The organism is Microbispora sp. ZYX-F-249 (assembly GCF_039649665.1).
Lineage (GTDB): Bacteria > Actinomycetota > Actinomycetes > Streptosporangiales > Streptosporangiaceae > Microbispora > Microbispora maris.
In genome coordinates, this window is the sequence record NZ_JBDJAW010000004.1 from 278,823 (window position 1) to 379,764 (window position 100,942).

The 100,942-nt window shown below is 71.9% G+C and carries 99 protein-coding genes, 1 tRNA gene and 1 pseudogene (1 of these 101 running past the window's edge); 38 read left to right on the forward strand and 63 right to left on the reverse strand.

Features of this window, described 5'->3' with window-relative positions:
- Positions 1-216, reverse strand: a pseudogene (locus tag AAH991_RS07765) (histidine phosphatase family protein); its annotated part reaches 393 nt to the left of the window's first position; the annotation flags it as partial.
- Between the two features lie 12 nt (positions 217-228).
- Positions 229-1,137: a LysR family transcriptional regulator gene (locus AAH991_RS07770; protein ID WP_346225058.1), complete on the reverse strand. Its 909-nt coding sequence runs from the start codon at positions 1,135-1,137 to the stop codon at positions 229-231.
- A gap of 201 nt (positions 1,138-1,338) precedes the next feature.
- On the opposite strand from AAH991_RS07770, the gene AAH991_RS07775 reads away from it, so the two are divergent.
- Positions 1,339-2,226 carry an EamA family transporter gene (locus tag AAH991_RS07775; RefSeq protein WP_346225059.1) on the forward strand — a complete coding sequence of 296 codons (888 nt, stop codon included), beginning with the start codon at positions 1,339-1,341 and terminating at the stop codon, positions 2,224-2,226.
- 100 nt (positions 2,227-2,326) lie between these two features.
- Positions 2,327-2,923: a Uma2 family endonuclease gene (locus AAH991_RS07780; protein ID WP_346225060.1), complete on the forward strand. Its 597-nt coding sequence runs from the start codon at positions 2,327-2,329 to the stop codon at positions 2,921-2,923.
- Between the two features lie 29 nt (positions 2,924-2,952).
- Here the strand turns inward: AAH991_RS07780 and AAH991_RS07785 are convergent, their stop codons facing one another.
- A complete protein-coding gene (locus AAH991_RS07785) occupies positions 2,953-3,831 on the reverse strand; it encodes a LysR family transcriptional regulator (protein ID WP_346225061.1) in 879 nt (292 codons plus the stop codon).
- A gap of 81 nt (positions 3,832-3,912) precedes the next feature.
- Between AAH991_RS07785 and AAH991_RS07790 the strand changes: the two genes are divergently transcribed.
- Positions 3,913-5,148, forward strand: coding sequence for an MFS transporter (locus AAH991_RS07790; protein WP_346225062.1), 1,236 nt, complete (start codon positions 3,913-3,915; stop codon positions 5,146-5,148).
- On the opposite strand, the gene hemL is transcribed toward AAH991_RS07790, so the two are convergent.
- From hemL to AAH991_RS07825, 7 genes are all read right to left on the reverse strand, one after another.
- Positions 5,130-6,425 (reverse strand): glutamate-1-semialdehyde 2,1-aminomutase, encoded by a 1,296-nt coding sequence (hemL, locus tag AAH991_RS07795; protein WP_346225063.1) that lies wholly within the window; start codon positions 6,423-6,425, stop codon positions 5,130-5,132. The genes AAH991_RS07790 and hemL overlap by 19 nt on opposite strands.
- A 45-nt stretch (positions 6,426-6,470) precedes the next feature.
- Positions 6,471-7,115 (reverse strand): bifunctional DNA primase/polymerase, encoded by a 645-nt coding sequence (locus AAH991_RS07800; protein WP_346225064.1) that lies wholly within the window; start codon positions 7,113-7,115, stop codon positions 6,471-6,473.
- 118 nt (positions 7,116-7,233) lie between these two features.
- Positions 7,234-8,220 carry a porphobilinogen synthase gene (hemB, locus tag AAH991_RS07805; protein WP_346225154.1) on the reverse strand — a complete coding sequence of 329 codons (987 nt, stop codon included), beginning with the start codon at positions 8,218-8,220 and terminating at the stop codon, positions 7,234-7,236.
- Positions 8,221-8,288: 68 nt separating this feature from the next.
- The gene (locus tag AAH991_RS07810) at positions 8,289-9,878 is read right to left on the reverse strand and encodes a bifunctional uroporphyrinogen-III C-methyltransferase/uroporphyrinogen-III synthase (RefSeq protein WP_346225065.1); all 1,590 of its coding nucleotides are present in this window, start codon (positions 9,876-9,878) and stop codon (positions 8,289-8,291) included.
- Complete coding sequence (gene hemC / locus AAH991_RS07815; RefSeq protein ID WP_428833961.1) at positions 9,875-10,747, reverse strand: hydroxymethylbilane synthase; 873 nt, start codon at positions 10,745-10,747, stop codon at positions 9,875-9,877. The genes AAH991_RS07810 and hemC overlap by 4 nt, the downstream gene beginning before the upstream one ends.
- Before the next feature lie 35 nt (positions 10,748-10,782).
- Positions 10,783-12,081, reverse strand: coding sequence for a glutamyl-tRNA reductase (locus AAH991_RS07820; RefSeq protein ID WP_346225067.1), 1,299 nt, complete (start codon positions 12,079-12,081; stop codon positions 10,783-10,785).
- A gap of 25 nt (positions 12,082-12,106) precedes the next feature.
- Positions 12,107-12,805, reverse strand: a complete 699-nt coding sequence (locus AAH991_RS07825; protein WP_346225068.1) for a redox-sensing transcriptional repressor Rex — start codon at positions 12,803-12,805, stop codon at positions 12,107-12,109.
- A gap of 194 nt (positions 12,806-12,999) precedes the next feature.
- On the opposite strand from AAH991_RS07825, the gene AAH991_RS07830 reads away from it, so the two are divergent.
- The gene (locus tag AAH991_RS07830) at positions 13,000-13,248 is read left to right on the forward strand and encodes a glutaredoxin family protein (RefSeq protein WP_169980938.1); all 249 of its coding nucleotides are present in this window, start codon (positions 13,000-13,002) and stop codon (positions 13,246-13,248) included.
- Between the two features lie 16 nt (positions 13,249-13,264).
- Here AAH991_RS07830 and AAH991_RS07835 read toward each other — a convergent pair whose 3' ends face one another.
- Positions 13,265-14,911: a hypothetical protein gene (locus AAH991_RS07835; protein ID WP_346225069.1), complete on the reverse strand. Its 1,647-nt coding sequence runs from the start codon at positions 14,909-14,911 to the stop codon at positions 13,265-13,267.
- 181 nt (positions 14,912-15,092) lie between these two features.
- Between AAH991_RS07835 and AAH991_RS07840 the strand changes: the two genes are divergently transcribed.
- The 3 genes from AAH991_RS07840 to AAH991_RS07850 all read left to right on the forward strand — a co-directional run bounded on the left by AAH991_RS07840 (position 15,093) and on the right by AAH991_RS07850 (position 17,583).
- Positions 15,093-15,740, forward strand: coding sequence for a sigma-70 family RNA polymerase sigma factor (locus AAH991_RS07840; protein WP_346225070.1), 648 nt, complete (start codon positions 15,093-15,095; stop codon positions 15,738-15,740).
- Positions 15,741-15,897: 157 nt separating this feature from the next.
- Positions 15,898-16,647, forward strand: a complete 750-nt coding sequence (locus AAH991_RS07845; RefSeq protein WP_346225071.1) for a DUF5667 domain-containing protein — start codon at positions 15,898-15,900, stop codon at positions 16,645-16,647.
- Positions 16,648-16,713: 66 nt separating this feature from the next.
- Complete coding sequence (locus AAH991_RS07850) at positions 16,714-17,583, forward strand: HAD family hydrolase (protein WP_346225072.1); 870 nt, start codon at positions 16,714-16,716, stop codon at positions 17,581-17,583.
- 46 nt (positions 17,584-17,629) lie between these two features.
- On the opposite strand, the gene AAH991_RS07855 is transcribed toward AAH991_RS07850, so the two are convergent.
- The 14 genes from AAH991_RS07855 to AAH991_RS07920 all read right to left on the reverse strand — a co-directional run bounded on the left by AAH991_RS07855 (position 17,630) and on the right by AAH991_RS07920 (position 30,938).
- Positions 17,630-18,652 carry an alpha/beta fold hydrolase gene (locus AAH991_RS07855; RefSeq protein WP_346225073.1) on the reverse strand — a complete coding sequence of 341 codons (1,023 nt, stop codon included), beginning with the start codon at positions 18,650-18,652 and terminating at the stop codon, positions 17,630-17,632.
- Between the two features lie 78 nt (positions 18,653-18,730).
- On the reverse strand, positions 18,731-20,155 hold the full coding sequence (locus AAH991_RS07860; RefSeq protein ID WP_346225074.1) for a serine/threonine-protein kinase: 1,425 nt from the start codon (positions 20,153-20,155) through the stop codon (positions 18,731-18,733).
- Between the two features lie 78 nt (positions 20,156-20,233).
- The gene (locus tag AAH991_RS07865) at positions 20,234-21,136 is read right to left on the reverse strand and encodes a lysophospholipid acyltransferase family protein (RefSeq protein ID WP_346225075.1); all 903 of its coding nucleotides are present in this window, start codon (positions 21,134-21,136) and stop codon (positions 20,234-20,236) included.
- Positions 21,136-22,182 (reverse strand): NAD-dependent epimerase/dehydratase family protein, encoded by a 1,047-nt coding sequence (locus AAH991_RS07870; RefSeq protein WP_346225076.1) that lies wholly within the window; start codon positions 22,180-22,182, stop codon positions 21,136-21,138. The genes AAH991_RS07865 and AAH991_RS07870 overlap by 1 nt, the downstream gene beginning before the upstream one ends.
- A 71-nt stretch (positions 22,183-22,253) precedes the next feature.
- Positions 22,254-22,352, reverse strand: a complete 99-nt coding sequence (locus tag AAH991_RS07875; RefSeq protein ID WP_018654693.1) for a 30S ribosomal protein bS22 — start codon at positions 22,350-22,352, stop codon at positions 22,254-22,256.
- Positions 22,353-22,507: 155 nt separating this feature from the next.
- Positions 22,508-22,711, reverse strand: a complete 204-nt coding sequence (locus tag AAH991_RS07880; RefSeq protein ID WP_030456159.1) for a helix-turn-helix domain-containing protein — start codon at positions 22,709-22,711, stop codon at positions 22,508-22,510.
- Positions 22,712-23,023: 312 nt separating this feature from the next.
- Positions 23,024-23,815 carry a phosphatase gene (locus tag AAH991_RS07885; protein WP_346225077.1) on the reverse strand — a complete coding sequence of 264 codons (792 nt, stop codon included), beginning with the start codon at positions 23,813-23,815 and terminating at the stop codon, positions 23,024-23,026.
- 46 nt (positions 23,816-23,861) lie between these two features.
- Complete coding sequence (locus AAH991_RS07890; RefSeq protein WP_346225078.1) at positions 23,862-25,025, reverse strand: acetoin utilization protein AcuC; 1,164 nt, start codon at positions 25,023-25,025, stop codon at positions 23,862-23,864.
- A 92-nt stretch (positions 25,026-25,117) separates the two neighbouring features.
- Positions 25,118-26,302, reverse strand: coding sequence for an ABC transporter permease (locus tag AAH991_RS07895; RefSeq protein WP_346225079.1), 1,185 nt, complete (start codon positions 26,300-26,302; stop codon positions 25,118-25,120).
- A complete protein-coding gene (locus tag AAH991_RS07900; RefSeq protein ID WP_346225080.1) occupies positions 26,299-27,081 on the reverse strand; it encodes an ABC transporter ATP-binding protein in 783 nt (260 codons plus the stop codon). The genes AAH991_RS07895 and AAH991_RS07900 overlap by 4 nt, the downstream gene beginning before the upstream one ends.
- Positions 27,078-28,475, reverse strand: a complete 1,398-nt coding sequence (locus tag AAH991_RS07905) for an efflux RND transporter periplasmic adaptor subunit (protein WP_346225081.1) — start codon at positions 28,473-28,475, stop codon at positions 27,078-27,080. Before AAH991_RS07905 ends, AAH991_RS07900 begins: the two co-directional genes overlap by 4 nt.
- 95 nt (positions 28,476-28,570) lie before the next feature.
- A complete protein-coding gene (gene proC / locus AAH991_RS07910) occupies positions 28,571-29,365 on the reverse strand; it encodes a pyrroline-5-carboxylate reductase (RefSeq protein ID WP_346225082.1) in 795 nt (264 codons plus the stop codon).
- Positions 29,366-29,448: 83 nt separating this feature from the next.
- On the reverse strand, positions 29,449-30,213 hold the full coding sequence (locus AAH991_RS07915; protein ID WP_346225083.1) for an ABC transporter permease: 765 nt from the start codon (positions 30,211-30,213) through the stop codon (positions 29,449-29,451).
- Positions 30,210-30,938 (reverse strand): ABC transporter ATP-binding protein, encoded by a 729-nt coding sequence (locus AAH991_RS07920; RefSeq protein ID WP_346225084.1) that lies wholly within the window; start codon positions 30,936-30,938, stop codon positions 30,210-30,212. Before AAH991_RS07920 ends, AAH991_RS07915 begins: the two co-directional genes overlap by 4 nt.
- A gap of 154 nt (positions 30,939-31,092) precedes the next feature.
- On the opposite strand from AAH991_RS07920, the gene AAH991_RS07925 reads away from it, so the two are divergent.
- From AAH991_RS07925 to AAH991_RS07960, 8 genes are all read left to right on the forward strand, one after another.
- A complete protein-coding gene (locus tag AAH991_RS07925; protein ID WP_346225085.1) occupies positions 31,093-31,602 on the forward strand; it encodes a GNAT family N-acetyltransferase in 510 nt (169 codons plus the stop codon).
- A 74-nt stretch (positions 31,603-31,676) separates the two neighbouring features.
- The gene (locus AAH991_RS07930) at positions 31,677-32,204 is read left to right on the forward strand and encodes a hypothetical protein (protein WP_346225086.1); all 528 of its coding nucleotides are present in this window, start codon (positions 31,677-31,679) and stop codon (positions 32,202-32,204) included.
- 192 nt (positions 32,205-32,396) lie between these two features.
- Positions 32,397-34,262, forward strand: a complete 1,866-nt coding sequence (dnaK, locus tag AAH991_RS07935; protein WP_346225087.1) for a molecular chaperone DnaK — start codon at positions 32,397-32,399, stop codon at positions 34,260-34,262.
- A complete protein-coding gene (gene grpE / locus AAH991_RS07940; RefSeq protein ID WP_346225088.1) occupies positions 34,259-34,900 on the forward strand; it encodes a nucleotide exchange factor GrpE in 642 nt (213 codons plus the stop codon). Before dnaK ends, grpE begins: the two co-directional genes overlap by 4 nt.
- Positions 34,901-35,025: 125 nt before the next feature.
- Complete coding sequence (gene dnaJ / locus AAH991_RS07945; protein WP_346225089.1) at positions 35,026-36,210, forward strand: molecular chaperone DnaJ; 1,185 nt, start codon at positions 35,026-35,028, stop codon at positions 36,208-36,210.
- A 4-nt stretch (positions 36,211-36,214) separates the two neighbouring features.
- Positions 36,215-36,562 carry a heat shock protein transcriptional repressor HspR gene (locus AAH991_RS07950; protein ID WP_142563365.1) on the forward strand — a complete coding sequence of 116 codons (348 nt, stop codon included), beginning with the start codon at positions 36,215-36,217 and terminating at the stop codon, positions 36,560-36,562.
- A 23-nt stretch (positions 36,563-36,585) separates the two neighbouring features.
- The gene (gene clpB, locus AAH991_RS07955) at positions 36,586-39,177 is read left to right on the forward strand and encodes an ATP-dependent chaperone ClpB (protein WP_346225090.1); all 2,592 of its coding nucleotides are present in this window, start codon (positions 36,586-36,588) and stop codon (positions 39,175-39,177) included.
- Between the two features lie 97 nt (positions 39,178-39,274).
- Positions 39,275-40,561: a hypothetical protein gene (locus tag AAH991_RS07960; protein WP_346225091.1), complete on the forward strand. Its 1,287-nt coding sequence runs from the start codon at positions 39,275-39,277 to the stop codon at positions 40,559-40,561.
- A gap of 194 nt (positions 40,562-40,755) precedes the next feature.
- Here AAH991_RS07960 and AAH991_RS07965 read toward each other — a convergent pair whose 3' ends face one another.
- Complete coding sequence (locus AAH991_RS07965) at positions 40,756-41,295, reverse strand: hypothetical protein (protein ID WP_346225092.1); 540 nt, start codon at positions 41,293-41,295, stop codon at positions 40,756-40,758.
- Between the two features lie 163 nt (positions 41,296-41,458).
- Between AAH991_RS07965 and AAH991_RS07970 the strand changes: the two genes are divergently transcribed.
- The gene (locus AAH991_RS07970) at positions 41,459-41,854 is read left to right on the forward strand and encodes a hypothetical protein (RefSeq protein ID WP_346225093.1); all 396 of its coding nucleotides are present in this window, start codon (positions 41,459-41,461) and stop codon (positions 41,852-41,854) included.
- 32 nt (positions 41,855-41,886) lie between these two features.
- On the opposite strand, the gene AAH991_RS07975 is transcribed toward AAH991_RS07970, so the two are convergent.
- The gene (locus tag AAH991_RS07975; protein WP_346225094.1) at positions 41,887-42,456 is read right to left on the reverse strand and encodes a TetR/AcrR family transcriptional regulator; all 570 of its coding nucleotides are present in this window, start codon (positions 42,454-42,456) and stop codon (positions 41,887-41,889) included.
- A 306-nt stretch (positions 42,457-42,762) separates the two neighbouring features.
- Positions 42,763-43,854: a CapA family protein gene (locus AAH991_RS07980; RefSeq protein WP_346225095.1), complete on the reverse strand. Its 1,092-nt coding sequence runs from the start codon at positions 43,852-43,854 to the stop codon at positions 42,763-42,765.
- Between the two features lie 118 nt (positions 43,855-43,972).
- Here AAH991_RS07980 and AAH991_RS07985 point away from each other — a divergent pair, with 118 nt between their 5' ends.
- Positions 43,973-44,416 carry a Fur family transcriptional regulator gene (locus AAH991_RS07985; protein ID WP_346225096.1) on the forward strand — a complete coding sequence of 148 codons (444 nt, stop codon included), beginning with the start codon at positions 43,973-43,975 and terminating at the stop codon, positions 44,414-44,416.
- Between the two features lie 109 nt (positions 44,417-44,525).
- Positions 44,526-45,974, forward strand: coding sequence for a catalase (locus AAH991_RS07990; RefSeq protein WP_346225097.1), 1,449 nt, complete (start codon positions 44,526-44,528; stop codon positions 45,972-45,974).
- A 335-nt stretch (positions 45,975-46,309) separates the two neighbouring features.
- Here the strand turns inward: AAH991_RS07990 and AAH991_RS07995 are convergent, their stop codons facing one another.
- The gene (locus AAH991_RS07995; RefSeq protein ID WP_346225098.1) at positions 46,310-46,516 is read right to left on the reverse strand and encodes a DUF397 domain-containing protein; all 207 of its coding nucleotides are present in this window, start codon (positions 46,514-46,516) and stop codon (positions 46,310-46,312) included.
- Between the two features lie 63 nt (positions 46,517-46,579).
- Positions 46,580-47,437: a helix-turn-helix domain-containing protein gene (locus AAH991_RS08000; RefSeq protein ID WP_346225099.1), complete on the reverse strand. Its 858-nt coding sequence runs from the start codon at positions 47,435-47,437 to the stop codon at positions 46,580-46,582.
- A gap of 549 nt (positions 47,438-47,986) precedes the next feature.
- On the opposite strand from AAH991_RS08000, the gene AAH991_RS08005 reads away from it, so the two are divergent.
- The 3 genes from AAH991_RS08005 to AAH991_RS08015 all read left to right on the forward strand — a co-directional run bounded on the left by AAH991_RS08005 (position 47,987) and on the right by AAH991_RS08015 (position 50,038).
- Positions 47,987-48,193: a hypothetical protein gene (locus AAH991_RS08005; RefSeq protein WP_346225100.1), complete on the forward strand. Its 207-nt coding sequence runs from the start codon at positions 47,987-47,989 to the stop codon at positions 48,191-48,193.
- Positions 48,194-48,462: 269 nt separating this feature from the next.
- The gene (locus AAH991_RS08010; protein ID WP_346225155.1) at positions 48,463-49,014 is read left to right on the forward strand and encodes an HD domain-containing protein; all 552 of its coding nucleotides are present in this window, start codon (positions 48,463-48,465) and stop codon (positions 49,012-49,014) included.
- 112 nt (positions 49,015-49,126) lie between these two features.
- Complete coding sequence (locus AAH991_RS08015; protein ID WP_346225101.1) at positions 49,127-50,038, forward strand: Rieske (2Fe-2S) protein; 912 nt, start codon at positions 49,127-49,129, stop codon at positions 50,036-50,038.
- A 36-nt stretch (positions 50,039-50,074) separates the two neighbouring features.
- Here AAH991_RS08015 and AAH991_RS08020 read toward each other — a convergent pair whose 3' ends face one another.
- From AAH991_RS08020 to AAH991_RS08030, 3 genes are read right to left on the reverse strand one after another with little or no spacing between them, the layout of a single operon-like run.
- On the reverse strand, positions 50,075-50,320 hold the full coding sequence (locus tag AAH991_RS08020; RefSeq protein WP_346225102.1) for a DUF8836 family protein: 246 nt from the start codon (positions 50,318-50,320) through the stop codon (positions 50,075-50,077).
- Positions 50,321-50,326: 6 nt separating this feature from the next.
- Positions 50,327-51,076, reverse strand: coding sequence for a sulfite exporter TauE/SafE family protein (locus AAH991_RS08025; protein WP_346225103.1), 750 nt, complete (start codon positions 51,074-51,076; stop codon positions 50,327-50,329).
- Positions 51,077-51,135: 59 nt separating this feature from the next.
- Positions 51,136-51,924, reverse strand: coding sequence for an ABC transporter ATP-binding protein (locus tag AAH991_RS08030; protein ID WP_346225104.1), 789 nt, complete (start codon positions 51,922-51,924; stop codon positions 51,136-51,138).
- A gap of 65 nt (positions 51,925-51,989) precedes the next feature.
- Here AAH991_RS08030 and AAH991_RS08035 point away from each other — a divergent pair, with 65 nt between their 5' ends.
- The gene (locus AAH991_RS08035) at positions 51,990-52,721 is read left to right on the forward strand and encodes an Rv1486c family protein (protein ID WP_346225105.1); all 732 of its coding nucleotides are present in this window, start codon (positions 51,990-51,992) and stop codon (positions 52,719-52,721) included.
- A 19-nt stretch (positions 52,722-52,740) separates the two neighbouring features.
- Here AAH991_RS08035 and AAH991_RS08040 read toward each other — a convergent pair whose 3' ends face one another.
- The 3 genes from AAH991_RS08040 to AAH991_RS08050 form a co-directional block, all read right to left on the reverse strand.
- A complete protein-coding gene (locus tag AAH991_RS08040; protein WP_346225106.1) occupies positions 52,741-53,649 on the reverse strand; it encodes an LLM class flavin-dependent oxidoreductase in 909 nt (302 codons plus the stop codon).
- 77 nt (positions 53,650-53,726) lie between these two features.
- Positions 53,727-54,191: a MarR family winged helix-turn-helix transcriptional regulator gene (locus AAH991_RS08045; protein WP_346225107.1), complete on the reverse strand. Its 465-nt coding sequence runs from the start codon at positions 54,189-54,191 to the stop codon at positions 53,727-53,729.
- A gap of 134 nt (positions 54,192-54,325) precedes the next feature.
- Positions 54,326-54,796: a MarR family winged helix-turn-helix transcriptional regulator gene (locus AAH991_RS08050; RefSeq protein WP_346225108.1), complete on the reverse strand. Its 471-nt coding sequence runs from the start codon at positions 54,794-54,796 to the stop codon at positions 54,326-54,328.
- Positions 54,797-54,978: 182 nt separating this feature from the next.
- On the opposite strand from AAH991_RS08050, the gene AAH991_RS08055 reads away from it, so the two are divergent.
- Entirely contained in the window at positions 54,979-56,241 is a 1,263-nt protein-coding gene (locus AAH991_RS08055; protein WP_346225109.1) for an amidohydrolase family protein, read from the forward strand.
- A gap of 25 nt (positions 56,242-56,266) precedes the next feature.
- Here AAH991_RS08055 and AAH991_RS08060 read toward each other — a convergent pair whose 3' ends face one another.
- Both AAH991_RS08060 and AAH991_RS08065 read right to left on the reverse strand, forming a co-directional pair.
- The gene (locus AAH991_RS08060; RefSeq protein ID WP_346225110.1) at positions 56,267-56,887 is read right to left on the reverse strand and encodes a response regulator; all 621 of its coding nucleotides are present in this window, start codon (positions 56,885-56,887) and stop codon (positions 56,267-56,269) included.
- On the reverse strand, positions 56,884-58,116 hold the full coding sequence (locus tag AAH991_RS08065; protein WP_346225111.1) for a GAF domain-containing sensor histidine kinase: 1,233 nt from the start codon (positions 58,114-58,116) through the stop codon (positions 56,884-56,886). Before AAH991_RS08065 ends, AAH991_RS08060 begins: the two co-directional genes overlap by 4 nt.
- Before the next feature lie 124 nt (positions 58,117-58,240).
- Between AAH991_RS08065 and AAH991_RS08070 the strand changes: the two genes are divergently transcribed.
- From AAH991_RS08070 to AAH991_RS08080, 3 genes are read left to right on the forward strand one after another with little or no spacing between them, the layout of a single operon-like run.
- Entirely contained in the window at positions 58,241-58,903 is a 663-nt protein-coding gene (locus tag AAH991_RS08070; protein ID WP_346225112.1) for an SDR family NAD(P)-dependent oxidoreductase, read from the forward strand.
- Positions 58,900-60,099: an S-adenosylmethionine:tRNA ribosyltransferase-isomerase gene (locus tag AAH991_RS08075; protein WP_346225113.1), complete on the forward strand. Its 1,200-nt coding sequence runs from the start codon at positions 58,900-58,902 to the stop codon at positions 60,097-60,099. Before AAH991_RS08070 ends, AAH991_RS08075 begins: the two co-directional genes overlap by 4 nt.
- Positions 60,100-60,140: 41 nt before the next feature.
- Positions 60,141-60,728, forward strand: coding sequence for a hypothetical protein (locus AAH991_RS08080; RefSeq protein ID WP_346225114.1), 588 nt, complete (start codon positions 60,141-60,143; stop codon positions 60,726-60,728).
- Between the two features lie 192 nt (positions 60,729-60,920).
- Here the strand turns inward: AAH991_RS08080 and AAH991_RS08085 are convergent, their stop codons facing one another.
- Together AAH991_RS08085 and AAH991_RS08090 are read right to left on the reverse strand one after the other, a co-directional pair.
- The gene (locus tag AAH991_RS08085; protein WP_346225115.1) at positions 60,921-61,862 is read right to left on the reverse strand and encodes a lysophospholipid acyltransferase family protein; all 942 of its coding nucleotides are present in this window, start codon (positions 61,860-61,862) and stop codon (positions 60,921-60,923) included.
- Positions 61,859-62,593, reverse strand: a complete 735-nt coding sequence (locus AAH991_RS08090; RefSeq protein WP_346225116.1) for a GNAT family N-acetyltransferase — start codon at positions 62,591-62,593, stop codon at positions 61,859-61,861. The genes AAH991_RS08085 and AAH991_RS08090 overlap by 4 nt, the downstream gene beginning before the upstream one ends.
- 189 nt (positions 62,594-62,782) lie before the next feature.
- On the opposite strand from AAH991_RS08090, the gene serB reads away from it, so the two are divergent.
- On the forward strand, positions 62,783-64,006 hold the full coding sequence (gene serB, locus AAH991_RS08095) for a phosphoserine phosphatase SerB (RefSeq protein WP_346225117.1): 1,224 nt from the start codon (positions 62,783-62,785) through the stop codon (positions 64,004-64,006).
- A 61-nt stretch (positions 64,007-64,067) separates the two neighbouring features.
- Here the strand turns inward: serB and AAH991_RS08100 are convergent, their stop codons facing one another.
- From AAH991_RS08100 to AAH991_RS08120, 5 genes are all read right to left on the reverse strand, one after another.
- The gene (locus tag AAH991_RS08100) at positions 64,068-66,182 is read right to left on the reverse strand and encodes an FUSC family protein (protein WP_346225118.1); all 2,115 of its coding nucleotides are present in this window, start codon (positions 66,180-66,182) and stop codon (positions 64,068-64,070) included.
- Positions 66,183-66,233: 51 nt separating this feature from the next.
- On the reverse strand, positions 66,234-66,695 hold the full coding sequence (locus tag AAH991_RS08105; protein WP_346225119.1) for a SixA phosphatase family protein: 462 nt from the start codon (positions 66,693-66,695) through the stop codon (positions 66,234-66,236).
- Positions 66,696-66,863: 168 nt separating this feature from the next.
- Positions 66,864-69,203 (reverse strand): sodium-translocating pyrophosphatase, encoded by a 2,340-nt coding sequence (locus AAH991_RS08110; protein WP_346225120.1) that lies wholly within the window; start codon positions 69,201-69,203, stop codon positions 66,864-66,866.
- 428 nt (positions 69,204-69,631) lie between these two features.
- Positions 69,632-70,060 (reverse strand): ATP-binding protein, encoded by a 429-nt coding sequence (locus AAH991_RS08115; protein ID WP_346225121.1) that lies wholly within the window; start codon positions 70,058-70,060, stop codon positions 69,632-69,634.
- Positions 70,061-70,079: 19 nt separating this feature from the next.
- Entirely contained in the window at positions 70,080-70,430 is a 351-nt protein-coding gene (locus AAH991_RS08120; RefSeq protein ID WP_030506779.1) for an STAS domain-containing protein, read from the reverse strand.
- 404 nt (positions 70,431-70,834) lie between these two features.
- Here AAH991_RS08120 and AAH991_RS08125 point away from each other — a divergent pair, with 404 nt between their 5' ends.
- On the forward strand, positions 70,835-73,333 hold the full coding sequence (locus tag AAH991_RS08125; protein WP_346225122.1) for a DEAD/DEAH box helicase: 2,499 nt from the start codon (positions 70,835-70,837) through the stop codon (positions 73,331-73,333).
- An 85-nt stretch (positions 73,334-73,418) separates the two neighbouring features.
- On the opposite strand, the gene AAH991_RS08130 is transcribed toward AAH991_RS08125, so the two are convergent.
- The 9 genes from AAH991_RS08130 to AAH991_RS08170 all read right to left on the reverse strand — a co-directional run bounded on the left by AAH991_RS08130 (position 73,419) and on the right by AAH991_RS08170 (position 83,320).
- Positions 73,419-75,602 carry a hypothetical protein gene (locus AAH991_RS08130; protein ID WP_346225123.1) on the reverse strand — a complete coding sequence of 728 codons (2,184 nt, stop codon included), beginning with the start codon at positions 75,600-75,602 and terminating at the stop codon, positions 73,419-73,421.
- 265 nt (positions 75,603-75,867) lie between these two features.
- Positions 75,868-76,254, reverse strand: coding sequence for an Rv3654c family TadE-like protein (locus AAH991_RS08135; RefSeq protein ID WP_346225124.1), 387 nt, complete (start codon positions 76,252-76,254; stop codon positions 75,868-75,870).
- 152 nt (positions 76,255-76,406) lie between these two features.
- Positions 76,407-76,820 (reverse strand): TadE family type IV pilus minor pilin, encoded by a 414-nt coding sequence (locus AAH991_RS08140; RefSeq protein ID WP_346225125.1) that lies wholly within the window; start codon positions 76,818-76,820, stop codon positions 76,407-76,409.
- Positions 76,821-76,900: 80 nt separating this feature from the next.
- Positions 76,901-77,512: a DUF4244 domain-containing protein gene (locus tag AAH991_RS08145; protein ID WP_346225126.1), complete on the reverse strand. Its 612-nt coding sequence runs from the start codon at positions 77,510-77,512 to the stop codon at positions 76,901-76,903.
- A 233-nt stretch (positions 77,513-77,745) separates the two neighbouring features.
- Positions 77,746-78,504 carry a type II secretion system F family protein gene (locus AAH991_RS08150; RefSeq protein WP_346225127.1) on the reverse strand — a complete coding sequence of 253 codons (759 nt, stop codon included), beginning with the start codon at positions 78,502-78,504 and terminating at the stop codon, positions 77,746-77,748.
- 24 nt (positions 78,505-78,528) lie between these two features.
- Positions 78,529-79,278 carry a type II secretion system F family protein gene (locus tag AAH991_RS08155; protein ID WP_346225156.1) on the reverse strand — a complete coding sequence of 250 codons (750 nt, stop codon included), beginning with the start codon at positions 79,276-79,278 and terminating at the stop codon, positions 78,529-78,531.
- Positions 79,275-80,453, reverse strand: a complete 1,179-nt coding sequence (locus AAH991_RS08160) for a TadA family conjugal transfer-associated ATPase (RefSeq protein WP_346225128.1) — start codon at positions 80,451-80,453, stop codon at positions 79,275-79,277. The genes AAH991_RS08155 and AAH991_RS08160 overlap by 4 nt, the downstream gene beginning before the upstream one ends.
- Entirely contained in the window at positions 80,450-81,535 is a 1,086-nt protein-coding gene (gene ssd / locus AAH991_RS08165; protein WP_346225129.1) for a septum site-determining protein Ssd, read from the reverse strand. Before ssd ends, AAH991_RS08160 begins: the two co-directional genes overlap by 4 nt.
- A 1,008-nt stretch (positions 81,536-82,543) precedes the next feature.
- Positions 82,544-83,320 carry a Fic family protein gene (locus AAH991_RS08170; RefSeq protein WP_346225130.1) on the reverse strand — a complete coding sequence of 259 codons (777 nt, stop codon included), beginning with the start codon at positions 83,318-83,320 and terminating at the stop codon, positions 82,544-82,546.
- A gap of 260 nt (positions 83,321-83,580) precedes the next feature.
- Between AAH991_RS08170 and acs the strand changes: the two genes are divergently transcribed.
- The 4 genes from acs to AAH991_RS08190 all read left to right on the forward strand — a co-directional run bounded on the left by acs (position 83,581) and on the right by AAH991_RS08190 (position 87,901).
- Complete coding sequence (gene acs / locus AAH991_RS08175) at positions 83,581-85,557, forward strand: acetate--CoA ligase (protein ID WP_346225131.1); 1,977 nt, start codon at positions 83,581-83,583, stop codon at positions 85,555-85,557.
- Positions 85,558-85,811: 254 nt separating this feature from the next.
- Positions 85,812-86,309, forward strand: coding sequence for a phage holin family protein (locus tag AAH991_RS08180; RefSeq protein ID WP_346225132.1), 498 nt, complete (start codon positions 85,812-85,814; stop codon positions 86,307-86,309).
- Complete coding sequence (locus AAH991_RS08185; RefSeq protein ID WP_346225133.1) at positions 86,299-87,219, forward strand: alpha/beta fold hydrolase; 921 nt, start codon at positions 86,299-86,301, stop codon at positions 87,217-87,219. The genes AAH991_RS08180 and AAH991_RS08185 overlap by 11 nt, the downstream gene beginning before the upstream one ends.
- A gap of 295 nt (positions 87,220-87,514) precedes the next feature.
- A complete protein-coding gene (locus AAH991_RS08190; RefSeq protein WP_346225134.1) occupies positions 87,515-87,901 on the forward strand; it encodes a DUF309 domain-containing protein in 387 nt (128 codons plus the stop codon).
- A gap of 9 nt (positions 87,902-87,910) precedes the next feature.
- Here AAH991_RS08190 and AAH991_RS08195 read toward each other — a convergent pair whose 3' ends face one another.
- The 3 genes from AAH991_RS08195 to nth all read right to left on the reverse strand — a co-directional run bounded on the left by AAH991_RS08195 (position 87,911) and on the right by nth (position 90,667).
- Positions 87,911-89,101 carry a MarP family serine protease gene (locus AAH991_RS08195; protein WP_346225135.1) on the reverse strand — a complete coding sequence of 397 codons (1,191 nt, stop codon included), beginning with the start codon at positions 89,099-89,101 and terminating at the stop codon, positions 87,911-87,913.
- Positions 89,102-89,189: 88 nt separating this feature from the next.
- Positions 89,190-89,837, reverse strand: a complete 648-nt coding sequence (locus AAH991_RS08200) for an NUDIX hydrolase (protein ID WP_428833957.1) — start codon at positions 89,835-89,837, stop codon at positions 89,190-89,192.
- Positions 89,838-89,929: 92 nt separating this feature from the next.
- The gene (gene nth, locus AAH991_RS08205) at positions 89,930-90,667 is read right to left on the reverse strand and encodes an endonuclease III (RefSeq protein WP_346225137.1); all 738 of its coding nucleotides are present in this window, start codon (positions 90,665-90,667) and stop codon (positions 89,930-89,932) included.
- Between the two features lie 351 nt (positions 90,668-91,018).
- On the opposite strand from nth, the gene AAH991_RS08210 reads away from it, so the two are divergent.
- On the forward strand, positions 91,019-91,699 hold the full coding sequence (locus tag AAH991_RS08210) for a Crp/Fnr family transcriptional regulator (RefSeq protein WP_169949820.1): 681 nt from the start codon (positions 91,019-91,021) through the stop codon (positions 91,697-91,699).
- On the opposite strand, the gene AAH991_RS08215 is transcribed toward AAH991_RS08210, so the two are convergent.
- The 4 genes from AAH991_RS08215 to sp36 all read right to left on the reverse strand — a co-directional run bounded on the left by AAH991_RS08215 (position 91,696) and on the right by sp36 (position 94,019).
- Entirely contained in the window at positions 91,696-92,487 is a 792-nt protein-coding gene (locus AAH991_RS08215) for an MBL fold metallo-hydrolase (RefSeq protein ID WP_346225138.1), read from the reverse strand. The two genes, AAH991_RS08210 and AAH991_RS08215, sit on opposite strands and share 4 nt — an antisense overlap.
- Positions 92,484-93,308: an NUDIX hydrolase gene (locus tag AAH991_RS08220; protein ID WP_346225139.1), complete on the reverse strand. Its 825-nt coding sequence runs from the start codon at positions 93,306-93,308 to the stop codon at positions 92,484-92,486. The genes AAH991_RS08215 and AAH991_RS08220 overlap by 4 nt, the downstream gene beginning before the upstream one ends.
- Before the next feature lie 97 nt (positions 93,309-93,405).
- Positions 93,406-93,867, reverse strand: a complete 462-nt coding sequence (locus AAH991_RS08225; protein WP_346225140.1) for a RidA family protein — start codon at positions 93,865-93,867, stop codon at positions 93,406-93,408.
- The gene (sp36, locus tag AAH991_RS08230; protein WP_076440089.1) at positions 93,867-94,019 is read right to left on the reverse strand and encodes a Sp36 family protein; all 153 of its coding nucleotides are present in this window, start codon (positions 94,017-94,019) and stop codon (positions 93,867-93,869) included. Before sp36 ends, AAH991_RS08225 begins: the two co-directional genes overlap by 1 nt.
- 189 nt (positions 94,020-94,208) lie before the next feature.
- On the opposite strand from sp36, the gene bagA reads away from it, so the two are divergent.
- Positions 94,209-95,249, forward strand: a complete 1,041-nt coding sequence (bagA, locus tag AAH991_RS08235) for an ATPase BagA (RefSeq protein WP_346225141.1) — start codon at positions 94,209-94,211, stop codon at positions 95,247-95,249.
- A 36-nt stretch (positions 95,250-95,285) separates the two neighbouring features.
- Complete coding sequence (gene bagB / locus AAH991_RS08240) at positions 95,286-96,425, forward strand: ATPase BagB (protein ID WP_346225142.1); 1,140 nt, start codon at positions 95,286-95,288, stop codon at positions 96,423-96,425.
- Between the two features lie 48 nt (positions 96,426-96,473).
- Here the strand turns inward: bagB and AAH991_RS08245 are convergent, their stop codons facing one another.
- Complete coding sequence (locus AAH991_RS08245; RefSeq protein ID WP_030506755.1) at positions 96,474-96,770, reverse strand: WhiB family transcriptional regulator; 297 nt, start codon at positions 96,768-96,770, stop codon at positions 96,474-96,476.
- Positions 96,771-97,028: 258 nt separating this feature from the next.
- Here AAH991_RS08245 and AAH991_RS08250 point away from each other — a divergent pair, with 258 nt between their 5' ends.
- Positions 97,029-99,275 (forward strand): transglycosylase domain-containing protein, encoded by a 2,247-nt coding sequence (locus AAH991_RS08250; RefSeq protein WP_346225143.1) that lies wholly within the window; start codon positions 97,029-97,031, stop codon positions 99,273-99,275.
- Positions 99,276-99,361: 86 nt separating this feature from the next.
- Here AAH991_RS08250 and AAH991_RS08255 read toward each other — a convergent pair whose 3' ends face one another.
- Complete coding sequence (locus AAH991_RS08255) at positions 99,362-99,817, reverse strand: GatB/YqeY domain-containing protein (RefSeq protein WP_346225144.1); 456 nt, start codon at positions 99,815-99,817, stop codon at positions 99,362-99,364.
- Positions 99,818-99,897: 80 nt separating this feature from the next.
- On the opposite strand from AAH991_RS08255, the gene AAH991_RS08260 reads away from it, so the two are divergent.
- Positions 99,898-100,830 (forward strand): metallophosphoesterase, encoded by a 933-nt coding sequence (locus AAH991_RS08260; RefSeq protein ID WP_346225145.1) that lies wholly within the window; start codon positions 99,898-99,900, stop codon positions 100,828-100,830.
- Positions 100,831-100,865: 35 nt separating this feature from the next.
- A tRNA-Pro gene (locus tag AAH991_RS08265) sits at positions 100,866-100,942 on the forward strand.

A 100,942-nucleotide genomic window follows, 5' to 3' on the forward strand; every position in this document is an offset into this window, starting at 1 on the left:
CGCCTTGGCGGACGGCGCCGCGGTCTCCTGGGCGCGCTCCATGGGCGAGCTCCACACCGTGACGATGTCCCTGCCCTCGACGGCCTTGGCGACCACCTCGGCCATCCGCAGGCCGGTCTCGGACAGGTGGTAGCCCGGCAGCCTGCCGTACAGGACCCCGCGTGGATTGTGAACCTCACCGTGCCGGAGCAGGTGAACGATGGTCATCTCTGTCATGACCTGGACAGCCTACCCGCCGGGCAGCTCGGAGCACGCGGAGCGCAGCGCGTCGACGGCGGCGCGGATCGCGGGACGGCGGGCGGCGTCGGTCCGCCAGACCGCGTAGATCCGCCGCACCGGCGGCGGCTGGACGGCCAGGACGGCGACGCCCTCGGGCAGCGGTCCCCGGCCCAGCCGGGGGATCAGCGCGCAGCCGTGGCCCTCGGCGACCAGCGCGAGCTGAGTGGGGTATTCGTCGGCCATGCAGACGATCCGCGGTTCCCGCTCCTCCGAGCGCAGCAGGAACACCAGGAAGTCGTGACACACAGTGCCGGGGGTCGAGCTGATCCAGCTGTCGCCCGCGAGGTCGCTCAGCCGCACCCGGTCGGCGCTCACCAGGGGATGGTCGGCCGGCACGACGACGTCGGCCACGTCGTCGAGCAGCGTCGTACGCGACAGCCCCTCGGGCAGCGCCATCGGCCGATTGAGCCAGTCCTGCAGGACGGCGAGGTCGAGGTCGCCGCGCACCAGCTCGCGGGTCTGCCGCTCCGGCTCCCTCTCGTAGACGAGCAGGTCGAGATCGGGGTGCTGCCTCTTGAGCGCGGTCAGGGCGCGCGGCACGATGCCCCGGGCCGCGGTGGGGAAGGCGGCCATGTTCAGCTTGCCGACCACCTCCCCGCGCAGCGCCTCGAAGTCGGCCTCCGCCGTCTCGACGAGCGCGAGGATGCGCTCGGCGTGCTCGGCGAGCAGCCCGGCGGCGTCGGTCAGCTTCACCCCGCGCCCGTTGCGCTCGATCAGCACGGCGCCGGTCTCCCGTTCGAGCTTGGCGAGCTGCTGGGAGATCGCCGAGGGGGTGACCATCAGCGCCTCGGCCGCGGCGCCCACGGAACCGTAGACCGCGACGGCGTGCAGGGCCTTCAACCGGTTGAGGTCCAACATGTAGCCAGTCTAAACCGTTCTCCTTAGAAAAACTTGTTTGCGCTCAACTGTTTAGCGATGCGACGATATGACCATGCGAATTTTCAACCGCCTCTTCACGAAGCCCTCCCGTTCCGAGCAGACCTCCTACCTGGAGACCCTGGCGCGGCAGGCGCGGCAGACCCGCGACCGCCGCCCCTCCTCACGCTGATCCCCTGCTCCATGCGCCCCCGCCACCTGGCTCTCGCCGTCGCGCTCGCCGCCGTCTGGGGCTTCAACTTCGTCGTCATGCAGACGGGCCTGAAGCACTATCCGCCGCTGACGTACGCCGCCCTCCGGTTCCTGCTGGCCGCCTTCCCCGCCGTGCTGGTCGCCGGAGGGCCACGCGTGCCCTGGCGGTGGGTGCTGGCCACCGGCGCGTCGCTCGGCGTGGCCCAGTACGGCCTGCTGCTGCTCGGCATGCGCGCCGGCATGCCCGCCGGGCTGACCTCTCTGGTCCTCCAGGTGCAGGCGGTCTTCACCGCGCTGTTCGCGACCGCGCTGCTGGGCGAGCGGCTCGGGCGGCGCCGGATCGCCGGGACGGCGGTGGCCTTCGGCGGCCTGGGCCTGATCGCGGCCGACGTGGTCGCGAGGTCGGGGGCGATCCCCTTCGGCGCGTTCCTGCTGTGCGTCGGCGCGGCGGCCGGGTGGGGGCTCGGCAACGTCGCCACCCGCAGGGCCGCACCACCCGACTCCCTGCGCTTCATGGTCTGGGTGAGCGCGGTCTCGGCGCCGCCCCTGCTGGCGCTGGCCCTGGCGACCGAGGGGGCGTCCTCGCTGGGGTCGTTCACGGCCGAGGGCGTGGGCGCCGTGGTCTACACCGCGTTCCTGTCCACCTTGGGCGGCTTCGCCGTCTGGGGGTGGCTGCTGGCCCGCTACGACGCCTCGGTCGTCGCGCCGTACAGCCTGCTCGTGCCGGTCTTCGGCATCGCCGCCGCCGCCCTGTTCACCGGCGAGCCGATCTCCCTCCTCACGGTCGCCGCGGGCGCCCTCATCCTCGCCGGCCTCCTCTACGCCGGCTCCCGCCCCCGTACGGCCCCCGCGAGACCCCTCGCCCCCGCCTCCCGCTGATCCTCGCCCTCGCAAGCCAATCGGGAGACAATGGGGAAGGGTCACGAGATTGAGTGGAACGGCTACCGTGAGTGACGAGGATGACACTAAAGTGCACGACGTGAGCAGCGCACTCGAGTACTGGCCGGCGCCGCCTCCCTGGGGGTGGGCCGCAGACGACCTCGATCATCTGCCCTATGAGGGCCCGAACGGCGAGCCCGACTTCTTCAAACACGTCGAACTGATCGATGGAGCACTCGTCTTCATGTCCCCCCAGCGGCGGTTCCACGAGCGGCTCATCCGCGGCCTGACAGAACGACTCGACGCGGAGGCCCCCACGCATCTGTCAGCCGTTCAGCAGATGGACGTCAAGCTGGGGGAACGGACGCGGCCGTGCCCGGATCTGATGGTCATCGACGCCGAGGCGGCGGCGGACAACGCGCGCACTTTTTACGAGGCGCGAGAGGTCCATCTCGTGATCGAGATCGTCTCCCCCGAGTCCGTGGAGCGTGATCGCAAACTCAAGCCGCTGCGGTACGCCGAGGCGGGCATCCCGCACTTCTGGCGGGTGGAGGAGACCGACGGGCGTCCCGTCGCCTACGTGTACGAACGGGATCCCGCCACGGGCGCGTACGCACTGACGGGGATCCACCACGGGCACCTCGCGGTGCAGGTGCCCTTCCCCGTCGAGGTGGATCTCGATCAACTGGTGAAGTGAGGCCCGAAAAGCGGCGACCCTCGGGAGGCTCAGCCGCTTTCCGTGTGATCCGCGCGTAGCAGCTCGAGGAAGGCCGTGGCCGCCGGGGACGACCGATCGCCCCAGATCAGGTGCTCCACCCGCGTCGGAGCGTCGCGAAGGCGGATCACCCGCAGGTCGGGAAAGCGCGGCGCGTACGCGGCCGGCAGCATGCCCACGCCGAGGCCCTGACGCACCAGGTCGACCATGAACTCGGCGGACGACACCTCGAAGGGCACCTCACGCCGCACCCCCGCCGCCGCGAAGGCCTCGTCCGACTGCGCCCGCCCCGCATGGCCGGTGCGGAAGTCGACGAACGGCTCGTCGGCCAGGCTCCGCAGGTCGGCCTCGCCCTCTGTCAGGTGGTGATCGGCCGCGACCACGGCGACCAGCTCGCCGCCGCCGAGGCGGCGGCTGCGCACGCCCTTGGGCTCCGCGCGGGGCGGCAGGCCGAGGAACGCGACGTCGACGCCGCCCTGCCTGACGCGGTCGGCCAGTTCTCCGCTGCCCGCCGAGGTGAGCGTGATCCGCACGCGCGGATGGCGCAGGCAGTAGTCCCTCAGGACGACCGGCAGGTCGACGGCCGTCACGGTGGGAACGGCGCCGACGGCGAGCCGCCCGCGGATCTCCCCGCCGGCCACCGCCACCTCGGCCCGCGCGCGGTCCGCGGCCTCCAGGCACTCCCTGGCCGCGGGCAGGAACGCCTCACCCGCCGGTGTCAGGCGTACGCGGCGGCTGGTGCGCTCGAACAACCGCGCTCCCAGTTCCCGCTCCAGAGCGGCGATCTGGTGGCTGAGCGCCGACTGCACCACCCGGCAGTGCTCGGCCGCCCGGGTGAAGTTGCTGGTCTCCGCGACCGCGACGACATACCTCAGCTGCTGCAGCTCCACCTATCGATCGTATTCATCGATCGATAATGATGACAACTATGTGTTGGACTCATAGGTCGGTGCTCGCGCACCCTTGAGCCCATGACCGAAACGAGAACGGCCGCCCCCGGCGGACGTACGCACACGGCCGTGAGGTCCTGGCTCGGCGTCGCGGCGATCACCGCCAGCCTGTTCGTCTTCCTCACGACCGAGCTGATGCCCGTGGGCCTGCTCACTCCGATGAGCACGAGCCTGGACATCTCGGTGGGCGTCGCCGGGCTGATGGTCACCCTGTACGGCGTCTCGGCCGGGCTCGGCGTGCCCTTCATCGTGGCGTGGACCAGGCGCGTCGACCGGCGCGTCCTGCTGTCCACGCTGCTGGCGACGCTGACCCTGGGCAACGTGATCACCTCCGTCTCGCCGAGCTATCCGCTGATCCTGACGACCCGGCTCGTCATGGGATTCGCGAGCGGGGTGTTCTGGGCCATCGGCGTGAGCATGGCGATGCGTCTTGTGGCGGAACGCCACGCGAGCCGGGCGGCCGCCATCGTGATGTCCGGCATCTCGGTCGCCGCGGTCGTGGGCATGCCGCTGGGAACGGTTCTGGAGAGCCTCGACGGCTGGCGGACCACGTTCCTCATCTGGGCCGGGCTCAGCGCGCTGGTGTTCGTCGCGGTCGTCGCCGTCGTCCCGTCCCTGCCGTCGACGAACGCCGTCTCGGTGCGTGAGGTCTTCGGGCTCCCGCTGCGGAACGCGCGGCTGCGTCTGGTGCTGGTCGCCGTCGTGCTCTTCGTGCTCGGCCACTTCGGCGCGTACACGTTCGTGCGCCCCTACCTGGAGCAGAGCGCGTCTGCCACGCCCTTGTTCGTCACGCTGGTGCTGATGCTCTACGGCGCCGGGGGCGCGGCCGGGAACTTCGCCGCCGGCTTCGCGGTGAGCAGGAATCCGCGGGGCGGCTTCATCGCCGGCTGCGCCGGGCTCGTGGTGTCCTTGCTGCTGCTGCTCACGATCGGGCACGGGCCGGGCGGCTCGATCGTCACGCTGGTCGTCTGGGGAGTCTCCTTCGGCGTCGTCCAGCTCTCCCAGATCACCATGACCCAGGCCGCCGCGCCCGGCACCTTCGAGGCCGCGATGTCGCTCAACACCATGGCCTACAACACGTCCATCGCGCTCGGGGCGCTGTTCGGCGGGCTGTTCGTCGACCACCTGGGCGTCACGAGCGTCGTCTGGTACGGCCTGGCGCTGACGGCGGCTTCGCTGCTCCTCGTGCTCGGCACCCGCCCGAAGCCGGCGCGCGCCGGGCACGAGGGTGGAGCGACTCAGACGCCGGCGGCCTGAGCGGCGGCCTTGGCGGCCAGGGGCAGGGCCTCGGCCACCTGCGTGAGCGCCGCGTCGTCGTGGGCGGCCGACAGGAACCACGCCTCGTACGCCGACGGCGGCAGATAGACGCCCTGGTCGAGCATGCTGTGGAAGAACGCGCGGTACGCGTCGGCGTTCTGGGTGCGCGCCGAGTCGAAGTCGGTGACCGGGGTGTCGGTGAAGAAGATGGAGAAGAGGTTCCCGGCCCGCTGGAGGCGGTGCGGGACCCCGGAGGCGGCCAGCGCGTCGGAGGCGGCCCGGCCGATGACCAGGGCGGACGCGTCGATCCGGTCGTAGGTGTCGTCGTCGCAGGCGCGCAGCGTGGCCAGCCCGGCCGCGCAGGCGAGCGGGTTGCCCGACAGCGTGCCGGCCTGGTAGACGGGCCCCTCGGGGGCGAGGGCGGCCATGACCTCCGCCCGGCCGCCGAACGCGGCGGCGGGCAGCCCGCCGCCCATGACCTTGCCGAACGTCATGAGGTCGGCCTCGACGGGGTCGATGCCGTACCAGCCGGAGGCGGACACGCGGAACCCGGTCAGCACCTCGTCGATGATCAGCAGCGCGCCGTGCTCGGTGCACAGCTCGCGCAGGCGCCGGTTGAAACCGTCGGCGGGCGGCACCACGCCCATGTTGGCCGGGCACGCCTCGGTGATCACGCAGGCGATCTCGAAGCTGCGGAACGCCTCCTCGACCGCCTCCACCGAGTTGTACGGCAGGACGATCGTGTCGGCGGCCGCGGCGCCGGTGACGCCGGGGGTGTCGGGCAGGCCGAACGTGACGACCCCGGACCCGGCCGAGGCCAGCAGCGCGTCCACGTGCCCGTGGTAGCAGCCGGCGAACTTCACGACCTTCGCCCGCCCGGTGAACCCGCGGGCCAGCCGTACGGCGGACATGGTGGCCTCGGTGCCGGAGCTGACCAGGCGGACCTTCTCGACGGGGGCCACCCGGGAGACGATCTCCTCGGCGAGCAGGACCTCTCCCTCGGTCGCGGTGCCGAACGAGAAGCCGCGCGCGACGGCCTCCTCCAGCGCCTCCACGACGGCGGGGTGGCGGTGGCCGAGGATCATCGGGCCCCAGGAGCACACCAGGTCGACGTAGCGGTTGCCGTCCACGTCGGTGATGTACGGGCCCTCGCCGGAGGCCATGAATCGGGGCGTGCCGCCCACGGCGCCGAAGGCGCGCACCGGCGAGTTGACGCCGCCGGGAACGATCCGGCAGGCGCGGTCGAACAGGTCCTCGGAGGTCTGCGTGCGAGTCACGCCCTCCAGATTACGGGCCCGCCCACGCGGCTCCCGTACCGGGAACTACTCGCAGAAGTCGGCGAGCAGGTCGAGCACGCGCAGCGGGTCGGGCAGGGGACGGCCGTCGGGAGGCCTGATCCAGCTCACGACCCCGCCCAAGGGGGTGGTGGACGGCGGCGCGAGCACGTAGCTGTCCCGGCAGTGCCAGCGCAGCCCCGGCGTGCTGTCGATCGTCTCGGGTCCCGCGTCCAGGCTGCAGGACCACCACTCGTCCTCGTCCTCGGGCGCCCCACGCGTCGCCACGAAAAAAAGCACCCGGTCGCCGTTCTCGGCGACCGGGCCCGTGTCGAAGCCTGCGGCGTCCATGGCGGCCAGGGCGGGACGGCCCGCCGCGGCCGGTACGTCGAACACGTCGAACACCCTGCCGGTGGGCAGGATCACGTTCGCGTCCGGATCCTGCTTCCACCACCGCGTGAGCAGCGCGGTGTCCGTCGTGGCCTGCATCTGCCACGCGGGCGACAGCGGGTGCATCCCGGGGTCGGGACAGCCGACCCGGTCACAGGAGCACGCCCTGCCCCCCTCGCTCAGCGGATGCGCGCCCATACAGCTCGCCCAGCCCAGTTGCGCGTACTCGAGCACCGACGTCATCTTGCGCGGCGCGTGATGCGCACGCCGTTTCGCACGTCGGGCCAGCGGTACCCCCACCATGGCGCTCCTCCCCACAAGCGTCCCCGCCGCCCTCCTGCGATGCGCAAGATGCTCGCGGTACGTACCTGATAATGCCTTCTGGCCGGTCGCGGCGCGGCAGGACCCCCCTGATGAGGTGTCAGGATAGTCCGCGGGCGACCTCGGTGGCCCAGTAGGTGAGGATCATGTCGGCTCCGGCGCGGCGGATCGCGATCAGCGACTCCATGATCACCCGCTCCCGGTCGATCCAGCCGTTGGCCGCGGCCGCCTCGACCATCGCGTACTCGCCGCTGACCTGGTAGGCCGCGACCGGCACCTCCACGGTGTCGCGCACCTGCCGCAGGATGTCCAGATAGGCCAGGGCCGGCTTGACCATGACGGCGTCCGCGCCCTCGGCCAGGTCGAGGCGCACCTCGCGCAGCGCCTCGCCGACCGGGCCGGCCGGGTCCTGCTGGTAGGCGCTCCGGTCGCCGAACTGCGGCGCGCACTCCGCGGCGTCGCGGAACGGCCCGTAGAACCCGGAGGCGTACTTGGCGGCGTACGCCAGGATCGGGACCTCGGCGAAGCCCTCGGCGTCGAGGGCCGCCCGGATGGCGCCCACCTGGCCGTCCATCATGCCGCTCGGCGCGATCATCCTGGAACCGGCCGCCGCCTGCGCGACCGCGGCCGACGCGTACCGCTCCAGCGTCGCGTCGTTGTCCACCTCGCCGTCGGCCGTCAGCAGGCCGCAGTGGCCGTGATCGGTGTACTCGTCCAGGCAGGTGTCGGTCATCAGCACGAGCGCGTCGCCGAGGTCGGAGGCGAGGTCGCGCAGCGCCACCTGGACGATGCCGTCGGGGTCGTCGGCGCCGGAGCCCCGGGCGTCCTTGTGCGCCGGGATCCCGAACAGGATGATCCCGCCCACGCCGGCCTCGGCCGCCTCGTGGGCCGCCTTGCGCAGTGACTCGCGGGTGTGCTGGACGACCCCGGGCATCGAGCCCACCGGCTGCGGCTCGGCGATGCCCTCCTTGACGAACACCGGCAGGATGAGCTCGGCCGGGTGCAGCCGCGTCCCCGCGACCATCCGGCGCATCGCGGCGGTACGGCGCAGCCGCCGGGGCCGCGCCACCGGGTATTGGGCGTTCACAATGGTCTCCCCGCTCGTGATCGCGCCGGCCCGCGGGATCGTCTCCCGCGGGCCGCGCACGATCTGGTTCATTTCACGCGGCGCCGTGCGCCCCTGCGCATCTGGGACGGCCGGCGGGGCACCTCGCCCGCCGAGACCGCGGCGTGCCGCATCTTGGCACCGTAGTCCGCCAGCGCGGCCGCGAGGGCCGAAGCGGACGGCTTGTCGGCCATCACGTCGACCCGCAGGCCGAACTCCTCGGCCGTCTTGGCCGTCTGCGGCCCGATGACCGCGATCACCGTGACGTTGTGCGGCTTGCCGGCGATGCCGACGAGGTTCCGCACCGTCGAGGACGACGTGAACAGCACGGCGTCGAACCCGCCGCCCTTGATCGCCTCGCGGATCGGGGCCGGCGGCGGCGCGGCGCGCACGGTCCGGTAGGCCGTCACGTCGTCGCACTCCCAGCCGAGCTGGGTCAGGCCCGCCACCAGCGTCTCGGTCGCGATGTCGGCCCGCGGCAGCAGCACCCGGTTGATCGGGTCCAGCATCGAGTCGTACGGCGGCCACTCGGCCAGCAGGCCCTCGGACGACTGCTCGCCCGTCGGCATGAGGTCGGGCTTCACGCCGAACTCGACCAGCGCCCGCGAGGTGGCCTCGCCCACGGCGGCGACCTTGAGCCCGGCGAAGGCCCGGGCGTCGAGGCCGTACTCCTCGAACTTCTCGCGCACCGCCTTGACCGCGTTGGCGCTGGTGAAGGCGACCCACTCGTAGCGGCCCGTGACCAGGCCCTTGATGGCGCGGTCCATCTGCTGCGGCGTGCGCGGCGGCTCGACGGAGATCGTCGGCACCTCCTCGGGCACCGCGCCGTACGAGCGCAGTTGCTCCGACAGGCCCTTGGACTGCTCCTTGGTGCGCGGCACCAGGACCCGCCAGCCGAACAGCGACTTGGTCTCGAACCAGGACAGGCGCTCGCGCATGCCGACCGCGTCGCCGACGACGATCAGCGCGGGCTCGGTCATCCCGGCGTGCTTGAGGTCCGGACCGAGCCGCCCGAGCGTGGAGACCACGGTGTACTGCTCGGTGGTCGTGCCGTCGCTGGTCACCGCCACGGGCGTCGAGTCGGGCTTGCCGGCGGCGATCAGCGCCTTGCCGATCGGGACCGCGTCCGCGACGCCGTTGTAGATCACCAGCGTGCCCTCGCACGCGGCGTGCTTCGCCCAGTCGCCGGTCTGCGCGGCGTCCACGATGCGGAACTCCGGCACCGACGCCGCCGGCGGGATGCCGGCGTAGGTCAGCACGGCCGTGGCGGGCGGCACGCCCGGCACGATCTCGAAGTCCACGTCCGCCTTGGCGCAGGCGGCCACCTCGTCCGTGACGGAGGAGAAGAAGGACGGGTCGCCCGAGCACAGCCGCACGACCGTGCGGCCCGCCTTGGCGGCCTGGATGGTCTTCAGCGACACCGAGTTCTCCGCCGCGTCGGCGGAGATGTCGACGACCTCGACGTCCTCGCGGCAGTGGCGCAGCAGCGAGCCGTACGCCTGCCGGTCGAGCACGACGACGTCCGCCCTGCCGAGCAGGTCGGCGCCGCGCAACGTGAGCAGGTTCTCGTCACCGGGGCCGGCGCCGACGAAGGCGACGAACCCGGACCGGGTCTGAGTGCTGTGATTTCCGGGGCTCAACGGGCCTGCTCCCCCATCAACGTGTCGGCCCCCTCGGCGATCATGGCTGCCGCGAGATCGCGGCCCATCTCCACGGCCGTCGAGGTGGGTCCGGAGGTGGACTTGCGCACCGACCGTGCGCCGTCGACGGCGACGACGGTGGCGGTCAGATTGAGAATGTGCCCGTCACCGGAGGCGAAAGCACCTACCGGGGCCGCGCAACCGGCCTCGAGGGCGGCGAGCACCGAGCGTTCGGCGCCCACCGCGGCCCGCGTCAGCGGGTCGTCGACGGCGCTCAGCAGCTCGATGAGGTCATCGCGGTCGGACAGGCATTCGACGGCGAGGGCGCCCTGCCCGGGGGCGGGCAGCATCTCGTCGACCTCGAACACCTGGGCGATCTCCGCGTCCCGGCGGATCCTGACCAGCCCCGCGGCGGCCAGCACGATGGCGTCGAGCTCGCCCGACGTCACCTTGCCGATGCGGGTCTCCGCGTTGCCCCTGATGGGGACGTACTCGAGATCCGGCCGGATCAGCCGCAGCTGGGCCACCCGGCGCGGCGAGCCGGTGCCGATGCGGGCCCCGGCGGGCAGGTCGTGCAGCTTGACCGGGCCGACGAGCGCGTCGCGCGGGTCGTCCCGCCGCGTGATCGCCGCCATCGCGATCCGCTCGTCCGGCTTGGTCGGCAGGTCCTTCAGCGAGTGGACCGCGAAGTCGACCTCGCCCGCGAGCAGCCTGCCGCGCAGGTCGTTCACGAACACGCCGGTGCCGCCGAGCTGGGTCAGATGGGCCCGGGACACGTCACCGAACGTGGTGACGCCCACGAGCTCCACCTCCCGGCCGGTCAGCGCGGTCAGCCGGTCGGCGACGATCTGCGACTGCGATGTCGCCATCAGACTCTTGCGGGTGCCGAGCCGCAGGGGGACGGTCACTGTTCCACCTCCAGGCTCGCGACGGCGTCGGGCGTCTTCGGGTCGAGGCCGAACAGCTCGCGCAGCGCCTCCGCGTACTGGTCGCCGCCCGGTGAGGCGGCCAGCCGCTTGACCCGTACGGTCGGTTCGTGGAGCAGCTTGTCCACGACCCGCCGCACAGTCTGGGTGATCTCGTCGCGCATGCGCCCGTCGAGGTCCGGCAGGCGGGACAGCAGCCGGCCCATCTCGGCCTCGACGACCCCGGCGGCCTTGCTGCGCAGGGCCACGACCGTCGGGGTGACGAGCGCGGCGCGCGCCGCGTCGAGGTAGGCGGCGACCTCCTCGGCCACGATGCGCCTGACCTCGCAGATCGCCTCGGCCCGGCCGCCGTCGGAGACGTCCTCGCCGACGCCGTCCTGCTGCATCGACTTCAGGTCGACCAGCGTCACGCCGGGCAGGGCCCGTACGCCGGGGTCCACGTCGTGCGGCAGCGCGAGGTCGAGGAGGAACAGCGGGCGCGCGCGGTCCCCGATCATCTCGGGGGTGACGGTGCGGGTCCCGGCACCGACGCAGGAGATGACCAGGTCGGCCTCGGCCAGCTCGGCGGGGACGTCGGCCAGGTCGGCGGCCCGGCCGCCGACCGTCTCGGCGAGCCGTTCCGCCCGCTCGCGGGTGCGGTTGGCGACGACGATGTCGGTGACGCCCGCGCGGGACAGGGTCGCGGCGGACAGCGAGCTCATCGAGCCCGCGCCCACGACCAGGGCGCGCCGGCCGGTGATCGGGCCGATCACCCGCTCGGCGAGCGTCAGCCCCACCCCGACCAGGGACGCGCCGGCGCGGTCGATGCCGGTGTCGGCGTGCGCGCGCTTGCCCACGCGCAGCGCGTGCTGGGCCAGCTCGTTGAGCGTGGTCCCGGCCGTGCCCTCCTCCTGCGCCAGGCGCAGCGCGCCGCGGATCTGGCCGAGGATCTGCCCCTCGCCGATCACCATGGAGTCGAGCCCGCAGGCGACGGTGAACAGGTGCTGGACCGCGCGGTCCTCGTAGTGCACGTACAGGTGCCGCGCGAGCATCTCCTGCGGAAGGCCCGAGTGCGCGGCGAGCATGTTCGTCACCGCGGTGACGCCGCCGTGGAAGCGGTCGACGACGGCGTAGACCTCGACGCGGTTGCACGTCGAGACGACCAGCGCCTCGGACACGTTCTCGTCCGCCTGCACGTCGTGCAGCAGCTTGACGAGCGCGTCCCCGCTGACCGTGACACGTTCGAGCAGCGCGACCGGTGTGGTCCGGTGGCTCAGGCCGACGACGAGGACACTCATGAGCTCGCTCCGATCGATGGCTCACTCACATGACCACCCCGTCCGGCCACTCCTCGGCCATGATGGGCCCTCCATTAGCCTTGCGCTGCTCGTGGAACGCAAGTATCTGCAGTTCGATGGATAAATCGACTTTACGGACGTCCACGCCGTCAGGCACAGCCAGGACGACGGGGGCGAAGTTCAAAATACTGGTGACACCGGCCGCGATGACACGGTCGCAAACCTGCTGCGCCGCCGTGGCGGGGGTGGCGATCACCACGATCGACACCCCGCGCTTGCGGATCACCGACTCCAGCTCGTCCGTGTGCTCGACGACGAGACCGGCGATCCGGTCGCCCACGACGTGGGGATCCGCGTCGAGCAGGCCGGCGATCCGGAACCCGCGGGAGGCGAAGCCGCCGTAGTTGGCCAGCGCGCGGCCGAGGTTTCCCACGCCCACGATGGCCACTGCCCAGTCCTGAGTGAGACCAAGCTCACGCGATATCTGGTAGATGAGGTACTGCACGTCGTAGCCCACGCCCCGGGTGCCGTACGACCCGAGGTGGGACAGGTCCTTGCGGAGCTTGGCGGAGTTCACCCCGGCGGCGAGCGCCAGGTCCTCCGAGCTCACCGTCGCCGTGCCGCGCTCGGCCATCCCGTTGAGCGCGCGCAGGTAGAGCGGCAACCTCGCCACCGTGGCGTCGGGGATGCCGCGGTCGCGGGCCTGCGGGATTCGGCGGATCACTTGCCGGGGCTCCAGGGGGACGGACGGCCGGTTACGCCCCCGGCCGCACAGCGGATGCGACGGATGAACACCAGGTTAGTGCATTTGTGAAGCGATGCACAAAGTGATCGTGCGCCGCTTCCCACGTATCCAAGGGTCGCAGGAGGGGACGCCGGTCTCCATGCCGGGCCACGAGGATCGCAATAATCGAGAGCATGGCTCCTCGAGATCACCGGATCACGCTGCTCGGCAAGCCCGGCTGCCATCTGTGCGACGACGCCCGCGCGGTGATCGAGCGCGTGGCCGCGGAGCTGGGCGTTCCCTGGGAGGAACGCGACATCACCGCCTCGCCGGAGGACCAGGCGGAGTACTGGGAGATGATCCCCGTCGTGCTGATCGACGGCGTGCAGCACGACTACTGGCGGGTGAACGAGAACCGGCTCCGCGAGGCCCTCACCCGCTGACCCCGCCCGGGAGGGGTCACAGAATCTGGCGGGTGGGGAGGGGGACCACCTTGGCGGCGTTGACGCTGAGCTCGATGACGTTGGCCGCCAGCACGTACCTCACCCGCTCGGTCGCGAACCGCTCCATGTGCGGCTGGCGCTGGTGCTCGGCGTAGCCGACCTCGTCCCGGTAGAGCTCGTAGACGATGCGCTGGAGCGGCGCCGACTTGACGCCGTGGCAGACGAACAGCAGCGTGTCGGGCTCGTTGCGCTGGACGGCCTCCACCGTCTCCTCGGCCAGCTTGTCGAACGCCTCGCCCGAGCCGTCGAGCAGCGTGAAGACGGTCAGCAGGCCGTAGATGCCGGGGGCCGGCTTCACCGAGCCCCCCTGACCGGCGGGCCCGCCCGCCGGCCGGTCCCCCTGCCCGCCGCCAGGGCGGTTGACGGGCGGCCGGGACCTGCCGCCGAACCCCACGCCGAAGCTCGCCGCGAGGTCGGCCGGGTCGGGCACCTCCGCCCCCGGGTAGAGGGCCCCCGTGGCGGGCATCGCCCGGTCGGGCTCGGGCGCGGACGCCGCGGGCATGCCGTACTCGGGCCGGGGAGGCTGGCCGTACTGGTCGGCGGCGAGAAGCTGGCCGGTCGCCGGCCCGCCGAAGTCGTCGGCGGACGGGCGGCCGTCGGAGGGCCGCATGCGGGCGGCGTAGTCGACCTCGCCCTGCTCCCCCGCCCGGTATTCGGCCACCAGGTCGCCGAGCCCGGATCGGCGCGGGGCTCCCGGCCCCGCGGCCGCTCCCGGAACCCCCGGCGCTCCCGGGACACCCGGTGCTCCGGGAACCCCGGGCGGAACCGCGCCGGGCCCCGCGGGGCGGCCTCCATGAGCCCCGCGCGGCGGCGCGGGCGGTCCCGAGGGCGCGGAGGGCACCCGGGTCTCGGCGCGCAGGGCGCTGTCCGCCCGGCCGCCGCGCCGTCCCCGCCACTCCTCCTCAGGGGCCTCGTCGTCCTCGTCCTCGTCGTCGTACGGCGCGAGCGGGCGGGCCACGGCGTACCAGACGCCGCCGGCGGAGGCGGCCAGCACCACGACGACGACCAGCCCCGGGAGCCCGAACTCGAGCACGCCCGAGATCGCCATGCCCGCCGGGGCGACCACGACGGTCGCGTTCATGTTGTCGACGTCGTAGTCGTCGCCGTCCCGCCAGGCCAGCAGCGCCATGGCGAGGCAGAGCAGGAGCAGGAAGACCACCAGGCCGTGGACGCCCCGCAGCAGCCACTCGGGCCAGAGGTCCCAGTGGGCCGGCCCGTCGGGCAACGTCTTGCCGAACCCGGCGGTGACGACGGGGTCGAGCACCATGATGACCGTGCCCACGACGGTGAGCGCGGCGCCGAGGAGCCAGCCGGCGAAGCGGGCGCCGCCCTTCTCCGAGAGGAGCTGGATGACGCCGATCGTCAGCCACAGCGGCGCCAGCAGCGACCCGGTGATCTGGTACGCCCGGAACGTCACGGGTCCGAAACCGGTGAGGTGGCCGACCGCGATGGCGCCGAGCGACAACGCCAGCGCGCCCGTGGCGATGCTCCACGCGATCAGCCAACCGGCCGGCTCGTCACGGAGACGCCCGACGAGAACGCCGGTGGTGATGCCGGCGAGCAGGGCGCCGGCGAACGCGAGGAGTGCGACGAGGACTTCCATGGTGGCACCCATGCTGCCGGACATCGGCTCGTCACCGGTAGCCGGTCGCCCTGTACGGGAATGTCACCACCCGCGTCTCCTCCCCCGAACACGATTCCTCCACCCGAACGGATTGTGTTATCTCCGGTTGATTTCTAGAGTGTTCGAGCACGCCGACTCCCCTTCCCCCATGGGATAACGGATGCCGAATACGTGGCCGTTGGCCGGGCTGTCCCCTCCGGCCGCCGCAGGAGCAGCGCAACCCACGCGCTCCGCCGGTCTCTCCGACCGCGAGCACGAGTACGACGAGATGCGAAGCCTCGTGCTGCGCGCCAAGACCGGCGACAGCGAGGCGTTCGGCATGCTCTACGACCACTACCTGGAGCTTGTCTACCGATACGTCTATTTCCGGGTCGGCAGCCACGCGCTGGCCGAGGACCTGACGAGCGAGACGTTCCTGCGGGCGCTGCGGGGCATCGCCGAGTTCACCTGGCAGGGCCGCGACTTCGGCGCCTGGCTGGTCACGATCGCCCGCAACCTCGTCACCGACCACTTCAAGTCGGGCCGCAACCGTCTCGAGGTGACCACCGCCGAGATACTCGACACGCCCCTGGACGGCCCGCACATCCCCGAGAACGCGGTCGTCGCGAACATGGTCAACGAGCGGGTCATGCAGGCCATCAAGCAACTGAGCGCGGAGCAGCAGGAATGCGTGATCCTGCGCTTCCTGCACGGGATGTCGCTCGCCGAGACGGCGAAGATCATGGACAAGAAGTCCGGGGCGATCAAGGCGCTGCAGTTCCGGGCGATCAGGGCGCTCGCCCGGGCGCTCCCCGACGATCTCGGCTGAGCCCCCCGTAACCATTACCCATACCCCATCGTTGGGCATGTGGCAGGTCGGATCTTCAGGCGGGATCCGCGGGCCGGCCGGGAGGTGACGAACGTCTCCCAGCGGCTCGGCGCGCGTATCTCCGCCGGGCGTCAAGCGGGGGATGGCGGGAGCGGTGATGGGCTGGTGGCGACCCTCGCGCCGGGCGTGCGGCGGGTCGAAGGCCCGCACCCGCGGCGTCGCCGGCCACCGGGGCCCGTTCCGGGGTAAGCGGCCGGCCCGCACCCGCGGGGCCGTCGCGCGCCTGACCGGCCTGCGCGCCCGGCTGGGCGACGGCCCGAGGCCGGAGTTCCGCGAGAGGCTGCGTGCCGAGCTGATGCGCGCCCACGCCGCCGAGCGCGCCGCGGGCAGGCACGCGGCGCCGCCCGCCGCCGGGTCCCCGCGGCCGCGGCCCCGCCGGTCCCCGCTCGTACGACTGCGCCCCCTGCTGGTGTTCTGCGTGCTGCTGGCGGGGATGTTCGGCACCGGTGTGCGGACCTACCACTCGGTGCCCGGCGAGGTGCTGTACCCGCTGAAGAGGCTGGCGGAGTCGACGGTGCTCGACCTCGCGTACGGCGAGGAGGAGCGGGCGAAGCGGGAGATGGTGGCGGCACGGCAGCGGGCGGCCGAGACCGCCTCGCTGGTGGGCGCGTCCGCCCCCGACAGCCGCCGGCTGATCGCGCAGACGCTCGACGACATGGAGACGACCACGAGGTCCGCGCTCAGCCGGGTGGCCCGGCGGGGCCAGACCTCCGGCGACGCCCGCAAGTTCGCCCGTGAGCAGCACAATCTGGTGGAGCCGCTGCTGCCGAAGCTCGACCAGGAAAATCGCGACAAAGCGAACCAGTATCTGAGTTATATCGACTCGTTCACGGGTTCCGGACGTTGACACGTCATGTCCCGCTCACACCCTGGTCCCGTTCCCGGCACCGTCCGGCGGTTAAGCTGATGAGCCATGAGGCGGCTATTGCGACGGCGGGAAGCGGCGGAAATCGCCGGTGAGGTGGCGGCCGCCGCGGCGGTGACCACCCCCGAGGTCGTCCCCGACCTCACGGCTGCGGCGTTCTTCGACGTGGACAACACCATGATGCGCGGCGCCTCGATCTACCACTTCGCCCGGGGGCTGGCGGCGCGCGGCCTGTTCACCAGCCGTGACCTCATGAAGTTCGCGCTCGGCCAGGCGTGGTTTCGCGTACGGGGCAACGAGAACCCCGAGCACATCGCGAAGGCCAAGGAGATGGCCCTCGCCTTCGTCGCCGGGCTGAAGGTGGACGAGGTCGTCCGGCTGGGCGAGGAGATCTACGACGACGTGATGGCCGACCGCGTGTGGCAGGGCACCCGCGCGCTGGCCCAGGCGCACCTCGACGCCGGGCAGCGCGTGTGGCTGGTCACCGCGACACCGGTCGAGCTGGCCCGGGTCATCGCACAGCGGCTCGGGCTCACCGGGGCGCTCGGCACGGTCGCCGAGACCGCCGACGGCGCCTACACCGGCAGGCTCGTCGGCGACCTGCTGCACGGCCCGGCCAAGGCCGAGGCCGTCCGGGCGCTGGCGCGCCGCGAGGGCCTCGACCTCGCGCGCTGCTCGGCCTACAGCGACTCGGCCAACGACCTGCCCATGCTCTCCCTGGTCGGGCAGCCGCACGCGATCAACCCGGACAGCGAGCTGCGCGAGCACGCCAGGGAGAACGGCTGGGACATCCGCGACTTCCGCACGGGCCGGAAGGCGACGATGATCGGCCTGCCGATCGCCGCGACCGCGGGGGCCATCGCGGGCGGCGTCGCCGCGGGCATCGCGCTGCGCCGCCACTACCGCTCCGCTCTCTGACCCCGCGCCCGGCGGATTCCCCGCACCGCGGGCGGTGGCCGGGTGGTCAGGCCACCGGCCGGTCCGCCACGGCCCGCATGATCAGGGCGGCCAGCTCCCGGTTCACCAGATCCGGGCGTTCGTAGCCGATCATGTGCCCGGTGCCGGGCATGCGGACGAACCGGGCGGCCGGCAGCGCCTCGGCGATCCTGCGGCTGTGGGCGAGCGGGGTGAGCCGGTCCCGCTCTCCCACCATGACCAGCGTCCGCACGGTCTCCAGCGCCTTCAGCGCGGCGTGCTTGTCGTGCACCCGGAAGTCCCGGAAGAACCCGACCATGACCTCGGTGGGCGTCGCCGTGGCCATCGCGTTCACCACCCGGATGTGCCGGCGGCGCGCGCCCTTGCCGAAGGCGACGTACCGGGTCACCGGCAGGTTCGTCCAGCCCTTCAACCGGGGACGCGCGTCGATGACCGCGGCGCGGGCCATCATGTTCTCGAACACCGATGTCGTGACCCGGGGAGCCAGCCGTCCGAGCGGCCCGGGGAGACCGAAGGTGCTGGTGTCGAGGCCGCCGGACGAGGTGCTGAGCAGCGCCGCGCCCGCCACCCGCGACTCGGCCAGGCCGGGATGCCGGTCCGCGAACGCCATGATCGTCATCCCGCCCATCGAGTGGCCGACGACGACGACGGGCAGTCCCTCCGGCACGGCGGCCTCGATGACCGCGGCCAGGTCGTCGCCCAGCCGGTCGATCGTGTACGACTCCACCGCCCCGGCCGAGGAGTCGCCGTGCCCACGCTGGTCGTAGAAGACGAGCGTGCCCAGGCCCGCCAGGGCCTCGCGCTGGAGCTCCCAGCAGTGCCGGTTCATCAGCCAGCCGTGCGCGAAGACGACGGCGCACCGGGGGTCGGGATGATCGTCGATCTCGACGGCCAGGCGTACCCCGTCGTCGGTGGTGACCGTCGTCCGGCGCGCGGGCACGCCGGTGCGAGCCTGTGCGGTCTTCGCCCGTCCGGTCCGCACGCGTCGCGCGGTGCCGATCGCCAGGCCGAGGGCGAGCCCGGCGAGGGCGGCCTTCCGCCCCTTGTTCATGGTGCTCCCGTGGGGATGAGGGTGAGCACACCATACCGACCAGTAGGTCGCTGCGTTAGCCCCGGTCCCGGCCCGACGTCAGACGCCCTTGCGCAGCAGGGTCGCGGTAGCGCTGTAGGACATCCCGCCGACGGAGCCGTTCGGGAAGTAGGTCAGCAGGATCTTGCCGTCGCCGGCCTGCAGCGTCAGGCGGCCCTGCCGGGTGCACCTGGTCCCCTTGAGGATCGTCTCGCGGAGGATGAACTGCCCGTCGGCGTCCTTGCGGGTGACGGTCAACACGCCCGCGCAGCCCAGCGAGGGATAGCTGACCAGCGCCCGCGCACCCGGCTTGATCACCACGGTCATGGGCCAGTTCTTGCCGTTGCTCTGCGTCAGCACCCCCTCCCACACGCCCGCGAGCGTAGGGGGCAGCCGGGGCGGCGTGGAGGCCCGCGGGGAGGAAGTCGTCCGGGCGACCGTGGTCGCCCGGCCCCCGGTCGTGCCGCCGGACCCGGTTCCCCCGGCCGGGGAACCGGCGCCGTTCGTCAGCCACAGGGCGGCGCCCCCGCCCAGGGCGAGCACGGCGGCGGCCGCCACCGCCGCGTACACCGCCTTCCCGAAACGACGGCGCACGGCGGGAGCGGCGGCGCGGGCGCCCGGACCCGTCTCCCGGTCCACGGCGCGGGAGCCCGGGCCCGTCTCCCGGTCCGCGGAGTCGGCCGAGCCGAGCAGGCGCATGAGAACCTCGCGCATGGCCGGCCGCTGCGCCGGCTCCTTCGCGAGGCAGCGCGCGACCAGTGCGCGCAGCGGTTCCGGCACACCGGCGATGTCGGGCTCACCGTCGATCACCCGGTAGAGCACGGCATGAGTGGTGTCCGCGGCGAACGGCGAGCGGCCGGTGGCGGCGAAGGTGATCACCGCTCCCCACGCGAACACGTCGGCGGCGGGGCCCACCTCGGCGGCCTTGATCTGCTCCGGGGCCATGTACGCGGGGGTGCCGACGACCTGGCTGCTCACCGTGGCCGTCGCGTCGAGCGCCCGGGCGATGCCGAAGTCGATCACGCGGGGGCCGTCGGCGCCGAGGAGCACGTTGCCGGGCTTGAAGTCCCGGTGCACCAGCCCCGCCTCGTGGATGGCGGTCAGCGCCGTGGCCGTCCCGACCGCGAGCCGGTGCAGGGCGGCCCCCGTGCGCGGCCCGTTGCGGGCCACCTCCTCCTGCAGCGACGGCCCGTCGACGTACTCCGTCACGATGTACGGCGGGTCGGACCACAGGTCGGCGGCGAGGAACTGGGCGGTGCAGAACGAGGCGACCCGCTGGGCGACGGCCACCTCGCGGGCGAACCTGCTCCTGGTCGTCTCGTCGGCGGCGATCTCCGGGCGCAGGACCTTGACGGCCACCGGCGCCCCCGCGCCGTCCGTGCCCAGATAGACGATGCCCTGCCCGCCGGCCCCGAGCCGCCGGACGATGCGGTAAGGGCCGATGAACGTGGGATCGCCGCCGCGAAGGGCGGATGGTGCCGTCACTCGAACGCCCCCGTTGAATGGCGGTTGCGGGCCCACTTGTCCCGATCTACGCCACTAAAGCAGCAGCAGCCTCTGTTGTCACATCACGATCGGGGGGAAGGCCGGCCCCCGGCGCAGCCGCAGGGCGTCGAGCTGCCCTTGCATGACCTCCCGGACGTGGTCGGTCAGGTCGAAGACCAGCATGGGGTCGTCGGCCTCCTCCGGGGCGTACTCGTCGGTCCTGATCGGCTCGCCGAACTCGATCAGCCACTTCGACGGCAGCGGGAGCAGGCCGAGCGGCCCGAGCCACGGGAACAGCGGCGTGATCGGCAGGTACGGCAGGCCGAGCAGCCGGGCGAGCGACGGGATGTCGCCGATTTTGGGGTAGATCTCCTCCGCCCCCACGATGGCACACGGCACGATCGGCACGCCGGCTCTGATCGCCGACGCGACGAACCCGCCCCGGCCGAACCGCTGGAGCCGGTAGCGCTCGGAGAACGGCTTGCCGATGCCCTTGAAGCCCTCGGGGAAGACGCCGACGACCTCGCCCTTGCGCAGCAGCCGGTCGGCGTCCTCGGGGCACGCGAGCGTGTGCCCGGACTTGCGGGCCAGGTGCCCGAGCACGGGCAGCTGGTAGACCAGGTGGGCGCCGAGCAGACGCAGCGGCCTGCCCAGCTCGTCGTGCATCGCGACCTGCAGCATCAGCGCGTCCACGGGCAGCGTGCCGGAATGGTTGGCCACGATCAGCGCGCCGCTGTCGGCCGGCACGTTGCCCAGGCCGAGGGCCTCGGTCCTGAACCAGTGCCGGTAGAGCGGGCGCAACGCCTCCAGCAGCACCGTCTCGTTGAGCTCGGGGTCGTAGCCGAACTCGTCGACCTCGTACTCGCCGGTGATCCTGCGCCGCAGGAAGGCGAACAGCCCGGCGAGCCGCTCGTCGGCCGTGTTCCCCGGCACGCTCCCAGGCGTGCCCTCAGCCGTGTGCCGGTCCCGGAAGTCGTCCATCAGCGTCCCGTCAGGAGATCGGCCAGCCAGTCGACCACGGCGCGCGGCAGCTCGCCCGGGCCGCCGCGGGAGCGGAGGAAGTCGTCGAACGCCGCCGCCGTGCTGTACTTCGGCCGCCAGCCGAGCTCGGCGGCGAGCCTGGTGGTGTCCACTGCGCGGCCGTGGCTCATGAGCGACAGCTGCTCGGGTGAGAAGTCCACCAGCCGCGCGCCCCGGGCGATCCCGCTGACGAGGCGGAAGGCGGGAGACGGCATCGGCACCACCGGCCGGCCCGTCCGCCGTGCGCACTGCGACAGCAGCAGCACGCCGTCGCCCGCGACGTTGAACACGCCGGGGTGGTCGGCCCGCGCCGTACGGCACAGCACCTCGACCGCGTCGTCCTCGTGGACGAACTGCAGCCGGGGGTCGAACCCGAGCACGGTGGGCAGCACGGGCTGGGAGAAGTACCGCGTCAACGGCGAGTCGACGCCCGGCCCCATGAGGTTGGCGAACCGCAGCGTGGTCGTCGTCACGTCGGGCCGGCGCCGGGCGAAGCCCCGCACGTACGTCTCCACCTCTGTGGCGTCCCTGGCGTAGCCGTGATGGGACACCTCGACCGGCAGGGTGTCCTCGGTGAAGACGGCCGGAGCGTGCGGAGAGGAGCCGTACACGGCCGTGGTGGACCGCACGACCACCCGGCGCACCGTGGCGGAGCGCTGACACGCCGCGAGCAGCTGCATCGTCCCGATGACGTTGTGCTCCTTCATGGCCGGCCGGCCGCCCACGGTGTCACCGGCCCGGCCGCCGCCGGGGCCGCTGACCAGGCTGAGGTGCACGACGGTGTCGACGTCGGCGTCCCTGATGACCTTGACGAGGTCGGGACTGCGCAACGCGACCCGGACGAACTCGGTGCGGCCGAGCACCGCGCCGTCCTCCCCGGCGGGGGATGGCGGCGGCGCCGTGTCCACGCCGATGACCCGGTCGATCTCCGGGTCGGCCGCCAGCGCGATCGCCACACGAGCGCCGATGTGACCGGAGACGCCGGTGACCAGCACAGTACGAGTCATCGATGCCTCGCCGGGGGTGTGCGTGTTCACGGTGGCCCGGTCCCTGAGGACCGGTGCGCGCTCCGTCTCGGCTACTTCTTGTTACGCCGCTGGATACGGGTCTTCTTCAGCAGCTTGCGGTGCTTCTTCTTGGCCATGCGCTTGCGGCGCTTCTTGATCACAGAGCCCACGGGACCCCCAGGTGAAGGTGTGTCTGTCCAACCGGCGCGCGAGCGCACACCGGCACAACAGACTACCGGCGATCCGTGGTAGATCGCTCCCCCGGGGGACCCCGCATCGGCCGGGAGTCGGCCACGTCACCGTCAAACGCGGCCTCCCGGGCGGTTCACCCTGCTTCGATGAACGCGTCCCGCAAGTAGTCGTGGACCGCCTGCTCGGGCACCCTGAAGGACCGGCCGACACGGATGGCCGGTAACTCGCCGGAGTGCACAAGCCGGTACACGGTCATCTTGGACACCCGCATGACGGTCGCCACCTCGGCCACCGTCAAGAACTTCACCTCGCTGAGAGGTCTTTCGCCTGCACCCATCGGACGCCTCTTCCGCACGTGTTTCCGGGTTATCCCCACTGGTGCCATTGCTCACGCACGTGTACTGCCGTCAGCGTAAGTCCGGACTCCGACTAGGCAAACCCCTCATTCCATCAGTCATCAGAGCCGTATGCCGTCAAAACCGGGAAACTCGCTGGCAGCAGCCGGACCGTGCCCCTCGCCTCAACCTTGGAACGGACCAACTTCTCTCCCATTAGAGTCGCCCAGGCACAGAAAAAAGTTGGCAAACGGTCGGCACAGAGGCACAAAAGCGGGCGCGAAATGCCCGGTTTGGGAGGTCCGGAAGGGGAATCAGAGGCTGCGGGCCACCCGGGCGAGCAGGTACGCCGTCAACGGAGCGTAGAAGCGGGGTAGCACGTTGTCGTCCAGGGGCACGGTGACCGCGATCTTCCCCTCGGCCTCGCCCACGAACAGCGCCGGGTCGTTGCTGTCGGCGAAGCCCACGGTCTCGACCCCGGCCTCGCCCGCGGCCCCGGCCCAGCCGTGATCGGCGATCACGAAGTCGGGCCGCTCCTCGGCCAGCATCGCCTCCATCGGCATCGCCTCATGGGTGTGCACGAACGTGCCCCGGTCCTCCAGCATCGCCACGCCGTCCAGGTAGCGGATCCGCCTGCGGCGGCCCAGGCCGCCGATGTGCGTCCACCCCTCGGCCGGGAAGAGCAGGGTCGCCCCGTTCTCCGTGAGGAACCGCGCCAGCGCGAGGTGGATGGTGAGCAGACCGGTCGGGTGGCCGGTGGCGAGCACGATCCGGGGCGAGGCACGCCGCAGCACCTTCGCGATCCGCTCGCCCATCTCCTCGACGGCGTCGATGGTCCGCTCGGGGTCGATGGTGTCGGGGCCCTCGCGGTGCCCGGGATCGGCGACCACCCCCGCCTTCTCGGCCATCAGCGCGAGCACCTCGTGATAGGACCACTCGCCCTCGAAGTTGAGCCCGAAGAGGTAGTGCGGGTCGCGCAGCGCGAGCGACCGGTAGTGATCGAGGTTGTTCTCGCGGCTGGTCGCCACGTCACCGGCGATGGCGGTCCTGACGAGATGTTCGCGCAGTTCGGCTCTGGTGGGCGTTCGGGAGGGCGGAAGGGTCACGACAGGTACAGCGCTCCTCGGCTCGGTGTGATTCCGGCCCCCACGGCTACGGCATGGGGTCCAGCCCGTGGAAGGGGAACACCGCCTTCCTGGTCGCGATGACGGCCCGGTCGACGGCGTCGGCTGGATCGTACCCTTCCGAAATGTCACGCCATTGCGGATGCCGTCCGTCCGTCATCCGCAGCGGCGGGATCTCCCCGGTGCGCTCCCGCACGAAGGTACGCCAGGTCTCCGGGGTCTCGGCCGACGGTTCGACGGGGCGTCCCACCGCCTCGGCGATCAGGTGGGTCCACGCCCGCGGGACGACCTGGACCAGCTCGTATCCTCCGCCGCCCACCGCGATCCACCGGCCCCCGGCGGTCTCGTGGGCCAGCCGGTGCAGCGCGGCGTACGCCGTGCGTTGCCCGTCGAGGCTGAGCATGAGGTGGGCCAGCGGGTCGAGGGCGTGGCTGTCGCAGCCCTGCTGGGTGACCAGGATCTGCGGCTGGAAATGCCGCAGCAGCGGCGGGACCACCGCGTGGAAGGCGCGCAGCCACCCGGCGTCGCCGCACCCGGCCGGCAGCGCGACGTTGACCGCCGTGCCCTCCGCGCCGGTCTCCTGGGGAAAGCCGGTGCCGGGGAACAGCGTGCGGGGGCTCTCGTGCAGGCTGATCGTGAGCACCCTCGGGTCGTCGTAGAACGCCGTCTGCACGCCGTCGCCGTGGTGCACGTCCACGTCCACGTACGCGATCCTCGTCGCGCCCTGCGCCAGCAGCCACGCGATGGCGACGGCCGGGTCGTTGTAGACGCAGAAGCCGCTGGCGGCGCCGGGCATGGCGTGGTGCAGCCCGCCGGCGACGTTGACCGCGTGCTCGGCCTCACCCGTCCACACCGCCCTGGCGGCGGCCAGCGTCGCCCCCGTGACCAGGGCGGAGGCCTCGTGGACGCCCACGAAGGCGGGATTGTCCTCGGTGCCGAGCCCGTGGCGCAGGTCCGGGCGGCCGTCCTTGGAGACGTTCTTGACCGCCTCGATGTAGTCCCGGTGGTGCACCAGCGCGATCTCGTCCTCGGTCGCGGGGACGCAGCCGGTCATCTCGGCGGCGTCGAGCACGCCCAGGTCACGGGCGAGCGCCATGGTGAGCTCGACGCGTACGGGCGCGAGCGGATGGCCGGGCCCGAAATCGTAAGAAACCAGAGCGTCGTTCCAAACCACCCGCACCGCCTGACTCATGCCGCGACGCTACCGCACGGCCGGTCGCGGACGACCATACGGGCGTCGCGGACCGTGACGACGTCGATCCGCGTCGGCCCTCGCCGGTGGACTCAGTCTGCGCGGAGGGCGACGACGGGGTCGAGCCCGGCCGCGCGCCGGGCGGGGGCCACGCCGAAGAAGACGCCCACGGCCGCGGAGACCCCGAAGGCGAGCGCGATCGACCACCAGGTGATCGACGCGGGCACCGGCGAGACCGTCCGGATCAGCAGTGCCCCGCCGACGCCGGTCAGGATGCCGATCACGCCGCCGATCGTGGTCAGCAGCACGGCCTCGATCAGGAACTGCCCGAGGATGTCCCGGCCGCGGGCGCCGAGCGCCTTGCGCAGGCCGATCTCCTTGGTCCGCTCCCTGACGCTGACCAGCATGATGTTGGACACGCCGACGCCGCCGACCAGCAGTGAGATCCCCGCGATGGCCGCCAGCACGCCGGTCAGCATGCCGAGGACCGTGCCGATCGTGCCGAGGAGCTGGGTCTGCGTGACGGCGGAGAACCTCTCCCCCGGGTAGCGGGCGTCCAGGGCGGCCACGACCCGCTGCCGCAGCGGTTCGATCTCGTCCGGTCCGGAGGCGCCGACGGCGATGCCGTTGATCCTCGGCAGCCCGATCAGCCGCTGGGCGGTGGTGACCGGCAGGTGCACCTCCTGGTCCCGCGCCACCCCGAACGTGGACCCGACGGTCTCGTAGACGCCGATCACCCGGAACCGCACCCCGGCGATCGTGACCTGGCGGCCGATCGGGTCGACGTCGCCGAACAGCTTGGCCGCGACCTCCGCGCCGAGGATCGCCACCCGCCGCCGCGTGTCCACGTCGGTCTCGGTGAGGTAGCGGCCCCGGCGCAGCGGGCGGTCGAACACGTGGGGCATGTTCTCGTCCGTCCCGGTCAGCGTCGCGAACACCTCCACGCGCCCCACCCGGACCGGCTCGCCGGAGTTCACCGCCACCGTCACCTTCGACGGGTCGCCGACCACGCGCCGCACGTACGCGACGTCCGCCAGGTCGAGGCGGCTCTGCGTGGGGGCCGCGCCCAGCCCCACCTGGCCGGGGACCACGAGGATGATGTTGCTGCCGAGCCCCGCGATCTCGCTTTCCACGGCGTTCTTGGCGCCGGTGCCGACGGCGACGAGGATCACGACCGAGAGCACGCCGATGATCACGCCGAGCATGGTCAGCATGCTGCGCAGCCGGTTGACCCGCAGCGCCTCGACCGCCAGCCGCAGCGCCTCGGCGGTCCTCACGCGTCCGCCCCCGCCGTGTCCGTGTCCGTCTCGGCTGTGTCCGTCTCGGCTGTGTCCGCCTCCGCTGTGTCCGCCTCCGTTGTGTCCGCCTCCACCCTGCCGTCGCGTACGCGGATCTGACGGCGGGCGCGGGCGGCGACCTCTACGTCGTGGGTGACGAGGACGACGGCGACGCCGCTCTCGTTGAGCCGTTCGAGCAGGCCCATCACCTCCTCGCCGTTGCGGGTGTCGAGGTTGCCGGTCGGCTCGTCGGCGAGCACCACCCGGGGGTCGCCCACCAGCGCGCGGGCGACCGCCACCCGCTGCTGCTCGCCGCCGGACATCTGGGACGGCCGGTGCGTGAGCCGGTGACCGAGCCCGACCGCCTCCAGCGCCGCCCGTGCTCGCTCCCTGCGCTCGGCCCGGGGCACGCCCCGGTAGACCAGCGGCAGCGCCACGTTGTCGAGGGCGGACGTGCGGGCCAGCAGGTGGAACGACTGGAACACGAAGCCGATCGTGCGGTTGCGCAGATCGGCCAGCCCGGCGTCGTCGAGCGTCGCCACGTCGGCTCCGTCCACCCGCAGCGTGCCCGAGCTCGGCCGGTCGAGGCAGCCGAGCAGGTGCATGAGCGTCGACTTGCCCGAGCCGGACGGTCCCACGATCGCCGCGAACTCCCCCTGCCCGATGCGCAGGTCCACCCCCCGCAGCGCGTCGACCAGCACTCCTCCGTCCAGACGGTAGGAGCGGGTGAGGCCGATCGCCTCGAACGCCGGCGCTCCCGCGCCCTCGTCGCGGCTCACGACAGGGACTGGCCGGGGCGTACGGCGTCGGCGCCCCTGACCACCACCTGCTCGCCCGCGGACACCCCGCTCAGGATCTCCACGACCGCGTCGCCCTGCGCGCCCAGCCGCACGACCCGCCGCTCCGCCCTGCCGCCGCGCACCGCCCACACGATCGTCTCCCGGCCACTCGTCACGATCGCCGACGCGGGCACGGCGGTCGCGTTCTCCGACCGTCGTACGGCCAGCCGCACGACGGCGCTCATTCCCGGCTTGGGCGCGGGGGCCGCGCCGCCGTCGTCGTAGGAGCCCCGGCCCAGTCGTAGCCGTACGGGATAGCTGACGCCGCCGGTCGCGCCCTCCTTGGGCGTGACCCCGACGCCCGTCACGGTGGCGGTGTAGGTCCCGCCGGTCACCGCGTCGAACTCGGCCTCGGCCCGCGTGCCCTCGCGGACCAGCAGCACGTCGGTCTCGTCCACGTCGGCGGACAGCGTGAGCACGGACACGTCGGTCACCGTGGCGATCGGGTCTCCGGCGGCCACCGGGACGCCGGTGGCGATCGTCCCGCCGGAACGGCCCGCGGGAGCGGCCGCCGCCGCTCCCGCCTGACCCGCCAGCCCGGCCGGCAGCTGCGAGACCAGCGCGCCGAGGCCGGCCGCGCCGCCAGCGGACGACGCGCCGCCGAGCGTGACCACCCCGCCGAAGGGCGCCCTGACGACCAGGGCGTCCACGGTCTGCTCGGCCGCGCGCACGGCCGCCCTGGTCTGGGACCTCGACGCCGCCCGCAGCGACTCCATCGACGCGCTCAGCCCGCTCAGCCCCGCACTGACCTGGCCGCTCACCTGCGACAGGCTCCGGCCGACCGAGCGGGTGAGCCCGTCGAGCACCTCGCCCAGCGCCCGGCGCTGCGCTCGCTGACGCCGCTCGGCGGCGTCGATGGCGGCCAGCAGCCGGGTCCGGGCCGTGCGGTCGCCGATCGACCTGGCGGCCTTCCTCGCCCGGGCGAAGGACCGGGCGACGTGGGCGTCGAGCGAGGCGGGCAGGCGCAAGGGCGGCAGCCGTACGCTCGCCGGGGACCCGCCCGCGCCGCCGAAGGAGACCGGGCGGGCGGCCTGCCGGTCGGCCTTCCGCGCGGCCGAAAGCTGCTGCCTGGCCTGGGGAGAGCTGATCCTGGCGAGGATCTGGCCCTTCTTCACCGTGTCGCCGTCCTGGACGTACAGGCGGGCGACCGTGCCCGGGGCGGGGGCGGTCAGCGTGGCCGTCGCACGCGCGCCCACCGTCGCCGGGGCCTCGACGACCTCGCTGACGGTGGTCCTGGTGACCGTAGCCACCTGGGTTTTCCGGGGTTCCGGCGACGAGCACCCGGCGGCGAGCAGAACGGCGAGAAGCGGGATGATCCCGCGACGGGACACCACCGGCCAATGGTAAAGCGATGGTCGACGTCCGTCCCGGAGACGCCGGTCCGGCGCGGAAACCGGTATGTCAGCCGGCGGCGCGGAACCGCCGTATGTCAGCCGGCGGCGAGGCGGCGGCTGCGCTCGCAGGCGGCCTCGATCGCGTCGAGGAACGCGGCCCGCACCTTGTGGCGCTCCAGCTCGGCGATGGCGGCGATCGTGGTCCCTCCGGGCGAGGTCACGCCCTCGCGCAGGATCACCGGGTGCTCCCCGGAGTCGCGCAGCATGATCGCGGCGCCGACGATCGACTGGGTGACCATGTCGAGAGCGGCGGCGCGCGGCATGCCCAGCAGGATGCCGGCGTCGACCATGGCCTCGACCAGGTAGAAGAAGTACGCCGGGCCGCTGCCGGACAGCGCGGTGGCGGCGTCCTGCTGCTTCTCGGGGATGCGCAGCACCTTGCCCACCGGGCTGAGCAGCGCCTCGGTGCGCTTGAGGTGCTCCTCGGAGGCGTGGGCCCCGGCCGAGATGACGCTCATGGCCTCGTCGACCAGGACGGGCGTGTTGGACATGACCCGCACGACCGCGACGCCGTCGCCGAGCCGCGCCTCCACGAACGCCGTCGTGATGCCGGCGGCCACCGAGATCACCAGCCGGTCGGCGGCCACGTGCGGGGCGATCTCGGTCAGCAGCGCGTCCATGTCCTGCGGCTTGACCGCGAGGATGATCGTCTCGGCCAGCTTGGCGGCCTCGGCGTTGCCCGCGACCCGCACGCCGTACCGCTCGCGCAGCGCCTCGGCCCGCTCGGGCCTGCGGGCCGTCGCCACGATCTCCTCGGGTCGCAGACCGGCGCGTACCAGCCCGGAGAGCAGGGCCTCGCCCATCTTGCCGGTCCCGAGAATCGCGATCATTCCTGCACCTCTTCTGGGCTCCGCCGGGATCTCCACGCAGCTTACCGACCTCGCGGGACGGAGCCGAACCCGCCGGCCGACGGTCAGGAGGTCCGGCGGCGCAGCGTGGCGGCGCCGAGCAGGAGGGCGAGCACGGCCGACCCCGCCACCACCAGCACGTCGCGCCAGAACTCGCCGCCCGGATCGGCGTCCGCGACCGCGTGCGCCATCGCCTCGATCGCGTACGACATGGGTAACACGTTGGAGATCCATTCGAGCACGGTCGCCATCTGCCCGCGCGGCACGAGGATCCCCCCGAGCAGGATCTGGGGAAGCATGACGATCGGCATGAACTGCACGGCCTGGAACTCCGTACGGGCGAACGCGCTGCACAGCAGACCGAGCGCGGTGCCGAGCAGGGCGTTGAGCAGCGCGACGAGCACCAGCGGCCACAGCGGGCCCGGCAGGTCCAGGCCCAGCCAGGTGAGGGAGACGGCCAGTGCCAGCGCCACCTGGGCGCACGCCGCCAGTCCGAACGCGAGGCCGTACCCGAGGAGGAGGTCGAGCCGGCCGAGCGGCATCGCCATGAGCCGCTCCAGCGTCCCCGACGTGCGCTCGCGCAGGGTGGCGATCGAGGTGATGAGGAACATGACCAGGAAGGGGAAGACGCACAGCAGGATCGGCGCCCAGCGGCCGAAGGCCCGCTCGTCGTCCATCACGTAGTAGAGCAGGATCATCACCAGCGTCGGCACGAGCACCATCAGCGCGACCGTGCGCCGGTCGTGGCGGAGCTGCGTCGTGATCCGCCGGGCCGTGGCGAGGGTGATCGCGACGCTGCGTCCCCTGAATCGCTCGCTCCGCTCGCTCATGCCGCCGCCCTCTCCTCGATCAGGCGCAGGAACGCCTCCTCCAGGTCCGTCGTACGCGTGTGCGCGCGCAGGCCGCCGGGGGTGTCGTCGGCGAGGATCTCCCCCTGGCGCAGCACGATCAGCCGCTCGCACCGCGCCGCCTCGTCCATGACATGGCTGGAGACCAGGATCGTGGTGCCGCCCTCGGCCAGGCGGTGGAAGAGCGTCCACAGCTCCTGCCGCAGCACGGGGTCGAGCCCGACCGTCGGCTCGTCGAGCACGAGCAGTTCCGGACGGCCGAGCAGCGCGACGGCGAGCCCGGCCCGGCCAAGCTGGCCGCCCGAGAGCGTGGACCCGAGCTGGTGGGCGGCGCCGGCGAGCCCGACCTCCGTCAGCACCCGCTCGGGGTCGTCCTTCGGGGCGCCGAGCACGGCTCCGAAGTAGCGCAGGTTCTCCAGCACGGTCAGGTCGCGGTAGACGGCCGGGCTCTGGGTGGAGTAGCCGATCCTGCGCCGCAGGCCCGCGCTTCCGGCCGGCTCGCCGAGCACGCGCACCTCGCCGCCGCCGACGACCTGGACTCCCACGATCGCCCGCATGAGCGTCGTCTTGCCGCAGCCGCTCGGTCCGAGCAGGCCGGTGACCTGTCCCCGGGGCACGTCGAAGGCGAGGCCGTGCAGGACCTCCACCCCGCCCCTGGACACCCGCAGATCCCGTACGGAGATCGCGGGATCCGATAAATTCATCATGTGATGAAATTAGCTTCCGGCGAGACGGCGCGTCAATGCACCGCCCACACCGCCTGCGTGCAGGTGCGCGGACGGCTTCGGCGGGCGCGCGAGCACCTGCATGCTGGAAAAGCGGATTGTCCGCAGGAGCGCCGCATGGGTAACTTCGCGGCCTATGACCCCGACGCTGCGTACCGAACGCCTGCTGCTGGAGCCGTACGCCCCCGAAGACGAGGAAGACTTCGTCACCCTGTTCCAGGACCGGAGAGTGTCGCAGTGGATGGGCGACGGCCCCGCCACCGAGGCGGAGTGCCGCGCCCTGTTCGGACGGATCTTCACGAAGGTCTACGCCCAGGACTCGTTCGACGTCTGGGCCGTCCGCCGGAACGGCCGCTTCGCCGGGCACGCCGAGATCAAGCCGACGGACGTGGCGGACGGCTACGAGATCATCTACGCGCTGGCCCCCGGCATGTGGGGATCGGGCCTGGGGAGAGAACTGGCCCTGGCAATCGTCGCCTACGGCTTCGACGTCCTGGGGCTCACGGAGGTGTACGCCACCGTGGCGGCGCCGAACCTTGCCTCGCTGGCCGTTCTGGACAGGATCGGCTTCGAGCACGTCCGGGACATGACCGAGGACGACGGAGGCGTCACCCGCGTGCTGACGCGCCGCCGGGACGCGCTGTGAGGGCGCGCCTCGGGGCGATGCCCCGGCCGGTGAGGACAGGTGAACCGGGGGCTCTTCACAGCCGTGTAAGGGGCATGAGAAAGCTCTGGCTCGTGGCCCTCCTGTTCCTGGCGGTCGCCTGCGGGGGGACCTCCTCCACCTCGGCCTCACCCGAACAGCCGGACGGCTCCCCCACCGGCGCCGAGGCCGGCCACGGCTCGCCCGCGGCGGCCTCGCCGTCCGGCGCTCCGAGCGGCGCTCCGGGCAGTGCTCCGGGCGGTGCTCCGGGCGGTGCTCCGGGCAGTACTCCGAGCGGCGCCCCCTCTCCGGTGACCCCGGCCGGGCCCACTCTGAACCCGCGCAAGGTGCCGTGGGAGAGTGCGACTCCCACCGGCGACGGCCGGTCCCTGGACGTGGTGTGGTGGTCGGGCGTGGAGCCCTGCAACGTGCTCGACCGCGTCGAGGTGACCGAGACGGCGCGCGAGGTCACCGTCACGCTGTACGAGGGGCAGGACCGGCGCTCGCCCGACGCCATGTGCATCGCGATCGCGGTACTCAAGAGCACGAAGGTGCAGCTCAAGGCACCCCTCGACGGCCGGAAGGTCGTGGACGGCGCCAAGTAGGCCGGACGGGCCGGCGGGGGGCGCCGCCCGCCGCGAAGCAGCGAGGACGGCACGCACGCGATCGGCGATGGCGGGAAGAAATCCGCGCGTTCCAGGGTTGAGCCTCATAGACTCAAGCTGTTTGACAGAGCCCCCACCGGGGCCCCAGTATTTGAGTCTGACCGACTCAACTTTGACTACAAGGACGTACTCATGGCACGTGCGGTAGGTATCGACCTGGGGACGACCAACTCCGTCGTCTCGATCCTCGAGGGCGGCGAGCCCACGGTCATCGCGAACGCTCAGGGCTCGCGGACCACGCCGTCCGTGGTCGCGTTCGCGAAGAACGGAGAGGTTCTCGTCGGCGAGGTCGCCAAGCGGCAGGCGGTCACGAACGTCGACAGGACCATCCGCTCGGTCAAGCGCCACATGGGCACGAACTGGTCGATCGAGATCGACGGCAAGAAGTTCACGCCCCAGCAGATCAGCGCGTTCGTCCTGCAGAAGCTCAAGCAGGACGCGGAGGCGTACCTGGGCGAGAAGATCACCGACGCGGTGATCACCGTCCCGGCGTACTTCAACGACGCCCAGCGGCAGGCCACCAAGGAGGCCGGCCAGATCGCGGGCCTCAACGTGCTGCGCATCATCAACGAGCCCACCTCCGCGGCCCTGGCCTACGGCCTGGACAAGGAGAAGGACCAGACCATCCTGGTCTTCGACCTCGGCGGCGGCACCTTCGACGTGTCCCTGCTCGACGTCGGCCAGGAGGACGGGCACGGGTTCGTCGAGGTCAAGGCCACCAGCGGTGACAACCACCTGGGCGGCGACGACTGGGACCAGCGGGTCGTCGACGAGCTGGTGACCCGTTTCAAGAACGCGCACGGCGTCGACCTGTCCAAGGACAAGATGGCCCTGCAGCGCCTGCGCGAGGCGGCCGAGAAGGCCAAGATCGAGCTGTCGGCCCAGACCGAGACCACGATCAACCTGCCCTACATCACCGCCTCCTCCGAGGGCCCGCTGCACCTGGAGGAGAAGCTGACCCGGGCGGAGTTCCAGCGGATCACCGCCGACCTGCTCGAGCGCTGCAAGGGCCCCTTCAACCAGGTCATCAAGGACGCGGGGATCAAGGTCTCCGACATCGCCCACGTGGTCATGGTCGGCGGCTCCACCCGTATGCCGGCCGTGTCCGACCTGGTCAAGGAGCTGACCGGCGGCAAGGAGCCCAACAAGGGCGTGAACCCGGACGAGGTCGTGGCCATCGGCGCCGCACTCCAGGCCGGCGTCCTCAAGGGCGAGGTCAAGGACGTCCTGCTGCTCGACGTCACCCCGCTGAGCCTCGGCATCGAGACCAAGGGCGGGATCTTCACCAAGATCATCGAGCGGAACACGACGATCCCGACCAAGCGCTCGGAGGTCTTCACCACGGCCGAGGACAACCAGCCGTCGGTGCAGATCCAGGTCTACCAGGGCGAGCGTGAGATCGCGGCGTACAACAAGAAGCTGGCCACCTTCGAGCTGACCGGCATCGCCCCGGCCCCGCGCGGGATTCCGCAGATCGAGGTCACCTTCGACATCGACGCCAACGGCATCGTGAACGTCTCGGCGAAGGACCTCGGCACGGGCAAGGAGCAGTCGATGACCATCACCGGCGGCTCGGCTCTGGGCAAGGACGACATCGAGCGCATGATGCGCGAGGCGGAGTCCTATGCCGAGGAGGACAAGCAGCGCCGCGAGGAGGCCGAGGTCCGCAACAACGCGGACGCCCTGGCCTACCAGACGGAGAAGTTCCTCCGCGAGAACGACGAGAAGGTCCCGGCCGACGTCAAGACCGAGGTCAACGACTCGCTCGCCGAGCTGAAGAAGGCGCTGGAGGGCACCGACATCCCCGCCATCCGCACCGCCGCCGAGAAGCTCGCGACCGTCAGCCAGAAGATGGGCTCGGCGATCTACGCCCAGTCCCAGGCCGGCGCCGAGGGCGCCGCGGCCGACGCGGGCGCGGAGGGCGCGCAGGCGAAGGCCGACGAGGACGTGGTCGAGGCCGAGATCGTCGACGACGAGCGGGAGGGCGGCCGCAAGTGAGCCCGCGTGAGAACGGCTCCGAGGAGGAGCCGGTGATCCGCGACAACCGCAAGATCGACCCGGAGACCGGCAAGGCCCGCGACTCCGCCGGGGACGCCGCCGAGGCGGCCCCCGGGGACGACGGGGCGGAGACGGCGACGGCGCCCGCCGGGGGGTCCGCGACGGACCTGCTCGCCGAGCGCACCGCCGACCTCCAGCGGCTCCAGGCGGAGTTCAGCAACTACCGCAAGCGGGTCGATCGCGACCGGATCGCCGTCAGGGAGCAGGCCGTCGCGAGCGTGCTCACCGAACTGCTGCCGGTGCTCGACGACATCGGTCGCGCCCGCGACCACGGCGAGCTGACCGGGGGCTTCGCGAAGGTGAGCGAATCGCTGGAGGCGGCCGTCGGCAAGCTGGGCCTGACCGCCTACGGCGCGAAGGGCGACCCCTTCGACCCGACCGTGCACGAGGCCCTGCTGCACAGCTATTCGGCGGAGGTGACCGAGCCGACGTGCGTCGAGATCCTCCAGCCCGGCTACCGGGTCAACGACCGGATCCTGCGGGCCGCCCGCGTGGCCGTCGCCGAGCCGAGCGAGGAGACGGCGCCGGAGGAGACGGCGGCCGGCTCCGGCGAGTCCGGCGGGACGGACGAGAACTGAAACCGCGGAGTCTCTCCCGATCGGCGAAGATCGGGAGAGACCCGCGAGGGCGCCCGCGGCGACAGCCGCGGGATCGCCCGCGGGAACACTGATTGACTCCCCCTTTCGTGCGAAGGAAGCGATAGATGAGCACCAAGGACTACTTGGAAAAGGACTACTACGCCGTCCTTGGTGTGCCCAAGACCGCGAGCGCCGAGGAGATCAAGAAGGCGTACCGCAAGCTCGCCCGGCAGTACCACCCCGACGCCAACCCGGGGAACAAGGAGACCGAGGAGAAGTTCAAGGAGGTCTCCGAGGCGTACGACGTGCTGTCCGACGTCAAGCGGCGCAAGGAGTACGACGAGGCGCGCACCCTGTTCGGGTCGGGTGTGGGCGGCTTCGCGGGGGCGGGCGGCCCGCGCGGCGCCGGCGGCGGTTTCAATTTCGACCTCGGCGACCTGTTCGGCGGCTCGGGGTCGGGCGAGCGGATCGGGGACCTGTTCGGGGGGCTGTTCAACCGGGGCGGCGCGGGCACGGGCACGGGCACGCGCACGACCAGTGCCCGGCCCCGGCGCGGCCAGGACGTCGAATCGGAGGTGACGCTCGCCTTCGGCGAGGCGGTCGACGGCACGACCGTGTCACTCCGGCTCACCAGTTCGGCCGCCTGCACCGCCTGCGGCGGCACGGGGGCCAAGGCAGGCACCACGCCACGGGTCTGCCCGACCTGCGAGGGAACCGGGGCGGCCAGCCGCAACCTCGGCAACTTCGCCTTCTCGGAGCCGTGCCGCGACTGCCGCGGCCGGGGCCTGGTGGTCGACGACCCCTGCCCCGTCTGCGACGGCAGCGGGCGCGGCAAGAGCACCCGTACGATCCAGGCCCGCATCCCGGCCGGGGTCGGCGACGGCCAGCGCATCAGGATCAAGGGCAAGGGCGCGCCCGGTGAAAACGGCGGCCCGGCCGGCGACCTCTACGTGCTGGTCCACGTCAAGCCGCACCCCGTGTTCGGGCGCAGCGGGGAGAACCTGACCGTCACGGTCCCCGTCACCTTCCCCGAGGCCGCGCTCGGCGCCGAGATCAAGGTGCCGACTCTCCGGGGGATGCCGGTGACCCTGCGCATTCCCGAGGGGACGCCCAACGGGCGGACGTTCCGGGTGCGCGGCAGGGGGGCCTCCCGCAAGGACGGCACGAAGGGCGACCTGCTGGTCACCGTGCAGGTCGCGGTGCCCCAGAACCTCGACGACAAGGCCCGCGCGGCCCTCGAGGAGTTCAGGAACGCCACGGAGGGCCCGGACCTTCGCGAAGAGCTGATCAAGCAGGCCAGAAGCGAGTGAGCCGATGGATGCCAGGTTTTTCGACATCTCCGACGACACCCCCGTTTATGTGATCTCCGTAGCCGCCCAGCTGTCCGGGCTGCACCCGCAGACGTTGCGGCAGTACGACCGGCTCGGCCTCGTCAGCCCCGGTCGTACGGCCGGGCGGGGGCGGCTGTACTCGACAAGGGACATCGTGCTCCTGCGCGAGGTCCAGCGGCTCTCCCAGGAGCACGGCATCAACCTCGCCGGCATCAAGCGCATTCTCGAACTCGAAACCGAGAACATGCGCCTGCGCGAGGAGGTCACCCGGCTCAGGGGTGAGCTCACGATGTTGCGGGCACTGGTCCGCTACGAACTGCCACCTGCCTGACCGGCGAAACGAGGCATTCACATATGGACTACAAGCTCACCCAGAAGAGCCAGGAGGCCCTGTCCGCGGCCGTCCGGCGCGCCGCGGCGGACGGCAACCCCGAGGTCGCGCCCGCGCACCTGCTGACGACCCTGCTGGCACAGAACGGCGGCATCGCCGGGTCGCTGCTGCAGGCCGTCGGGGCGGACCCCCGGCGGCTGCGCGCCCAGGCCGAGGAGCTGCTCGAGCGGCTGCCCAAGGCGCAGGGCTCCACCGTGAGCGCGCCGTCCAGCTCGCGCCAGCTGCTGACCGTCCTCAACACCGCCGCACAGCGGGCCAAGCAGCTCGAGGACGAGTACGTCTCGACCGAGCACCTGCTGGTCGGGCTCGCCGCCGACGGCGGGCAGGTCGCCGACCTGCTGAAGGCCGCGGGCGCCACTCCCGACGCGCTGCTCGAGGCGTTCGAGAAGGTCCGCGGGCACGCCAGGGTGACCAGCGAGACCCCCGAAGACACCTACCAGGCGCTGGAGAAGTACGGCGTCGACCTCACCGAGCGGGCGCGGTCCGGCAAGCTCGACCCGGTGATCGGCCGCGACAGTGAGATCCGCCGGGTCATCCAGGTGCTGTCGCGCCGCACCAAGAACAACCCCGTGCTGATCGGCGAGCCCGGTGTCGGCAAGACCGCCGTCGTCGAGGGCCTCGCCCAGCGGATCGTCGCCGGCGACGTGCCCGAGAGCCTGCGCAACAAGCGCCTGGTCGCGCTCGACCTCGGCGCGATGGTCGCGGGTGCGAAGTATCGCGGCGAGTTCGAGGAACGCCTCAAGGCCGTGCTCACCGAGATCAAGGAGAGCAACGGCCAGATCGTGACGTTCATCGACGAGCTGCACACGATGGTGGGCGCGGGCGCCGCCGAGGGCGCGATGGACGCCGGCAACATGCTCAAGCCCATGCTGGCCCGCGGTGAGCTGCGCATGATCGGCGCCACCACGCTCGACGAGTACCGCGAGCGCATCGAGAAGGACCCGGCCCTGGAGCGGCGGTTCCAGCAGGTCTACGTGGGCGAGCCGACGGTCGAGGACACGATCGCGATCCTGCGCGGGCTCAAGGGCCGCTACGAGGCGCACCACCAGGTGCAGATCTCCGACAGCGCACTGGTCGCCGCCGCCACGCTCTCCGACCGGTACATCACGGCGCGGTTCCTCCCCGACAAGGCGATCGACCTCGTGGACGAGTCCATGTCGCGGCTGCGCATGGAGATCGACTCGCGGCCGGTGGAGATCGACCAGCTCCAGCGGAGCGTGGACCGCCTCAAGATGGAGGAGCTCGCGCTCGCCAAGGAGACCGACGAGGCCAGCCGCCAGCGCCTGGAGAAGCTCCGCGAGGAGCTGGCCAACCGGCAGGAGGACCTCAACGCCCTGGTCAGCCGGTGGGAGCGGGAGAAGGCCGGTCTCAACAAGGTCGGCGAGCTGAAAAAGCAGCTCGACGAGGCGCGCGGCGCGGCCGAGCGGGCCCAGCGCGACGGCGACTTCGAGGCCGCGTCCCGGCTCATGTACGGCGACGTCCCCCGCCTGGAGAAGGAGCTCGCGGAGGCGACCAAGGCCGCCGAGACGGCGGAGGCCGAGGCCGAGCCCATGGTGAAGGAGGAGGTGGGCCCCGACGACATCGCCGAGGTCATCTCCTCGTGGACCGGCATTCCCGCGGGACGGCTGCTCGAGGGCGAGACCGCCAAGCTGCTGCGGATGGAGGACGAGCTGGGCAGGCGCCTGATCGGCCAGAGCGAGGCGGTCCAGGCCGTCTCCGACGCCGTACGGCGGGCGCGGGCCGGCATCGCCGACCCCGACCGGCCCACCGGCTCGTTCCTGTTCCTCGGCCCGACCGGCGTCGGCAAGACCGAGCTGGCCAAGGCGCTCGCCGAGTTCCTGTTCGACGACGAGCGGGCGATGACCCGCATCGACATGAGCGAGTACAGCGAGAAGCACAGCGTGGCCCGCCTGGTCGGCGCGCCGCCCGGATACGTCGGCTACGAGGAGGGCGGCCAGCTCACCGAGGCCGTGCGGCGCAGGCCCTACACCGTGGTGCTGCTCGACGAGATCGAGAAGGCCCACCCGGAGGTCTTCGACATCCTGCTCCAGGTGCTCGACGACGGCCGGCTCACCGACGGGCAGGGCCGGACGGTCGACTTCCGCAACACGATCCTGATCCTCACCTCGAACATCGGCTCGCAGTTCCTCGTGGATCCCACGATGGAGAACCAGGCCAAGCGCGACGCCGTGATGAACGCGGTGCGGGCCTCGTTCAAGCCCGAGTTCCTCAACCGGCTCGACGACATCATCGTGTTCGACGCGCTGGGCACCGAGGAGCTGTCGCAGATCGTGGACCTGCAGGTCACCCGGCTCGCCCGGCGCCTGTCCGACCGGCGGCTCACGCTGACCGTCACCCCCGCGGCCCGCGACTGGCTCGCGCTCACCGGCTACGACCCGTTGTACGGTGCGCGCCCGCTGCGCCGCCTGATCCAGTCGGCGATCGGCGACCGGCTCGCCAAGGAGCTGCTGTCGGGGACCATCCGGGACGGTGACGAGGTAATCGTCGACTTTGACGAGGCAGGCGACACGCTGACGATCCGGGCCGTTCGGTAAGGTCTTTCCCACCATTGGGGCAAGCGCGCCCCGCCCTTCCCCCTCGCTGCTACGTTCGGCGTTCGTCGGACTACCGTACGCGATCAGGGGGACGTGGATGTCCAGGACATCACGAAGTATTCGAGGGCGGTGCGTCGCGCTTGCGGCGGTCACGGCCGGAGTGAGCTGGCTGACCGGGGGCGCGGCGATGGCGAAGGACGGCGCGCTGGCCGACGCCTGCCGGACTCAGAGCGGCGACGTCACAGGCCGCGACGTCACAGGCCGCGGCGTCATGGACCGTGACGTCCCGGGCCGCGACGCCACGGGCGGGCTGACCACCCTCGCTCCGGCGGCGGGCGTGCTGAGCATCGCCGACGCGGCCGGAGCGGCCGCCGGTCAGGGACGCAACTCCCTGCCTACCGCCCCCGCCACGACCACGCGGTCCGTCCCGGCGGCGCTGCCGGCCGTGCCCGGCCCCCGCACCCTGCCGGCCGTGCCGGGTCCCCGTACGCTGCCGGGTGCGATGACCGGCGCGGCTCCCGCCGCGGCCAAGGCCGCACCCGCCGTCCCCGCGGCGGACGCCAAGACCCTGTTCCCGGCCAGGAGCACCGTGCCCCTCCTCGCCGTCGCCCCGGCCAAGCCGAGCGCCGCGAACGCCTGCGCTCCCCAGGCGCTGCGAACCGCGCCGGCCGCACATGAGCGGGAGCACCCCGCCACGCAGGGGCACCCGAAGAAGGGCCACCGGAATCCGAAGCCGGAGGGCGAACCGGCGGGCGCCCCGTCCCGCGACGACGCGGCCCGCGGCACGCTGCCCCATAATCCGGGGGCACAGAACCCGGGGGCGCAGAACCCGGGGGCGCAGAACACCTCACCGCGCAGGCCGGAGGCACGCAAGCCGGGAGCGCAGAAGCCGGATGCGCAGAACCAGGGCACGCAGGGCACTCTGACGCCCGAGGGCGTCTCCAACAGCAACAGTTCGCAGAGCGCCGCCTCGGGCCAGGAGCAGAGCACGCGGACCTTCCCGGCGCGGGACCGCCGCCACCGCAAGGGGCACCATCCCCACAAGCCGGGGCTCGTGCCGCCGGCGCAGGCCACGAACCAGGCGGGTCAGGCCGGCCGGCCGGCGACCGGCACGCGCAACGCCTCCCTGCCGGAGGGCGAGCGCAAGAAGGGGGCCAAGGACAGGCGTCAACGGCACGACGGCGTACGGGGGACCGCTCCGGTCGTGCGGCCCGACGCCGCCGACGGCCGGCACGTGCCGCGGATGCAGCCGCGCGAGTACCCCAAGGCGGCCGCGCGCGGGCAGAACGGCGACATCACCGCACCGGCCGCCCTCACCAAGGCGACGGGCACGCGCGCGGTGACCGACCTGGCCACCGCGACCGGCAAGAAACTCCTGCCCTAACCCGCCGTACGTCCCGGGCGGGACGGGCGAAGACGGCGGCCTGCGGCCCGGGTTCGACGGCCGGGCCGTCGCCCCGCCCCCACCCGGCTTCACCCCGGCACCGACCCGCCGGAACACCGAAGACAGCGAGACCCGAGACAGCGAGACTCCAAGGGGCCGTGGTTCACGGCCCCTTTCGCATGGGCTCGAGAGGCTCAGCGAGAGACGTCGAGGAGAGCGTCGAGGTCGTCCTCGGGCAGGCCGAGGTCGACCCGGATGCGGTAGCGGGTGCGCAGCAGGGAGTCGCGGATGCCCGCTCCCGCACCCCCGCAGGCCCGGATCCCGTCGGTGGCCCACTCGTGCGCCGCGTCGAGGTCGCCGTACGCCACGAGCGTCTCGGCCACGGTCAGCGCGGTGGCCGGGCTGCAGCCGTCCGCCCGGATCGCGGTGATCACGGCCCTGGCCTCTTCGGGCCGTTCGAGTTCGAACAGCGTGTCCGCGATCCCGGCACGCGGGTCCACCGGCACCTCCCCGCCGTCCTCCATCGCGCTCTGGTAGCGGTCGAGGGCGGTGGCGGGCTGACCGGCCTGGCGCCACTCCTCCGCGGCGAGCACGAGGATCGCCGCTCTCGACATCTCTCCGGACTCGTACCCCTGGGCCAGCGCGTCGAGGCGGCGGGCGAGGGCACCGTGGTCATCGAGCAGCAGGGCCTGTTCGAGCAGTCGGTCCACCTGCTCATTTGTCACATGTGCCACAGTCCCGAGGCTACCGATCCCGGCCTGTTTTCGCAGGACAACATCAGGCATTGCCGAAGCAACAATTCGTACACGTTTGGCTACTATGCGCTTTTCTCGGCAGATAGTCGGGCATATTGCACCCTGCCTGTGCCAATCGAAGCTCGGCGAGGAGCGCTACAGCATGTCCAAGCGGGTGATACTGACTCTCGCCTCCACGACGGTGCTCGCCGCCGTGGTCCCGGGTTTCGCCGGCTTCGTCACGGCGCAGTACGAGGCGCTCGACCAGGCCCGCGCCGAACTCGCCCGGCTGCAGGCGAAGCTGCAGATCATGGAACTCAGAATGGAGCCCGCGGCGGCGCTGGGGTGCCGTACCGGCGAGACGGAGAAGGAACAAGCGACCCGGACGGACGAGGACGACCCTCGGGAGCTGACCATACCGCCGCGCACTCACACCAGGTCGTGGCAGAACACCGCCTATGTGCAGGGCGGCTCGCCGGGACTGTGGCCCGCGATCGACGTCCCCCGCGGCGCAGCCGGCCCTCAGGCGCCCGCCGGGCCGAGCCCTCAACGCGAGTGAGTCCCCGAGCCGGACGACCCGCCCGCGCGGCGTCACCCGCGCCGTGAGACGGCGGAGGCGAGCTGGCGGGACAGGTATCCGCGGACCAGTTGCTTGGCTTCGGCCACGATCTCCGGGTCGCCGTTCGGGTCGTGCCGGAAGGCGAGCTTCAGCACCGCGTCCCCCGCCTCGACCGCGATGGGAATGGCACGGTCCAATTCCTCGCTGTCCGCCAGTCCGAATTCGGCGAGGAGAAGCGCGCGGAGCCGCCCGGCGATCACGGTGTTGTTGTCGGCCACGGAGTCGAGGAGACCGAGATCGAAGACCTCGCCGAAGTGCAGCGAGCGGAATCCGGGCACGCTGCGGTGCATCTCGACGTATTCGTCGATGACGGCGTCGACGGCGTCCCACCAGCCGGTGTAGTCCTCGACCATGAAACGACGCCCGACCCGCGCCACGAACACCTCGACGTTGCGCCGGGTCAGGGCCTGGCTGAGCGCCCGCTTGTCCGGGAAGAACTGGTAGACCGAGCCGATCGCCACCCCGGCCCGCTCGGCCACCCTGGTGGTCGTCAGCGCGTCGTACCCGCCCTCGTCGAGCAACTCGGCGCAGGCGTCGAGCATCCGCTCCACACGGCGGGCACTGCGACGCTGCGAAGGACGCCGCCGCAGCGGCTCATCGGGATGCGACGAGCGCGGCGACATCCCCTCACCACCCCCACGGCTCCGTTGCTCGACGAGGTCACAGTGCTCGGCGACACGGCGCTCGACACAGGGCTCGTCACAGGGCTCGACGGCGACGGCGGGACCGCCTGCTTCCCTCACGTACCGGCTGGACACTCACCCATCTTGCCTGTTTCACGCGCGATGGTCAGCGCTAATCGGCCAGTCGTCTGATATGCGGCAAGAATCCGGTGGTTTCTTTCGCCGTCAGGAGTCGGCGGGCGCCGCCGACAGGCCGGTGCAGCCGCGCAGCGCGCGGTAGGAGCCGAGCGCCTGCTGCTTGGCGCCGCCCGTCGCGGGAATCGGCACGCCGCCGTTGATCCGGGCGGGGGTCCACTGGTCCTTGAGCACCTTCCTGCCGTTGATCGTCAGGGTGAGCACACCGGTCGCCCCGGTGTCCGGGCCCCAGTTGTAGAAGGCGAAGTTGCCGAGGCCGTAGTGCACGTACGCCTGGCCGGAGTAGCCGCCACCCAGCAGGATGTGCGCGTGGCTGCCGACGATCACGTCGGCCCCCGCGGCCACGAGCTTGTCCGCCAGGCTCCGCTGCACCGGCGTCGGGCACTTGACCAGCTCCGTGCCCCAGTGCAGGAACACGATGACGGTGTCGGAGTTCTTGCGGGCCTGCCGTACGGCCCGGATGAGGCGGGGCTCGTTCTTGGCGGAGGCGAGCCCGCCCTTGTCGCCGGCGGCGGTCCAGGACTGGATGAACTGCGAGTCGAGCACCTGGGTGGCGCCGATGATCGACACCCGGTTGCCGTTGACCGTCCTGCGGTAGGGCCGGTATGCCTCGGTCTCGTTCGCGCCGATGCCGACGACGGGGAACTTCGAGGACTTGATCGCCTTGAGCGTGTCGGCCAGGCCGCTCTCCATGTAGTCCATGCCGTGGTTGTTGGCCATCGTGACGACGTCCACCCCGGCGGCCTTGAGCGCGGTGAACGCCGTGGCCGGGGCGCGGAAGGTGAACTGCTTGCCCGGCGCGGGCGTGCCGGCGGTGGTGATGGCCGTCTCGAGGTTGAGCGCCGTGAGATTGGACCTGCGCAGGACGGCGGCGATCGGGCCGAGCGCCGTACGCGGGTCGGCGTTGAGCCGGTTGCGCAGGACACCCTCGAAGTGCACGTCGCCCGCGAAGGAGATGGTGAAGGGGCGCCGCTGCGGCGGCTTGGGGGACGGCGCGGAGGTCTTCGTCTCCGGTTGCGACGCTTCGGGGACGGGCTCGCTCTCGGCCGGGCTGCATCCCGCGACGAGAAGGGGAGCCGCGAGGAGGGCGAGCAGGGACAGGGCGAGGGGCTGACGTCTCACGGCACCTGAGCATGCCATCTCCCGCCGACATCCGGGGAGCCCATGGGAGATCGTGGGACAAGTAACTGGGATACTTCCTTTACTTGAATCATTCAACTTTGCTGCTAGCGTGGGGGCTGTGGACGACGCCGGGCGCCTTCGCCAGGCCGGACTACGGGTGACCGCGGCCCGGCTGGCGATCATGCAGACCGTGAGCGATGGCGACCACCTCGACGTGGACGCCATCCATCGCGGTGTGTGCGCACGAGTCGGGCAGGTGTCCCTGCAAGCCGTCTACGACTCGCTGAACGCGTTGCAGCGCGGCGGACTGCTCCGCCGCATCGAGCCCGCGGGCAGCCCGACGCGGTACGAGGCGCGGGTGGGCGACAACCACCACCACCTCGTCTGCCGCCACTGCGGACGAGTCAGGGACGTCGACTGCGCGGTGGGGCACGCGCCGTGCCTGGAGCCGGCGTCGGACGCCGGTTACCTGGTGGACGAGGCGGACGTCATCTACTGGGGGCTGTGCCCGCCGTGCCGGGCCGAGGCCGGTGACGCCCGGCCCGACTCCGCTCACGTCTGAGCTCTCGTGTCACTGCTCTCCGTCGCCGTAGTGACCGCAGCGGGAGTGCCCGATCTCGAAGCGCCCGATCTCGAATGACCCCGATAGACCGACCCCGGAGGACAGCCCCATGACCGACAGGCCCATCACCACCGATGACGCCGGGATCCCGGCCCCCAGTGACGAGTTCTCGCTGTCCGTCGGCCCCAACGGCCCTCTGCTGCTGCAGGACCACTACCTGATCCAGAAGATGGCCCACTTCAACCGGGAGCGGGTTCCCGAGCGCGTGGTGCACGCCAAGGGCGGCGGCGCGTACGGCGTGCTGCAGATCACCGAGGACGTCAGCCAGTACACCAAGGCCACGCTGTTCCAGAAGGGCAAGGAGACCGAGCTGCTCCTGCGGTTCTCCACGGTGGCCGGCGAGCTGGGCAGCGCCGACACGGCGCGCGACCCCCGCGGCTTCGCGCTCAAGTTCTACACGGAGGACGGCAACTACGACATCGTCGGCAACAACACGCCGATCTTCTTCATCCGCGACCCCTCGAAGTTCTCCGACTTCATCCACACGCAGAAGCGCCGCGCCGACAACCACCTGCACGACCACAACATGCAGTGGGACTTCTGGACGCTGTCGCCCGAGTCGGCCCACCAGGTGTCGTTCCTCATGACCGACCGGGGCACACCGCGCACCTGGCGGCACATGCACGGCTTCGGCTCGCACACCTTCCTCTGGTACAACGCCGCCGGCGAGAAGTTCTGGGTCAAGTACCACTTCAAGACCGAGCAGGGCATCGAGAACTTCACCGACGCCGAGGCCAAGGCGCTCACGGCGGAGGACCCGGACTTCCACATCCGCGACCTCTACACGGCGATCAAGAACGGCGACCACCCGGCGTGGAAGGTCAACGTGCAGATCATGCCGTTCGAGGACGCTGCGGACTACCGGTTCAACCCGTTCGACCTGACCAAGGTCTGGCCGCACTCCGACTACCCAGAGATCACAATCGGCCGGTTCGTGCTGAACCGCAACCCGGAGAACTACTTCGCGGAGATCGAGCAGTCCGCTTTCGAACCCGCCAACCTGGTGCCGGGCATCGCCGCGTCCCCGGACAAGATGCTCCAGGGCCGGCTGTTCTCCTACCCGGACACCCACCGCTACCGCATCGGCGCCAACTACCTGCAGCTCCCGGTGAACCGTCCCAAGTCGCCCGTCCACAGCTACAACAAGGACGGCGCGATGGCGTTCGCCAACCCGGGCGACCCGCTGTACGCGCCGAACTCCGCCGGCGGCCCGGCCGCCGACCCCTCGCTCTATCAGGGTGAGAACTACCAGGTGGCCGGTGAGATCATCCGGAGCGCCTACGTCAGGCACCGCGAGGACGACGACTTCGTCCAGCCGCGCGCGCTGTGGGAGAACGTGCTCTCGGACGTCGACCGCGACCACATGGTGGGCAACATCGTCGGTCACGCCTCGGCTCCCGAGGTCACCGCCGACATGAAGAAGCGCGTGGTCGAATACTGGACCAACGTCCACAAGGACCTCGGGCAGCGCGTCGCCCAGGGGCTCGGCGTCGCCTGACCCCCTTCCCCTCGCGTACGGCTCGCGCCTTTCCCGGTGCGGGCCGTACGCGCGTATTCGACCCTCGCCTGCTTCCGCATGGCCTGTCCAGACCCGGGCGACGCGAAAAGAGATTGAGCGCAACCACCACTTCCCATTGATGGAAATGGCGATCGGGGATCGTGATCTTCTGTCCTGGCCGTACCTCAAGGGATGAGCCGGTCTCGCCGCAGGAGGCCATCGCCCTCAACCCTTGCCTCAATCGGTGTCGTCGTCAGCACCGTCATCCGCTGGGCGGTAGGCGCTCTCAGTGCGAAGAAGGGCCTGGCCGCCCCGGTGATCGGCCAGGCCGAGGACTAGAGGTCGAACTCGCCGTCCTTGACGCCGCCGATGAATGCGTCCCATTCGGCGGGAGTGAAGACGAGAGCGGGACCATCCTGGTTTTTGCTGTCACGCACTCCCACATGGCCGTCGGCCAGTACCGCTACTTCCACACAAGCGCAGTTGTTGGCGCTCCGGCTGCTCTTCCACCAGGCGGCGCCGGACAGGTCGATCGAGTTCATGGACAATGTCTCTCCCCCCGGAAATCATTCGCGCGGGTCTCCGGGGCGGTCTAAAGCTGGCGGCTATCGCCAGTGGCGGACAGTTTTCTCCAAGAACCGGCGGGATTCGTCCACGTCGAGGGCCTTCGTCTCCAGGTAGTCGAATGCCACCTCGTACCGGTAGACGATGGCCTCGTCCTCGACGAGACGCCCGCCCAGGAGGGCTTCCAAATACACCACGTCGTGGAACTCCGGCAACTTGAGGTGGCAGAACGCCCCGGTGTTGATCGGGTGGTCCGCGTCGAGCGGAAGGATCCGCAACTCGACGTTCGGCAGTTCCGACACCTCGACCAGCCGCCTGAGCTGTTCCCGCATCACCTCGTGGTCACCGAACCGGCGCAGCAGGACCGACTCCTCCAGGACGGCCGAGATGGCCAGCGGGCTCTCCGCCCTGAGGACCGCCTGCTGACGCGCCATCCGGACCTCGATCCGGCTGCGGACGTTGCCCGGCGCCTCAAGGGTGCTCCGCTGTCCGCTCTCCATCATGGCTCGGACGTAGGCCTCTGTCTGAAACAGGCCCGGCACCACCTGGGGTTCCCAGTCGCGTGCCGTCGTGGCTTCGGCCTCCAGGCCAAGGAACGTCGTGTATTCCTTGGGCAGGGAGTCGCGGTAATCCTCCCACCAGCCCTTCCGGGTCGCGTCCCGGTGCAGGGCGAGAAGCTCTTGGCGTTGGCCGGAATCTACCATGTAGATCACGAGTAGCGCTTCAACGTCCGAGGTTCTTGGCGAGGTCCGCGCCGTCTCTATTCTGCTGATCTTCGCTGCCGACCAGCCGAGCCGGGCGGCGACCTGGTCGCCCGTCAGATCGGCGCGCTCCCGCAACCGGCGCAGTTCCTGCCCCAGCCGCCGTCGGCGGACGGTGGGACTGCCGTGCTCGGGCATCCCCTGCCGACCTCCTTCGTCCGGTAAGTCCGGTAAGTCCGGTAAGTCCGGTGTTCCGGTGTTCCGGTGGACGCACGAATGGTGGCGCGCCCCGGCGGATCGGGCGCACGGGTGAGGGGCGCCCTGTCCGAAGATTACAACGCCCGCTCGTGCAAGTTGCACCGTGATTTGCGGCGCATCCGCACAAGATTCTTGCGGAATTCTTTTCGCCAAGTATTGCAGGGGAATGCGTCCTGAGTCACGATCGATACGGGAAGGGTCTTCCGGATTGTGGGGGCGCCGGCGATCGCCGGCGAAATACTCCGAGACCCGATTCCCCATCCGGGGCACGCGCCCGGCGAGGGGCGCCGGCCGCTTCGGATGCGCGTGACAACGGGAGGCATCCGGGCCAGTGGGATTTCGACATCCGGCCGGCGTCGCCGGCGCTCGCGTCTGCTGAACAGCGATCACACGATGGGCCGTTCCCGCCAGGGGACCGCGCCCTCCGTACGACGAATTCGGAGAAACGACGAGATCTCCACTTGGCACCCGTCCGGAAGGAGGGCTCCCATGAATCCCCCCGGTGCCGCCTGGTTATCGCTGCTCAGAAGCCGGATGACGATGGCCGACCTGGCCCTGTGCGCCGACCAGGACAGGTGGGCACGCGAACTGAGGTGGACCGTCAGCCGCACCGGTTTCGGCGCCCGGCACTACCGCGACCCCCGCTTCGACCTCGTACGCGAACTGGAGGAGGTCGGCCGCCTCTTCACCGTCTGACGCTCCACACGAAGCCCGCAAATGCGCCATAGGTCCCGGGGTGGTTCGCATCTTCGAGTGCGACACCCCACCGGCTGGACAGCCCTCGGATCACCGTGACCGCGTACGACGGAGCGGGACACGTCGCGGGCCGGGAGAAGGGCGTGCGTCTCACGGACCTGACGGCACCCGGCCGAGGATCCCGTACGAGCTGATCGTGACCGGTTAGGCTTGCGCGGGTGACGACCGCGCTCATCCACGAACGACTGCAGTCTCAGCTCGCCTTCCACATGGAGATCGACAAGCTGAAGCGCGTCATCCGCCGGAACTCGCTGATCGACGGCTCGCGCCGGGAGAACGACGCGGAGCACTCCTGGCATCTGGCCATGATGGCGATGACCCTGGCGGAGCACGCGCCTCCGGGCACCGACATGACCAAAGTGGTCGCGATGCTGCTCGTCCACGACATCGTGGAGATCGACGCCGGCGACACCTTCATCTACGACCAGGCCGCCGTCGAGGGGCAGGCCGCCCTCGAACGCGCGGCGGCCGACCGCATCTTCGGGCTGCTCCCGGAGGACCAGGGGACGCGGCTGCGGACGCTGTGGGACGAGTTCGAGGAGCGGCGCACACCGGAGGCGAGGTTCGCCAGGGCGCTCGACCGGCTCGCTCCGATCATCGCGAACCACCACAACGAGGGGGGCACCTGGTCACTGTTCAAGGTGACGGCCGCCCAGGTCATGGAGAAGGTGCGGCTCATCGAGGAGGGGTCGCCCACGCTCGGCGAATACGCCGCGGGGCTGGTCGCCACCTCTGTCGCCCGGGGTCACCTGGCGCCCTGACTCGGGCGACCGGTGCCCGCACTCGCACCAGAAACTCGTACATACCGTCTCATGCCTGTCCATGTTCACACCTGTGACGCGGGGGTACGTGATCCCGTGTTAGGGGGCGAACATGGAAGAGACGACCAGGCCGCGACGTGCGGGCAAGACGGCACGGAGGGTCCCTTCGGCGGAGCTCCTCGACGGGCTCGAGCGGGCCACCGCGCTCGACCGGCCGATCGCCGTCATCTCGAAGAAGGTCCGCCGCAGGCTCGGCCCCGGCAGGCTCCGGGACGTCCTGCACGGCGTGCCCATGGGACACCCGCTGCATCCGGCGCTCGCCGTGACGACCTTCGGCTGCCTGCTGTCGGCCAGCGTGGTGGACATGACCAAGACCGGCCCACGCGCGGCGCGGACGCTGATCCTCGCGGGACTGGCCAGCGCCGTCCCCACGGTGGCGGCGGGGCTCACCGACTGGTCCACGCTCCACCGGGAGCAGCAGCGGGTGGGTTTCGTGCACGCGATGACCAACGCCACGGCGGCGCTCTGTTACGCCGGCTCTCTGCTCTTACGGATGACGGGACGCGAGCGGGCCGGGCGCACCCTGGGGTACGCGGGCCTCGCGGCGGCCTCGGCGGGGGCGCACCTCGGCAGCCACATGTCCTACCGCCAGGCGGCCGGGGCCAACCACGCGGAGTCGGTCAGTCACCTGGTGCCGCTCGGCTGGCACGACCTGTGCTCGCTCAAGGACTTGCCCAACGGACGGCCGGTCCGGCGGCGGCTCGGCTACATCGACCTGTTCGTGCTGCGTCTGGGCGACGACGTGAGCGTGCTCGCGGACAACTGCTCCCACCTCGCCGGCCCCCTCCACCAGGGCCGGGTCGCGATGGAGGAGGGCGAGGCCTGCATCGTCTGCCCGTGGCACGGCAGCGCCTTCCGCATCTCCGACGGCCGGGTCATGCACGGTCCCGCGACGTCGCGGCAGCCCGCGTTCCAGACCCGGCTGCGGCAGGACGGCGTCATCCAGGTCCGTCCCGCGGAGTGACCCCGCACCCGCCGGCCGCACCGTGCCCGGACCGGCTCAGCCGGTGTCCGGGCCGCGGTCGTCGGCGGGATGTTCCACCAGCGCCAGGACGCGGTTGGACATGAACCTCGCGGTGCGGACGGGAGTGCCCGCCCGCGTGACCTCGCTGACCTCGACCACTCCGCGGCCCGTCGTGATCTCGATCCGGCGGCCCGCCCTGGTCGCGATCACCTCGTAGGTGCGCGGGGTTCCCCCCGCGTCGATGACGATCTCCACCCGGTCGCCCTTCATAAGGGCAGACATACCCTTTCAGGACACCAGCTTCACTATCGCCACGACACCGACGACGACAATGAATCCCCGCAGCAAGGGCGCGGGCAACCGGCGTCCCACCCGGGCGCCGAGGAATCCGCCGACGGCCGAGCCGAGCGCGACCATCAGCACGGCGGCCCAGTCCACCGGCGCGATGAACGCGAACAGCACCGCCGCGGTGCCGTTGACCAGCAGCGACAGCAGGTTCTTGGCCGCGTTCACCCGTTGCAGGTCCTCGTCGAGGAAGCTGCCGAGCAGGCCGATCAGCACGATGCCCTGGGCGGCGCCGAAGTAGCCGCCGTACATGCCGGCGCCGAGGACGCCCAGCCACAGCCACGGCCCGCCGTGGGGATGCGGCCTGCGCCGTACGGCGAGCCACTCGTTGATCCTCGGCTGGAACACCACGAGAAGACAGGCGACCGCGATGAGCACCGGGACGATGACCTTGAACGCCTCCGCGGGCAGCCACAACAGGAGCAGGCCGCCGGCGAACGAACCGATAACCGACGCGACGCCGAGCCGCAGCAGCCGCTCGCGCTGGCCCTTGAGCTCGGCGCGGTAGCCGAGCACCCCGGTCACGCCGCCGGGGACGAGCCCGACGTTGTTGGACACGTTCGCGACGATCGGCGGGAAGCCCACGGCCAGCATCGTGGGGAACGTGATGAGCGATCCCGATCCCACGACGGCGTTGATGGCCCCGGCCCCGACACCGGCCGCGAAGACCGCGGCCGCCTCCCACGGCGTCACTCGCACTACTCCCTCGTACGGCTATCCGCCAAGGGTAGGCGGCGGGTTCCGCGAGGAGGTCAGAGGGGACGGGCGTACCAGCGGCCCTCCTGACCGCGGTCGAGGTGCAGCCGCACGCCGAACGTCGCGGACAGGTTGTCCGGCGTCATCACCGAGTCGATGGGCCCCTGCGCGACCACCGAGCCGTGCCGCAGCAGCAGCACGTGGGTGAACCCGGGCGGGATCTCCTCGACGTGGTGGGTGACCAGCACCATCGTGGGCGACTTCGGGTCCCTGGCCAGCGCGCCGAGGCGGCGTACCAGGTCCTCGCGGCCCGCCACGTCGAGCCCGGCGGCGGGCTCGTCGAGCAGGAGCAGCTCGGGGTCCGGCATGAGCGCCCGGGCGATCTGCACCCGCTTGCGCTCGCCCTCCGACAGCGTCGCGAAGCGCCGCCGGATCAGGTGGGCGCAGCCGAGCTGGTCGATCAGCTCGACCGCCCGGGTGACGTCGTGGGAGTCGTATTCCTCCGTCCAGCGGCCCAGGATCGCGTACGACGCGGTGAGCACGAGGTCGATGACCTTCTCGTCCGGCGGGATGCGCTCCGACAGGGCCGCGCTGGCCAGGCCGATCCGGGGCCGCAGGTCGAACACGTCCGCCTGGCCGAGCCGCTCGCCGAGGATCTCGACCGAGCCCTCGGACGGGAACAGCAGCGATGCGGCCACCTGGAGCAAGGTCGTCTTCCCCGCGCCGTTGGGCCCGATCACCACCCAGCGCTCGTCCTCCCGCACGCTCCAGTCGATGCCGCGCAGCAGGGCGGCACCGTCCCTGCGGACGGCCACGTCCTGAAGCTGAAGCACCTGACCGCCCATGTGGTCCCCCTCCCGTGGTTCGCTGACATAAAACTATGGCAGTCCGACCACATATCGTGGATCGGGTGCGCACCGATTCACCGATCTCCGCCACGCTCGTCGCCTGGGGCAACGCCTGGCTGGGGGGACACGTGAGCCTGGAGGACGCCCTCGACCGCGTCGAGCGCGAGGCCGGGCCGCAGGTGGTGGCGGCGGACGGCGTCGAGACCCCGCTGCTGGCCTTCCTCGTGGACCGGCGGATCGAGGGGCTCCGCGCGTTCCGGCTGGCCCTGCCCGTTCCCGGCGACCCGCTCGGGCTCACCGGCCCGCCCGTCTTCAACGGCGCCGCCATCGACGCGGGCCAGGCCGCCGTGGCCGTCCTGCCCGGCCGGTGCCTCGGCCTCGTGCCGTCCGACGACCGGCGCGGCTCGTCGTACTCCGGGGTCCGCTGGACGGTGGCCGAGGCGTCGGCCGTCCCGCCCGACGTGCCGTCGCTGGCCGAGGCGGAGCAGGCGCTGCGGACCACCATGATGGCCGCCACCGAGGCGCTGCTGGGCGTGGACGGGCCCGCGCAGGGCTTCCCCGCGCCGGACGCCCTCGACCGCGCCGGGGAGGCCCTCGCGCCCGGCTACCCGGGCAGGGCCCATCGGGTCGGCGCCCTCGCCTCCCGGCTGTCGCTCGCGCTCCGCCTCGCCGACGAGCGAGGGCTCACCTCGGGGCAGGTCGGCGTCCGCGGCCAGGCCCTGCGCGACCTCGACCGGGCCGTACGCCGCGCCAGGGTGGCCGCCCACAACGCCGTCGTCGAGTCCCAGGTCTGACCGCACGCCCGGGCCGTCCTCACCGCTTCGCGATCGCCTCGCGGACGGCCGGCACGACCTCCTGTGCCCAGCGGGCCAGGAGGGTGAGGTCGGGGGCACCGTGGTCCGCGGCGAAGAGCGTGAAGCCCGACGCGCCGTGCTCCAGCACGGCTTCGGTCAGTTCCTCGACCCACTGGCCGGTGGAACCGCCGATCCAGCGGCCGTCGGAGTCGCGGGTGGCGGGCAGCGGCCGGTCGGTGATGCGCCCCGGGAAGTTGAAGACCGTGCGGATTTCACCGGGATCACGGCCGGCGGACGCCGCCGCCTCGTCGATGACCGGACGCGACGCGCGGTAGCGCTCGCTGAGCCAGTCGGCGGCGTGGCCGGGGATCCAGCCGTCGGCCACCCGGCCGGTGGCGGCCAGCGATTTGCGGCCGACCGATCCGGTCCACACGGGCGGCGCGGGCACGGGGGCCGGCTCGATCTGGTGCACCCGGTAGTGCTTGCCCTCGTAGGTGACCGGAGGACCGCCGCCCGACAACAGCTTGACCAGCACGATCGCCTCCTCGAAGGCGTCCACGGCATCGCCGGGCGAAAGGGGCGGCACGCCCATGTCGGCGATGCGGTCCCACAACCCGCCCGCGCCCATGCCGAGCACGACCCGGCCGCCCGACAGCGCCGACAACGAGGTCACCGTACGCGCCAGCATGGGCGCGGGCCGGGTCGGCAGGTTGGTGACGTTGGCGAAACCGGCGATGTGCCGCGTGCTCCCGAGGACGAAGCCGAGCGCGGCATAGGCGTCCAGACGGGCGCCGAGGTAGGGGTGGTCGGACAACGTGAAGATGTCGAGCCCGTCCCGGTCGGCCTGCCGCGCCATGCGCAACAGCTGGGGGATGTCGTCGACGGCGGTGTGCGCGCCGAAACCGAAGACGACGTCGTGTGCGGACAATGCTCTGCCTTTCGACGCACGGAGATGATGCAGTTCGTACCACGAACCATAATAGTTCGTAGTACGAACTGCAATATCTAGCGCGCGGAGTCCGGTTCGACGAACACGGTGGGGACCTCGTTGTCCGTCACGACGCGGCCGAGCAGGGCTGCGAGCGTGTCGCGCTCCGCCGGGGTGAGCCCCTCGGTCAGCCGTTCGACACGGCGGCAGGTCTCGGCGTAGAACCCGTCCGCCAGCTTGGCGCCCTGTCTGGTGAGCGACACCCGCACCGCGCGCGAGTCCCGGGGGTCGGGGCCGCGCTCGACCAGCCCGTTGCGCTCGCTGCGGTCCACCAGGCCGGTCAGGCTCGACTTGGCCAGGCCGAGCATCGCGCCCAGCTCGCTCATGCCGTACGGCTGCGCCATCAGGACGCACAACAACTGGCCCTGCTGCTGGGTCAGGCCGTACTCGCGGGCGGAGTCCGTGTACACGGCATTCACCAGGAACGTGGACCGCACCAGTGCGGCCACCGTCCCGATCCGGCCGCCGTCATCCTTGCTCATTGGCCCAGAGTAATCAATTCGCGTAGCGAACTACCATTTCACCAGCAGGTGATCGCCCGCTCCCGTGCCGCCTCGGCGGACCCGGACCCGCCACCGCGTGCGACGGCCGCCGGCGTGAGGGCCGCGGGCGGCGACTATCGGGACGACTGGAGCGGAGCGGCGGCGCGGTCCACGTTGTCGGCCACACGCCGGAGCAGCCCGATCAACTGCTCCGCCTCCTCCTCCGTGAGTCCGGCCAGCACGTCCCGTTCTCCCTGCAGCAGCGCCTCGCGCACCAGATCGAGATGGCCCCGCGCCATGTCGGTGACGGAGAAAAGGCTGCCCCGCCGGTCACGGGGGTTGCGCTGCCGGCACACCAGGCCGTCACGCTCCATCCGCGACAGCATCTCGGCCATCGTCGGCTGTTCGACCCGCGCCAGCCGGGTCAGGTCCTTCTGCGACAGCGGGCCGCCTTCGGCCAGTGTCAGGAGCACCGCGGCGTTGGCCATGCTCAGCCCGAGGGGACGCAGCCGAAGCTCATGGAGGCGGACCACCTTCCTCGACGAACTGTTGATCCAGAAGGCGACATAGCGCTCCGGAACCCATCGCTCCCCCTCGCCCTCCATCGGCGCCTCTCTCCCGATCGACCCGGCCGTCCGCCATGGGCACGTGACGGCAGGCCCCCGCGGGCACCCGTCCGCCGTCACCCGGCAAAAGGCTACCGACAGGGAACACGGACGTTGCATAGGCACCTATGCACCTGTTTACATAGGGGCCTATGTATCAGCCCAGGCAGATCGGAAGAACCATGAAGACAGCCATCGTCAACGCCCGAGTATTCGACGGCGAAAGGCCGATCGGCCCCGCCGGGGTCCTCGTCGGCGACGGACGGATCCTCGCTGTGGGAGGGAACATGCCCTCCGACGCCGAGGTCGTCGACGCCGCCGGGGCGACCCTGCTCCCCGGCCTGATCGACGCCCACGTCCACACCGGCGAGGACTCCCTCGCACTCGCCCTGACGTTCGGCGTGACCACGGAACTCGAGATGCAGGGCGGGCACACCCGGCACGCCCGCGCCCACATCGAGGACGACGACACGCTCGCCGACGTCCGGTCCGCCGGCTTCGGTCTCACGCCGCCGGGCGGGCATCCCAGCGAGCTGTTCCCCGAGGACTTCGACATCCGCCCCTTCGTCGAGGGCGGCCGCCGGGCCTCGGCGCGGACCGGCGGGCCGGGTGACCGGCGGCAGGCGGGCCCTCCCCCGATGCCGCACGTGACCACCCCCGAGGAGGCGGCGGCCTGGATCCCCCGCCTCGTGGCCTCGGGTTCGGACTACATCAAGTTCATGGTCGACGACGGGACGGTCGAGGGGCATCCGGGCCTGCCCATGCTCGACCAGGCGACGCTGAACGCCGGCGTCGCCGAGGCCCACCGGCACGGGATGCTCGCCATCGCCCATGCCCTCACCGTCGACACCACCCGCATGGCGATCGAGGCGGGCGTGGACGGCCTCGCCCACCTGTTCATGGACCGCCCGCACACCCCCGAGATCATCCGGATGATCGCCGACTCCGGCGCCTTCGTCGTCGCGTGCGTCTGCCTGAACGCCTCGCTCATGGGGATGACGGGCGAGGAACTGGCCGACGACCCGCGGGTGCGCGGCCGTCTCGACGACCGCTGGGACAAGACCCTGCGCGGCAGCTTCGACCGCTACCCCCAGGGCAGGCTCGACGACGTGCTGGCGTCGGTCGCGGCCCTGCACGAGGCCGGCGTGGACGTTCTCGTCGGCACCGACACCTCCATCCCCGTGCCGTTCCTCGGCGGACTGGCCCACGGCGCGAGCGTGCACCACGAGCTGCGGTATCTCGTGCGCGCCGGTCTCACCCCGTCCGCGGCGCTCAACGCGGCGACCGCCGCCACCGCCCGGCGGTTCCGGCTGGACGACCGCGGGCGCATCGCCCCGGGGCTGCGCGCCGACCTCCTCCTCGTCGACGGCGACCCCACCACGGCCATCGGCGACACCCTGAACATCCGGGCCGTCTGGCGGCGCGGCGCCCGCCTCGCGGGGTGAGCGTGCCGGGTGAGCCGGCGAACGCTCAGGCGAGGCCGTGGCGTACGGCGTAGAGCGCGGCCTGGGTGCGGTCCTGCACGCCGAGCTTCATGAGCACGTTGGAGACGTGGGTCTTCACGGTCTTCTCCGCCACGACGAGCTCGCGGGCGATCTCGCGGTTCGAGCGGCCCGCGGCGAGCAGCCGCAGCACCTCGCGCTCCCGGTCGGTCAGCGCGACCGCCGCCCCGCTCTGCTCGCGGCCCGGGCCGGCCAGCATCGCCTCGGCGGCCTCCGGCGCGAGCAGGACCTGCCCGCCGTGCACGGCGCGGATCGCCTGGACGAGGGCGCCGGGGTCCACGTCCTTGTAGAGGAAGCCCGCCGCGCCCGCCCGCATGGCGGGGGCCACGTCGCCGCGGTCGCTCACCGACGTGAGGACGATCACCCGCACGTCCCGGCCGGACAGCTCCGTGAGCGCGCCGAGGCCGTCGAGCACCGGCATCTTCAGGTCGAGCAGCAGGACGTCGGGGGTGAGCTCACCGGTCATCGTCACGGCCTCGGCGCCATCGGCCGCCTCCCCCACGACGCTGATGTCCTCCTGGATCTCCAGGAACGTGCGCAGGCCCTGCCGTACGACGGGGTGGTCGTCGGCGATGAGCACGCGGATCACGCGGGCACCTCCAGTCGTACGGTCGTGCCGCGGCCGGGCGCGGAGGAGACCGACAGCCTGCCGCCGACGGCCTGCGCCCGGTCGCTCATGGACGGCAGGCCGAGGCCGTGCACTCCCGCGCCGTCGGGCCCACTGCTGTCGAACCCCGCGCCGTCGTCGCTCACCTCCAGCACGAGCCCGGCCTCCTCGTGCGCGAGCCGTACGTCGATGCGGGCGGCCCGGGCGTGGCGTACGGCGTTGTGCAGCGCCTCCTGGGCGACCCGGAGCACGGCGACCTCGATCTCGGGCGCCAGATCGCGGGCCCTATCGGGGGCGCTGTCGGGGGCACTGTCGCGGTCGCCGGGCGGCTCGCCCTCGACCGTGAAGGCGACCTTCATGGGGTGCAGCCGGTCGAGGAGGGCCACCTGTTTGCGCAGGCTGTCCACCAGGCCGTGCCGGTCCAGCTCGGGCGGGCGCAGCTCCACGATCACCGCGCGCAGCTCGGTCAGCGCCTCCCCCGCCATCCGCTCGACCCGGTCGATCGTCTCGGCCGCCCGCTCGGGGTCCGTACGGGCGAGCGCGGCGGCGGCCCGCGCGGTCAGCCGCAGCGAGAACAGCTTCTGGCTGACGGCGTCGTGCAGTTCGCGGGCCATGCGGGTGCGTTCCTCGATCACCGTGAGCTCGCGCCCCCGCTCGTAGAGCCGGGCGTTGGTGATCGCGATGGCGGCGTGCGCCGCGAACAACGTCAGCAGTTCCTCGTCGGCATCGTCGAACCCGCCGGGCGTCCGCTTGTTGGACAGGAAAATGATCCCGAGGACCGTGCCGCCGTCCATGATCGGTACGCCCAGGAAGTCCTTGAGGATCGGATGGGCCTTCGGCCACCACTCGAACCTGGGGTCCTTGCGGATGTCGGCCAGCCGGACCGGCGCCCCCTCACGCAGCATCGCGCCCAGCATGCCGTGCTGGCGCGGGGTCGGGCCGATGGCCTTCCACTGCTCGTCGGAGATGCCCTCTGCGACGAACTCGGCGAACGCGCCGTCGTCGTCGGGCACGCCGAGCGCGGCGTACTTCGCGTCGAGCAGCCGCGCCGCCGACCGCACGATCACCTGGAGGACCTCGCGGACCGACAGGTGCCGCGTGACGGCGAGCACGGCCGAGCTGACCGCGTGCAGCACCGCGTCGCGGTCCCGTTCGGACACGGCGACGGGGCAGGCTGCGGGGGCGGCAGCGGGGTCGGCGGGCTGGGACACGGACACAGACTAGGCCCCGGATCGGGCGTCCCGCGTCGGCCACGGGTCCTAGTCCCAAATGCCGAGCGGCGGCCGGACCTCCGTCCGATGTGTGCCTGACGTGCCGATTTCTAGCGTGAAACGCATGAAGCACGCACTCATCACCGGAGCGTCGCGAGGGCTGGGACTCGCTCTCGCCAAGGCGCTCGCCGACGACGGCTGGTCGCTCCTGCTCACCGCCCGGGGCGAGGAGGACCTGATGTCCGCGGCCTTCGACCTCGGCGCCCGCGCCATTCCGGGCGACGTCGCCGACCCGGCCCACGTGGCCAGGCTCGCCGAGGCCGTGCCCGAGCTCGACCTCCTGGTCAACAACGCGAGCGGGCTCGGGCCCGCCCCGATGCCCAGGCTCGCCGACTACCCGCTGGACGCGCTGCGCGCGCTGTTCGAGACCAACGTGATCGCGCCGCTCGCGCTGGCGCAGGCGACGCTGCCCGCGCTGCGCAAGCGGCGGGGCGCGATCCTCAACGTCTCGTCCGACGCCGCCGTCGAGGCGTACGAGGGCTGGGGCGGCTACGGCGCGACCAAGGCCGCCCTCGACCAGGTCTCCCACGTCCTCTCCGCCGAGGAGCCCGACGTCGCGGTCTGGTGGGTGGACCCCGGCGAGATGCGCACCCGCATGCTGGCCGACGCCGTCGGCGCGGAGGAGGCCGGGGCCGCGCCGCCGCCCGAGAGCGTGGTCCCGGCGCTGCTGCGCCTCGTGCGCAGCCGCCCCGCGCCCGGCCGCTTCACCCGGGGAGAGCTGGAATGACCGCCCCCGGCCCCCACACCGCCCGCCGGGGCGAGGCCGCCCCCCACGCCGCCCGCCGGGGCGAGGCCGGCCCCGGCCCTTACACCGCCGCCCCGAGCGGGGCCGAAGCCCCGGCGAGCGAGGCCGGCCCGGCGCCCGCGGGGACCGAAGCCCTCCCCCGAGGAATCCGGCCGTACGGGCCGGGGGGATCGCTCGAGTTCGCGCTGACGGCGCCGCTGCAGGCGCACGAGCCGCCCGAGGCCCGCGGGCTGCGCCGCGACGAGGTCAGGCTGCTGGTGTCCCACCGGGACACCGGCGAGGTCACCCACCACGTCTTCGCCGACCTGCCGTCGCTGCTGTCCCCCGGCGACCTGCTGGTGGTCAACAACTCCGCCACCCTGCCCGCGGCGGTGCGGCTCGACCGCCTCGCCGTCCACTTCTCCGGCCGGCTCGCGTCCGGCGAGTGGCTGGTCGAGCTGCGCCGCCGTACGGCGACGGCGACCGAGCCCTACTCCGGCGCCGCGCCCGGAGAGTGGCTGCCGTTGCCGGGAGGCGCCACGCTGCGCCTGCTGGCGCAGGAGACGCCGCGCCTGTGGCGCGCCCGGCTCGACCGCGACGTGCTCTCCTACCTCGCCGCGTACGGCGTGCCCATCCGGTACGGCTACGTGGGGCGCGACTGGCCGCTCGCCGACTACCAGACGGTCTTCGGGGTCGAGCCGGGCAGCGCGGAGATGCCGAGCGCGGGCCGGCCGTTCACCCCGGAGCTCGTCACCGCCCTGGTCAGCCGGGGGATCGGCGTCGTGCCGATCACGCTGCACACCGGGGTCGCGTCTCCGGAGAAGGACGAACCGCCCTATCCCGAGTGGTTCTCCGTCTCGTCGCGGACGGCACGGCAGGTGAACATCACCCGCGAGCACGGGGGCCGGGTGATCGCCGTCGGCACGACCGTCGTACGGGCTCTGGAGACCGCCGCCCTCGACGCCGCCGTCCCGGGGACGGTGCGGGCCGCGACGGGCTGGACCTCCCACGTCGTCACGCCCGAGGGAGGCGTGCGAGCCGTGGACGGCCTGGTCACGGGGCTGCACGAGCCCCGCTCCAGCCACCTGATGATGCTGTCGGCGATCACCGGGACCGGCGTCCTGGCCCGCGCGTACGAGGCGGCGATCGACGAGGGCTACCTCTGGCACGAGTTCGGCGACGGCCATCTCATCTTGTGATACGTGATCGAACCGTGATCTCGATCGTCAAGGCTTTCCGCATGCGTACCCCCATCGGCAAGCCGATCGCGCTGCTCGCCGTGCCACTGGCCGCGGGCGCGCTGGTCGCCTCAGGCGCGCCCGCCTCCGCCGCGTCGTCCGCGTCCACCGCGACCACGGCGGTCACCGCGTCAACGGCGTCCACGGCGTCCACCTCGGCCAAGGCGGCGTCGGCGCCCGTCCGCATCCAGGTCAGCTATCCCTACGGCGTCCGTCGCGGACGCGTGGTGTCCTTCAAGGTCACGCTCGTCAACAAGCTCAAGACGAAGACCGACGAGATCTTCCTCGCGGTCAAGTTCCCCAAGAACGTCACCAAGACCCGGATCTACGTCCCGCGCGGCACCAACTACCACGAGCACTGCACCCGGGAGCGGACCCGCGCGCTGTGCGTGCTGCCCGGTCTGAAGAAGGGCAGGAGCTACACGTTCTGGGCGAAGGCCCAGGTGAGCGGGTCGGCCAGCGGCAAGCTCTACGGCTACTTCGGCGGCGCGGTCACCGACACGTCGCTGAACACCGACCCGAGGGAGCTGCTCAGCGAGTTCGGCGACAGCATCGGCTGGGTCAAGACGAAGAGCTCGATCACCCGCTGACCCCCGCGCGACGCGGAAAGTCCCCCGTCCATGGCGCCCGCCCGGCCTCGCCGGGCGGGCGCGTACCGTTTCCGGGCCTGGCCGGGCGGGCCCGAGCCGTTTCCGGCGTCCCACGGCGGGCGCGGGCGGTTTCCCGGCGTCCTAGGGCGGGCGTGGGCCGTTTCCGGGCCTCGCCGGGCCACGGGTGCCGTCTCAGGCCGCCAGAGCCTGCCCCTCGGGTTCCGTGAGCCCGGTCCTCGTGAGCCCGGTCCTGACCTGAGCCTCGGTGATGCGCGCCAGCGCCGCACGGGCCTCCCCCCGCCGAACCCGCCCGCCGTACGCGGCCGGGCGGTCGAGCCGTACGGCGGGGAAGAGCGTCACCTCCGCGACGAGGCCCCGGGTCGCGACGATCCGCAGGACGGACGCGAGCAGCGTGTCGTCCCCGACGTACGACGGCCGGGTGGACAGGGTGGCGCGGACGCCCGTCTCCTCCACGAACCGCAGCGCCACCGGCCGTACGGGCACCCCCGCGTCGAGCGCCGCCTGGAACACCGCGGGCCGGAAGCTGCCCATCTCCCGTCCGCACCACGTGGTGCCCTCCGGGAACGCGGCCACGCTCTCACCGCTCCGCAGCGCGGCGGTCATGTCCGCGACGACCCCCGGCAGGGCGGACAGCCTGTCCCTGTCGATGAACAGCGCGCCGCACCCGGCGGCGAGCGTGCGGACGATCGGCCACCTGCCCACCTCCACCTTGGCCAGCGGGCGGCAGGCGACGGTCGCGGTGATGACCAGGGGATCGAGCCAGGAGACGTGGTTGCCGACGAGCAGGGCGGGCCCGTCCTCCCCGGGCACGGCCCGGGCCCGTGCCGACCCCCCGATGAAGGAGAACCCCCGGCGCGTCACGAGCCGCACGCCGAGGGCCCGCAGCAGCAGCCGCGACCACAGCATGGTGACCGCCCCGCGCCGTGCCGTACGCCCCAGCGTGAGCGCGATCGGCAGGCCGGCGATCAGCACGGCGACCGCGCCCGTCAGGCGGGCGGCCCGGCGCAGGGGGCCGGCCGTACGCGCCTGCGCGCGCAGGCAGGCGCCGGGCGCACAGGGAGAGACGGGCAGCCAGGCGGAGGAGGCCGCGGGCCGGTGCGTGACGGCGCTCACCGCGACTGCCCCAGGAAGCGCCGCAGGTAGCGGGGATCGGCGTCGGCCACCGAGAGCAGCACGAAGAAGTCGGCGGTGCCGAAGTCCGGGTCGTGGGCGGGGGCGCCGCAGATCCACGCGCCGAGACGGAGGTAGCCGCGCAGCAGCGGCGGCAGCACGAACCGGTCGGAACGCGGCACCCCCGCGTCGCGCCAGGGCGTGCGCGGCGTCACGCGGTGCTCCCCGGGCCCCAGCGGCACCCGGTCGACGATCCCGGCCGCGACCGCGCCGCCGTCGTCCAGGGGCACCGAGCAGCAGCCCGCCAGCCAGGCGTGCCCGCGGCTGGTCATGTACCGGGCGATCCCGGCCCACATCAGGGCGACGACCGCCCCGCCGCGGTGGTCCGGGTGCACGCACGTACGCCCGGCCTCGACCAGGTCGCCGCGCAGACCGTCGAGCGCGCCGAGGTCGAACTCCGAGTCGGAGTAGAGCCGGTCGCTGCGGCGGGGCGGCAGCAGCCGGTAGGTGCCGACCACCGTGTCCCCCTCGCGCACGAGGAGGTGGTCGCAGTACGCGTCGAGCGGCTCCACGTCGAGCCCGTTCAGCGGGGAGTCGAGCCGGGCCCCCATCTCCCCGGCGAACACCTCGTACCGCAGGCGCTGGGCGGCGCGCAGGTCGGCGGCGCTCTCGGCGAGCCCGACGGTGTAGCGGCCGGAGCCAAGGGAGTGCTGGGACTGCAGAGAGATCGTCATGCGCGTCGCGTCCTTCCTCGGGGGGTGCCGGCCACGGTGAGGCGTCCCGTCTCTCCCGGCCCGCTCCGCGGCCCACCACCATGACGACATGCGGAAATGACAGCGGTCCCTCAGTGCGGGGGCATGAAGGCGTCCGCATCGTGAACCTCGTGCGCGCACATGACAAGCGGCGCAGTAACCTCAAACAACGTGAACCAGCGCACGCTCCTGATCACGCTGACCGGTCCGGATCGCCCGGGCGTCACCTCGCGGCTGTTCGCCGTGCTGGCCGGGTTCCCGGTCGTCGTGGCCGACGTGGAGCAGGTCGTCATCCGTGGCCGCCTCACTCTGGGCGTCCTCGTCGCCTACGCCGGGGGACCGCCGACCGGCACCGGAAGCACCATCGGCGGTCTGTGGACGGCCGTCGAGCAGGTCGCCGCCGACCTCGACATGGACCTGGAGATCGCCACCGGCACGACCTCCAAGGAGAAGCGACGGCGCGGACGGCTGCACGTCACCGTCCTGGGCGCGCCGTTGCTGCCCGCCGCCATGGCCGGCATCGCCGGCCGCATCGCGGCGAGCGGCGCCAACATCGACAGGATCGAACGGCTGTCGAGCTATCCGGTGACGTGCATCGAGCTCGCCGTGTCCGGTGCCGACCCCCAGGCGATGCGGGCGGAACTCGCCGCCGAGGCGGCGGCCCAGCAGGTGGACGTGGCCGTGCAGCGCACCGGCCTGCACCGCCGCGCCAAGCGCCTCATCGTGATGGACGTCGACTCGACCCTGATCCAGAACGAGGTCATCGAGCTGCTGGCGCGGCACGCCGGCTGCCTCGACGAGGTCGCCCGGGTCACCGACGAGGCCATGCGGGGCGAGCTCGACTTCGCCGAGTCGCTGGTCAGGCGGGTCGCGCTGCTCGAAGGGCTGTCGGAGGAGGTCTTCGAGAAGGTCGCCAAGGAGGTCGTCCTCACCCCCGGCGCGCGCACGCTGGTGCGCACCCTCAAGCGGCTGGACTACCGCTTCGCGATCGTCAGCGGCGGCTTCACCCAGATCACCGACTCCCTCGTGGCCGACCTCGGCATCGACTACTCGGCCGCCAACACCCTGGAGGTCGTGGACGGCCGGCTCACCGGCCGGGTGGTCGGTGAGATCGTGGACCGGCCGGGCAAGGCCCGCGCGCTGGAGCGCTTCGCCGCCGAGGCGGGCATTCCGCTGAGCCAGACCGTCGCGATCGGCGACGGCGCGAACGACCTCGACATGTTCGCCGCCGCCGGGCTCGGCATCGCCTTCAACGCCAAGCCGATCGTGCGGCAGGCCGCCGACACCGCGGTCAACGTGCCGTACCTCGACTCGATCCTCTACCTGCTCGGCATCTCCCGCGAGGAGGTCGAGGCCGCCGACGCCGAGGACGGCATGCCGCCCGCCCTGACCTGACGGGTGCCGCCCGTCCCGACGGCGGGACCACGGAGCATGCGTCCTTTCGGCGAGGCGCCCGTCACGACGGCGGGGTCGCGAACGCGCCGGCCGACGCCGCGCACAGCCGTACGGCGTCGGCGTCCAGCGAGCGCAGCGCCTGGTCGACCGCGGCGGTGCGCAGCAGCGCCCGCCCCGAACCCGGCTCGCTCGCGGGCGTCCGCGAGCCCGGCCCGGTCGCGCCCGTCTCCAGTTCCGTGAGCCGGCGCTCGGCCTGGGCGCCGACCCGCGCGGCGTCGTCCGCGAGCCCCCGGCCCACGTCCGCCGCCGATTCCTCGTACGCCTCCCGCCCCCGTACGGCCTCCGCGGCGGCCCGCAGGTGTCCGGCCACGGCGTCCAGGACGTCGGGGACCGGCCCGGCGCCGGTCGGCTCGTCACGGAGCACCGAGATCAGCGTCAGGAGGTCGTCGCGGACCCGCTGGGCGGCCTCCAGCGCCTCGTCGACGGCGCCGGGGGCCGCGCCGCCGGGCTCCTTCGCGATGTAGTCGAGCGCCGCGGCCACCATCTCGGCGTCCACGGCGGCCTTCCTGATCCGCTCATCGGCCCGCTCGGCGCCGGCCCTCCCCCGGGCCAGTTGCGCGAGCGTCCGGGCGACCGCCGCGTGCGAGTCGAGCATGCGGCCGACCCGCTCGGCCAGCCGGTCCGTCTCCCCCCGCGGCCACAGCAGCCGCGTGCACGCGATGGCGATGACGCCGCCGACGACGGTCAGCACGACCCGCGACTCGGCGATCTTCTCGGTCTGCGGCACCTGGAAGTCGAGCAGCAGCAGCACGCACATCGTCATGAACGTCGCCCAGTAGGCGTGGTGCGTCGGAGCCAGGCCGAACGCCAGCGCGGCCGACACCCCGATCAGCGCGACCAGCGGCCAATGACCGGGCGCGGCGTGCAGGATCGCGGCCGAGACCAGCCCGCCGGCCGTGCTGCCGCCCACCCGCCACCACACCCTGGCGCGCGTCTCCCCGTACGTCGGCTGGATGGTGACCAGCACCGCGATCACCAGCCAGTGCGGGAACGCGGGCTTGAACAGCACGATGACGATCGAGGCGAAGGCGGTGCCGAGCAGGACCCGCAGGGCGTGCCGCACGCGCGGGTCGTCGAAGGCGAGCGGCGGCGGAACCGCCAGGGTGGCCAGATCGAGGCCGGGCGCGCACAGGCGGCGGGCCGCCTCGGCGGAGCCGTCGAGCGCCGCCCGGATCCGCCCGGCGCTGTGCGCGATCTGCCGCAGGAGGACGAGCACGACCATCTCGCGCTCGCCGCCGGCGCCCCGCTCACGCAGCCGGTCCACCCGGTCGCCGAAATCCACGACCGGCATCTGCTCGGGCGGGCACTCGGCCAGGTAGGCCCGCAGGGACGCGGACAGCGAGGCCACGAGGTCGCTCAGCCCCACCTCGCCGGCCGCGCCCGGCGCACGCCGCGCCAGTGTGTCGCACAACCCCCGAAGCGCGATGATCTCGTGGAACACCCGGCGCAGCGCGAACGCGACGTCCTCGGCCGCCCGCGACCGCTCCCACCGCAGGCGGCGGGCGCGGGCCGTACGGATCTCGGCGATCGCGTCGGAGGCCGTCCTGCGGCGCTCGTCCCACTCGTCCTGGCCCACCGCGGGGTCGGCCACCGCCTCGGCCAGCCCGGCCAGGGTGTCGGCCGTCTCGCCCAGCATCGTCGCGATCGGACGGGTGCGCCGCCACCGCCAGGGCAGCGTGAGCAGGACGGCGGCCAGCACACCGCCGAGCAGTTGCAGGCCCGTGTGCGGCGCGGGGTCGAGCGGCAGCGGATTGGCCGCGGTCAGCAGCAGCGTGAGCGCCGGGGTGACGCCGATCGGGCGCACCAGGCCGCCCAGCCCGGCCAGGGCCGAGGCGACGGCGACCATGAGCCAGCTGCTGCCCGCCAGCAGAACTCCCAGCGACGTCCCCACACCGACCGACAGCACGACCCCGAGCATGTACGGCGTGCGCACGCCCGCGGGGTTCGCGATGGCCCGCCCCGCGACCAGCCAGGCGCCGAGACCGACGGTCGCGCCGCCCGCCGGGTGACCGGTGAGCAGGCCCGTGAGCAGCGGGATCCCCAGGCAGGCGGCCCCGGTCAGGCCGAAACCGAGCGCGAGACGCGGATCCTCCAGCCTCGGCGCCCTGGCGAGCACGACGTTCTTGAGCGGCAGGCGGTTCTTCCTACCCGGATTCCCCGGGCACTATCAGGGCCGGCCCGTCCGGACCAGGCGTCCGGTGCCGGGAGCGGCGTCCTCCCACGGCACGTCCAGCTCGATCACGGCGTACGCGCCGGGCGGGAAGCCGTCGAGCCTGACGTCCGTCAGGGTGGCGACGAGCTCGTGCACGCCCGGGTTGTGGCCGACGAGCACGACCGACGCGATCTCGCCGTCCGTACGGCGCAGCACGCCGAGCAGGTCGTCCGGGTACGCCTCGTAGATGTCGCGTTCGACCTCGACGGGGGCGTCGAGGCCGAGCAGCTCGGCGGTCCTGCGGGTGCGCAGCGACGGCGAACACAGGACGAGCCCGGGCGCGAGCGGTCTGATCTCCTCCCCGGCCGCCCGGGCGTCCCGCTCGCCGCCGGAGGTCAGCGGACGTTCGCTGTCCGGGAGTCCGGGCGCGTGGCCGGCCTTGGCATGCCTGACCACGACGAGCGTCCGGACGCTCATGGCATGGCCCAGATGGCGAGGCCCACGATCACGGCGATCATCGCCGCCATGGTCAGCAGGATCAGCGCCAGCGTCCTGCCCCCGTTCGGCTTGTCCATAAGTGCTCAGTGTATGGAGAAGGTCCCCCGCTCCAGGAGCAGGGGACCTTCCGGCCGCGCGGGTGCCGCGTCAGTGGGCGACGGGCTCCGTGGCGCGGGAGGCCTGGTCGGCCTCGCCGGTCGGGGCGATGCCCGAGGCACGGCGCTTGGAGACGACCACGGCGCCGACGACGACCGCCACGGCGACGACCGTCGCGGTGACGCGGACCGCGACGTTGTCGGCGTACGCGACGACGGCCGGGGCGATCAGCAGCGCGACCAGGTTCATCACCTTGATCAGCGGGTTGATGGCCGGACCGGCGGTGTCCTTGAAGGGGTCGCCGACGGTGTCGCCGATCACGGTGGCGGCGTGCGCCTCCGAGCCCTTGCCGCCGTGGTGGCCGTCCTCGACGAGCTTCTTGGCGTTGTCCCAGGCGCCGCCGGAGTTGGCGAGGAACACCGCCATCAGCGTGCCCGCCGCGATGGCGCCGGCCAGGTAGGCGCCGAGCGGCGCGTAGCCGAGCGCGAAGCCGACCGCGATCGGGGTCAGCACGGCGAGCAGGCCGGGGGTCGCGAGCTCGCGCAGCGAGTCGCGGGTGCAGATGTCGACCACACGGCCGTAGTCCGGCGTCTCGGTGCCGTCCATGATCCCCGGCTTGGTGCGGAACTGCTCGCGCACCTCGTACACGACCCGGCCCGCCGCGCGGCCGACGGCACTGATCGCGAGGCCGGAGAAGAGGAACACCACGGCCGCGCCGACGATGAGGCCGACCAGCGCGTTCGGGGCGTCCACCGACAGGCTGAAGTTCGCGAACGACCCGAGTGCGTCCTTCACGCCCTGCGAGGCCTTGGCGAGCTCGCTCTCGACCGCGGTGCGGAACGAGCCGAACAGCGCGGTCGCCGCGAGCACGGCGGTCGCGATCGCGATGCCCTTGGTGATGGCCTTGGTGGTGTTGCCGACCGCGTCCAGGGAGGTGAGCACGCGGGCGCCCTCGCCCTCGACGTCGCCCGACATCTCGGCGATGCCCTGGGCGTTGTCGGAGACCGGGCCGAAGGTGTCCATCGACACGATCACGCCGACCGTGGTCAGCAGGCCGGTGCCGGCGAGGGCCACGGCGAACAGCGCCACGGTCACGTTGCCGAAGCCGAGCAGGAAGGCGCCGTAGACCGCGCCGCCGATCAGCAGCGCCGAGTAGACCGCGGACTCCAGGCCGACCGAGATGCCGGACAGGATCACGGTGGCGGGGCCGGTGAGCGAGCTCTCGCCGATCTCCCGGACCGGGCGCCGGTTGGTCTCGGTGAAGTAGCCGGTGAGGATCTGGATGGCGCTGGCCAGGACCAGGCCGACGAGCACCGCGCCGATGGCGATCAGGCGCGGGTCGGCGGTGAGCGCGGCGACGTCCGCGGACGCGCCGGACAGCTGGGCGAAGCTCGACGGGAGGTACGCGAACGCCGCGACGGCCACCAGCACGGCGGAGATGGCGGCGGAGATGAAGAAGCCGCGGTTGATGGCGGCCATGCCGGAACGGTCCCGCCCGCGCGGCGCGGTGGTGAAGATGCCGATGACCGCGGTGATCACACCGATCATCGGGACGATCAGCGGGAAGACCAGGCCCTCGGTGCCGAAGGCGGCCTTGCCCAGGATCAGGCTCGCGACCAGGGTGACGGCGTACGACTCGAACAGGTCGGCCGCCATGCCGGCGCAGTCGCCGACGTTGTCACCGACGTTGTCGGCGATGGTGGCGGCGTTGCGCGGGTCGTCCTCGGGGATGCCCTGCTCGACCTTGCCCACCAGGTCGGCGCCGACGTCGGCGGCCTTGGTGAAGATGCCGCCGCCGACACGCATGAACATCGCGAGCAGCGCGGCGCCGAAGCCGAACCCTTCGAGGACGTTCGGCGCGTCGCCCTTGTAGACGAGCACGACGATCGCGGCGCCCAGCAGGCCGAGGCCGACCGTGAACATGCCGGCGACGCCGCCCGTGCGGAACGCGATGCGCATCGCGGTCTTCTCGCCCGACTCACGGGCGGCGGACGCGACGCGGACGTTTCCGCGTACGGCGAGCCACATTCCGATGAAACCCGTCAGCGCGGAGAACACCGCGCCGACGACGAAGAAGACCGACCGGCCGATTCTCTCGCCGGTCGAACCGGCCGGAAGAAGCAGCAGCAGGAACGGAATGATGACGACGAATATCGCGAGCGTCCGGAACTGCCGCGCGAGATAGGCGGCGGCGCCCTGTTGCACGGCCCTCGCGATGTTCTGCATTCGCTCGGTGCCCTGCCCCGCGGCGAGCACCTCGCGCACCAGTCCGCCCGCGACGGCCAGAGCGAGCAGCGCCACGACGGCGACGACTATGACAAGGGTGAGATGGGAACCGTTCAGAGCTACCGCTGCGCCTTCGTCAGCGGCAGCGGCGTGATAGGCAGACATCCGTCCTCCTCGGCCAGACGGGTTTCGGTCCTCCTGCCCGGGCGGCGCTGAACGAACCCACTGGCCGTGCGGCGCACTTCCGGGCGGTTGGCAAGTGCCGCTTCCGGTTGCATCCGCAATACCTTGGCCGGTGCCGGGAGTCTACGCAGCGATGCCGCGGATATGAAGGCCCTCACGCCCCGCAATCGGGGCGGCGCCCGGTAATGGACGAACATTTGCACCGCTATCAAGGTGCTTTGACCAGCGGAGTCAGGACCATGGCGGCGGAGGTCGCCCGGGTTACGGCACTCCCCGATATCAGGTTTCGGACATCCGATATTTGGGTGGGCATAGCAAAAGATCGAGTGTCACGCCGGGGGCGACACTCGATCTGTCCGGGTCTTCGAAGGCCCGCGGGGGCCTCCGAGATCCGCCGGAGGTGCCGGCGGTCAGAGGGCGGCGACGCCGTTGGCAGACGCGGGCCAGCTCATGCGGATGCGCATGCCCTTCGGCCCGGGAAGCACCTCGACGTCGTCGGCCAGCCCCGCGATGACCGCGATGCCCAGATTGTCGATCTCGGGCACGAGGTTGCCGCTCGCCTCCAGCACCTGGGGCGTCACATCCTCGCTCGGGGCGGCGTCGGTGACCGTCACCTCGAAACGCCCCGCGTCATCGCGTAACTCGATGCGTACCGGCTCCCCCGGGCAGTGGAGGCGGTGCGCCTCCACAGCCCGCGAGCACGCCTCTCCGACGGCGAGCCGCACCTCGTCCAAGATCGCCTCCGCCACTCCCGTACGCCGGGCGATGGCCGTGGCGACCAGCCGGGCCGTACGCACGTGGGCGGGCAGAGCGCTGAACGTCAGCTCGACGGTGGCCATGTTGCTGAATCCCCGGCCGTCACTTGTCCCGGCCGTGGGCTTCCTTGGCCTCCTCGACCGAGGCGTAGATCCCGAAGACCTTCGTCAAGCCGGTGATGCGGAAGATCTTCAGAATGCGCTCCTGCGTGCAGACGAGCTCCAGGGAGCCGTCGTGCGCCCGCACCCGCTTGAGGCCGCCGACCAGCACGCCAAGGCCCGTCGAGTCAAGGAAGTCCACCTTCTCCATGTTGACGAGCAGGTGGAAGTTGCCCTTGTTGACCAGGTCGATCAGCAGCTCACGCAGTCTGGGCGCGGTGTAGACGTCGATCTCACCCTCGACATCGACGATGGTGAGATTGTCCTCGGAATGGTGGTCCAACTTCAGATCCACAGATCCTCCAGCGCCTTACTTGCGTAGGTCTCGATACAGGTCATGCATCCTGGTAGTCCAGAGGGCACGACCCGATGCGCGGCATTCAACCACGCTACGACTCCGTGTCTATACGAAATCACGACTCCGGGCGACTCTCCCCGCAGATGCCAAACTGGAAACCAGTGACTCCGACTTCTTCGTCCTCTGCCCGAACAGGCGACCTTCTCACCCGTCTGCTCGCGGTTCCCGCACGCCGTGGGCGCGTGACTCATGTGGAGCATGTTCCAGCACGTCAGGCGAGTGCGGCGAGATGGCCGGAATGGGCCCCTGAGCTGCTGGTCTCGCGACTGCGCCTGCAGGGGGTCACCGGCCTGTGGGAACACCAGCTTGAGGCCGCCGAGCTGGTTAAACGTGGCCAAAACGTGATCATTGCCACAGGGACCGCGTCCGGAAAATCGCTGGCCTACCTGGTCCCGGCCGTCGCGGAGATCTTCACCGGCGGGACGGTGCTGTACCTCACCCCGACCAAGGCGCTCGCCGCCGACCAGCTCAGAGCGGTGCGGAAGCTGCGGCTGACGCAGGTGCGCGCGGCGACGTACGACGGGGACACGCCGTACGAGGAACGCCGGTGGATCCGCCAGAACGCCAACTACGTGCTGACCAACCCGGACATGCTGCACAGGTCGATTCTGCCTCGCCACTCGTCGTGGTCGTCCTTCTGGCGGCGGCTGCGCCTGGTGGTCGTCGACGAGTGCCACGGCTACCGGGGGGTCTTCGGGTCCCACGTCGCCCAGATCCTGCGCCGGCTGCGTCGGGTCTGCGCCAGGTATGGCTCCTCCCCCGTGTTCCTGCTGGCGTCGGCCACCGCCAGCGACCCCGCGGCCGCGGGAATGCGCCTGACCGGCCTTGAGATGGCCGAGGTGACCACGGACGCCTCCCCCAGGGGTTCGACCACCTTCGCGCTGTGGGAGCCGCCTCTGACCGATTTACGCGGGGAGAGCGGGGCCCCGGTCCGCCGCACCGCCACGGCCGAGGCGGCCGACCTCCTGGCGGACCTGGTGATCGAGGATGTGCGCACTCTCGCGTTCGTCCGCTCCCGCCGCGCCGCCGAGACCGTGGCCCTCACCGCCCGCCGCACGCTGGAGGAGGTCGAGGCCCTCCTCGACGCGGGACCCGCGCCGTACGACGGAGACACCGGGGACCTGTCGGACGAGACGAGCGGCCCGAACGTCGGCGGGCCGCACGGAACGGCTGCCGGGGGAATCCTCGGAGAGACCTCCGGCGGAGCTCCCGGCGAGCGGTCGGGCGAGGCTCTCGGTGGAGCTCTCGGTGGAGCTCTCGGTGGAGCTCTCGGTGGAGCTCTCGGTGGAGCTCTCGGTGGGTCTTCCGGCGAAGCCCTGGGCGGTCCTTCCGGCGGAGTCCCCGGTGAGTTTTCCGGCGGAGATCTCGGCGGTCCTTCCGGCGGAGTCCCCGGTGAGTTTTCCGGCATAGCGCTGGACGGAGCGCGCGGGCCGTCTCCCGCGGAGGCCGCCGAGAGCGCGGACCCGCCCGCGACCGACGCGGGAGGCCGTACCGGTCGTGAGAGAAGCCGGCTGGCGGATCGGGTGGCGGCTTACCGCGCCGGCTACCTGGCCGACGACCGGCGGGTGCTCGAGAAGGCCCTTCGATCGGGCGAGCTGACCTGCCTGGCCACCACCAACGCGCTCGAACTCGGCGTCGACGTCTCGGGGCTCGACGCGGTCCTGATCGCCGGGTGGCCCGGCACCCGCGCCTCCCTGTGGCAGCAGGCGGGCCGGGCCGGTCGCGCGGGCCAGGACGCGCTGGCCGTGCTGATCGCCCGCGACGACCCGCTGGACACCTACATCGTCCATCACCCGGAGGCCGTGTTCGGACGGCCGGTGGAGGCCATCGTCCTCGATCCCGACAACCCGTACGTGCTGGCACCCCACCTGTGCGCGGCCGCCGCGGAGATCCCGCTGACCGAGGACGATTTGGAGATCTTCGGCCCGGCGGCGCGGGACGCGCTCGACGACCTCGTGAGCCGCGGACTGCTGCGCAGACGGCCCACCGGGTGGTTCTGGACCAGCCGCGACCACGCTGCCGACCTGGCGGACATCCGCGGATCGGGCGGCGCGCCGGTCCAGGTCGTCGAGGCGGCGACCGGCTGCCTGCTGGGCACGGTCGACGAGCCCTCGGCGCACACCATGGTCCATCCGGGAGCCGTCTACCTGCACCAGAGCGAGACGTTCGTGGTCGACGTGCTCGATCTGGACGCGGGGGTCGCCCTGGTCACGGCCGCCGAACCGGACTACGCGACCTTCGCGCGGGACGTCACCGACATCCGGGTGATGGAGTCGCTGCGTTCGCGGCCCTTCGGGCCCGGCACCCTCCACTTCGGCTCGGTGGAGGTCACCCGCCAGGTCGTCTCGTATCTCAAACGGCGCACCCAGACCGGCGAGGTCGTCGGCGAGGAGCCGCTCGATCTGCCGCCGCGCACGCTGTGCACACGCGCGGTGTGGTGGACCCTGCCCGCGCCCGCTCTCGCCTGCCTCGCGCAGCCGGGGGCCGCGGTGGATCTCGGCGGGGCAGCCCACGCGGCCGAACACGCCTCGATCGGCCTGCTGCCGCTGTTCGCGACCTGCGACCGCTGGGACATCGGAGGGGTGTCCACCGAGCTCCATCCCGACACGGGCCTGCTCACGGTCTTCGTCTACGACGGCCACGACGGCGGCGCGGGCTTCGCCGAGCGCGGGTACAGCCGGGCGTCGGACTGGCTGACCGCGACGCGGGAGGCGATCGCCTCGTGTGAATGCGAGCGCGGCTGCCCGTCCTGCATCCAGTCGCCCAAGTGCGGCAACGGCAACGAACCCCTCGACAAGGCCGGGGCGATCCGCCTCCTGGACATCCTCCTGGACACCTGAGCGGGGGTGCGTCAGGACAGGCCTCGGCGGATGCTCCCGCTTCCCACGTGGCCGGGAGGGGGGCAGGAACAGGGACTGGCGACCGTCAGAGGTCGCGGTGGCTGCCCGAGTAGGAGCTGTCGTCGTCCTCCGTCCAGACGTCCGGTTCGGGCTGGCGGAGAGGCCGTTCCGGCATCTGGCCGCTGACCGCCGCGCCCGCGGGCACCGCCGGCGCCGGGACCACCGGCATCTGGCCGGGCCGCCCGTCCGCGGACAGCGGCACGTGGGCGGGGGCCGCCTGCCCGGCACCGCCCAGCGAGGCCGTCAGCGGAGGAAGCGATGCCAGCCGGTCCAGTCCGGACCGCACAGGCGGTTCGCCTTCGGCGAGGACGCGCGATGCCGGAAGGTCCTCGGACAGCCGTGCGGGGAGAACCACGTCCGCTGCGGCGGAGTCCGCGGGAGCACCGTTCGTCGAAGTGACGGTGGGTGCGGGATCACCGGCCTGATGAATGCCGGAAGCCGCGCCGTCAGCGTGGTGCGTGCCGGAAGCGGGATCACCGGTCTGGTGGGTGCCGGAAGCGGGGCCACCGGCCTGATGAATGCCGGAAGCCGCGCCGTCGGCCTGACGGGTGCCGATGGCGAGGCCGTCGGCCTGGGGACTGCCCGAAGCGGGGCCGTCGGCCTGGGGATTGCCCGAAGCGGGGCCGTCGGAAGCCGGTTCGCCGAGGCTGAACGTGCCGACGCCGGTGGGGAGAAGATCGACCCCGGCGGCGGAGTGGGCGCCGTCGGCCGGGGCGCCGGAGGTCCGGTCCCCGGCTGCGGGAGAGGTCGAAGTCGCCTCGGCCGCGGCTGGTTCGTCGCCGATGACCTCGGTGATGGCCTCCTGCTGGTCCTGCCGGGGAACAAGGTGGGCCGACTCCTGATCGGACAGCGTGGCCCACTGTTCCGAGTCGATGCCCGTGCCCGGCATCGTGCTCTCGGTCGTGGCGGCGACGTCGCCCGTTCCGGCGCCGGTGTCGATCTCCGTCTCCGGATGGTCTGCGCGGGCCTTGGGCCTGGCCAGGATGACGGAGGGACGTCGTACCGGTGTGGTCCCCCGGGCCTTCGCCGCGGCACCGCCGAGCATGGCCGCGCCACCGACCACCGTGGCGGCCTCCGGCGAGGCGCCCGTCTCCCCGGTCGTCCGCTGTGCCCCCGAACCTCCGGGCTGTCCGTTGCCCGCGGTGTCCCCGGTCAAGCCCTTGCGCCGCAGCCAGGCGCCCAGGTTCGCGCCCGTGAGCAGCAGGACGACGGCGAGCGCGACGTACACGCCGAAGTTGAGCCCGTCGAGCGGCAGGAAGGATGACTGGGCCGTCATCTTCGGATCGCCGGTCTTCTCCGGGACGACCACGGGCTCGGTCTGGTCACTGCCGCCGTTCGCCTCCGGCAGCGTGAGCTCGGTGTCCTTCGGCAGTTCCGTGTCCTTGGGCAGCGTGGTGTCCGTGGGCAGTGCCGGTTCCGGCTTCGGCACCGCGGTGGGCTGATGCGCCTTCGGGGTCTTGGCGACGGGCGGCTTGGCCGCCGACTGGTCCGGCTTCTTCGACGGTGTCGGCGAGGGGCTCGGGGAAGCCTTCGGAGCGGGAACGGGCACGGCAGGGGCCGAGGAGCGCTGAGAACCGACCGTGCCGCCGAGGCCGTCCGACCGGAACGCCCGGACGGAGACGTCCACCTTCTGCCCGCCCAGACCGGCCGGGAGCGCGAGGCTCGCCTGACAGGTCGAGCCCGAGCAGGCGGAGTCGGCGGAGACGGAGCCGGACTTGCCGGCCTTGACCGAGGTGATCTCGTAGGACTGGAGATCCGGTTCTGCGCCCTTCGCCCAGCTGACCTGAATCGTCGAGGAGTCCTTGAGCTGCGCCTCGACCCCGGACGGCGCCTCCGGCGGACGGCTGAGCACGAAGGTCGAGGTGGCGTAGGTCTTGTGCGTGACCTCCCCGAACAGGCTGACCGTGAACATGCCGTTGGGGGCATCACCGGGGTCGAAGGAGCCGCTGATCGTCTGGTTCGCGCCCCCGGCAGCGATCTTCTGCCGGGACACGGACGGGCCCTCGACGTACAGGGACATGCTGACCTGGTACCAGTCCGTCTTCGCGGACACGGTCACCGGCCGCGACGACTTGAGGACCTCCCCGTCCCCGGGCGACAGGATCTCGGCATCGGCCGCGTACGCCGGTGCGGCACCGACCACCAGCGCGGATGCCAGAGCCGCCGAAACGATCACCGCCGTTGTGCCCAGCCTGCGAACCCTGGTCACGACGCATCCCTTCGTGGAGAACCGTCCGCCCCCGGCCGCCTCCGCCGATGCGTAGGGCGACTGAGAGTACGCGGCACTTTATGCCAACCGTCCGCTCTTGGACCGTATGTCTAAGAAGTCGTGATTCTATTGCGACACAAGTGGTGCGGTATTACGGAAGCTCCAAAAAGCCTTTCTTGCTGGTGGCGTCTCACCTCGACTCGACGACTGCGGGCGGGACGGTGGCTCCGACGACGGCCCTCGCCGTGCGGTAATGATCCGCCCCTCACGCCGCCGCACCGACCGGACCGGCCTTGGCGGAAGCGACGGCCGTCGCGGGACCGAGGAGGGGGACCGCGAAGCGCACCGTCACCGTGACATCGGCGACGCCGTCCGACAGCGCGCACGACCGCAACGACGCACCGTTGACCGTCGTGATCGCCTTCGCGCGATCACACGCCTCGTCCGGCGTCGCCAGGGCCACGCGGGCGGCCCCGAGCGCGCCGAGGTCGGCCGCGCTCTGCGCCCGGTGCCGCGCCACACGGGCCACGCCCACCTGGACGACGACCATCGCCACCGTCCAGACGGCGGTCATGAGCGCGATCGTCCAGATGGTCGCCGAGCCGCGCTCCCGTGGGCGGCGGGTCCCGTTCTCCAAGGTCCGAGATCTCATTCGCCTGCCTCAATGTCCGCGACAATGTCCGCGACGATTCCGTCGTCCACGCGTCCTCGCTGTCCGAGCGATCCGCCACGCGCGCTCCTCCGGCCGGAGGCAGTCCGCACCTGCACGCACCCCCGGCACAGGGACCGGCCGATGCGCGCCCCTCATTCGTGTTCGCCCGGCTCCGGGGAGGCGAGGTCTCCCGTGCGGCTCGGAGACCGGGCCGGCTCCGCAGCCGTCGAGAGCGGCGCAAGGACGCCGGGTTCGGTGGCGGAGACGGCGGCGGCGCGGAGGCGAACCGGCGGGAGCGGCGACCTGAACGGCGGCCTGATAGTGGCGATGACCTCCACCCGGGTGGTGTCGGCTCCCGTGCGAATGGACACCGTGGCGCCCTCGGGAGCCAACCGCAGGACCACCGTCCTCACCTCCTCGGCGGCCTCGCCCCGTGCCGCGGCGCGTGCACCGGCCCGCGCCGCGTCGACGCATCGCAGTTGAGCACCCGTGATCGTCACCGCCCACAGAGCGGCCGACAGCACCAGCACGAGGGCCGGAAGGGCGACGGCGGTCTCCGCGGTCACCGAACCTCGATCTCGCCGATGCCACACGTCAGCCATGCGACGTCGCGGCACCCGGGCACGTCGGCGCACCACCGGTGGCCTCAGGCGGCCAGTTTCAGGGCCTTCTGAATGAGCGCGGCGAGCATGGACCTCACCTCGGCGCTCGTGACCACCTTCCAGAGCAGTGCGGCGAACCCGCAGGCGGCGATCGTGCCCACGGCGTACTCCGCGGTCGACATGCCCGCCTCGGCCCTCGTCCCCGCCTGAACCGTCCACTGGATGCTCAACTCCTGGGCACGGCACGAGAATCGGGCGGCGGCACGCCGCAGCGCGGCACACGTCCGCCGCAGGGGGTGGCCTCCCACCCGGAGGCCGGCGACCGCCCACCGTCCCAGGCGACCGAACGCCGCCCCTCGGCCCGACCACGTCGACGACCTCAAGCCCTGCGAGCCGCCCGCTCCTGCCCACCGGCAGGAGCGGGCGAACACGGAGCCGCGTCCGGAGCGGCTGGACAGCGCCCTTGCCACAGCACGCGCGAGCGCGGCCTTGCGCACGGCACGCGCGAGCGCCGTCCATCGCGCCGGACGCGCCCTGTGACGGCCCCCAGCGCCTCCGGCTCGCCGCCGGAGCAGGGTGCCCCTCGGGACGCCCGCCTCGGTGCCCGTCTGGGTGCCCGTCTGCTTCCTCCGGCCGGTCGCGGCGTGCTTGCTCATCGATCCTCCTGACCCGCTCGGGGCGGCCCGTCCGCCCACGCTGGGGCCAGGTTGCGGGATCGCGGACGGCAAAAATCGAGCCGAGCGCGATTCTGTGGACAAGAGCCCTGCGACGAGATTGTCCACAGCCGCCACGTCCTCGCCTGTGGATCATCAGCCTGGGATATGGGAGCTTGCAGGTCGTTCACCCCACTTGCTGTCCACAGGTGTGGATGACGTTGTCCACAGGTTGTTCACGGCAGGAGGATCTGCCCCGCCAGTCCTGCCACCATGGGAATGATCCCGAGGAAGACGAAGGCCGGCAGGAAGCAGAGCCCCAGCGGCGCGACGGCCTGCACGCCCACCCTTCGCGCCGCGGCCGAAGCGGTCGCCCGAGCCGTACGCCGGGCATCGTCGGCGAGCCGCGTGAGGACGTCGGCCACTGGTGCACCACTCTGCGCGGCCCGGATCATCGTCCTGGCCAAGGCGGCGAGCGCGGGCTCGTCGGCCAGGGCGGCCCAGGCCTCCTCCGGAGGAGCACCCAGGCGCATCTGAGCGCCGGCCCGCGAGAGGCGTTCGCCGACGGGACCCGCGATGGCGGCCGCGGTCGTTTCGACGGCCCCGCTCATCGGTTGCCCGGCCCGCAGACAGGCGACGATCAGGTCGACGGCGAACGGAAGGTCGGCCTCGACGCGTTCCCGGCGTCGCCTGACTTCGGCGGGCTCCCGCCTGCGCACGGCGACGAAAACGCCGACGGCCGTCGCCGTCCCCGCAAGCGCTCCCACCGGCCCTCCCACAAGGAGGAGGACCGCGAGTCCCACGGGCGCGGCGATGGCCGCTCCTCGGCGCGACGCGCTCGCGTCCACCGGCGTGTGGCCGGGCGGCCCCTGCGTCGGCGTCTGCGGGGACGGCGCCGACGACGCGATGGCGTTCAGGCGCGCGACCGGCGAACGGGCGACCGGCCAGGTCAGCACCGCCAGCGTGGTCAGGACCCCGGCCAGCACGGCGATCATGTCTCGAACCCCTTCCCGGCACGCTCATCGGGGAGCGGATCCCGGCGGCTCTTCCGCCCGGGCCACGAGCCTGTGTGTCCACCAGACGCCGGCGGCGTCGAGGGTGAGCCCGACGACCAGGCAGGCCAACCCCGCCGGGCCGCCGAGCAGGAACGCCAGCGGATTCATCCCGAGGCCGGCGGCCATCAGCAGGCCGAGCACGGGCAGGCCCGCGAGCATCCGGGCGGTCGCCCGAGGTCCGGAAAGCTGTGCGGCCACCTCCTCCCGGTGGGCCTGCGCCTCCCGCAGGGACACGCTCACCCGCTCCACCAGCGCGGTCAGGCCGCCGCCCACGGCTACGCTGACCCGCCAGCACGCGGCCAGCCTGACCAGGCCTTCACCACCACGGGCGGGTGCGGCGTTCGACAGGGCCGCGGCGACATCGCCGCCGTCCCGGGCGGCGGCGACCACAGGGGCGAGCGCGGAGGGGTCCGGCAGGCCGACCGAGGAGACCGCCCGCGCGAGGGCGTCGCCGGGAGGCCTGCCCGCCGACAGCTCGGCGGCCAGGCTCTGGCACAGCTCGATGGACGCCGCACGCCAGGCCGCCGCCGTCGCACCGGGTCGTGGACGGCGAGTGAGGGCCGCCAAGAACCTGCGCAGGTCCCTTGCCCGCCTCGTTCCGGTGAGCGACGCGAGCCGCGTCGTCCCGGAATCCGGCCCGGCCCACACCCAGGTGGCGAGGGCGGCGGCGAGCACCGCGACCAGCCCCAGGACAGGCCCGTCCGGCAGCGTCATGAGGGCCACGACCCGGCGCACCGTTCTCGCAGCACGTCGAAGGACGGGCCTCGGCTCGTCCTGCCGTGCGGGTCGAAGGTCACGGCCGGAAGCGCCGTCACCAGGCCGGACGGGCCGCGTTCGAGCACGCAGATCTCCGCCACGCGACGACGTCCGCCGCCGGCGTCCCGCACGAGGTGGATGACGAGGTCGAGCGCGGCGGCGATCTGGCTGTGCACCGCCTCCCTCGACAGGCCCGCGGCGCAGGCCAGGGCCTCCAGCCGCGCGGGCACGTCGGCGGCGTTGTTGGCGTGCAGCGTCCCGCAGCCCCCCTCGTGGCCCGTGTTGAGCGCCGCCAGGAGGTCGACGACCTCCGCTCCCCGCACTTCGCCCACCACCAGGCGGTCGGGCCGCATCCGGAGGGCCTGCCGTACGAGATCGCGCAGCCCGACCCCGCCCGCGCCCTCCAGGTTCGGCGGCCGGGCCTCGAGCCGTACGACGTGAGGGTGCGGGGGTTGCAGCTCGGCGGAGTCCTCGACCAGCAGCAGGCGCTCCGCCGGGCCCGCGAGGGAGAGCATGGCGCTCAACATCGTCGTCTTGCCGGTGCCGGTTCCCCCGGTGACCAGGAACGCCAGCCGTGCCGCCATGATCGCGCGTAGCACGGCGGCGCCGTCCTCCGCGGCGAGTTCCTCCACCGTGAACGCCCGGCGCGAGGGCAGCCGCAGGGACAGGCAGGTCCCCTCCGCCGCGATGGGCGGGAGCACCGCGTGCAGGCGCACGCCGCCGGCGAGCCGGGCATCCACATAGGGGCAGGCGTCGTCGAGGCGACGTCCGGCCGACGCGGCCAGACGCTGGGCGAGCCTGCGGACCTCGTCGTCTCCGGGGAAGGTCACGTTCGTCCTGCGCAGGCCGTCCCCATCGTCCACCCACACCTCGCGCGGCCCGTTGACCAGGACGTCCGTGACGCCCGGCTCGGCCAGCAGGGTCTCGAGGGGGCCCGCGCCGATGAGATGGGCGCGCAGCGTGCGTGCGACGGCCAGGATCTCGGCGTCGCCGAGCACGGCACGCTCCGCGCGCAGGGCCGTCGCCACCTGGGCCGCGGTGGGAGCGGCGCCGGTCTGCGACAGCCGTACGCGGACCGCCTCGACGAGATCCGCGCCGACGCCGGGAACGGTCACCGGGCCTTCTCGGGTCATGGGCCGTCCGCCCCGATGGAGGGCCGGCCCGTCCTGCCGGTCGGGAAGCCGCCCAGCAGGGCCTCGAGCAGCTCCCCGCAGAAGCGGCCCAGCGGGGAACGGCGCAGCGGCGGCGGATCGCCCCGATCCAGCGTCTCCACGAGCCCGCGCACCTCCGGCAGCACGCCCGCGCACGGGACCGACAGAGAGGCCGCGACGACCTCCGGGTCGAGCGTTCCCGCGCGCATCACCAGGCGCAGGTCGCCGGTCCCCGGCCGGAGCAGCGCCACCGTCTGGGCCGTCGCGAGCGCTCCCCGCAGATCCGCGGGAACGACGACGATCGTCGCGGCGGCCCTGGCGAGGGCCTCCGCCTCGCCTTCGCCGGCATGCCTCGGCAGGTCGACCACGACCAGGTCGCAGCCGCGCCGCGCGGCGTCGAGCACGACGCGCATCGCCTCCCGGGGGATCCGCACCGGCTCGCCGCGGTGCGCCGACAACACGGTCAGTTCGCCGAAGGTGGGCAGCGCCTCCTGCAGGGCGGCGAAGCTCACCCTGCCCTCCCTTCCGACGACGTCGGGCCAGCGGGCGCCCAGGGCCTCCTCCTGGCCGAGCAGCACGTCGATGCCTCCGCCGAGCGGATCGGCGTCGACGAGGAGCGTTCGGAGCCCGGCGCGGGACGCCGTCAACGCCAGGGACGCCGCGAGGACGCTCGCACCGGCGCCTCCCTTCCCCGCGGCGACGCACACGACCGTGCCCGCCCTGGTCGCGGGTTCGGCCGCGTCGCCGAACTCCTCCACGAGAAGCCGCTCGGCCTCGGGCAACTCCAGCACGGTGTGCGCCCCGACGGCGACGCACCTGCGCCACATGTCGGGGTCGTCGGCCGTCCGCGTCACGACGACCACGTTCCGCCGGGCCGGCGGACTCGTGGCGGCGAGCTCGTCCGCCAGGTCACCGCCGACCACGACCAGCGGCGCCCGGGGCCAGTACGGCCTGGCGTGGGCGGCCGCGTGGGCCACGTCGAGCTCGACGCCCGCGGCGGCGGCGATGCGGAGCAGATCGTCGAGGAGTTCCTGGTCGTCGGTTATGGCCAATGGGCGTGGCATCGGTGTCTCCCTGTCGTCCGGGACGACTCGGCGTTCGGGAGGACCACAATGCGAGCGACCGCCACCGGGCCGGGGCGGCGAACCACGTTCTGTGGACGAGACTCCGCCTGTGGACAAGACCGAGCGGTTCGCTCTGATCGGCAAAGCCCGCCATAAGATCAAGAAAAGGGGCGACCCCCGCCGGGGGGGATAGCGGGGGTCGCCGTAGCGGTCCGGCTCTGGGGGGGTAGAGCCGGTCCCGTATTACAAGAAAGCTTTAAACAAGAGACCGGGGCATGGCAAGGGTCCGTCACCCCCGGGACGCTCGCCGTTCCGAATCAGAGACACACCGTATGCTGCCTGATCACGAGAGGGACGTCGAGAACCCTGTCGAATCTGAGTAAAACTTTTTCCAAAAGTCAGTGTGGCATGTCGACAGGCGCGGTCGCAACGGGTGAGAACGACAACCACGGGGAGTCACCCACCGCATCCGCCATACCGACATACGGCATCAATGGTGACAAAGGTATAGGAATGACGCAGGTGACTCGCTAAAGCTCTTGGAACCGGGGGTTTTCATCCCGGGGGAACGGACGTAAAAAGGGATTACGGACCTGCGGGTCCGCGTACGGCATCGGGTACCCACGCGCGACCAGCCGCGGGAGGCGTGTCGAGACGGGCTTGACCCGCTCCGACAATTTCAGGTGCACGCTTGGTAACCCGGTGACACGTACTGGCGGCGGCGTCCCACACCAGGGACGCCGTCTGCTTTGTCCACACACCCGCAGGCACACCCCGCACATCGGCGCCCGCACCCGCACCCGCACCCGCGCCCGCACCGAGCCTGCACGTCATCACGGCCGCCCACGGTGCCCGTCCGCGAGCGGCGCCCGCGCCCGGTCGTCTCCACACGCGGCCGCGCGAGTCGTCCCACCGCTGCCCACCGTCGGCTCCGCACGCGGCCGCGCACGTCGCCGCCGACGCTGCGCACGGGTGCCCACGCCCCTGCCGTAGCCGGCGGCGGGCGCGTCAGCGGGACATGGCCTCGCAGATCGCCGTCGTCTCGCGCACGCCGTGGACGACCGCCGAGGCACAGTGCCGCACCCACGTGCCGACGCCCTCGCCCGTGCCCTTCAGGTACGCCCTGAGGCCTTCGGCGTACGCGTCACCGAGGGCGGCGTGGCCCACCTCCACTACGGCCAGCGACTTGGGGTCCAGACCGAGGTCGACCAGCGTGAGCCGTTCTGCGGCCCGGGCGACCAGGCCGTCGGCCACGCCGAAGGGACGCAGCACCGCCAGCTCCGCGTGCACGATCGCGGCGAGCACGAGGGCGGGCGCCGTTGCGGAGGCCGTGACCAGCCCGGCGAGGGCCGACATGCGCGCCGCGGTCTCCTCCGGTCCGGGCGCCGGGCCGAGCCCGAGCGGATCGGCGGTCGTGGGCTCGGTGCGCGGCCTGCCGGGCTCGGCGGTCAGGCCTGCCGCCGCGAGCGCGTGCAGCCGGGCGAGCACCTGGCGTGGCGCCGACCGCCACGTGGGGGCCAGCCGGCCGAGTTCGGCCGAGGCGCGCAGCGCGCCCTGCACGACGGGGTCGGTCACCTCGCCCATGCGCAGCGGCTCGAGCGGCACGTCCACACCCTCGATCGCGGCGGAGGCACGCGCGCCGCGCAGGGCCGACTCGGCCGACACCTCAGGACTGCGCCGGCGCAGGATCCGGTGACGGTAGAGCCGGTCGACGGCCTCGCGGGCCTCCTGTACGGCCTCGGGCACGCCGGGCAGCCCGGCGATGACGGCCAGGGGATCGCTCACAGCCCCCGACCATACCCGCCGGTAGAACGTCGTTCGCCGAGGAGGTGCGGCCGTTCACCGCACAACGGCGACACCGGTCTCGGCGGCCTCCTCGCCTGCGGCTAAGTTTGCAGGCCAAAGGCCGGTAACCGGACAAAACGCCCCCACCCCGATTACTTGTACTTGACACCGCTCGCCTGGTGAAGTGGGACACGACATACCCCTGCTTGGCCGAGGCGGCCGAACGAGAGACAACCTTTTAGACGCTGAAGGAGCACGGAGTGGCCACCGAGACCCCCGGTCAGGAAACCCAGGAGACGCTGTCGAACCTGCTGAGCGAGACGCGCCGGTTCGAGCCCCCGGCGGACCTGGCGTCGGCCGCGAACGTCACGGCGGACGCCTACGAGGAGGCCGCCCGGGACCGGCTCGCCTTCTGGGAGCGCGCCGCGGAGCGGCTGACGTGGGCGGAGCGCTGGGACACCACGCTGGAGTGGGAGCCGCCCTTCGCCAAGTGGTTCGTCGGCGGCAAGCTCAACGTCGCCTACAACTGCGTCGACCGCCACGTGGAGGCCGGCCGCGGCGACAAGGTCGCCTACTACTGGGAGGGCGAGCCCGAGGGCGACAGCCGTACGATCACCTACGCCGACCTGCAGAAGGAGGTCGCGAAGGCGGCCAACGCGCTGCAGGAGCTGGGGGTGCGCAAGGGCGACCGGGTCGCGGTCTACATGCCGATGATCCCCGAGCTGCCGATCACCCTGCTGGCCTGCGCCCGGATCGGCGCGATCCACTCGGTGGTCTTCGGCGGTTTCTCCGCCTCCGCCCTGAAGAGCCGCATCCACGACGCGGACGCCAAGGTCGTCGTCACGGCCGACGGCGGCTTCCGCCGCGGCGCGCCGAGCGCGCTCAAGCCGACGGTCGACGAGGCGGTCGCCGAGTGCCCCGGTGTCGAGCGCGTCCTCGTGGTGCGCAGGACCGGCCAGGACGTCGCGTGGAGCGACCGGGACGTCTGGTGGCACGACCTCGTGGACCGCCAGCCGGCCGAGCACGAGCCCGTGCCGCACGACGCCGAGGACCCGCTGTACATCCTCTACACCAGCGGCACGACCGGGAAGCCCAAGGGCATCCTGCACACCACCGGCGGCTACCTCACCCAGGTCGCCTGGACCCACGACGCGGTCTTCGACCTCAAGCCCGAGACCGACATCTACTGGTGCACGGCCGACATCGGCTGGGTCACCGGGCACTCCTACATCGTGTACGGCCCGCTCGCCAACGGCGCGACCAGCGTGATCTACGAGGGCACCCCGGACACCCCGCACCGCGGCCGCTTCTGGGAGATCGTGCAGAAGTACAAGGTCACGATCCTTTACACCGCCCCCACCGCGATCCGTACGTTCATGAAGTGGGGCGACGACATCCCGGCGAAGTACGACATGTCGTCCCTGCGGGTGCTCGGGTCGGTCGGCGAGCCGATCAACCCCGAGGCGTACGTCTGGTACCGCGAGCACATCGGCGCCGGCCGCTGCCCCGTCGTGGACACGTGGTGGCAGACGGAGACGGGCGGCATCATGATCAGCCCGCTTCCCGGCGTCACGGCCGCCAAGCCCGGCGCCGCCATGCAGCCGCTGCCCGGCATCGCGGCCGACGTGGTCGACGACCAGGGCAACTCGGTGCCGAACGGCGGCGGCGGCTTCCTCGTGGTCCGCGAGCCGTGGCCGGCCATGCTCCGGACCATCTGGGGCGACGACAAGCGCTACGTCGACACCTACTGGTCGCGGTTCGAGGGGATGTACTTCCCCGGCGACGGCGCCAAGCGCGACGAGGACGGCGACCTGTGGCTGCTCGGCCGGGTGGACGACGTCATGCTCGTCTCCGGGCACAACATCTCCACGACCGAGGTCGAGAGCGCGCTGGTCAGCCACCCGAAGGTGGCCGAGGCGGCCGTCGTGGGCGCCACCGACCCGCTGACCGGCCAGGCCATCGTGGCCTTCGTGATCCTGCGCGGCAGCGCTGAGGAGAGCGACGACATCGCCGCCGAGCTGCGCGCCCACGTGGCCAAGACGCTCGGCCCGATCGCCAAGCCGCGGCAGATCCTGGTCGTGCCCGAGCTGCCGAAGACCCGCTCCGGCAAGATCATGCGCCGGCTGCTGCGCGACGTGGCGGAGAACCGCTCCCTCGGCGACGTCACCACGCTGACCGACAGCTCGGTCATGAACCTGATCGCGGAGAAGCTGCCCAGCGCCAAGAGCGACGACTGATCGCGAGCCGCCCGATCTCTTGAGGAAGGCGTGGACGTACGGCGTCCGCGCCTTCCTCGTCTCCGCCCACGCCACGGGTTCGGGCGTAACGGGGAGCGGGCAGATCGCCTGGGGCGTCATATTCCGCCCGTCTGTGGGCAGGTCCCCGCCTGTGCGGCCTCCGGACTGCGGTCATCCACAGGCGAAGGGCTTCGCGTGCACATGCGCGGACGGGCACGAGATGATGTTTGATAGTCGCAGATAGGAGATCGCTCATGCCCGAGGACGAATCGCTCGGTGCGCTGGTCGCCCAGGCGAGCCATCACATCTCGACCCTCGTACGGTCGGAGATCGAGCTGGCGAAGGCCGAGCTCAAGTTCGACGCGAAGCGGGTCGGGATGGCCGCCGGGCTGTTCGGCGCCGCGGCCTTCATCGGGCACCTGTGCCTGATCCTGGCCTCCTTCGCGATCGCGTACGCCCTCGTGGCCGTGGGGCTGGCCACCTGGCTCGCGTTCACGATCGTCACCGTGTTCTACCTCCTGATGGCCGGGTTGCTGATCTTCATCGGCTACCGGCGGCTCAAGGGGCTGACCGGCATGAAGCGCACCAGGCGGAGCCTGCGCGGCCTCGGGGGCCCGGAGGAGGCCGAGGAGCTGCCGGAGCAGGTTCCGGCCGCTGCGCCGCGGCCCGCGGCCCCGGCGCCGCCGCCGTACACCGGCCCGACCGCCGGGCAGGTGGGCGCCCACCGGGAGTCCGTGAGCGATGCCGGTTGACGAGACGCTGATCGAGGTCGACGGCCCCTGGACGCACCGGACGGTGCACGCGGGCGGCGTGCGGTTCCACGTTGCCGAGGCCGGAGACGGGCCGCTCGTCCTGCTGCTGCATGGGTTCCCCCAGTTCTGGTGGACCTGGCGGCACCAGCTCACGGCGCTGGCCGCGGCCGGTTACCGCGCCGTCGCCGTCGACCTGCGCGGATACGGCACCAGCGACAAGCCGCCGCGCGGATACGACCTGCCCACCCTGGCCGTGGACGCGGCGGGCCTGGTGCGCGCACTCGGCGAGACGAGCGCCGTCGTGGTGGGCCACGACTGGGGTGGTCTGCTGGGCTGGACGATGGGCGTCCTCGACCCGAAGGTGGTGCGGCGGCTGGTCGCGGTGTCGGCGCCGCACCCGCTGCGCCTGCGCGCCGCGCTGTTCACCGATCCGCTGGGGCAGCTCAAGGCCAGCCGCTACGCCCTGGGGTTCCAGCTGCCCTTCCTGCCCGAGCGGAAGCTGACCCGCAAGGGCGGCGCGGCGGTGGGCCGGCTCGTCCAGAAGTGGGCCGGGCCGCAGTGGCCGGGCGACGGCGTGACACACGTGTACCGGGAGGCGATGCGCATCCCGGCGGTCGCCCACTGCGCGCTGGAGTACTACCGCTGGTTCGCCCGCTCCCAGATCCGCCCGGACGGCTTCCGCTACGCCCGGCAGATGCGCGCCGAGATCGAGGCGCCGACCCTGCAACTGCACGGGGCGCTCGACCCGTGCGTCCTGCCGCGCACCGCGCAGGGCTCCAGCAGGTTCGTCGCCGCGCCGTACCGATGGCGGCTGATCGAGGGCGCCGGGCATTTCCCGCACGAGGAGCGGCCCGAGCAGTTCAACGCCGAGCTCATCTCCTGGCTCTCCGACCCCGAACCCGACCGCTGAGACGCCGGACGGCGCCCCGCCCCCCGCAGCCGTCCTCCCCCGCAGCCATGACCGGCTGCCGGATCGACACCCGTGATCTTGTAGAAGATAGTAGAAATGTGCCCTGAAGTGGCCCAACTTCCTGGTTGATCTAGGATGCTCCAGGAGATCGCCGGCGCTTCGGCCGCCCTGAACCGCCCACGCGCCCTGCGGAGAGATCATGCGTGACCGTGACGAAGCGGGCCGCCCCCGCAATGCACGTCCTCGCGACGAGTACGGCAGGCCGCTCCCCAGAGGCACCGAGGGAGTACCCAGGGTGCCGGACGACTACGCCCCCGCCGCCGGGGAGGCGCTGGAGGAGGCCAGGAAGCTGCTCGCCGCGGGCCGGCCGTTCCACGCCCACGAGGTGCTGGAGGCCCGCTGGAAGACCGGCCCGGCCGAGGAGCGCGAGCTGTGGCAGGGGCTCGCGCAGATATGCGTCGGCCTCACGCACATCCAGCGCGGCAACCTCGCCGGCGCCGCCGCCCTGCTGACCCGTGGATCCGCCCGGCTGGGCGCGTACGGCTCGACCCGGCCCTACGGACTCGACCTGCGGGCCCTGGCCGTGGAGGCCGACGCGATCACGGCCGTCCTCGACGAGGGGAACGCCGACGCCGGCTCCGCCGTCTCCGCCATCCTCGCCCGCCTGACCCCCGGCGAATAGCCCGGCGCGTCAGTCGCAGTCCTGCGTGCCTACACGGACCACGGCGGCGCTACCGTCCTTCGCGTCGGGCATGACCTCCTCCGCCGTGAGGGCGAAGCCCGTCTCCGGCTGGTCCGTCGCGGCGGCGAAGATCACTCCGAGCACGCGGCCCTCCGGACTCAGCAGTGGCCCGCCCGAGTTGCCGGGCTGGACCTTGCCCCTGATGGCATAGACCTCGCGCTCCACCTTGCGCTGGTTGTAGATGTCGTACGACTCGGCGCGCTGCTTGACCCTGACGCGCGCGGCGCGCGGTGTGAAGGGTTGTCCCTTCGGGTACCCGGCGATGATCGCGCTGTCGCCCTTCTCGGCGGTCATGTCGAAGCGCAGCGCGCCGATCGGGAGGTCCTGGACGAACAGCACCGCGATGTCGCGCTCGGGGTTGTACAGCACGACCCGGGCGTCGTACTGGTTGCCGTCGTAGTCGGTCACCCGCAGCCCCTCCGTGACGCCGGCGACGACGTGGGCGTTGGTCATGATCCGCTGCCGGGCGTAGACGAACCCGGTCCCCTCGATGCGCTTGCGGCAGCTCGGTGCGGTGCCCTGCACCTTGACGATCGCCCTGCGGGCCCGGACGAGGGCGGGACTGCCGTTGATCAGGCTCTGGTCCGGCGGCGGCACGTTCTGGCCGCCGATGGAGGTGATGACCTGCGGCCACTCCGAGGTGCTGACGAAGTCCCTGAATTGCTTCTGCAGCGCTCCCACGCCGTCCGGGATGGCGTCGTCGACGCTCTGCCAGATCACCGAGCCGTTGATCTGGTCCTTGACCAGCGGCTGACCGATGCTCATCGAGACCATCAGGGAGCCGATCAACCAGGCGATGGCCAGAACCGACAGGCCGCTGGCGACCGAGCCGCCGAAGGCGTCGACCGCCTTGGCTGGCTCCCACGTGACGTGGCTACGGGCCATGGCGCCGATGGTGGAGGACGCGAACTGCCCGACGGTGGCCGTCAGGAAGACGATGACGATGGCTAACAGGGCCCGCTCGATGTCGCCGCTGACGATCGCTCCCGCCAGGGGTGGCGCGATGAACAACCCCAGGATGGCGCCGCCGACGAATCCGATGAAGCTGAAGGCCCCGATGATGAAGCCCTGCCGGTAGCCCGACACCGCGAAGGCCACCACCAGGCCGATCAGGATGAGATCCAGAAGATCGCCGCGCACAGTTTCCACGGTATAGGCACGCCAGTCGTCGTGTGCGGGCGTCTGCCGGGTCTCGTCGCCATACGCGGCGTACGAGCACTCCGCCGGCTCAGCCCCGCGCGGCCAGGTTGACGACCTCGGGAGGAAGATCCTCGACACGTGAGCGGTCCCAGGGGCGCTCGAAGCCGGCCGCCGTGAGCACGCCGTCCAGCACCCCGGCGGTGAAGCCCCACACGAGCAGGCCGCGTACGCGGAACGCCACGGAGGGGGCGATGCCGCGCGGGTGACGCAGCCGCAGCCGGTTGGCCGGGTCGACCAGCTCCGCGACCGGGACCCGCTCGACGGCCTCGACCTCGTCGGGAGACGCGGCGTGCACGGCGCAGGGCGTGTGCCACCAGGCGAGCACGGGCGTCACCCGGTTGTCGCTGCGCCATACGTAGAGCTCCGGCATTGTCCCGACGACCTCGACGCCGGCGGGGTCGAGTCCGGTCTCCTCCTGCGCCTCCCGCAGCGCGGCGCCGATCGGGCCGTCGTCCCCGGGATCGACGCCGCCGCCGGGGAACGCGGGCTGGCCGGCGTGCACGCGGCCCTTCGAACTGCGCTGGATGAGCAGGATGTCGGGGCCTTCCGGCCCCTCGCCGAACAGCAACAGCACCGCGGCCGAGCGGCCGGAGCCGTTCGCCGGCGGCCGCAACGCGGTGGGGACAGGGCTGTGCGCTGCCTTCGCGGCCAGCTCCGTCAGCCAAGCGGGAGCCACGACCACCTCCACATCGTCACACGGGGCACAAGCAGGCCCAGGCGTGCCGTACAACCACGGAAGAACGTCCGAGCTTCCCGATCACCGCGGATTCACGAGAACGGGCCCGGACGCACCAGCTTGCGCGCCTCGTCCGGGTCGGTGGGGCCGGTGCCGTACGACGGGCAGAGCGCGGCGAGGGGGCACACGCCGCAGGCGGGCTTGCGCGCGTGGCAGATGCGGCGGCCGTGCCAGATCAGCCGATGTGACAGCATCGTCCATTCGGACTTGGGAATCAGCTCGCCGACCTCGTGCTCGATCTTCACCGGATCGGTCTCGGCCGTCCAGGCGAAGCGCCTGGTCAGCCGCTGGAAGTGCGTGTCGACGGTGATGCCGGGGACGTCGAAGGCGTTGCCGAGCACGACGTTCGCGGTCTTGCGGCCTACGCCGGGGAGCTTGACCAGGTCGGCCAGCTTGCCCGGAACCTCCCCCTTGTGGTGTTCACAAAGGGCCTGCGCCATCCCGATGATGCTGTTGGCCTTCGCCCGGAAGAAGCCGGTCGACTTGATGATCTCCTCGAGTTCGGCCCGATCGGCACCGGCGTAGTCGGCCGCGGTCCGGTACTTCGCGAAGAGCACCGGCGTGACCATGTTGACTCTCTTGTCCGTGCACTGCGCCGAGAGGATCGTGGCGACCAGCAGCTCCAGAGGGTTGCCGAAGTCGAGTTCGCAATGGGCGTCGGGGTAGGTCTCGGCCAGAATCCGGTTGATCCGCCGCGCCCGCCGCACCAGCCCCAGGCGGGTCTCGGCCTGGCGCTGACGCCGTCGGGGAGCGGCCGTGTTCGTCGCCATGCCGCAAGCGTAGGGCCTCGGACGACCGCCCATCCCACGGTCCGCCGCGACGGGAACCTTGTCACACATGCCACATATGCGGCCTGTATTTGCCAATTTGTCCCTACGCTGCGCAATACACTGAGCCCGTAGGGGGACGTCCGGCCGCCCGAGCCGGTCGAGCGCGCAATGGGCGTAAGGATAGGTTTCCGCCAAGATTGTGTTGTTTCGCCAGGCACCACGCACACGACTGCGAGCCGGGATCGACGCCATGCCACGCAACGGGACACCCCGTAATGCGTCGCGGAAGGCGTGGGTCACAATGGCTAGCACGGAGCCGGCGACCGAGCGCGCCCGCAGCAAGGAGGCACCGTGAGCACCGAGGAAGTACTGAGCAAGGCGCCGCTGTTCTCCGCGCTCGACCGCGAGAGCGCCGCGGCTCTGCGTGCGAGCATCACCGAGGTGGAGCTGCCCAAGGGCCGCACCCTCTTCAGTGAGAACGAGACGGGCGACCGGCTCTACGTCGTGCTCGAGGGCAAGATCAAGCTGGCGCGCACCGCCCCCGACGGCCGGGAGAACCTGCTGAGCGTGCTCGGCCCCGGCGAGATGTTCGGCGAGCTGTCGCTGTTCGACCCGCGGCCGCGTACGGCCTCGGCGATCGCGCTGACCGACGTGCGCCTGGCGGGGCTGGGCCACGACGACCTGCGGCCGTGGCTGACCGGCCGGCCCGAGGTCGCCCTCCACCTGCTGCGTGCCCTGGCCCAGCGGCTGCGCCGTACGAACGACGTGCTCGCGGACCTCGTCTTCACCGACGTCCCGGGGCGTGTCGCCAAGCAGCTCCTCGACCTGGCCGACCGTTTCGGGCAGAAGACCGACGACGGCATCCGGGTGCACCACGACCTCACCCAGGAGGAGCTCGCCCAGCTCGTGGGCGCCTCACGGGAGACGGTCAACAAGGCCCTGGCCGACTTCGCCCAGCGCGGCTGGCTGCGCATCGAGGCCAAGGCCGTGGTGATCATGGACAGGGAGCGGCTCTACAACCGCTCGCGCTAAAGGTTCTTCAGGTAGTCGAGCTGGGCCGCCACCGACATCTCGGCGGCCGGCCACAGCGTCCTGTCCACCTCGGCGTAGACCATCTCGACGATCTCGCGGGCGTCTCTCGCGCCGTTGCGGATCGCCTCGCGGATCTGCTCCAGCCGCTCACGCCGGTGGGCGATGTACGCGTCGAGCACCCCGGACGGGTCGGGCAGCACGGGCCCGTGGCCGGGCAGCAGCGCCGCGGCCTCCAGCATCTCGGCCCCCTGCCGCAGCCTGTCGAGGCTGCGCAGGTAGTCGCCGAGGTTCCCGTCGGGGGCGATCACGGTCGTGCCCCGGCCGAGGACGGTGTCGCCGGTGAGCATGGCCCGGTCGCCGGGCAGCCAGAAGCACAGCGAGTCGAACGAGTGGCCCGGCGTGCCGACGACCCGCACCTCCACGTCGCCGGCCGTGACGACGTCGCCGTCGCCCAGGCCCTCCTCGCCCAGACGGTGCCGGGGGTCGAGCGCCCGCACCGGCGCGCCCAGCATCCGCGCGAGCGTCCCCGCGCCCTCGCTGTGGTCGGAGTGGCCGTGCGTCAGCAGGACGGCGGTCACCCGGCGGCCGTCCACCCGCTCGGCGACCCGCCGCAGGTGGGCCTCGTCGTCGGGGCCGGGGTCGACGACCAGCACGGCCCGCTCCCCGCCGACGATCCACGTGTTGGTGCCGTCGAGGGTCATCGGCGACGGATTGGGCGCCAGCACGTTCACGGCGCTCGCCGTGCCCGCGCCGTCCGGTCCCTCCACGGGGATGCGCAGCCCGCTCACTCGCCCGTCTCTCCTGTCTCGGGGAACATCAGCACCATCCGCCCGTCCACCTCGGCGGGTTCCGGCAGGACGGTCGTGATCGACCGGGGGCAGGCGAGCACGTCGCCGGCCGACTCGAACGCCGCCATCTCGGCCAGCGTCCGGAAGGTGGGCGGCAGCAGGTGCGCCGTGCCCGCCCTCGCGGCGGCCAGCGCGTCCCGCGGCCGCATCCAGGCGACCCCCGACGCCTCCCCGCCCACGTCACGCGTACGCTGCCCGGGGGGCAGGGCCGCCACGAAGAAGCGGGTGTCGAAGCGCCGGGGCTCCACGACCGGCGTGATCCAGTGCGCCCACGCCTTGAGCAGGTCGGACCTGAGCACGAGACCGCGCCGGTCGAGGAACTCGGCGAACGACAGCGTGCGCGCGATCAGCGCGAGGCGGTCGGCCTCCCAGCCGGGTCCGGTGGTGTCCGTCACCACCGCGTCCGGGCCGGGCCCGGCCAGGAGCACGCCCGACTCCTCGAACGTCTCGCGAACGGCGGCGCAGACGAGGCCCCGGGCCGTGCTCTCGTCGGCCCGGAAGACCTCGCCCCACTCGGCGGGCGAGGGGCCCGCCCAGGCCACGGCGTGATCGGCGTCCCGCGGGTCGACCGACCCGCCGGGGAACACGTAGGCGCCGGCGGCGAAGGCCATCGTGGCCGTGCGCCTGAGGAGGTACACCTCCAGGGGATCATCACGCAGCAGCACCACCGTGGCCGCGTCCCGGGCGGGGACGGGGGCCAGGCGGCCGGCGAGGATCTCCCGCGCCCGCTCGCCGACCTCGCCGGGCAGCGGAAACCCCATGAGGCCCTCCAGAACAACCATCGGTTCAACCGGCCCCATGCTCCCCCACGCCTTCGCGAGACCGCAAACCCCGGTTCCGGTGAGCCGGACGGACCCGTCAGCGGACCTCCGCGATGACCTCCACCTCGACCGGGGCGTCGAGCGGGAGGACGGCCACGCCGACCGCGCTCCGCGCGTGCCTGCCCGCCTCGCCGAACACCTCGCCGAGCAGTTCGCTGGCGCCGTTCACGACCTGCGGCTGCCCGGTGAAGCCGGGAGCGCTCGCGACGAACCCGACCACCTTCACGATCCGCACGACCTGCGACAGGTCGCCCACCAGGGCCTTGATGGCCGCCAGGGCGTTGACGGCGCAGATGCGCGCCTGTTCCTTGGCCTCCTCGGCCGACACCTCCGCGCCGACCTTGCCGGTGACGCCCAGCTCGCCCTTCACGAGCGGGAGCTGGCCGGAGGTGTAGACGTGGTCGCCCGTCCGTACGGCGGGCACGTACGCGGCCAGCGGGGGCACGACCTCGGGCAGCGTGAGCCCGAGCTCGGCGAGGCGCTCCTCCGGGGTCGCCATCACTTGGGCCGCTTCATGTAGGCGACCAACTGCTCCGGGTTGGGCCCCGGGATGACCGAGACGAGCTCCCACCCGTCTTCGCCCCAATTGTCCAGAATCTGCTTCGTCGCGTGCGTGAGCAGCGGCACGGTGACGTATTCCCACTTGGTCATGGCCAAAGGCTATCGAGGCGGGGCGTGCCCCGGGGTGCTCAGGAACGCGGTTCGGGCGGGAGCCCCGTTGGCGAACCCTTACCCGATCGGTCGCGGCGGGGGACGACCCCCGCGTATCGGCAGGTAACCCTTGGGTAGCCTTCCTCACGTGGGCGATTGCAGCAGGCACGCCGACGCGGAGGAGGCACGGTGAGTCAGCCGACCGGCGGTCGCGCCGGAAGCAACGGGGAGGCCCGTGACACCGACTGGGACGGCGTGCGCCTGCACGTGGTGAGCGGCAAGGGCGGCACCGGGAAGACCACGGTGGCCGCCGCGCTCGCGCTCGCCCTGGCGGCGGGCGGGCGCAAGGTGCTGCTCGTCGAGGTCGAGGGACGGCAGGGCATCGCCCAGGCGTTCGACCTGCCGCCGCTGCCGTACGAGGAGCGCAAGATCGCCGTCGCGCCCGGCGGCGGCGACGTGTACGCGCTGGCCGTCGACCCCGAAGAGGCGATGCTCGAATACCTCGAGATGTTCTACGGCATCAAGCGCGTGGGCAAGGCGCTGACCCGCATGGGCGTGGTCGACTTCGCCACGACCATCGCCCCCGGCCTGCGGGACGTCCTGGTCACCGGCAAGACCAGCGAGGCCGTACGGCGCCGCGACAAGCAGGGCCGGAGGGTGTACGACGCGGTGGTCATGGACGCGCCCCCGACCGGCCGCATCGCCCGCTTCCTGAACGTGACGCAGGAGGTCGCCGGGCTGGCCCGGGTCGGGCCCATCAAGAACCACGCCGACCTCGTACGGGGCGTCCTCGCCTCCCCGGAGACGGCGGTCCACTTCGTGACGCTGCTCGAGGAGATGCCCGTTCAGGAGACGCTGGACGGCATCGAGGAGCTGCGCTCGACCGGGCTTCCGGTCGGTGGCGTGTTCGTCAACATGGTGCGCCCCGCCGGGCTGCCCGAGGGCGTGCTGGAGGCGGCCGGCCAGGGCAGGTTCGACTCCGCCGAGCTCGCGCTCGGCCTCAAGGCGGCCGGGCTGACGGATGCCACGGCCGACGCGTCCGCGGTCGCCGAGGCGCTCGCCCGGGAGGTGACCGAGCACGCCCTGCGGACCGAGCTGGAGAAGCGGGAGCGCGTCACGCTGGAGGAGGCCGGCGCGCCGCGCTACGACCTGCCGCTGCTGCCCGACGGCGCCGACCTGGCCGGGCTCTACGAACTGGCCGACGCCCTGCGCGCCCAGGGTGTGGCGTGAACGACCGTATCGAGTGCATCGACGAGAGGCTGAGCTGTGACCAGGACGGCGCCCGCGCTGGACATCGACGCGATCTTGGATGATCCGGACACCCGGATCATCGTGTGCTGCGGCTCGGGCGGTGTCGGCAAGACCACGACGGCCGCGGCCCTCGGGCTGCGCGCCGCCGAGCGGGGCCGCTCGGTGGTCGTCCTGACCGTGGACCCCGCCAGGCGGCTCGCCCAGGCGATGGGCCTGACCGAGCTCGACAACACCCCTAGACGGGTCCACGGGGTGGACGGCGCCGGAGAGGCCGGCGGCGAGCTGCACGCGATGATGCTCGACATGAAGCGGACCTTCGACGAGATCATCGAGGCCCACGCCGACCCCGAGCGGGCCCGGCAGATCCTGACGAACCCCTTCTACCAGTCGTTGTCGTCCAGCTTCTCCGGCACGCAGGAGTACATGGCCATGGAGAAGCTGGGCCAGCTGCGCCGCTCGGACGAGTGGGACCTGATCGTGGTGGACACCCCGCCGTCGCGGTCGGCGCTCGATTTCCTCGACGCCCCCGAGCGTCTCGGGCGGTTCCTCGACGGCAGGCTGATCCGCATCCTCACGGCACCGGCCAAGGCCGGCGGACGCAGCGCGTTCAAGCTGCTCAACGCCGGCTTCGGGATGGTCGCGGGCATCCTGACCAAGGTCATCGGGGCCCAGGTGCTGCGGGACATCCAGATGTTCGTCACCGCGCTCGACGCGGTGTTCGGCGGCTTCCGGCAGCGCGCCGAACAGACGTACCGGCTGCTCCAGGCACCCGGCACCGCGTTCGTCGTCGTCGCCGCGCCGGAGCGCGACGCGATGCGCGAGGCGTCCTACTTCGTGGAGCGGCTGGCCGACGAGCGCATGCCGCTGGCCGGGCTCGTCGTCAACCGCGTGCACCGTCCGCTGGCGCCGTCGCTGTCGGCGGCGCGCAGCTCCGCCGCCGCCGAGGAGCTCGACGCCAGGGGCGAGCACGAGCTGACCGCCGCCGTGCTGCGGCTGCACGCCGGAAGGATGCAGCTCGCCGCCCGGGAGCGGCGCCAGCAGGAACACTTCACCTCGGCCCATCCGACGGTGCCCATCGCACAGGTGCCCGCGATGCCCGAGGACGTGCACGATCTGGCGGGACTGCGCCAGATCGGGCAACTCCTCGCGTCCTGAGGACATGTCGTCCGGCGTCCCGCTCCCCAGCGGGACGCCGCGCCGGGGTCAGCCGGCGATCAGCTCGTTCGTCCGCTCGTACTCTTCCTTGGCGGACTCCAGCAGGTCTCGCCAGGACTCCACGTCCGGCCTGCGCCTCAGCAGCGCGCGCCGTTCCCTCTCCGTCATCCCGCCCCACACCCCGAACTCGATGCGGTTGTCCAGCGCATCGGCGAGGCATTCGGTACGGACGGGGCATCCACGGCAGATGAGCTTGGCCCGGTTCTGTGCGGCGCCTTGCACGAAGAGTGCGTCAGGATCCGCACCTCGGCAGGCGGCACGGGAGGTCCAATCCGTGATCCACATGTTCGACCCCACTCCCCTTAGGTGGTCAGTCGTCGTTTCGGCCGACGGGCGCGGGCGTCGGGCCTCCTGGTTGCAGTAGCCGCAGAGGAGAAAGTACGCAAGGAAACGATCGAACCGACATACCCCGGGGGGACCAAATTCGTGCATGGTCATGTCAGGCCATGTGGCCGGGAATGACTAGTCCCCCCCTCGCGGGGGTAATGCGGTTGCGTGAGGTCGATGCCGGGAGAGCCGCCAAACGGACGTACCCTTGGTTCCGTGCAAGCTCACGGCAAAACTCTGGCATCCCGGACAGGTGCGGCCCTGCGTCTTGTCGGCGCCGCGGGCGTCGCGGGAGTGCTGGCGGCGGCGATTGCACTACCCGCCGTCGGCGGGGCCGGCGTCACGGTCAAATCGAGCATCGAGACCCTGAGCCTCAAGCCGGCGGACCTCGACGAACCGCCGCTGCCCGAGAAGACGGTCCTGCTCGACGCGGACGGCAAGCAGATCGCCCAGTTCTACTTCGAGAACCGGGAATCGGTCTCGATGGACCGCATCGCGCCGATCATGCGTAAGGCGATCGTGGCGATCGAGGACTTCCGCTTCTACGAGCACGGCCCGCTCGACGTCGAGGGCACCACCCGTGCGCTCGTCAAGAACCTCACGACCGGTGGGGTGACCCAGGGCGGCTCGTCCATCACCCAGCAGTACGTGAAGCAGGTCCTGTTCAACAAGGCGGAGACCGACGAGGAGAAGGCCGCCGCCGTCGCGCCGACCGTCGGGCGCAAGCTCAACGAGATCCGCTACGCGATGTCGATGGAGCAGAAGTACAGCAAGGACGAGATCCTCAACCGGTATCTCAACATCGCCTACTTCGGCGCCAGCGCGTACGGCATCGAGGCGGCGTCCAAGCGGTTCTTCGGCAAGCACGCCTCCGAGCTGAACCTGGCCGAGTCCGCGACGCTGGCGGGAGCCGTACAGGACCCGAACGCCACCGACCCCAACCGGGGCAAGACGTTCCGGGACCGGCTGCTGGCCCGCCGCAACGTCGTGCTCGACCGCATGGCCGAGCTGAAGATCATCACTGAGGCCGAGCGCGACGCGGCCAAGAAGAAGAAGCTGGGGTGGAAGGACAAGGAGATCCCCGGCGGCTGCGAGGAGAGCGACTACCCGTACTTCTGCCTGTACGTGCGCAACGAGATCCTCAACGACCCGCAGTTCGGCAAGACCAAGAAGGCCCGTCAGGACTTCCTGGCCCGCGGTGGCCTGACGATCCGCACCACGCTGAACCGGAAGATGCAGAAGGCCGCCGAGACGGCGATCAAGAAGTACGTCCACCCGTCCGACAAGCCCGTCGCCTCCGAGGCTCTGGTCGAACCGGGCACGGGTGCCATCAGGGCGATGGCCGCCAGCCGGAAGTTCGGCACCAGCAAGAAGAAGAACGAGATGTCGATCAACGTCGTGGCGGACGCGCTGCACGGCGGCGGCGCGGGCTTCCAGGCCGGATCGACCTTCAAGGTGTTCACGCTGCTCACCGCCTTGAAGGAGGGCTGGAAGATCAACGACGGCATCAGCACCGGCGCGACCTTCCAGGCCAGCGGCCCCTCGGCCTTCAAGGACTGCGACGGCAACCTGGTCGGTGACCCCCGGGGCGTCCAGCACAACTCCGAGGGCGGCAGCGGCGGATTCCTGACCCTGCAGACCGGCACCCTGAAGTCGGTGAACACCTTCTTCATGGCCTTGGAGCAGAGGGTGGGGCTCTGCGACGTCGTGAAGACCGCCAAGGACTTCGGCATCAAGCGGGCCGACGGCGCGAAACTGCGCGAGTTCCAGACGTTCACGCTCGGCTTCAACGAGATGGATCCGGTGACCGTGGCCACCGCGTACGCCGCCATCGCGGCGCGCGGGAAGTACTGCAAGCCCATGGCGATCACGGAGATCACCGACCGCTACAACAAGGTGACCTCGTTCAAGCCGTCCTGCAAGCAGGCCATCGAGTCCGAGATCGCGGACGCCGCCACCTACATCATGTCGGGCGTGTTCACCAAGGGCACCATGTCGGGCGTCGGCGGCATCGGCCGGGACGCCGCCGGCAAGACCGGTACCGGTGACCAGTCGCGCACCGTCTGGTTCGCCGGGTTCACCCCCGACCTCGCGGGCGCGGTCAGCCTCGGCGACCCGCGCGGCCCGATGCGGTATCCGCTCCCCGGACAGGTGATGGCGGGCCGGACGTACGGCTCGGTATTCGGCGCCACCGTCCCCGGCCCGATCTGGAAGGCCACCTTCCTGACGGCGCTCAAGGGCATCGAGCCCTCGTCGTTCGTGAAGCCGGACATGTCGAGGTTCGGCGGCTGCGCCCACCAGTGCGCGCCTCCGCCGAAGCCGAAGTCCGACCGCGGCGGCGGCGACGGCCGTGGCGGCGGTCCCGGCGGCGACGGCCCCGGTGGCGGACGCGGCGGCGGCAACGGCCGCGGTCCTGGTGGCGGTTTCGGCGGTGGCGACTCGCCGTTCGACCCGTTCAACTGATTCCGTCCGATGGGCCGCTCCCTCGCCGGGGAGCGGCCCATCGGCGTCTCAGCGCCAGGACCGCCGCCGTCTCGGCGCCCGGACCGCTACGCGGACAGACGGGCGCGTACGGCCTGGGCGACGCGGCCGCCCTCGGCGCGGCCCGCGACCTTCGGGTTCAGGATCTTCATGACCTGGCCCATGGCCTTGGGGCCCTGCGCGCCGCTCTCCGCGATCGCCGCGTCGACGAGCGCGTTCAGCTCGTCGTCGCTCAACTGGGCGGGAAGGTACTCCTCCAGGACCGCCTGCTCGTCCAGCTCCGCCTGGGCCTGCTCGGCCCGCCCGGCGCCCGCGAACGCCTCGGAGGCCTCTCGGCGCTTCTTGGCCTCGCGGGTCAGCACCTTGATCACCTCGTCGTCGGAGAGCTCGCGCGCCTCCTTGCCCGCGACCTCCTCGACGTTGACGGCGGCCAGAGCCATCCGGATCGTCCGGACCCGTACCTCGTCACGGGCCTTCATCGAGGCCGCGAGGTCGGCCTTCAGCTTGTCCTTCAACGCACTCATGGGTCCATCTTGCCGTGCCCGGCCTCCGGTCTTCGCCAGGTTATGCGGGAGGCGGGCCGTACGTCGGGCATCATTGCTGTGTGAGGAAAGCAGCCGCGGTTCCCCTGTCCGTCCTCGGCCTCGGCGTCGCCGGTGTCGGTTACGCCGCCGTACTCGAGCGGAACTGGTTCCGGCTGCGCCGCTTCGACGTCCCCGTCCTGGCTCCGGGCCAGCGGCCGGTCCGTATCCTGCAGATCTCCGACCTGCATCTCACGCCCCGTCGCCATCGGCTGATCAAGTGGGTGCGGTCGCTGGCCGCGCTCGACCCCGATCTCGTCGTGAACACCGGCGACACGCTGGCGCACCCCGACGCCGTCGAGTCGTACATGTACGCCGTGGAGCCGCTGCTCGACCGGCCGGGCCTGTTCGTCTACGGCTCCAACGACCTCTACGCCCCCCGGCCGAAGAACCCCGCCCGCTATCTGTGGCGCACCTCCAAGGGGGACTCGCGGCAGCACGTGCCGAACCTGCCGTGGGAGGAGCTGGGCGCCGCGATGCGGGAGGCCGGCTGGCTGGACATGAACAACGCGACCGCCCGCCTCAAGGTGGCCGACCTCGACGTCCACGTGGGCGGCATCCACGACTCCCACATCGACCGGGACCGGTACGACGAGATCGCCGGCCAGGCTCCCGCCGACGCCGACCTGCGCCTCGGCGTCATGCACTCGCCCGAACCACGCAACATGTCGCGCTTCGCCGAGGACGGGTACCAGTTGCTGCTGGCCGGGCACACCCACGGCGGGCAGCTGTGCATTCCCTTCTACGGCGCCCTGGTGACCAACTGCGGCATCGACCGCGCCCGGGTCAAGGGACTGAGCAGGCACGAGAGCGCCTGGCTGCACGTCTCCGCCGGCCTCGGCACCTCGCCCTACGCGCCCGCGCGCTTCGCCTGCCCGCCCGAGGCGACCCTGCTGACGCTCGTTCCTCGCCGCCCCGTCGTGCCGGATGGCACAAGCAGCCGCAAAGTCCGCTAGACTTGCCGAGGCGCAGGACGAAAAGTCCAAGCGACCGGGGTGTAGCGCAGCTTGGCAGCGCGCTTCGTTCGGGACGAAGAGGCCGTGGGTTCAAATCCCGCCACCCCGACCA

Coding starts and splice junctions, on each gene's coding strand:
- AAH991_RS07770 (WP_346225058.1), bottom strand. CDS start 1,137: ATGTTGGACCTCAACCGGTTGAAGGCCCTGCACGCCGTCGCGGTCTAC.
- AAH991_RS07775 (WP_346225059.1), top strand. CDS start 1,339: ATGCGCCCCCGCCACCTGGCTCTCGCCGTCGCGCTCGCCGCCGTCTGG.
- AAH991_RS07790 (WP_346225062.1), top strand. CDS start 3,913: ATGACCGAAACGAGAACGGCCGCCCCCGGCGGACGTACGCACACGGCC.
- AAH991_RS07800 (WP_346225064.1), bottom strand. CDS start 7,115: ATGGTGGGGGTACCGCTGGCCCGACGTGCGAAACGGCGTGCGCATCAC.
- hemC (WP_428833961.1), bottom strand. CDS start 10,747: ATGGCGACATCGCAGTCGCAGATCGTCGCCGACCGGCTGACCGCGCTG.
- AAH991_RS07820 (WP_346225067.1), bottom strand. CDS start 12,081: ATGAGTGTCCTCGTCGTCGGCCTGAGCCACCGGACCACACCGGTCGCG.
- AAH991_RS07830 (WP_169980938.1), top strand. CDS start 13,000: ATGGCTCCTCGAGATCACCGGATCACGCTGCTCGGCAAGCCCGGCTGC.
- AAH991_RS07835 (WP_346225069.1), bottom strand. CDS start 14,911: ATGGAAGTCCTCGTCGCACTCCTCGCGTTCGCCGGCGCCCTGCTCGCC.
- AAH991_RS07840 (WP_346225070.1), top strand. CDS start 15,093: ATGCCGAATACGTGGCCGTTGGCCGGGCTGTCCCCTCCGGCCGCCGCA.
- AAH991_RS07845 (WP_346225071.1), top strand. CDS start 15,898: ATGGGCTGGTGGCGACCCTCGCGCCGGGCGTGCGGCGGGTCGAAGGCC.
- AAH991_RS07850 (WP_346225072.1), top strand. CDS start 16,714: ATGAGGCGGCTATTGCGACGGCGGGAAGCGGCGGAAATCGCCGGTGAG.
- AAH991_RS07855 (WP_346225073.1), bottom strand. CDS start 18,652: ATGAACAAGGGGCGGAAGGCCGCCCTCGCCGGGCTCGCCCTCGGCCTG.
- AAH991_RS07865 (WP_346225075.1), bottom strand. CDS start 21,136: ATGGACGACTTCCGGGACCGGCACACGGCTGAGGGCACGCCTGGGAGC.
- AAH991_RS07870 (WP_346225076.1), bottom strand. CDS start 22,182: ATGACTCGTACTGTGCTGGTCACCGGCGTCTCCGGTCACATCGGCGCT.
- AAH991_RS07880 (WP_030456159.1), bottom strand. CDS start 22,711: ATGGGTGCAGGCGAAAGACCTCTCAGCGAGGTGAAGTTCTTGACGGTG.
- AAH991_RS07890 (WP_346225078.1), bottom strand. CDS start 25,025: ATGAGTCAGGCGGTGCGGGTGGTTTGGAACGACGCTCTGGTTTCTTAC.
- proC (WP_346225082.1), bottom strand. CDS start 29,365: ATGATCGCGATTCTCGGGACCGGCAAGATGGGCGAGGCCCTGCTCTCC.
- AAH991_RS07915 (WP_346225083.1), bottom strand. CDS start 30,213: ATGAGCGAGCGGAGCGAGCGATTCAGGGGACGCAGCGTCGCGATCACC.
- AAH991_RS07920 (WP_346225084.1), bottom strand. CDS start 30,938: ATGATGAATTTATCGGATCCCGCGATCTCCGTACGGGATCTGCGGGTG.
- AAH991_RS07925 (WP_346225085.1), top strand. CDS start 31,093: ATGACCCCGACGCTGCGTACCGAACGCCTGCTGCTGGAGCCGTACGCC.
- AAH991_RS07930 (WP_346225086.1), top strand. CDS start 31,677: ATGAGAAAGCTCTGGCTCGTGGCCCTCCTGTTCCTGGCGGTCGCCTGC.
- dnaK (WP_346225087.1), top strand. CDS start 32,397: ATGGCACGTGCGGTAGGTATCGACCTGGGGACGACCAACTCCGTCGTC.
- dnaJ (WP_346225089.1), top strand. CDS start 35,026: ATGAGCACCAAGGACTACTTGGAAAAGGACTACTACGCCGTCCTTGGT.
- AAH991_RS07950 (WP_142563365.1), top strand. CDS start 36,215: ATGGATGCCAGGTTTTTCGACATCTCCGACGACACCCCCGTTTATGTG.
- clpB (WP_346225090.1), top strand. CDS start 36,586: ATGGACTACAAGCTCACCCAGAAGAGCCAGGAGGCCCTGTCCGCGGCC.
- AAH991_RS07960 (WP_346225091.1), top strand. CDS start 39,275: ATGTCCAGGACATCACGAAGTATTCGAGGGCGGTGCGTCGCGCTTGCG.
- AAH991_RS07970 (WP_346225093.1), top strand. CDS start 41,459: ATGTCCAAGCGGGTGATACTGACTCTCGCCTCCACGACGGTGCTCGCC.
- AAH991_RS07975 (WP_346225094.1), bottom strand. CDS start 42,456: ATGCTCGACGCCTGCGCCGAGTTGCTCGACGAGGGCGGGTACGACGCG.
- AAH991_RS07990 (WP_346225097.1), top strand. CDS start 44,526: ATGACCGACAGGCCCATCACCACCGATGACGCCGGGATCCCGGCCCCC.
- AAH991_RS07995 (WP_346225098.1), bottom strand. CDS start 46,516: ATGAACTCGATCGACCTGTCCGGCGCCGCCTGGTGGAAGAGCAGCCGG.
- AAH991_RS08000 (WP_346225099.1), bottom strand. CDS start 47,437: ATGCCCGAGCACGGCAGTCCCACCGTCCGCCGACGGCGGCTGGGGCAG.
- AAH991_RS08005 (WP_346225100.1), top strand. CDS start 47,987: ATGAATCCCCCCGGTGCCGCCTGGTTATCGCTGCTCAGAAGCCGGATG.
- AAH991_RS08010 (WP_346225155.1), top strand. CDS start 48,463: ATGGAGATCGACAAGCTGAAGCGCGTCATCCGCCGGAACTCGCTGATC.
- AAH991_RS08015 (WP_346225101.1), top strand. CDS start 49,127: ATGGAAGAGACGACCAGGCCGCGACGTGCGGGCAAGACGGCACGGAGG.
- AAH991_RS08020 (WP_346225102.1), bottom strand. CDS start 50,320: ATGTCTGCCCTTATGAAGGGCGACCGGGTGGAGATCGTCATCGACGCG.
- AAH991_RS08030 (WP_346225104.1), bottom strand. CDS start 51,924: ATGGGCGGTCAGGTGCTTCAGCTTCAGGACGTGGCCGTCCGCAGGGAC.
- AAH991_RS08045 (WP_346225107.1), bottom strand. CDS start 54,191: ATGAGCAAGGATGACGGCGGCCGGATCGGGACGGTGGCCGCACTGGTG.
- AAH991_RS08050 (WP_346225108.1), bottom strand. CDS start 54,796: ATGGAGGGCGAGGGGGAGCGATGGGTTCCGGAGCGCTATGTCGCCTTC.
- AAH991_RS08055 (WP_346225109.1), top strand. CDS start 54,979: ATGAAGACAGCCATCGTCAACGCCCGAGTATTCGACGGCGAAAGGCCG.
- AAH991_RS08070 (WP_346225112.1), top strand. CDS start 58,241: ATGAAGCACGCACTCATCACCGGAGCGTCGCGAGGGCTGGGACTCGCT.
- AAH991_RS08075 (WP_346225113.1), top strand. CDS start 58,900: ATGACCGCCCCCGGCCCCCACACCGCCCGCCGGGGCGAGGCCGCCCCC.
- AAH991_RS08080 (WP_346225114.1), top strand. CDS start 60,141: ATGCGTACCCCCATCGGCAAGCCGATCGCGCTGCTCGCCGTGCCACTG.
- AAH991_RS08090 (WP_346225116.1), bottom strand. CDS start 62,593: ATGACGATCTCTCTGCAGTCCCAGCACTCCCTTGGCTCCGGCCGCTAC.
- AAH991_RS08105 (WP_346225119.1), bottom strand. CDS start 66,695: ATGAGCGTCCGGACGCTCGTCGTGGTCAGGCATGCCAAGGCCGGCCAC.
- AAH991_RS08110 (WP_346225120.1), bottom strand. CDS start 69,203: ATGTCTGCCTATCACGCCGCTGCCGCTGACGAAGGCGCAGCGGTAGCT.
- AAH991_RS08115 (WP_346225121.1), bottom strand. CDS start 70,060: ATGGCCACCGTCGAGCTGACGTTCAGCGCTCTGCCCGCCCACGTGCGT.
- AAH991_RS08135 (WP_346225124.1), bottom strand. CDS start 76,254: ATGAGATCTCGGACCTTGGAGAACGGGACCCGCCGCCCACGGGAGCGC.
- AAH991_RS08145 (WP_346225126.1), bottom strand. CDS start 77,512: ATGAGCAAGCACGCCGCGACCGGCCGGAGGAAGCAGACGGGCACCCAG.
- AAH991_RS08150 (WP_346225127.1), bottom strand. CDS start 78,504: ATGATCGCCGTGCTGGCCGGGGTCCTGACCACGCTGGCGGTGCTGACC.
- AAH991_RS08155 (WP_346225156.1), bottom strand. CDS start 79,278: ATGACGCTGCCGGACGGGCCTGTCCTGGGGCTGGTCGCGGTGCTCGCC.
- AAH991_RS08160 (WP_346225128.1), bottom strand. CDS start 80,453: ATGACCCGAGAAGGCCCGGTGACCGTTCCCGGCGTCGGCGCGGATCTC.
- ssd (WP_346225129.1), bottom strand. CDS start 81,535: ATGCCACGCCCATTGGCCATAACCGACGACCAGGAACTCCTCGACGAT.
- AAH991_RS08180 (WP_346225132.1), top strand. CDS start 85,812: ATGCCCGAGGACGAATCGCTCGGTGCGCTGGTCGCCCAGGCGAGCCAT.
- AAH991_RS08185 (WP_346225133.1), top strand. CDS start 86,299: ATGCCGGTTGACGAGACGCTGATCGAGGTCGACGGCCCCTGGACGCAC.
- nth (WP_346225137.1), bottom strand. CDS start 90,667: ATGGCGACGAACACGGCCGCTCCCCGACGGCGTCAGCGCCAGGCCGAG.
- AAH991_RS08220 (WP_346225139.1), bottom strand. CDS start 93,308: ATGGGGTTTCCGCTGCCCGGCGAGGTCGGCGAGCGGGCGCGGGAGATC.
- AAH991_RS08225 (WP_346225140.1), bottom strand. CDS start 93,867: ATGGCGACCCCGGAGGAGCGCCTCGCCGAGCTCGGGCTCACGCTGCCC.
- sp36 (WP_076440089.1), bottom strand. CDS start 94,019: ATGACCAAGTGGGAATACGTCACCGTGCCGCTGCTCACGCACGCGACG.
- AAH991_RS08245 (WP_030506755.1), bottom strand. CDS start 96,770: ATGTGGATCACGGATTGGACCTCCCGTGCCGCCTGCCGAGGTGCGGAT.
- AAH991_RS08255 (WP_346225144.1), bottom strand. CDS start 99,817: ATGAGTGCGTTGAAGGACAAGCTGAAGGCCGACCTCGCGGCCTCGATG.